Genomic DNA, 115,070 nt, shown 5'->3' on the forward strand with positions numbered 1-115,070 from the left:
TCCGCATCGTCGTCGACTTACCCGCACCGTTGGGGCCCAGAAAGCCCGTCACGATGCCCGGCTTGACCGTGAACGACAAATCGTCCACCGCTTTCGTCGGTCCGTAAACCTTGGTCAATCCCCTCAGTTCAATCATGCCGACCAGTCAACCACGAAAACCGAACTGTCGGAACTTTCGGTCACCAACAGAGAAAGGTGTTGCGGGCGTTCATTGTCGAGGCTATTATCGAATGTATGTTCGACACTACCGGGGGGTAAAAGTGACGACGCAAGTATCTGAACAGGCGATATCCAAACAGACGATATCCGAAGAGACAATCGGACAATTCCGAGCGTCACTCGTCAGCATGGATCGTTCCATCGACAACGCAGCACGCGTTGATCTTCTGCGCGCGTTGGAAGAGTTGAAGGCCAGTTGTGCTGGGGCCCAGGCATTACTGGCTGCCGATCTCGACGCGTTCACCCGCAAGGACCGCGGCGAACGGGGAGTTCCGCGCGCATACCAGGGCCGTGGAATCAACGCGCAGATTGCCCTCGCACGGCGAGAGTCGGCATGGTTCGGAACTCAACATCTGAGCTTGGCCCGCGCACTGAGCGACGAGATGCCGCACACACTTCGACTACTCGTCCGTGGCTCCATCAGTGAGCATCAAGCGACAATTCTCATGCGTGAAACTGCCTGTCTCACAGTCCAGGATCGCGCTACATTGGATCGCGAGTTCTGCTGCGACGCTGCAATCTTGGACGGATGGGGCAACCACCAACTGACAGAAAGAATCCGCGCACGCACTGCCGAAATTGACTCCGACAGTGTTGCCAGACGAGCACGCAAAGCTGTGGGAGACAGACGAGTAACGTCACGGCCTGCACCCGACACGATGTGCTGGCTCAATGTGCTGCTTCCCGCAGCCGAAGGTATCGCCGTGCACGCCACGCTCAGGCGCGACGCAGATTCCGTACTTGCCGGCGGGGACAAGCGCACACGAGCGCAAATCATGGCTGATCTCCTGGTCGAGCGGGTTACCGGAATCGGTCGCGCCACACCGACACCCGTCACCGTGAATCTGGTTGTCTCCGACCAGTCATTGTTGGGCGACAATTCCGACCCGGCGCACGTTCATGGGTACGGGCCTGTACCAGCCGATATTGCACGCGAATGGATCGCCAAGTGCAGCGAAGACTCCGAAACAATGGCAACGGTCCGAAAACTCTACGCACGCCCCGACACCGGCGCATTGACCGCAATGGAATCCACGGCGAGAACATTCCCGAAGGGGTTAGCACGACTGATCGAACTCCGGGATCGCAGCTGCCGTACTCCGTGGTGCGACGCGCCGGTTCGCCACGGTGACCACATTCGCGACCACTCGAGGGGTGGCCTCACCAGCGCAGCGAACGGTGCCGGGTTGTGCGCGGCATGCAATTACGCGAAACAGGGCTCGGACTGGTCTGCCGAACCTGTGCCGGGTAACCGGCACACCTTCACCACGACGACTCCTACCGGGCACCGATATTCGTCTGAGGCTCCGCCACTTCCGACACCCTGGACCGGCCCCGACGCGGCCTGAGTTCTTCGGTGGGGCTCATGATCCTCGGTGAGCCAGTGCGTTCACGAAGACTTCGGAAATCTCCGAGGGGTCGCGTGCGATATAGGTCGACCCGCCCGTCACGCGGGAGATATCGGCGAGCGCTGCAGCGTCGGCGTCGTCGGTGATGCCGATGGTGACGATGATGACCGGACGCGCCGGATCCTGCTCGCGTGCAAGAACATCGAGCAGCTGTTCACGGCTGATGCTGTCGGGATCTTCGTTTGCACCGTCGGTCAAGATGATGACGCTGTTGACCGCTCGCGGATCGTACGATTCCTGGACTTTCCGGAAGGCAGCCAGCGTCGTGTCGTACAAACCTGTGGCACCACGCTTGAGTTCGGTGAGCCGGTTCGCCTGATCAGCCATCAACTTTCGTTGAGTCACGCCGTCGACGATGGTGTCGTAGCGCCTGATCGGCACTAATTCCTGGAAGTCCTGGGTTCCGTTCATACCTTGGGAGAAGGCCCACAGACCGGCAGCGACGCTGTCCGGGAAGACTTGATTGCCGGCGAGAGCAGCAGCAGTGGTCAACTGCATGCGCGTCTTGCCACCTGCCGCCGGATAGTCCATCGATGCAGACACGTCGATCGCGACGAGTGTTCGGATCGGCTTGGCCATCAACGCCCAAGCACCCAGTGTCTGATCGGCCACCGACTGTTCGGAGACAGTCAATGCCGTGACGTCACCAACCCCACCTTCGACGGCTCCACCGCCGGAAGTACGGAAACCACTGCGTGCCAGCACTTCCTGGGCAGATTCACTGTGCAACAGCTCGGCGATGGCGTCACTCTTCTTGGCTGCGGCGTAGTGCCGATCCGGTGCCGACGCACTGACCACCAGTGGGTAGTCCATGATCATGGTTCCAGTCGCCGGCACTGTCGCGGAAATCTTCGACTCTGCCTTCGTGAACTCGACCACCTGCTGCTCGGTCGAAACACCAACCTTGCCTGAGCTGACCAATTCGGTGAGCATCTTCTGTCCTACCGGCTGATCTTCGGTACGAACACTTTCGGCTTGAGCATGGGGTACGAGTGCCGCTCGAACCGATTCGGAGGTGGCCCCGGTCTCCGCGAGAGCTCCGAGAATGGGCGCCGATGCAACCCCGGTGAACAATGGATTGCCCAGCGCGAGGTCAGGAACCTGTAGCGCTGTGAGCCAACTGGCAAACTGCTCGCCACCGCCGGAGGCGAGAACGACAGGTGAGGTCGCGATCGAACCGCCGGCCGCAGCGACCGGTCCCTTGGCCGTCAATGACGCTTTGCCGACCCACGCTGTCGAATCCGGAATCCACATGTCCGGCGCGTCCACACCCTTGCCCAAAGTTCCCGCGACGTCGCCGGGCAGCGCAGAGGTGACCGTGATCCGCGAACAACCCGTCTGCTCGGGCGACGCTTCTGCGAGGATCTCCGTGACTGCAGGCGCGATCGCAGGATCTGCTGCCAGCGAGTACTCGTCGACGCTCTCGCAGGAATCGGACTGTGTTGCCTTGAAGACCACCACCCCGGTGGCGACTACCGCGACGGCAACCAACCCACCCACTGCGTAGAACCCGATCGACCGCCCGCTGTCAGGACTCGAATGCCGTCCGCCCGCCATGAAATCTGCCCTTCCGAGGCCACTCGCACTCAGGCATACCGACGGCATGCGTGCGACTGGAGCTATCCCTACCGGGCGGTAGTGTAGCCAAGAACACAGAATTTCCAACTAGCGCTGAATCATCGGCGAACCGGCGGGCCCACATTCCGGGACAGGCGGGCCGAACTCACCAAGACTCGAGCGCCGGAGCGACTTTTCAGCAATCGGCTCCGCTCACCACAGGTCGCGCTTCTGGACCTTACCCATCGCGTTACGCGGCAGCGTCTCGGCAAAACGAACTTCGCGGGGACGCTTGTGCGCCGACAACTCTGCCCCGACCAACTCGACCAATTCGGCTTCGGTGACCTCGGGACTGCCTGGCTTGCGGACGACGACGGCGATGATCCGCTGCCCCAGATCGGCGTCGGGGACACCGATCACCGCAACTTCGGACACCGAGGGGTGCCCGAGGATGGCAGTCTCAATCTCGCCGGCGCCGACTCTGAATCCGCCGGTTTTGATCAAGTCGATGGATTCGCGGCCGACGATTCGGTGGAACCCACCCTCGTCGATGACGGCGACATCACCGGTCTTGAAGTAGCCGTCCTCCGTCCAGGACTCGGCGGTTGCGTCTGGACGGTTCAAGTAACCGTCGAAAAGCATCGGCCCACGTACCTGCAGGCCGCCGATGCTCTCGCCGTCGTGTGGAACATCGTTGCCTTTTTCGTCACGAAGACGAGTCTCGACACCGCGCAATGGCACTCCGACCCAACCCGGGCGTCGCTCGCCGTCGAATCGAGTACTCAGCGTCAGCATCGTCTCGCTCATGCCGTAACGCTCAATTGGGGTCAATCCTGTTCGCTCACGCAACTTTTCGAAGACTGGGACGGGAAGCGGCGCACTGCCGGAGACCAGCAGCCGAGCGCCGGACAACGCACGGGCCGCCTCTTCGTCTTCGGCGATACGCGACCAGACGGTGGGGACACCGAAGTAGAGGGAGCCTTTGGCTCGTGCGTAGTTTTCCGGCGTCGGCTTGACGGTATGGATCACCCGGCTGCCGATCCGGAGCGGACCGAGGATTCCGAGGATCAGCCCGTGCACGTGGAAGAGCGGAAGCCCGTGCACGAGAGTGTCTCGCCACGTCCAGTCCCAGGCCTCGGCGAGCGCGTCGATCCCGGCTGCGATGGCCGAGCGACTGAGCAGAACACCCTTCGGTGGGCCGGTGGTTCCCGAGGTGTACAGGACGAACGCTGTGGACTGAGGAGCCGGTTCGGGATAGCTGTGCCATGAGCGCGCATGCAACCGGACGGGGACTACCGGCAGAGTGTCGCAGTGCTCGTCCGTTTCACCGAGCCACGCCTGAGCTCCGGAGTCACGCAGAATGTGCTCCCGCTCAGCCCTGCCCGAGTCCGGCGGTACCGGCACAACGGTGACGCCGGCAATCAATGCACCGACGACGGCGAGGATCGTTTTTGCTGTGGGAGTTGCCAATACGGCAACCCGGTCGGCCTGCGCCACTCGTTCCGCGACCGAGGTCGCGGCACCGAGAATGGCACTCCGCGAGAGCACCGTGTCACCGATCGTCACGGCGTCGTCGAGGTCGTCACCGCGGGCAACAGCAAGGGGGTTCAGTGATCTCAGCAGCACCACGACAGCATCTCACAGCGCAGACGGTCGCAAACTTTCTCCTGCCCGACGCGCGTCCATCGAGTGAGGAGGGAACAGCGTCACCAGCGCCGCCCCCAGTAGAGCTCCGGAAAGAACTGCGAATCCGTGCGCGTCGTCGACCGTCACCAGAGTTGCACCGCCGACGACAATCACGGCAGTCAGAAAAATCTCGGGCATTCGCGGGCGCACCAGAACGCCGATCCCCGCCGCCGCCGCTGCCAGAGCCAGTGTCGCACCGGAGTTACCGGCGCCGGTCGACGGGAAGACTGCGGTGGTGAGCAAACCGAACAGCAATTGACCGAGCAGGAAGAGTGCCCAACCGCGTGCGGCGCCCCAGAGCCGAAAAGCAGGCGGCGCCACCACTGCCAACGTGAGAAGGTTGGCAACCGTCCCGGCAAGGCCGCCGTCCTGGACGAACACCGACGTCAGAATCCGCCACCACTGACCGTCGCGGATCAACGTGGGATCACGGCGAAACATGTCCAACAGTCCCGGCATCAGCGCCTGCAAAATTGACGGCACTGCCACCACGAGCCAAAGCACAACGGCCGAAAGAGGTAGGTCTCCGAATATTCGACGATCCTTCAGCCACGCGAGCATCAGCGCGATCGAGGCAACAACGACGGCGACAATCAGTACCGCGTCCAAGCCGCCGGTCCCTGAGGTGGTCACAGCGCGACCTTACATCGGACTGCTACCGACATCAGGGAACCTGACACCCGCGAAAACACACGGTTCAGGCGGAGAGGCGCTTTGCTGCCGCGGCGATTCGTTCGTCTGTTGCGGTGAGAGCGATCCGAACGTGCTTGCTCCCGCTCGGTCCGTAGAACTCACCGGGCGCAACGAGGATCCCGCGATCGGCGAACCAACTGACCGTCGCTCGGCATTCCTCGCCGCGGGTTGCCCAGAGGTACAGGCCGGCCTCGGAATTGTCGACGGTGAATCCGGCACCTCGGACAGCTTCGATCAACACGCTGCGACGCTCGCGGTACCGCTCGCGCTGGACGTTCTCGTGTTGGTCGTCGCCCAAGGCTGCGGTCATCGCGGCTTGGATCGGCAAAGGCAGGATCATGCCCGCGTGCTTGCGCACCTCGAGCAGTTCCGACACCAGAGCCGGATCACCGGTGACGAACCCGGCGCGATAGCTCGCGAGGTTCGACGTCTTCGAAAGTGAATGGACCGCAAGCAAACCGGTCAGATCGCCGTCGTTGACCCGAGGATCGAGAATGGAGAGTGCATCGGCTTCCCACGTCAACCCGAGGTAGCACTCGTCGGAGACGACGATGGCGCCGCGCTCGCGTGCCCAGGCCACGACCTTCTGCAAGTGCTCGAGCCCGAGCACCTTTCCGGTCGGGTTGGACGGCGAGTTCACGAAGATCATCGCCGCCGACTCGGGACCGAGCTTGTTCAAGCCGTCGGCGCGCAGAACGCGCGCGCCTGCGAGTTTCGCCGCGACCTCGTACGTCGGGTATGCCAACTCCGGAATGACCACCAGATCGTCGGCGCCGAGACCGAGCAATTTCGGCAGCCACGCGATCATTTCCTTGGTGCCGATGGCCGGCAGCACCGCTGCCGGATCGACGTCGGGAATGTTGTAGCGGCGATCCAGTGACTCCGCCACGGCCTCGCGCAGTGCGAGCGTGCCATGAGTAGTCGGATATCCCGGCACCTCGGCAACAGATGCCAAAGCCTCCTGGATTACCGGATCCACCGGATCAACCGGCGTACCCACGGACAGGTTCACGATGCCGTCGGGATGAGAGTGTGCCTTCGCCGTGACGTCGGCGAGCGAATCCCACGGAAAATCAGGAAGCCCAGCGGCCACCGGAGTACGAGACAAGATCTCTATTCCTCACCCATGGGAGGCAGCGCCTTGATGAACGGCGTGTCGTAGTCGACCTTGCCGAGCTTGGCTGCTCCACCCGGCGAACCGAGATCGTCGAAGAAATCGACGTTGGTGCTGATGTAAGCGTTCCACTGGTCCGGGACGTCGTCTTCGTAGAAGATGGCTTCGACGGGACAGACAGGCTCACACGCGCCGCAATCGACACACTCGTCGGGGTGGATGTAAAGCATGCGTCCACCCTCGTAGATGCAGTCGACAGGGCATTCTTCGATGCACGCCTTGTCCATCACATCTACACACGGTTCAGCAATCGTGTAGGTCACTGCCGATCTCCCTGCCTTCCTGTCGTGCATCGCCGCCGCAACACGCAGTTGCAAGGGGCCGAAAATCCGATACGACTCTCACGTACCGCGGGAACAGCCTATTATCCCCCTGCCGACCGACTCTGAGCAGGCGGGGGTAACACATTTCAGCCTACTGTGGTGATGTTCCTCGACCGAATCGCGATCCACTTCTCCCCCGCGGCCGCAGCGCGAACCAGTGCGCCGCGTTCACCGAGGTAATCCGCCACGACGCCGATCACCGGAATCTTGCCGAAAACCTCGTACGGCTTTGTCCGCGACGGACGCTTGTGCAGCTCGTCCGTGATGGCACGAAAAGTCTTGGACGTGCGCCACAACGTGCCGATGAGCGCGAACGGGCGCCAGGTCTCGTCGGCGCCGCCGGCTGATTTCTCGGCGAAGTCCTCTCCGGTGAGAAGCTCTCGGGACTTCGTCTCACGCCGGCACAACACCGACGCCAGGAGGTCCACCTGCTGATCCCGTTCCGTCACTCCGTGTTCACGGGCAACCGCAACGAGCACAACGGCCTGATTCGCGAATGCCAGCAGGTCCTGGATCGGGAGCCGATTGAGGAGGACGCCGAAGATGCCGGGGAACGCGACGGCAACGGTGTTGAGTGCGCCCAACCGGGTCGTCCACCACTTCGAACGCTGCTCGTCGGTCATCACCGACCACGCCGCCGTCCCGGGGAACTTGACGACATCGAGGACCCAAGCGGCTGCGTCCAACACCATCGCGGCAGCATTTCGCTCGGGATCGGTCGGCTCGAAGGTCCGACGCTTGATTCCGAGCGGATCGCTGTAGGCGAGGTCCAGAACGGGGTTGATGCCCCAGACCGCCCGATCGAGAACCTCGACGACCTTGCGGTCCCCCAGTACGTCAGCCATCAGGCGATCGCTCCTTCGCGTCGTGCGTGTGTGGTGGTTCGTTCGCGTGCCGGACGTCCGATTCCCTCGGCGATGGCGCGCAGCTCTGCGACGGTCTTCTCGGACCCGTGTTCGGAGCCGGCCATCCTCGAGATCGTCTCCTCCATCAGCGTTCCGCCGAGGTCGTTGGCTCCGCCGTTGAGCATCATCTGCGTTCCGGTGATACCGAGCTTGACCCAGCTGGTCTGGATGTTGGGGATACGACCGTGCAGCATGATGCGTGCCAGTGCGTGCGCGGCGCGGTTGTCCCGGTTGGTCGGCCCTGGCCGTGAAGCGCCCGCCAGGTACAGCGGCGCGCTCTGGTGAACGAACGGCAGCAGCACGAACTCCGTGAATCCGCCTGTGCGATCCTGGATTCCACGGAGGACGTTCAGGTGCCCGACCCAGTGATGCGGCTGATCGACGTGTCCGTACATCATCGTCGAACTCGACCGCAGTCCCACCTCGTGTGCCGTGGTGACCACTTCGATCCACTCCGCCGTGGGCAGTTTGCCCTTGGTGAGGATCCAGCGCACCTCGTCGTCGAGGATCTCCGCTGCCGTACCGGGAATGGTGTCGAGGCCCGCCTCACGCAGGGCGGTGAGCCAGTCCCTGATGCTTTCACCGCTGCGGGAAGCACCGTTGACGATCTCCATGGGCGAGAACGCATGGACGTGCATCGACGGCACGCGCTTCTTGACTGCGCGAACAAGGTCGGCGTAACCGGTGACGGGAAGTTCCGGATCGATACCGCCCTGCATGCAGACCTCGGTCGCGCCGGCGACGTGCGCTTCCCAAGCACGGTCGGCGACCTGGTCCGCCGACAGGGTGAAGGCGTCGGCGTCACCCTTGCGCTGCGCGAACGCACAGAACCGGCAGCCCGTGTAGCAGATGTTGGTGAAGTTGATGTTCCGGTTCACCACGTAGGTGACGTCCTCACCGACAGCATCCTTGCGTAGCGCATCAGCCAGCGCCACAACAGCTTCCAGGCCCGGGCCCTCCGCCGTGGCAAGGGCCAGGTATTCGTCGTCGGAACATCCGGCCGGGTCGCGTTCGGCACTGCGCAATGCAGCCAACAGATCGGTGTCGACGCGAATCGGAGCACTCAACTCGAGTACCTGTTCGCGCACGGTCTCCCAGTCGCCGAACGCACTGCCCAGGTCACTGCGGGTCTCGGTGTTGCGCCCGTCCGTGTCGATCTCGGTATTGAGATCGATGCGTCCGCTCGATTCCCACGACTCGTCCGGCTCCTGCCACGGTCGACCCACCGGCTTGGTGTCGGGCAAGGCGAGGCCGGTCTTGGGATCCGCCAGTGCCTGCACGTGACCCGCAATGCGCGGATCGATCCACGGAGCCCCGGCCAGGACATATGCCGGCTGAGCCGCAGTGCGTTCGGTCAGCGTGAAGCCGCCTTCGGCGCTGATCTCGGCCAAGGTCTCGAGATTCGGCCACGGGCGCTCCGGGTTGACGTGATCGGGGGTCAACGGCGATACCCCGCCCCAGTCGTCCACACCGGCGCCGAGCAGCGCGAGGCACTCGCTGTTCGAGACGAGATTCGGCGGACTCTGAATCCGCATCGTCGGCCCGAGCAACAGGCGTGCGACGGCGATGGCCGCGAGAAACTCGTCGAGTCCTGCATCAGGGGTGTTGCGCATCGCGGTATCAGGCTTGGCCAGGAAGTTCTGAATGATCACTTCCTGGATGTGGCCGAACGCCTTCTGCGACTTGCGTATCGCCATGATCGATTCGGCACGCTCGAGGAAGTTCTCCCCGATGCCCACAAGAATTCCCGTGGTGAACGGGATGTTCAGGCGGCCTGCGTCGGTCAGAGTGCGCAGCCGAACCGCCGGGTCCTTGTCCGGGCTGCCGTAGTGGCATTCGCCTTTGTCGGTGAACAGCCGAGTAGCGGTCGTCTCGAGCATCATGCCCATCGACGGCGCAACAGGCTTGAGTCGCGAGAGCTCTTGCCAGCTCATCACACCGGGATTCAAGTGCGGAAGAAGTCCGGTCTCCTCGAGCACCCGAATCGACATCGCCCGCACGTAGTCGAGGGTGGAGTCGTAGCCGCGTTCGTCCAGCCATTGCTTGGCTTCCGGCCAGCGAGCCTCGGGGCGATCCCCCAGCGTGAACAACGCTTCCTTGCAGCCCAATTCGGCACCTGCCCGGGCAATGTCCAAAACCTCGTCAGGCTCAAGGAACATGCCGTGCCCGGCGGCACGCAGCTTCCCAGGCACCGTGACGAAGGTGCAGTAGTGGCACTTGTCCTGGCACAGACGGGTCAGCGGAATGAACACTTTCCGCGAATACGTCACGGTGTTCGGCCGACCCGCTGCCAGCAGACCGGCATCGCGAACCTTGGCCGCCGAGGAACACAGATCGGTCAGATCGGTTCCCCGTGCCTGCAGCAGCGTTGCCGCCTCGTCGACGTTCAGGGTCGCTCCGTCGCGTGCACGACGGAGAACTCGCCGCATCGCCGACGCTGACGGGCCGGGCGACGGACTGGACGAGGCGGACGCGGAAATGCCTGGCATCGGAAGCATGGTGGGTTTGCCGGAGTCATCACCAGTTCGGTTCACCTAGCGATCATGCGCCATGTGAGACGACTAGTGCCACCCGGTGCCAGAAGTAGGAGGCCTCACGGGCTCGATACCGCCTCGATCATGAGGGCGGATAGTCGTCGTCGACCGCTACCTCGACTCGTTGATCCACCACGTCAGCCACTGGTGCGTCGAGTGGGATGTCGGTCAGATCGGGTTCTTCGGGGGCGTTCGGATCTACGGGTGTCGATTGTTCGAGCGCATCTGATTCCGGAGCCTCCGGGTCGAATGTCGCATCTTGTTCGGTCATCACGTACTCCCTTCGCGGTCGCCACACTCCACGATAGGGCCGATGTCGACAGATCGTCCCTCACTCGACCAAAGTAGTGCCCATGACTGCGCCGCAACCGCTGACCATGGCCGACCCACTATGGCGACCCAGCACCAAAGCCCCGAGGCTGTGGGCAATCACTGCCTCACTGTTCTGGGTACCCGTCATCATCGCCGAAATCGTCTGTGCCGTCTTGATACCCGGAATCCCGTCCTGGGTGGTCGGCACCGTATTCGCAGTCACCGTTCTCTTCGCTGCCACCTACATTCTGATGGTTCCGGCGTGGCGGTATCGCGTCCACCGATGGGAGATCAGTGACACCGCGGTGTACACACGCACCGGCTGGTTCACCCAGGAACGACGCATCGCACCGATCTCGCGCGTGCAGACAGTGGACACCGAGCGCGGACCGATCGACCGGATGTTGGGTCTGGCAACCGTGACGGTCACGACGGCGTCGTCGGCCGGGGCCGTGAAGATCTCCGCGCTCGACCAGGAAATCGCCGATCGCACGGTCGCTCAACTGACGGAGATCGCGGGCACCAACGTGGGAGACGCGACGTGAACGAGAAACCGTTGGGCGACCCGACCGCGATCGACATTCCCGCCGAGGCGGAAACGGCAGCTGCCGAGGCAGCCGAGGAGGAGCAGCCCTGGCTCCGCCTCGACCGACGCATGCTTCTGGTTCACCCCGTCAACGAAGTGGTCAAGCTGCTCCCGGTCCTGCTCGTCTCCGTTGTTCTCGGCAGCCAATCCGGGAATCACTGGTGGGGACTCGGCGTCGTCACTCTGCTCGTCGTCTTCGGTCTGTTGCGGTACTTCACCACCACGTACCGAATCGGGCCCGTTCACGTACAGCTGCGCACCGGGGTCTTCCAGAAGAAGCTGCTCTCCGTCCCGCGCAGCCGCATCCGATCCGTCGACGTCGAAGCCGGGGTCATGCACCGACTGCTCGGACTGTCGATCGTGCGCATCGGGACCGGCCAACGCGCTGGGAGCGGCCACGATTCGAACAAGTTCGAGCTCAACGCCCTGTCGACCGCCCTGGTTCCGGACCTGCGCGCCGCACTGTTGGCCGGCGCGCAACAGGCACGAGGGCTGCAAACCCCGGGCGCTCCGGCCTCGAACGTCACCGAACCGGTCGACACCGAGATCGGACACTGGGAGCCCAGTTGGGTTCGCTACGCACCCTTTTCGTTCACCGGGATCGCCATCATCGCAGCGATAATCGGCATCTCGTTTCAATACGGCATCGGCACTGCCGTCGCGAAATCGTCGGCGGTAAGCGACAGCTTCGACTCCCTCGAGAGCCTCGGCATCGCGCTGATGGTCGTCATCGCGCTCGTCGTGCTGCTCGTGCTGTCGAGTGCACTCGCCTGCGTCCAATACCTGATCGCGTTCGGCAACATGAAACTCACCGACAACGGACGCATCCTGCATGTCAGTCACGGCCTGTTGAAGACTCGGCAGACCACACTCGACCGCGCCCGCCTACGCGGCACGACGCTCAAGGAACCGCTCCTGCTGCGGCTGGCCCGCGGCGCGCGCCTCGACGCCATCATGACCGGGGTGAGCGCCGAGAAGAAGGAATCTTCACTGCTGCTGCCGCAGGGACCACGCCGGGAGGCCGAGCGAGTGATGGCCACCGTGATCGGTGATTCGCGCCAGGCTTCCACCCCGCTGATCCCGCACGGCCCGGCCGCGCGCCGTCGCCGCTACACCCGGGCACTGTTTCTCGCGACAGTGGCGTTCCTGGTCTGCGTGGTGTGCGCGGCATCCGGCGTGCACGTGCCGATCTACGCGTGGTTCGGGGTCGCTGTGCTCGCGATCGGCGGCGCTGCGCTCGCCTACGACCGATACAACGGCCTCGGCCACGCTGTTCTGCCGGGGTGGTTGATCACCCGAAGCGGCTCGCTCGACCGACAGCGTCACAGTCTCGAATCCGAAGGTGTCATCGGATGGACAGTGCGCGAGACGTTCTTCCAGCGGCGCGCAGGTGTGGCAACCGTGGTCGCTGCGACGCCGGCCGGCACAGGAAGCTACGAGGTGATCGATCTCCCCGCCGAGAACGCGTGGGCCTTGATCGAAGCCGTCACTCCGGGCGGTGGCGACGTCTGGGCAGGTCGTCGATGATGAGCCTCGCCAGCGAACCGAGACGCGATCGCTCCGGCTGGATAGTCGGAACACCGAGGAGTTCCAGCGGAGCGGCGGTCACCGGTCCGACGCAGTAGGTCGGTACCGGTCCGCGCATCGCTGCGACGAACCGCTCCAGCTCGCCCATTTCTTTTGCCGTGCTGAGCATCGAGGAGACCGCGGGGGCACTGGTGAAGGTCAGCGCGTCGATTGCACCGGAACGAACTGCAGCAACCAACGCGCGGACCGGCGACTGATCCGGCGGCCGGATCCAACGATAGACCGACACCGGAGTGACAACCGCGCCGATGTCGGCGAGGGAGGCGCTCAGGTCCGTCAGCGGCTCCCATTCGGTGATGGTGCCGTGCAACTGAACCGCGACGCGTAAACCGGCCACTCCCTCGCTTCCGAGGTGTGCCAGAACTTCCTCGGACGACTCGCCCGAAGGCGACCATTCCTCACGCAATCCGGCGCCCCGGATGGCGCCCGTCGCCTTCGGGCCGCGGGCAATGATGCGCGTGCGGGCGAGAGCTCCGAGGAACTCGTCGGTCAAACCCCACGACGCGACGGCATCGAGCCAACCCCGAAAGCCGATTCCGGTGCTGATCACGACCAATTCCGGTGGCTCGGCAATCAAAGCGGACGTCTGCGTTCGCAGGTCTCGATCGTCCACCAACGGCAGCACATGGATCACCGGTGTACGCACGATCTCCGCGCCTCGACGTTCGAGGAGCGTCGCAAATTCTTCGACACGCCGTTCGGCGGTCAAGGCGATAGTCGCGCCCGCCAAGTCATGTTCAGCCACAGGCTGAGTGTCCCTTATGGATGGGTCACTTTCCTACGCGCGCGCCGAGAACTATTGCGAACTGAGGGTGGCAAGCCTGTTGATCGCTACTTTGAAGAGGAAAACCGCGGCCGGAGCGATTGCGCCGACCAGCAGTAAGAACGTCAGAGGGGACGAGAGCACCAGCACGTCGCCGCCCGGACCGCCGACCATGCACACCAAGAACCCGACGATCCAACCGGCGAGCGGCAATGCGGCCATACCCGGCGTCGTAACCGTGCGGGCGGCGATCACCAATACGAGGTTCGCGGTCGCTGCCACGAGAATGCTGATCGGAAATGCGGTCGTACCGAGATGAGTCGGCAAGAACAGGACTGACAACACCGCGCACAAGAACCCGTCGAAAATCAGGACACCGAGGATGATGGGGTCGAGCCACGACAGCGACGTTTCTGTCGAAGCGTCTGTGTTGTTCTCGGCCGTGATCATGGTTTTGATAGTGGTCTATCGACGGCCAACGCGCGAGCGCGGGGTCCCTCCCGACAAGCACCCCGGCTCGCGCCCGAAAAGCACGAAGTCGATCAGGGAACCGGCGGGAACCCGAGCAGCGTCAGCAGATGACTTTGCTGATCTGCAAATGCGTAGAGCGATCCGTAATACATGTCGTGGTAGTAACCGGCCATCGGACGCAACGAATCGACGAAGGCGACGATCTGGTTCTGCAGGTCCCAGTTGTACATTTCTTCAGCCCCCAGGCTTTGCTGTTACCGAAAGGACCACCCATCCGGTGACACGCATCACACACCACTACGGCGTCGATCGCAATGCCTGTGAGCCCACGCCCAGGTCAGCTGTGCAGCCCGCCGAACAGATCGCGCTCGCGACCGTCCTCACCCACCGGACCGAGCGTGCCGGCGGCCAATACGAAATGCTCGACCGTCAGGATCGGTTGGACCACGTTGTTCGACAATGCGAACTCGGCTCCACTCGGGGCTACCGTCACCTGAGTGGCGTGGGCGCTCAATGCCCTCGCCTTCGCATCGATGACGCCTCGAACATCGATTGCCGTCGTCACGTCTGAGTCCTCGACGCTCGGCAATTCACCGGGCTCGGGCAGACGCCAGTTCTCCGGGAACTCGGAAATCGCAGCGATGCCGCGTTCGAGTCCGCTGCGCTCGGTCACGGTCCAGTAGAACTTCGGAGTCGACCACGGCTCGCCGACCTCGGGATATGCGGTCGTTGCTGCAGCTTCCACGGCCGCTGTCGTGATCGCGTGTGCCTGGATGTGATCCGGGTGCCCGTAGCCTCCGTTGGGGTCGTACGTGATCACGACGTGCGGCCGAATCTCACGAATGACGGCGACCACCGCGCCGACTGCCTCGTCGAGTCGAGCATTGACAAAAGCACGGGGATTGGCGGCCGAAGGTGTGCCGATCATTCCGGAATCGCGATAACGACCGGCACCGGCGAGGAAGCGAGGAGCGGCACTGCCCAAAGCCGACAAAGCAGCGCTCAATTCGGCGATCCGGTAGCCCCCGAGTTGATCGGCCTCGGCAGCCACGAGCCCCGCCCACGCGTCACCGATCACTTCGCCTTCCTCCCCCAACGTGCAGGTGAGGACCGTGACGTCGGCGCCTTCGGACGCGTAACGCGCGATGGTGCCACCGGTGGTGATCGTTTCGTCGTCCGGATGTGCGTGCACCAACAGAAGTCGCTTCGCCGACGCGGTCACTTTGCCACCCTCACCCAGTCCGTAGCGTTTCCGAATATCCCCACCTGCACCGGTCCGTCGAGGACCACGCCCTCGACTCCGGTCCCGACTGCAACCAGCGCTCGGCTCTGCACGATCGGCAAAACCGCCGCCAGATCCCACAGCTTGGGTTCCGCATCGGCGATCAACGACCCGAGATCCCCGATGCCACTGAGCGCTTCGTCGATCCGACCTTGCAACGCCGGATCACACAGCCCGGACAGGTTGCTCGGAGCCTCGACGCTTGTCGTTCGGACAGGCTCCGGAGACTGCGACGGCGTGGGTGTGGACACCGCCGAACCTGTCGCAGGAGCGGAAGGTGCTGTCGGGCAACTGAACCGGGAGGCCAGCGAAGTTGCGGTGTCAGCGCCTGCTCGGCTCCAACCGACGATCATGTCGACGCGTCCTGTGGTCAGATCCTCGCCGTAGAGCTCCTCCGGCGGCACCGATTCGACGGTCGCCAGGATCCCCACGTCACGCAATTCGTCGGCAGCGGTGTTTGCCACGGCGATCGCGATGTCGTCGTTTTCGGGAGCGCCGATCAGCAGGGTCAACTGAGCGCCGTCCCGGACGATCGATCCGACCGTTCCAGTGCCAGTGACGATTCCGGTGGGCGGCGCTGTCAAGTAGCCGGCTGCGGTCAGCTCACCCAGCGCCTGCTCTCTGGTCGGTTTCGGCGGCGCGGTTGGCGCATATCCCGGATCCGACGGAGCGAGGATCTGAGCTTTCACCGGGGCCGACGCCGATTCACTCCCGGCCGCCACTACGGCGAGCAGGTCCGGATCGAGCAGTCCCAGAACACCTTTACGCACCCGAACGTCCGCGAAGTTCTTACTGCGCCCATTGACGTTGATGTCGAGAGTGCGCGGAACGTAGGAGAATGCAGTACTGACACCCGGGATTGCAGAAAGCTGAATATCCGTGGCACTACCCGAATGAACCTGCGCCACTTGAGCATCGTCGGTACGCAGTGCATCCGCCAACTGCGAAGCCGTTCCTCCGCGTCGCAGAACTATCTGATCCGGATCTGAAGGCTTGCCCCAGAATCGGTCGTTGCGTTCCAGCACGATTTCGTCTCGACCACGGTCGACCGAGCGCACGTGAAAGTGGGCTCCAGACACCGGAATCCCCTCACTCAAACCGGTGCTGAAACCGCCGGGAGTGTCCTTGATCAGGTGGGATGGAAGAATATCGGTGAACAACTCTCGCCACGCCGGATACGGCGCACGCATCACGACGTTGACCGTCTTGCCACCGCCGGACGAGTTCACGTCGTCGATCATCTGATAGCCGGCGGGGTTGACCACACCGGGAACCGAGATCATCTGCTGCCAGAGATAGCGAAAGTCCTCTGCCGCAATGGGAGCGCCGTCCGACCATTGGGCTTCGTTGCGCAGTTGGTAGCGAATAGTGAACGGAGCCTCTGACGTCACTTCAGCCGAAACGAGAAAAGAATCGTCGATCGCCCACTCCGTCGCACCAGGCTGCGTCGGCGAATTGATCGGGCGAAACGCACTGGGCAACACGAGGTTGCCGACTGCGGAGTTGACCGGCGACTGATCCGCGAGCAGGTGCGGGTTGAATCCGCCTCCTACCTCGTCGATCGCCACAGTGACCTGCTTCATCGCCGGAACAACCGGAGTCGGTGTGGGCTTGACGGTTTCGGTGCTCTCGACCGGAGGCGGCGGATCGGCCGTACACGCAGTCAGCGACAACGCCGTCACTGCCACTGCCAACGCCAGGTAGCGACGTCCTGAGGCCACAGACAATTCCTTCCGTACGGGGCCGCGTCGCCCCTTCACACTCGATTTCCGGGCAGAACTTTCGCCCGGAAACCATGAAGGCGAATGTACCTTTCCGCCGAAAACTCGGCTGAAAGGCACATCCGCCTGTCAGGTGGTAACCGACGAAAGACTACAGAGCAGCCTTGTCGCGAGACTTGCTACGCGAACGCTCGCGAGCGCGCTCGGTTGCATTGAGATGCACCTTGCGGACGCGGACGTCCTCGGGGGTGACCTCGACGCACTCGTCGCCGGAGCAGAATTCCATGGCCGCTTCGAGCTCGAGCTTGATGGGCTTCGCGAGGGTCTCCATCACGTCTGCGGACGACTGACGCATGTTGGTCAGCTTCTTCTCGCGGGTGACGTTGATGTCGAGGTCTTCCTGACGGGGGTTGATACCGACGACGTGGCCCTCGTAGGTGTCTGCGCCGGGCTCGACGAAGAAGGTTCCGCGGTCAGCCAGCTGGATCATGGCGAACGGCGTCACTGTGCCGGAACGGTCCGACACGAGAGAACCGGTGTGGCGAGCACGAATCTCGCCGGCCCAGGGGCCGTACCCGTCGAAGACGGCGTTGGCGATGCCGGTTCCGCGGGTATCCGTGAGGAATTCCGTACGGAAGCCGATAAGACCACGCGAAGGAACGATGAACTCCATACGAACCCAGCCCTGACCGTGGTTCGACATCTGAACCATCTTGCCCTTGCGGTTGGCCAGAAGCTGAGTGATGGCACCGAGGTACTCCTCGGGGCTGTCGATGGTCAGCTCTTCGAAAGGCTCGTGGATCTTACCGTCGACAGTCTGAGTGACCACCTGCGGCTTTCCGACGGTCAGTTCGAAGCCTTCGCGACGCATCTGCTCGACGAGGATGGCGAGCGCGAGCTCTCCACGACCCTGGACCTCCCAGGCATCGGGACGTCCGATGTCGAGGACCTTGAGCGAGACGTTACCGACCAGCTCCTGGTCCAGGCGAGCCTTGACCATGCGCGAGGTGAGCTTGTGACCCTTGACGCGGCCGACCAGCGGTGAGGTGTTGGTACCGATCGTGACCGAGATAGCCGGCTGATCGACAGTGATGCGAGGCAGCGCAACCGGGTTGTCGAGGTCGGCGAGCGTGTCGCCGATCATGATGTCCGGGAAACCCGCAACAGCGCAGATATCGCCGGCAAGCGCAACCTCGGCGGGAACACGCTCGACACCGATGGTGGTGAGCAGTTCGGTGATCTTGGTCTTGGTGATGACGGGCTCGCCGTCGACCTCGCGGCACCAGGACACGGTCTGGCCCTTGCGCAGCTCGCCGTTGTGGATGCGAACCAGCGCGAGGCGACCGAGGAATGCCGACGCGTCGAGGTTGGTGACGTGAGCCTGAAGCGGCGCGTCAACCGTGCCCTTGGGGGCCGGGACGTACTCCATCAGAACCTGGAACAGAGCGGTGAGGTCCTCGGCGTCGGGAGCCTGACCGTTCTCGGGCTGCACCGTCGAAGCCTTGCCCTCGCGGCCGGAGGCGTAGAGAACCGGCAGCCCGAGCGCAAGCTCGGCAGCTTCGGCGGCCTCGTCGGAAAGATCGGACGCGAGGTCCAGGAGCAAGTCCTGAGCCTCGGAGACAACCTCTTCGATGCGAGCATCGGGACGATCGGTCTTGTTGACAACCAAGATGACGGGCAGTGAGGCAGCAAGTGCCTTACGCAGCACGAAACGCGTCTGCGGAAGCGGGCCCTCGGACGCATCGACGAGCAGGACGACGCCGTCGACCATGGACAGACCGCGCTCGACCTCGCCACCGAAATCGGCGTGGCCCGGGGTGTCGATGACGTTGATGACGGTGACCGAACCATCCTCGTTGCGCTTGTGCACCGAGGTGTTCTTCGCGAGGATCGTGATGCCCTTCTCGCGTTCGAGGTCGCCGGAGTCCATGACGCGATCGACCAGCTCGGCGCGCTCCTCGAACGCGCCGGACTGACGAAGCATGGCGTCGACGAGGGTGGTCTTGCCGTGGTCGACGTGTGCGACGATGGCAACGTTACGGAAGCTGGTGGTGGTCACGCGATGGCTCTCCTGGCTGAGTTGATTCGGCCACGCGAAAGTCAAGTCGCACGGCTCTTCTGGTGGCCGCTGCACGAGTGTGTGATCCGAATCAGGGCACGAATCGCCTGAATAGGCACCGCGGCCTAGTAAATACTACTCGCTCCGAGCGGATACTCCTGCATTGTGCGGCCTCTATCACCGCCCCCACCAGCCAATAGTGATCTGCACCACGCTGAAGCGAGTAGGATTACGACCTGGAGAAACAGGGTGTTTAAGGGTACGCTAACCTCGTTCCAAGAGCGGGCTCTCCGCCGTAGTGAAACAGGAAAGCCGCAGCGTCACATGGGAAAAATCAAGGCAAGCAAGGTCTCGAAGCTCAAGCCGAAAAAGAAGTGCTGCCGGAAGAAGACACGGTGCATCAAGTGCCCCGTCGTCATCATGCGGATGAAGAAGCTCGAGAACGAGGGCGCATCCAAGAAGGAACTGAAAGCCGGTCTCAAGAAGGCCCGCGCGGCGTAAGCGCCCTCAACTCCTCGAGCAGTTCGGGGATCCAGGCTCGATCGTTGTCGACCAGATCCATCGACAAGAGTTCTTCGGCATCGACCCATGCCAACTGGGCGTGGTCGAGCGCGACCGGCTCGCCGGACACCAACTCCGCCCGGTACGCCCGCAGGACCAACCCGGCCGACAGTTGCACATCGACGCCGATTCTTGTTCCGCATCGAACCTCTACCGCAAGCTCCTCGCGCAACTCGCGGGCCAACGCAGCCTGCGGCGTTTCGAACTCCTCGACCTTCCCGCCCGGCAGTTCCCAGCGACCGGCCAACGCCGGCGGACCCGTCCGCTGCGCGAGGAGCAGCCTTCCCCCACGGAAGATCGCACCGGCGACAACTTCGCGATCCCTTGCAGGCACATCACTCATCGCACCATGATGGAGTATGGCCACTTTGTTGTCCGACTCCGCGATCCAAAGCGCTCTCGACGAACTGCCGGCCTGGCAGCTGTCGCCAGGCTCGATCACTCGTACCGTCGATTCCGCGACTTTCCCGGATGCGATCGCGCTTCTTCAACGCATCGCGGCAGTCGCCGAGGCCGCAGATCATCATCCCGACATCGACGTTCGCTGGCGAAAGGTCACGTACACGCTTTCGACACACTCGGCGGGCGGTCTCACGGAACTGGACTTCGACCTTGCCCGTCGAATTGACGTACTCGTCGACGATTCGGTCCGTTTCGACTGATCTCCGAGTGAACAAACCTCGCAATCCGACGTAACAGTTGCATCAACTTTCACATAGATCACTTCAGTCACAGGTATGGTCGCCGTAAATCACGATCGAGGCCGGTCATGCCATAGACTCCCCCCGGTGCGTAGCTGCTCAGCAACTGAACAGCTGTACAACCCGGGGGCTCTGTACATAGAGTGACCCCTCGAGCCGTCAAACGCGGAGCTCGCCTAGGCGCCCGCGCGGTATGACTAAGGATGGGGAAACAGTGCTTCGAACCCGAGGTATGCGAAAGGCGTTCACCGCCGTCGCTATTGCCGCAGTAGCAGGACTGGCATTGCCGGCACAGGCAATGGCCGATCCGGCAGCACCGCCCGCACCCGAAAGTGTGCCGATCGAGTTCCTCGCATCGTTTGCGCCCGCCATCATCGGCGCTGCTGCCGGTCCGGCTGACGTCGCCGGCGGCCCGCAGCAAGCCTTGCTCGACCAGGCTCGCGCGATCCTGAACTCCCCCGGCATTCCGCCCGAGATCAAGGCCACCCTCGAGAAGGTCATCACCTTCCTCGACGGCAGTGGTGGCGGCGGACCGGAAATCCCGAACGAGAACGCTCCCGTCATCGCGCAGTTCCTGTACCCGACGCTCGGCAAGGGTTGCATCTCGGCCACCGCCGATTCGGTCGGAACCGCGCTTGCTGTTCCGGGCCCGGCTCACCTGCCTCCTCCCGGCCCCGCCGCCGGTCAGGCCGGCTTCGTCTTCACCGCTCTCGGAACTGCTCCCGCGGTCGACGACCAGCCGGTGCCGATGACCGTCACCTGGGTCAACATCGACAACCAGCGCAGCGCCACCCAGAACCTGACCAACGCCGCGCGCATCAACCCGGACGGCCCCGCCACTCTGTCGGCCATCGCCGACACCGGCCCCGGACGCGTCCTCTCGGTGATCAGCGGCTCGCTGACCACCCAGCCGGAAGGCGCAGATCGCATCACCTGCAGCTTCCTTCCGACCGTGGGCATGTTCGCGGTAGCTTGATCGAAGTCTCGTGACAGGGACCCGCCGAATTTCGGCGGGTCCCTTTTGCATCTCCGATCACCGTGATAGACCCGATAGATGGGACATCTACGAGTGGACATCACGCATGGCCGTCGAGAGCGGAAATCACGCCCAGACGACCAGTCGATACGGTCGCACAAGTCGACGCGATCGATACTGTCCATCCGATCCGAAGGGTCCATTCTCTCGATCGGATCGGCGTACTCGATTCTCTCGATCGGTAGCGTCGGCTCTTTTCTTTCCATCGGAAGCATCGGATCTACGGCATCGGTGCTGAGTTCGGGGTCTTTCGCCAGTCTCGGGTCGGCGCTGTCCGGTCTCTCACGCTGGTCGTTGCTGTCCTGGCGTGGAAATCATGCAGCCCCCGAAGAACATCCGAAACTTGTTGTCATTGCGCCGGAATCGGATTCGAGCGACCCGAACCCCTCACTGCGGTCGGTTTCGCACTCTCAGACCTGATCCGGCCGCGGCCAGTCGCGACCCTCCAAGTTCTCCACCGAGCGATTGAATTGTCGCAACAGATCACCGAGGGCCTGGCGCTGCTCCGGCCTCCACTCGCGCAGGACCTTCTCGACGCCTGCCGTCGAGTGTTCGCGATCGGCATGAAGTTTCGACAGCCCCTGTGCTGTCGGCCGAACCTTCCGCGCCAGCCCACCGTCCGGATCCTCCACTCGCTCCACCAGACCCTGACGCCTCAGCGCGCCGATCTGCCGGTTGATGGTCGAGATGTCGAGTGAGAAAGCGCAGGAGAGCTCTTTGAGGCTCATGGGATGTTGCAACTCCAGTCGACCGAGCAGTAGATAGGCAGACCGGTCCAGATGAAGTTCGGCCCGTTGAGCGAGCGCGTGATAGCGCGAGAGCAGGGTCAACTCGTACTCGATATCCACCAGTTCGGGTTCCCGATCCACACTCATATTGTGCAGAATACACACGATGTGTAGCGTGCACACTGGGGCGAACGCACCGAAGTAGAACCTCCATGGCGGGAGCCAAATGTCCGTTCACGCAGATTCGTCGAGCGTCGACGAGAAACCCCCGGTCACGAAGTACGCACCCTCGGGTCCCGTGCTTACCGTCCTCGGGCTGTGCGGCATCGTCGTCGCCTTGATGCAGACGCTGGTCGTCCCGATCATTCCGCAGTTGCCGCACCTCCTGAACTCCACTCCCGCCGACACCTCGTGGGCGGTCACCGCAACACTCCTCGCCGCCGCGGTGATCACACCTATCAGCGGACGCCTCGGTGACATGTTCGGCAAGAAACGAATGCTGCTCGTCAGTCTCGGGATGGTCGTCCTGGGCTCGGCGATCTGCGCGATCGCACCTTCTCTGATCGTGCTCGTCATCGGTCGCGCACTTCAAGGTGCATCTGTCGGGGCAATTCCGTTGGGAATCGCAATTATTCGCGACGTGCTTCCACCGAAGAAGGTGGCCGGCGCCATGGCCGTCATGAGTGCCACCCTCGGCGTCGGCGGCGCGATCGGACTGCCGATCGCCGCAGTGATCGCTCAGAATGCCAACTGGCACTTCCTGTTCGTCACTTCGGCGGCATTCGGCTTGATCTGCATCGCACTGGTTGCGTTCGTCATCCCCGAATCAACGGTACGACGTCCGGGCCGTTTCGACTTCGTCGGTGCGCTCGGTCTCACCGTCGGCCTGATCACCCTGCTGCTCCCCATCACCAAAGGTGGGACTTGGGGATGGGGCGACACGAAAACCCTGGGCCTCCTGGCAGTTTCCGCTCTCAGTTTCCTCGTCTGGGGATGGTGGGAACTTCGACGCAACGCACCACTGGTGGACCTCCGCGTATCGGCCCGGCCTCAGGTTCTCTTCACCAACTTCGCGTCCATCGCCGTCGGTTTTGCCATGTACGGCAATTCCTTGACACTCCCCCAACTTCTGATGGCACCGACGTCCACCGGCTACGGACTCGGATTGTCCATGGTTGCAGCGGGACTCGCATTGGCCCCCGGCGGACTCGTCATGATGGCGCTCTCGCCCGTCTCCGCCCGAATTTCGGCGTGGCGTGGCCCACGAATCACGTTGATGCTCGGCGCCCTCGTCATCGGATTGGGTTATGCCTTCGCATATTTCACGGTGTCGAGCGTCTGGCAGGTCGCCGTGGCCGGAATGTTCATCGGCGCGGGCGTCGGGCTCTCGTACTCGGCCATGCCCGCCCTGATCATGGGCGCGGTACCCATCACGGAATCTGCAGCCGCGAACGGCCTGAATTCACTGATGCGATCAATCGGCACGTCGACGTCTGCCGCGATCGTGAGCGTCGTTCTGGCCGGTATGACCATCACCGTCGGCACCGCAGTAATCCCCTCGTTCGAGGCGTTTCGTGCGACGTTCCTGATTTCCATCGCCGCCGCCGTTGTGACGATGGTGTTCGCCGGGTTGATTCCCAAACAGAAAGCCACGTAAGGGAACCAACCCGGCAGAGGACTCACTTCTCCGAAGAGCCTTCGATGCTGCCCGTCTGCAACTTCGACAGAAGTGTGTAGATGAAGTCGATGATGAATTCCACGTGTTGCCCTCTCACATAATGGGTCCCGACCCGTCAACGACGGTACCGCAGAACTCTTCTGCGTCGAATCGCAGACAATCAATTCTGCAACGTGTTCTAATCTGAGGCGACGACGCCTACCCGAGGAGCTTTCATGAGCTGGACACGCACCGAACTCGAAGACGCCTTCGCGGGATATCAGAACACCGTTGTCGAGTGCACACGCTCCGGCGACTGGAACGCCTTCGCGGACATGTTCACCGAGGACGTCGTCTACGTGGAACACGCTTTCGGCACCCTCAACGGCCGAGAGGCGGTACGCAAGTGGGTCACTCGCACGATGACGGAGTTCCCGGGACGCCGGATGACCGAGTTTCCGGCCAACTGGTTCGTCGTCGACGAGGAGCGCGGATGGATCGTGTGCGAGATCGACAACCCGATGGAGGATCCGGGTGACGGATCCAAGCACGGAGCCGCCAACATCACGATCCTGCACTACGCCGGCAACGGACTGTGGTCTCGCGAAGAAGACGCCTACAACCCGATGAACTTCCTGTCGATGGCAAAAGCATGGTGCCTCGCCGCCGAAGCGGCGGGCACCCTCCCCGATGACGCCAAGTCCTGGCTCGCCAAATTCGGCGCTATGGTGCGATAGAACCCATCGGCAACGAGGATCCGACGGGCTGGGCCGGACCGACCGATCCGGCCAACGACCACTGGCCGTAGTCGCGAGTGAGGATCGAATTCAGGTCGACGCCAACGCCGTCGACCTTGCGCTTGTCGATTTCGAACTGGTGCAGGTTTGCCCTCGGATGCACATACCCGGCGGGCGAACCCCAGTTGTGCTGCCAGAACCAGGTTCCGACGCCGGCACTGATCATCGCGTCGATCACGCGAGTATTTCCGTAGACACCGAGCGCTCCGTTGCCGACAACCGAGGCCCACCCCTCGAGGTACGGCGCGATCAGCGTCGTGATCTCGGTGCTGGTGGGGTTGTCGTCGATCGACGCATAGATCGGCCGACCAGAGGGCCCACCGGCAGCAGCGTGGAGTTCGAGGCCCCGGGAAGCGTGACGCTTGCCGGCCTCTCGAGCCCCGCGCCAGTCCGCCGTTCCGCCCTTGCCGAATTGATAGCAGGACACGACTTGGAGTCCGGCCGCCGTCAACGCGTCGGTTTCCCGCGCCAGTACGGGCTTGCCGACCATCCAATCGGCGCCCGGGCGCCTGTCCGAAACGTATCGAATGGCGCCCGCATATCCGGCGGCTTTGATCGCCTGAGCGGACGGCACACCGGCGGCGTAATCGAGCAGGGTCCCGAGTGAACCGGCATTGGCCACCGACGTCGTACCGCTCAACGCAGCGAGTCCGGCAGCGGCCGATCCAGCCGCTGCGTACTTGAAGAGGTTTCTTCGCGAGACGTGCACAAAGCTCCGATCATCGGCGTGTCCCGCTGGAAGTGGCGGGCAGGCAAGCTATCTTCTTTCGCTCGCATTCCACCACAGTCACATCAACCCCGCCATGCACTTGGCCAACAATGCTCACATTGTCACCAAATTGGACGCTAGACAGATAGTCAGACAGACAGCAGTGGCCCCCGAAGACATCGCCTTCGGGGGCCACTGAGTCGGCCTAGCGGCCGGAAGCTATCAGCTGAGCGAGGTGAAGAAGCTCAGAGCGCTGAAGAGATCAGACGCGTTGCTGAAGAAGTCGTTGAGGAAGGTGAAGGCATCCGAGAATTCTGCGCTGCTCATGCGATGTGCTCCTGTCGAAGATACGGTCCAGAGGATTGCCGCCACGTGAGTGGCTGCTGGCGATAAGAGTAGAGGTCTTCCGTTACTTCCGCGACACCAAATGTGTCCGGGACGTTACATTTCGACCCCTTCAGGACACGTACATACACACAGGTGACACCCACCAGCAGTGATCAAACTGTCACCTACGGACGATTTGTTGACGCATTCCGAACATCGTTCCCGATAGCAGCTACCCCACAGCATCAAACCTGTAGGCTGACCACAAGATTGGCAAGCCTTACTTAACAGGGTGGGTGTTGCTCCCGCTAGAGCGCGTACCAGCAGCTTGGCCAAATCCCTCCCGCCAATGTGGCCACGCGAGCTTAGTGCGGGCGCAAACATTCAGCCACAGTTCGAGTTAGCGAGATCTTTACGCCGAAAACGACCGCCCCGACGGCCCGCGGGACCGTACCTATCGGTCATCATAGTGATGCTATTCACACCGATTCGAGGAACTTCGGGCACCGATAACAACCCGATCTCGACACCGATCGGACGTTCGAGGGCAAGGTGGACACCATGAACCTCACAAAGAAGAAAACCTGGAGTGGGCTGTCACCCGCGCAGCGCCGCGTCGTCGCCCTGCTCGCCACGATTCAGTCCCTGCTGGCGATCGCCGCGTGGACAGACTTGGCGCGACGCCCTGCCGATACGGTCAACGGCAGCAAGAAAAAGTGGGCGGCGATCATCTTCGTCAACTTCTTCGGGCCGCTCGCGTACTTCCGCCGAGGCCGGATTCAGTCGAAATAGTCCCAGAACTGCAGCCACTTCACGGACGCGAAGAGCGTCAGAGTCACTGCGTACACCGCTACTACCGCCGCGACGCCGCGAAAATTGGTGCGGGGAACAGCACCGTCGACCGGGTCCAGCCAATGGCGGAACCACCGCGTGACCGTGGGCATCAGAAACCACGTCATGGCGCCGACGCTGATTATCTGGCTCAGCCACATCGACAGCCAGGGAGGTGCTCCGATTCCGTCGAGCAGCGGACCGAGAAATCGTGACAGGGTCATCACTGTCGGATAGAGAACGAGCAGGATGATCATCGCCGTCTTCCAATTCGGCGTCGCACGAGTCTGCCCGTTCTCCGTGCGCAGGATGGTGCCGAACGGTGTCGACCGCGTGGTCTCGGTGAAGTCCTCGGCCAACTCGGCCCGCAGTTTCGGTAGTGCTGCGGCCCTCTCGGGTGACGCCATCCAGACCGCCAACTGCTGTTCTGTCCGAAACCGAAGAACGGACTTCCACTGGGTGGAGTCGGTGACCGACCGCAACAACATCACCGATTCGTAGCCGGAAAATCGCGAACTGAGATCGATGAGGTGTCGTTGCGTTCGCAGAAACTCGTTCTCCTTGCCCACGACGACGGCATGGTCGTACACACCGATACCGGGCGGCGGCAGCACGCCGTCGACCAGGACGAGATCACTCGTCTGCGCCAGAATTCCCGTTGCAGCAGCGGATCTTTCGAGATCGCGGCGATCACTCGACTCGAGCCAACGGTGTAGATCGTCGGCACTTTCGAACGTGACGGACACGCCGTGCGACACCGGTTCCGGTTGATCACTTATGCCACAGCTCAGGTAGCCGTCGAATCGACCGGCGGTCTCGGCCGCGCGCTCGACCCACGCCCGGAATCCCGAACTCGTTCGGTGGTACCCGGTGATGGCAGTTGCGGACACGTCAGCCCGACACCCGGCGCCCTTGCACGTATACGTGCGCAATCGCGGGCTCACGCATCGCCATCAGGAGCCCGAAGAGCGTTTGGTCGCGGGCGAGAATCGGATCGTCCGAACGCGTTCCGTGGTTGACGAGCCCGGCGAGCGGCGGCCATCCGGCCGGATCGATCACCAGGAAGTCTGCTTCTTTGCCCTCGTCGAAGTTGCCGATCCGGTTCTCCATGTCCAGCGCGCGAGCACCGGCGAGTGTTCCGGTGAACAGCAGTTCGGCGGGGTGCATCGACACTCCGTCGTCGCCGGCTTCGGAGATGTGAACTTTGAACGCGTCGCCGAGGACTCGGGTGAGCAGGCACTCGTCGCCCCCGCCGAAATCCGATCCGATCGCGATGTTGACCCCTGACGCCACGGTGCGCTTCCAGGGCATGGTGCCTGAGCCGAGAAACTGCTGGGACGTCGGGCAATGTGCGATCGAGGTTCCGGTCTCGGCCATTCGTGCGAGTTCGGAGTCCTGGCAGTGCACCGAGTGAGCGAGTATCGCACGTGGACCCAGGAAGCTCTTTCCGCCGACCTGCGAGCCGGGGAGGAACTTGCCGTCGTACGTGTCGAGATAGGTCTCGACCTCGTACTCGGCGAGCGTGGTTGCCACCTCGCCCGTTCCGGGCCGATTGTTCTCGTTGAGATGGCTGTGAAAGTAGACGCCCCGGTCACGGACCGAGTCGTACAACTCCCCCAGATCCTTCAATGTCCGTGTTGTCACCGCGAGGGAGAAGCGGGGAACAACTGCAACGTGAATGAGTGCGGTGTTCACGTCGCCGGTGTCGGATGCGTGCCACTTGTCGATCTCCTCGCTGGTGAGTCTGATCGCGTCCTCTTCCGAGGTGATCAGCGCGGCAGCGGAGGCCGGTCCGGTGGTCTGAATCCCGCGGCCGCTGACCACTCGAAGGCCGCGTTTCAGAGTTTCCGAGAACAACGCGTCCTGCGCGTGCGGGAAGGCCGATCCGAACACCATCGCGGCCGTGGTTCCCGTGGCGATTCGGCGAGAACAGAAGGCCTCGGCAGCGTGCTGGGCGAACTCGGGATCGGCAAACCTCGATTCGGAGGGAAAGACACAGAGATCGAGCCACTCGAGGAGTTGACCGCCGCCGTACGCATCGCCGGCGTAAGTCTGCGGGAAATGAATGTGAGCGTCGACGAAGCCGGGCAACAGGAATCCCGGTCGGTGGTCGTGGGTTTCAGCACCTTCGAGATCGCTCGGGAGTGATTCGAATTCTCCGCAGTAGACGATCGTTCCGGCATCGTCGATCGCCAACACGCCGTCCGGGATCGAGACGAGCGACTGCGCCGCATCCTCAACCGTCGGACGACCGGAAATGTGGAAGACATGGCCTCGATGAAGGTGCGTCACCCACTGAGCAAAGCACAGAACTACCCGGCGCCGCGCGGCGAATGCTGTCCTTTTTGTCAGATATTGGGATCAAGCAAGAGTTGCGTGCCAAACAAGAGCCGCAGCCAATGCGCCTGCCCCGTTCAACGACCAATGCAGCGCAATCGGCGCAATGAGGCTGCCACTGCGATGACGAAGCCAGGTGAACACGAGGCCGGCTGCAGCGGTTGCGAGAACAGCTCCGAGGATTCCGGCAACCTGACCGACGACTCCGGTCCCCAGAAAGCCGGAAAGCCCTTCGTTACCACTGGTCAAACCCATCGACGACGCGATGTGCCACAGCCCGAACATCAGTGAACCGGCAGCGGCGACGCCCCGGAATCCGCTGACCCGGTTCAACGTGCCGTGCAGGACGCCGCGGAAGGCCAACTCTTCGGGAATGACGGTCTGCAGCGGGATCACGATCATCGACGCGATGATCGCGCCGGAAATAGTGGCGTAGCGATCCGCCATGAAGAAAGGACGTGTGAGGGGGAGCAACGCGCCAACGGCGACTACGGTCAGGACCAGGCCGACGGCGGCAAGAGCGTACTTCGAACCCCGCCGCAGATCACGAGGTGAGAGCCCTAATTCCGCCCACCCCATCCCCCGGCGCTTGGTGAGCGCCAACAGGACGAGAGCAGAAATGGGGACCGTGGCGATGCTTGCCCATGCGGTGGTGAAATGCGCGATCAGATTGGTTCCCACCAAGACCACGACGACGACAGCGATATCCACATATGCGTGCATACGTGGAAAACGAGGAGCGGTCGCTGCGATCTCCACTGGACCGATCTCCACTGGGCCGCCGCTCGTTAGCTGAAAGTTCACTTTTTCCAGTGTACCGACGCACGAGAACTGCCCGCCACTGTTTGCGAACACGCGCACAGTGACGGACAGATCCCGAAACAGCTCTGATCAGGCGCCGAGTGTGCTCGCAAACTTCGGAACGGCGTTGTCGATTGCGTAGGTCAACCCCGGTACCGAGCCACTCGAGAACGCGTTGACGAGCGCGGGATCGTCGAGGATCAACAAATGCCCCTGCTGAGCCGAAGGAATTGCGCGCAGTAGCGGATCGTTCGCAAACGCACTGCTGTCGAGGAAGATCGGGAACAGCACGGTCAGGTCGGCGTCGAACAGATTCAGGTTCTCGTTGGCGACCGGGATGTAGAAGTTGCCGGTGGCTTTTTCGGTGATCGCCGTCGGGATCGTGAAGCCGAGTCGGGTCATGAAGTCGGCGCGTGCGTCGCCGGGTACATATGCGCCGTAACCATCGGAACTGTAGGCGCCGACCGCCGCGGTCTTGCCCGCGAAGGCCGGATTGGCGGCAATCGCGGCGTCGAACTTGGCGTCGAGGCCGACCAGTAGCGCCTTTCCTTCTGCTTCCTTACCGAGAGCTTCCGCGACGAGTTCGGTCTGCTGCTCGACCGTCGTCCCGTACGCAGTGGTCAGACCCGGCGGCGGCCCGACCGTCGGCGCGATAGCGCTCAGCTTGTCGTAGGTGGCCTGCGTGTTGTCGCTTCGTGTCCACAAGATCAGGTCCGGCTCTAGAGCAATAACGTCCTCGACGCTCAGGTCCATCGTTCCGAGGATCTTCGGGTCTGTGGTGAACTCGTCCGCAATCCAGGGTCCGACGCCTTTGCCACCGAACGCCATCCAGTCCGCGACACCGACCGGCTGCGTTCCGAGGGCAAGTGCTGTTTCGGCGTCCGACCAACCGAGCGCCACGACGCGCTGCGGGTTGGCCGGAACTTCGACGTCGCCGAACATGGTCGAGACGGTTGCTCCCGCCTCCGCGGGTGCGTCAGCGCTGTCGCTGCTGCAGCCGGCAAGCCCGGCGACGGCGAGCGAGGCCGCCAAGGCCGTGACTGCAATCTTCATTCCAGAGACTTTGATTCGCATGGTTACCAGCACTCCTCCAACGCTCCAGCGAGAATTAGGGAAGGCTAGCATCAGCTAACGAAGACTGTCGCCCATCGGCCAGATCGTGTTCAGGATGCGTCCGCGGCCCGTTCGAGCTCTGCGATGTCGATCTTCTTCATCTTCATCATCGCGTCCGTGGCGCGTTGCGCCTTGGCCCGATCCGGATCCTTCATCAGTTCGAGAAGGCGATTCGGGACTACCTGCCAGGACAATCCGAACTTGTCCTTGGCCCATCCGCACGGGCCCTCTTCTCCGCCTTCGGTCAGCCTGGACCAGTAGTGATCGACCTCAGCCTGATCGACGCACGGAATCTCGAAAGACACTGCTTCCGAGAATGTGAACATCGGTCCGCCGTTCAATCCGGTGAATCGCTGACCGTCGAGCTCGAAGCTGACGGTCATCACCGATCCCGCCGGCATTCCAGAAGGCGATCCCTCGACGTACCTTTCGATTCCCAGGATCTGCCCGGAACCGAACACCGAGATGTAGAAGTTTGCTGCTTCTTCTGCTTGGTTGTCGAACCACAAACAGGGAGTGATGGAAGGCATGTTCTGTCCTTGTCGATGAGGTGACGAATCAGGTGTACTCGGTTATAGACCCGACCCGAAGCGGAAACTCATCGCAAGGAATTACTCAAGACGACAACGCAGAGTCGAGCATCGGCCAGGAGCGAACGAGTTCGTCGCGCCAGTACGGCCAACCGTGCGTCCCCACCGGTTGAGCGCTGCGGGTGACATCGACTCCGCGATCGCGCAACACCTGCGTGATCTGGTCGGTGCACAGGTTCGATCCCAGTTCCATGACCCCGCCGACGACCAGTACACGCCCCAGGGCAGGAGTATCGAGAGTTTCGTGCGGGCCTGGCAGTCCCGATCCCGAGGCGAGATACACCTTGGTGCCGCGTAGCTTGTCGGCATTGGCGAAGATGTCGTGCTCTTGCCAAGCCTCGCTGCCTGCCGGACCCCACATCTGCTCCGAACGGGCATTTCCGTTGACGACCACAAGATCGGTCAACGCCTTGCCGAATCCTCCGACGGTTGTGTAGCAGCCGCTGTAGCCCGCGACTGCGTCGTACAACCCGGCCGAGCGTTGGGCCAGGATCAGCGCGGCCTCTGCGCCCATCGAGATCCCACCGATTGCGTTGTGTCCGTTCGTTGCGAACCTCGTGTCGATCAGTGGGGGAAGCTCTTTCGTCAGGAACGTCTCCCATTTCAGACGACCGAATTTCGGATGGTCTTCCTGCCAATCGGTGTACATGGTGCCTGTTCCACCGATGGGGAGTACGACGTTCACGTTCTTGTCGGCAAAGAACGGGACGATATCGCCGTTAGCCGGGGCCAACCAGTTGTTCTCTTCGATCTGCCCGGAATTGCCGTCCAGGAGATACAGCGTCCCGCGCGGTTCCGAGCGGTCGGCAGGAAGCAGTACTTTCACCTGCATGGTGCGCCCCATAGCGGGACTCGCGACGTCGAGAAGAACCAAGCGCGAAGACAGTTCGGTGACGCCCGTTATCTTCGGGGTCTCGTCGGCGAGCGCGGTCGAGGGCAGCGCAAGTAGTGAAATCAAGGCGAGCGCGCCGACGAGACCTACGCTTCGAAGACTCGCTCGATGGGACCTCACACGCCGAGCGACGCGGCGATCATCGGCCACGAGTCGTGTAAGTCGTCTTCCCAGTATCCCCATGAATGCGTTCCTGCCGGCTTGAAGTTGTAGCGAATGTTGTTCATACCCAATGCGTTCGTCCTGTCCGCAAGCTGGGTGGTGCAGTAGTGCGTTGCCGCCTCGATTCCGCCACCGAGAACGAGCTGCAACGCCAAATCTGTGACGTCGTTGCCGATCCGTGGATCGGCAAGTGCGTCGTACGGACCCGGAATCCCGGTTGCAGTGGTGATGTACATCGGGATGCGAGGTAACTTGTCCGCGTTGACAACCGGATCGTGAGCCGGCCAGCCGGTACCATCGTACGGACCCCACATGTTCTCCGCGTCACCGCCACCCACTGCAACCACGAGTTTCACGAAGTCCTGACCGATGCCGGGACTCGTCATCGCACACCCACTGAAGGACCCGACACTGTTGTACAGCGAGGGCGCCGCCATAGCCAGATCCAGTACCGACGTGCCTGCCATCGACAAGCCTGCCAGAGCGTTCTCGCCGGTCGTCGCGAACATCGAATCGATCACCGGCGGTAGTTCTTCCGTCAAGAACGTGGTCCACATGTTGACCCCGTTGTTGTTGCCGGACTTCGCGAGGCCGGGGTCCGGCCGCTCCCAATCGGTGTAGTAGCTGAATGCTCCGCCCAGAGGGGTGACCACGTTGACGTGCTTGTCCGCGAAGAACTTCGGCGCATCGGTCCGCACCGACCACGTCGCATCGTCTTTGCCTCCGTCCACTCCGTTGAGTAGGTAGAGCGTCGGAGCGGGCCTCGAGGTATCAGCGGGTCGCAAGACCTGCAACGGAATGTCGCGCCCCATCGACGGTGAGTACACCGAGATGTCGACCAGCCTGCTGTCCACCGACTGAGCGTGACCCGGTGCCGTGAGGAGCTGGAGCCCACATACTGCCGTGGCCAACGCCACGAAGACGCGGAAAACCGTTCGCAAAGCACGAGTCTCGATCATCGGGGTCACTCTCTTCGGCAGCGGAACCTTTCGAACGGTACCGGCTGAAAGAGACAAACCCGACGTGATCGGAAAAACTCGATCCGGTCGACCTAGTTCCGATCGACGCGGAAAGGCTCACGCACCGAGTGCGTGAGCCTTTCTCGTCAGACGGCGCTTACTTGGGCGTAACCGTGCCGCCACTGAGCTCGGTCAGCGAATTGAAGAATGCGGTGCCGACGTTGTTGACAGCCGTGATGACGTTCCCCACGATTTCGAAGGATCCCATGAAAACTCCTACAGTTGTTTAGGTCTCGGTCACCCGAGCGGAAGTTGTGTGGTCGAACGATCCGATTCCAGCGAGCAGGATCAGAGGAGGGGCTTGAGGCTGCCCGTGTTCGTCTGAACCGAACCGATGAAGGTTTCGAACAACTGGTCGCCGGCACCGACCGAGCCGAGGCCCTTGAGTGCAAGTTCGACGATCGACATCAGTGAACCCATGTGAATCTCCTAGAGAAGTCAGAGGTCAGCTGCCCAAAGCACCCGACAGTGCTGTGACAGCTGCGTCACATCTGTAATGTATCCGTGACGTGGGTAACAGTAATCATACGAACGACCAGTTGGCAAAGGATTTCGACAATGGGGTCATTATTTCGACTAATAAGGCCTGCTACTGAAAAAATTCCGGCCAATCGGTCGAATCTGACCAATTCTGTCGCCACATTGATCAACCACCCCAAATCCTGCGGTTACCCACCAGTAAACTGAAATCATGTCTAGCGCAACCTCACTCACGCAGGTAGCTAATTTCCGGTGGCACCGCCATCAACTCGACAGGCCCCATTCCGGTGATGCCGATCACAACGACTGCGCAATACTCGACCTCGGGATTCAGAACACCGGACCGGACGGCGCCGCGTGGGCACTGCGGATCCGCGGCGTCCGCGGCGACGCCACTGACCTCGCTCTTGCCTGGACGTTGCGCGGCGCTCCCCACTACTACCGTCGTCGCGACCTGCCTGCTGTCGCCGTCGCCACGTCCCCGTTCAGCGAAGCTGATGCAGCCAAACGCATTTACGACGCGAACCGGCCACTGAAGGCCGCCGGCATTCCGACCCTGACCGCTCTGCAAACAGTTGCTACCGCGATGCGGGACATCGTCTCCAAACCAACCGTCAAGGGCGAGATGTCCGTGAAGTTGACCACCCGGGTCACCGAGCCGTATCTGAGATTCTGCCGCCCGTGCAACGCCACCCATCTGTACGAGATGCCGTTCCGGCTCGCGGCACTTCAGGCAGGCCTCGAGCTGCAGCCGGGCACATCTCCCCCAGTGCTCGAACGCATTCCGGGTTGGCGCCGACGCCCGTACACATCCTCAGGTTCGGACGCCGATCCTCGCTTCGACGTGATCCGCGGATATTTGCGCTTCTACGGCCCCGCCACTCCTGCTCTCGTTGCGTCGTTTCTCGATGCCCCGGTCAAGGACGTCAGGACCCACTGGCCCACCGATACCGAGGAGATCGAGGTGAACGGCGAGAAGCGGTGGATTCTCGAACAGGACCGCGAAGACTTGCTCGGCTCCCCCACCGATTCGAGCACTCGCCTACTCGGGCCTTTCGATCCGTATGTACAGCTCAAGGATCGGGACACCCTGGTTCCCGATCCGGACGCACAGAAGACGGTGTGGCCAACCCTCGGGCGACCGGGCACGGTGGTGGTCGGCGGCACGATCACCGGACTGTGGCGACCGCGGGCGTCCGGAAAGAAGCTGAAGGTCGCGGTCACCCCGTGGGGAACGTGGTCACGATCGGCCCGCGCAGCGGTGGCCGAGCAGGCCGAAATCCTTGCCGAATTTCGCGGCGTCGAGCTCTCCGAACTGGTCGAAGTATCTTGATCGAGCCAGTGGTATCCGGATAATTCCAGCTCACACCCGCCCCGATTCAGAGAAGGAAACCCCCAACGATAACCTGAATACGACCTTCGCACGCACCCTTGTTCAGGAGAGATGATGGCCGACTTCCTCTATGAGGACCTGTTGCCGATCGGTGATGACACCACCGAGTACCGATTGCTCACCACCGAAGGGGTGTCGACAGTCGAGGGACCGGACGGCCGCACCTTCCTGCAGGTCGAGCCCGAAGCAATGCGCTTGCTGACCGAAACGGCGCTGCACGACATCTCTCATTACCTGCGCACGGATCACCTGACGCAGCTCGCGAGCATCCTCGACGATCCCGAAGCCTCGAACAACGACAAGTTCGTAGCGCTCGATCTGCTCAAGAACGCCAATATCGCCGCTGCCGGCGTTCTGCCGATGTGCCAGGACACCGGAACCGCCATCGTCATGGGCAAGCGTGGACAGCACGTACTCACCCCCGGCGACGACGAGAAGTCCATCGCCCGCGGTGTCTACGACGCCTACACGCGTCTGAACCTGCGCTACTCGCAGAACGCCCCCATCACGATGTGGGACGAGAAGAACACTGGCAACAACTTGCCCGCACAGATCGAGCTGTATGCCGATACTGCTGCCGGACACGAGAACTCGTACAAGTTCCTCTTCATGGCCAAGGGCGGCGGCAGCGCCAACAAGTCCTACCTGTACCAGGAAACCAAAGCAATCCTGAACCCTGACTCGATGATGCAGTTCCTCGAGGCAAAGATCCGCTCGCTCGGTACTGCTGCCTGCCCGCCGTACCACCTTGCAATCGTCGTCGGCGGTACTTCGGCCGAGTTCGCGATGAAGACGGCGAAGTACGCGTCGGCACACTATCTCGACGAACTGCCTACCGAAGGCGCCATCACGGGTCGCGGCTTCCGAGATCACGAACTCGAGAAGAAGGTCTTCGAGCTCACGCAAAAGATCGGTATCGGCGCCCAGTTCGGCGGCAAGTACTTCTGCCACGACGTCCGCGTCGTCCGACTCCCCCGTCACGGTGCTTCCTTGCCCGTCGCCATTGCGGTGTCGTGCTCGGCCGATCGACAGGCGAAGGCCAAGATCACCCCGGAGGGCGTGTTCCTGGAACAGCTCGAATTCAACCCTGGCCGTTTCTTGCCCGAGGTCACGGACGCTCAGCTCGACGAAGAGACGGATGGCATTTCGGGTACCGGCAAGGGTGCTGCGGTCAAGATCGATCTGACCAAGCCGATGTCGGAGATCCTCGCCGAGCTTTCCAAGCACCCGGTGAAGACTCGTCTCTCCTTGACCGGTCCGCTCGTCGTGGCACGCGACATCGCGCACGCCAAGATCAAAGAGCGTCTCGACGCAGGTGAAGAGATGCCGCAGTACCTCAAGGATCACCCGGTGTACTACGCCGGTCCCGCCAAGACACCCGACGGTATGGCATCCGGTTCGTTCGGCCCGACCACGGCCGGCCGTATGGACTCGTACGTCGAGCAGTTCCAGGCCGCCGGTGGCTCGATGATCATGCTCGCCAAGGGAAACCGCTCCAAGCAGGTCACCGACGCCTGCAACACCCACGGCGGTTTCTACCTCGGATCCATCGGTGGACCGGCAGCTCGCCTGGCACTCGACTGCATCAAGAAGGTCGACATCCTCGAGTACGCCGAGCTGGGGATGGAAGCCGTCTGGAAGATCGACGTCGAGGACTTCCCCGCGTTCATCGTCGTCGACGACAAGGGCAACGACTTCTTCGCCCATACCGGTGAAGTGACCCTGACGATCGGTAAGCGTCCAGGCCTGTAGACACGTCAACAGCAAAGAGCCCCGGCGAGTTTCGATCGCCGGGGCTCTTTTGTGTCTTTGTCAGGTCCAGAGCGCGGCCACGAATACGGTCACGATCGACAAACCGCCGACGACGTGTACCAGATTCGGATTGGGCTGGCCCTTCTTCTGCTTCGCACGGGTGATCTCGGCAAGCGCCACGATGACCAGCGAAAGCACCAGCTTCACAGCGATCTTCGCGTGAATGTAGTTCTTGTCCAGGGCGCCTTCGCCCAACCCGACGATGATCAGGCCGGACACGAACTGCATCCTGGCACCCCACACCATGACCTCGGTGATCGAAGGAGCCTTGAGGACGGTGAAGTAGCTACCGACCAGGGCAGCCATACCGAGTAGGTGAATCACTACAAAGACGTTGTATAGAACAGACATACAAGCACTTTAACTTGTACCTTGTTCTGGCCGAACGGAACTGCGACTTCTCTCAGAGAATTCCGGCTTCGGATGCGGCGGAACGATATTTCGCTGCCAAGGTGTCCACCGTCTCGTGTGCGTTGAGGCCACTGGGATTGGGCACGATCCACAGTTTTGCCCCCTCGAAATCGCGGACTTGGCGCCCGGCCTTCGCCTTCTTGTCACCGAAAGCTGTTCGATAGGCGGTGATCCCGGCGAAGGCAACGACTACTGGTTTGGTTGCGCGCACGATCTTTCGGACCCGGACTCCGCCAGTTGCGAGCTCCTCCGACGACAATTCATCTGCGCGCGCAGTTGCCCGCACCGCCAAGTTGGTGATCCCCACTCCCCGATCGATCAGATGTTGTGTGTCAGCGTCCGACATACCCGCGGAGGGGTCGATCGCACGCTCGATGATGCCTGCCCGCAGCAGTGCCGGATAGAACCGATTACCCGGCCTCGCGAAATGCGCGCCCGTCGCGGCAGTCCACAGTCCCGGATTGATACCGACGAACAGCAGCCGACAATTCGGCCCGATCAGATCCTCGATCTCGGCGTCTCGGAAAGACTCCAGCTCGGCGCGCGTGAATCCCATGCTCCCAGTACATCAGGCCGTCACGACAGCGCCTCGCGCACCTCGTCGATCGCGTCGTGCATCATCTGCTCGTACACGTCGATGTCCGGAATCGAGGCCGGACTGCTGGTGATGCTGATCGTCACCGTGTCCCCGATACCGTGTACGCCGTGGGTCAACGACATGACCGGTGACAAACTCGGGAAGCCGGCGGTGAACCGAACGACGCCGCCTCCGAGCATCAGATCCGCCTCACCGCGCGCGACACTCGACACCACGGTGTTGCCGGTGACCTCGTCGGGCACCGCCGTGAAATCGTATTGCTGCACGCCCCAACGGACCAGCGGGCCGGGAACCGCGTTCAGCGCGAGATCCGACGCTGCACTGGACGGATGGGACGCTCGTGCGCGACGCTCGTCCATCGACTCCTTGATCCGTTGGGCTCGCTCACGAAGATCTTCGACGTCCGGGAACAGTCCGACACCTGCATTGCGGAAGTGGTTGCGCGCCGTGGGTGTACCCGCCTTGGCGATGGTCACCTCAGCTCCCAGTTCCGGCGGTACCGAGCCGTCTCGCTCGGTGAGGTAGTTCGCCATCGCCAGCGAGATGGCTGTCATCGCTCCGACCGTGACGGATACGCCGTCGCCACGGAAATCTGCGCTGTCCCGCACGACCATGCGCACCAATCGGTGAGGTCCGGGAGGGATGTTGGAGCGCACCTTGGGACGGCTCGCCGCCTGCGGCGCAACAACTCCCGATTCGGTGTCGGCCTGCAGTTGCAACTGCGCTCGGTGCCCAGCCCGGCCGTCGCGGAACAGTGAAACGAGTTGACCCGGCAGGCGCAAGGCGGCGCGGCCCAGAATCTCGGCTGATCCGCTACGCCGCACGTCCGTCTTCGGCTGCGCGGGCGATTGCGGCGAGAACAGCTGGCGAGCAATCGCCGACGCCCGTTTGCCGTCTGCCAGAGAATGCGCGACCTGCAGAACTGCGATCAGCGCCGGGCCACTGCAGCGCGGCACGCCGGTGACGCCGTAAAACAGGTGCAGCGCCCACGGCGACTCGCGCGGATCGACGTGGTTCTCGAGGAGTTTCTCGATTCCCTGAATGCACGAGATCCACGAGTCATCGGTCAGCTCATGCACTCTCACCAACGAGGCATCGACCGGCATGGGTTCCCAGACCGGATAGTCGAGGTGCCACGGTGATTCACGAATCCGAACATTGAGATCCGGAATGAGCGACGCTCGTTCCACCGCTGAGCGGCGTAGCTCGTCGATCGACTGGCTCTGACCGTCGAAACAGTAGAGCAATAGCTGATCGTTCGGGATCTTCTCCGAAATCCAGAAAGTTTGGGCGTCGGTGGGCGTCATCCGTAACACCGGGAGACGGTACCACCGGCTTGTCAGCTCTTTTCTGCAGCAGCTTTCAGCCGAGACAGGCCCTTCTCGAAATCCTTACCGACGAGCTTGTCCATGCTGAAGATGAAACCGAAGATCTTGAAGAACAGATTCTTCTTCCCGGTCATCTTCCACGTCACCTGAACATCACCGGCATTCGGCGAGATGAGAAAGGTGGTGACGTTCTGCGCCTTGAACGGCTTGAGGAAGGCCAGGTCCAGAACTACGCGTTCATTCGGGACGGATTCGGTGATCACCATCGAGCCGGAGCCCGCCTTCTTGTTTCCCGCCCAGGCGTACGAAGCCCCGACGCCCGCGTCCGGACCCGCGTACGTACGCTGCATTGCCGGGTCGAGACCTTCCCAGGGCGACCACTGCGTCCACTGGTGGAAATCGTTGATCAGCGCGAAGACGTCCGATGCTTCTGCCTTGACGATCGTCCTACGTTCTACCAGGAATTCGTCGGAATTCTGCGAAGCCATCGTCGATCTCCAATTCCGCGGCGTGACAAGTGTTCGGAATTATCCACGGTCGACGAGATCGGGGCGAGTCGGCACTCAGCCCCGCAGGCACAGGCAGAAGTGGTGACCGACCGGGTCGCGGTAGACGCGGAAAGTCTGATGCTCCGGGATGCCGGTCACCCGCTGCGCACCCAGGCTGATCACCCAAGCTTCCGCGGGGTCGAGAGAATCGACGAGCAGATCCAGATGGATCCCGACGCCGGAGGTCGGCCAGTCCACCGGAACGAAATCCGGAGCGAGCTGAAACGCGAGCCGCTCCCCGCCGGGTCCTTCGATCACGTGCCAATCGTCCTCGTCGCGAACACTTTTCCAGTCGAGGACCTGGACGTAGAAGCTGGCCAATGCGGCCGGATCCGGACAGTCCAGGACTGTGTAGTCCATACCGATGTTCGCGCGCGTCACTGTGCCTTCTTCTCCTGAACTTTCTTACGCACGAACAACAACGGAAGAACCAGCGTCGCAACTGCGGTCACCAGCCACACGACGACGGTTCCCAGAATCCACGTCGAGACACCGGAGATCGACAGATTGGAGAAGAGCGACGCCACCAACAGAGCGACAAACGTCGATACCAATCCGATTCCGCCGAGAAATGCCGGTGCGTGTCGCTTCGCCACTGTGGCGATGAACGGCGCCAGGACCGACTGCGCAATCGCAAAGATCACGACCGCAACGATGAATCCGGATGTGGGCGCCGAGAAACCCGAAAGAATCAACGACGCAACAAGAAGCCCGACAGCGGCAGAACCCAGGAAGATCGCGGCGCGAATCAGGAAGCTGATCATTTGTTGATCCTATATGTCGGATATCGAGGAGAACAGATATTCACAATCCCAGAGATTCCTGCACCTCTCGCAATGTACGGGCAGAAGATCGGAGGCCCGAAGCCTCTTTTTCAGATAGCGGTATTTCGAGGACTCGACCGGCACCCGCACGACCAACCATCGTGGGAAGGGACAGACAAACGCGCTCGAGTCCGTGGACGCCGGTCTGCAAAGTCGATACCGGCAGAACCCGTTGTTCGTCCCGCAGCACGACTTCCGCGATGAATGCGCTCGACAATCCGATGGCGAGGTTGGTCGCACCCTTTCCTTCGATGATCTCGTAAGCACTGCGGACCACAGACTTCGCGACGTTCGCGCGTAGGTCGGGGCCGAGGACGCCGCCCGACGGTCCCACGAACGAGGTTGCCGGCACTCCGCCGATGGTTGCGCTCGACCAGAGCGGAATCTCGGAGTCCCCGTGCTCGCCGACGATGAAGGCATGGACGTTCTCGACTGCGACTCCGAGTTCGGTGGCCAGCAGGAATCGCAATCGGGCCGTGTCGAGCACCGTCCCCGATCCGAAAATTCGGCCGCTGTACGGCGGTCCAGCGGCCTGGATCGCGGCGTAGGTCGCCACGTCGACCGGGTTGGTGACGAAGAGAAGAACCGCGTCCGGCGACACCGACAACAGTTGTTCGGTCAAAGTCTGTGCGATCTTGACGTTCACCGCGGCAAGTTCGAGTCGCGACTGGCCGGGATGCTGCTTGGCGCCCGCGGTGACAATGACCAAGTCCGATCCCGCGGTGACCGAGATGTCATCGCCTCCCTCGACGGTGCACGGCGGTGTGAACTGGGTTCCGTGGTTGAGATCGAAAACTTCGGCGCGGACCTTTGCCCTGTTGGTGTCGTAGAGGGCGAGGGCGTCGGCTGATCCGCGTATCAAGCATGCGTATGCAATCGCGGTGCCGACGCTTCCCGCCCCGACCACGGACACTTTGCGCCTGGATGAACGATTCGGCGTCGTCATGGGTAAATGGTGCTCGTTCCATAACGATTTCGCAGCACAACGGATTGCCAGCCTCTTCTCAGGGTTTGGATGCCGACCTCTCAGAATCGACGTGGATCATCGCTGGCATGGCTGAGGTAACCGTTCTTGCAGTTGGCGGCACCGGCGAATCCCACGTCGGCGACGACGGCGCCCGTGTGCGCGGACTCCTCAGTGCCGTCACCGACGAACTCGACAGTCGATTCGATTCTCGCTGGGTCGCCTATCCCGCGTCGTACGGCCCGGTCGCCGACGGCGGCCTGAGCTTTCGGCACAGCACCGCGATGGGTGTGAAGGCCCTCACTGCCGAAATCGCACAGACAGACGGCCCAGTCATGCTGATCGGATACTCCCAGGGATGCAGTGTGATCCGCGCAGCACTTCCGACATTGACTTCTCCGACGCTGAACGGCGCCAACATCATCGGAGTCGGATTGATCTCGGATCCTCAACAACCGGCCGGTGTCATCGAAGGTTGTGAGGGACACGGCGTTGCCGGCGACGGACCCGAAGTCCACCCGTGGATTCCGGTCAAGTGGATCGGGCACCCACAGGACATGATCTGTAATGCCAGCGACGACAGCTACATTCGCGACATCGCCGACTTGACGCGCTGGATGTCCTTCTCCCAGGCACGCGTGTGGTCACGTAAGGTGTGGGAACTACTTCGCAGCAATGCTTTCCAGAACGCGCAGAAGACTCGGTTCAGCCCCAAGCAGTGGCGTACCGATCTACGACGCATTCGCACCGCGTTCCTCGAAGTACTCGGCTATCTGCCGACGCGGTTGAACCTGAGCCGCTTTCAGCTGGAGAACCCTCGCGGCGGTAGACACATCAGCTACGCGATCGAACCTCTCGACGAGAGCGGACTGACCGGGTGCGAGCTTCTGGCGTCGTGGATGAAGGTCCAAGCGAACGGCATCGAGCAGCGCATTCACGCGGCCTGACCTTTACCGTTAGTTTACCTAACGAACCCCAGTGGGCCATTCGGCGCCTCTACGTTTCCTTTCATGCAACTGAGCAGAATATTGTCGTGTGCCGCCGTGACCGTCGCACTCCCCCTCACCGCCCTGGCGGCCCCGGCCGCCGCATCGCCCACCGGAAGTCTCGACTGGTCCGGTTCGTTCGGTAGTTCAGCGCCCCAGCCGGTTTCGACGTTCGACGTCCAAGCCCACCGCGGCGGGCTCGGCCTGTACACGGAGAGTAGCCTGGCCGCATTCTCCAACGCTCTCGAAATGGGCGTCAGCACATTGGAACTCGATACCCAGATCACCGAAGACGGGATCGCTGTCGTCACGCACGATCGTAAGATCTCGAACAAGAAATGCCTCGACACCGAGCCGGCAACTGCGGGTGACCCGGAGTTCCCGTACGTCGGAAAATTCGTCAGCACACTGAGCCTGCAACAGATCAAAACCATGGACTGTGGCACGCTCCCCCTTGCCGGATACCCTGAGCAGCAGAGTGTTCCGGGAGCGAAAATGCAGACGCTCGAAGACGTCCTCGCTCTTGTGAAGTCGTACAACGCACCCGGAATCAAGCTCAACATCGAGACCAAGGTGGAAGCGGGAGCGCCCCACGAGACCGCGCCGCGTGAGCAGTTCGTCTCCGTAGTTCTCGACACGATCCGGGCAGCCGGATTGTTGGACAGCGTCACCATTCAGAGCTTCGACTGGGGCTCACTCATGCTCACCCGTCAACTCGCGCCGAGTGTGCCGGTCGTCGCGCTCACCAACGGCGACTTTCTCCAGGTAGGCAAGGACGGAGCGTCACCGTGGCTCGGTGGTCTGGACATCGATGATTTCGGTGGCGACGGCATCGCGGCGGTGGCAACCTTCGGCGCCTCCGCCTACTCCCCTGTCCAAGGAACTCCCCAGGGTGGAAAGGTCGGCGACCCCGGCTTCGCCTTGTACCCGACAGCCGACATGATCGCGAGCGCACATGCGCGTGGCATGAAGGTCATCCCGTGGACCGTCGATGATCCCGCCACCATGCACGCCCTCATAGACCTGGGTGTCGACGGAATCATCACCGATTACCCTGACCGTCTCCGCGCCGTCCTGTCCGAGCGCGGTATGCCGCTACCAGCGCCTGCGCTCAAGAAGTAACCTCCACCGCGCACCGAAGCAGGTACCTGAACAGGTACTTCGGCCGATGTCCGCGGGGTGTCGCCGGACGCATCCTGGACAGGTACTTGCTCGGGTGATCGGAGGTGAATTCTGATGATGTCTTTGAAGGATCAGTTGGACAACTGCGAATACCTACTTGCCGACGCGGAAATGGCGGGTGACTGGAATGCTGTTCGGCGATTCAGGGAATACCGACTGAGGCTCGTTCGGCAACTGTGCAGGCAAAGGGCTGCCGGTCTCTGCGCCTAGAGGCCTCACGTCAGCCGTATCTGAACTGAGTCCCTCTGGGCGGTTACGATCCGCCGTCGCCCGAGTCACAGTCGGGTGCTCTCACCAATTGAGCTACAGAAGGTATGGACCGCAGTGCTTTTCGACTGCGACCTTTCTCTGCCGAACCATACGGGCCCGCATCTCGCCTGCGCTACTGATTTTCCGACTCGACGATCTCTGGTGATCACCGGTCCGAGTTGGTCCCCACGTCCCCGCGGGGACGTCTCCGGCAAGGCCGCACCGAATCACCGCTGACCAGCAGTCGATGGGATGATTACCTGTGTGTCCATGTCCCCACCGCTGCCCGTCAAGAACGGGGTTGGCCCGACGCGCCTACGCATCCCGCTCTCTGGGCCGTGGACGACGATCGCCGAGTACGTCGTAGCCAAGTTCGACCATCTGGACGCCGAAAACCTGTATCGGCGGTTCGACGACGGCGAGTTCGTGGGTATCGACGGCCACCCGATCTGCCGGAGCACCGAGCTCAGCGCGCACCGGTTCGTCTGGTACTACCGCGAGTTACCGGCGGAGGACCCGGTGCCGTTCCGCGAGGAGATCCTGCACCTCGACGACGATCTCGTCGTCATCGACAAGCCCCATTTTCTCCCGACCACCCCCAGCGGGCGCTACCTCCGCGAGTCGGCGCTCGTCCGACTGCGGGTCCGTCTCGACAACCCAGATCTGACCCCGATCCATAGACTCGACCGCGGCACCGCAGGGGTGGTGATGTTCTCGGCCCGCCCCGCGACGCGCGGCGCGTACCAGTCACTGTTCGAGAAGCGGCAGGTCACGAAGGTCTACGAGGCGGTGTCGGCGCGACCGTCCCGGTGGGACCAGGATGCGCCAGCGCTCGACGTCCCTCTCGTTTACCGCAACCACATCGAAGCTCGACGCGGCGAGTTGCGGGTCGTCGTCGACGACAGCCGTGAACCCAACTCCGAGACCATGATCGAGGCGCGAGGGATGGGCGTGAGCGCCTCCGGACGTGCTGTGCTGCACACGGTTCTACGTCCGCAGTCCGGACGGATGCACCAGTTACGGGTGCATCTGGCAGCTCTCGGCACCGGGATCCTGGGCGACCGGCGATACCCCGACCTGCTTCCCGACGCCCCGGACGATCATTCCCTCCCACTCCAATTGCTCGCGAGGGAACTCGAATTCACCGATCCGCTGTCGGGGAGACCACGGCGGTTTGTCACACGTCGGGCGCTCAGCGAGATGCCCGTGCGGTGAGGACCCGAAGCCAGATCTAGACGTTGAAGCGGAACTCCACCACATCGCCGTCGGCCATGACGTATTCCTTGCCCTCCATACGGACCTTGCCGGCAGCCTTGGCCGCGGCCATGGAACCTGCCTCGACGAGGTCGTCGAAGGACACGATTTCAGCCTTGATGAAGCCGCGCTCGAAGTCGGTGTGAATGACGCCGGCAGCCTGGGGCGCGGTGTCCCCCTTGTGGATGGTCCAGGCGCGAGCTTCCTTCGGACCAGCCGTCAGGTAGGTCTGCAGGCCGAGAGTGTGGAAGCCGGTGCGCGCGAGAGCGTGCAGGCCCGGCTCGGTCTGACCGATCGAGTCGAGCATTTCCTGGCGGTCTTCCTCGTCCAGCTCGAGGAGTTCCTGCTCGACCTTCGCGTCGAGGAACACGGCGTCGGCCGGCGCGACGGAAGCGCGCAGTTCCGCGATCTTCGCCTCGTCGGTGAGCACCGACTCGTCAGCGTTGAAGACGTACAGGAAGGGCTTGGTGGTGAGCAGGCTCAGTTCGCGCAGCAGCGAGAAGTCGAGCTTGTCCTTGACGCTGAAGAGCGTCGTGCCCTCGTTGAGGAAGGCCTGGGCCTTGAGTGCCTCGTCGTGCGCCGGCTTGAGCTCCTTGTTCTTGCGAGCTTCCTTGTCCAGACGCGGGAGAGCCTTTTCGAGGGTCTGCATGTCGGCGATCACGAGCTCGGTCTCGATGACTTCGATATCGGAGGCCGGGTCGACCTTGCCGTCGACGTGGATGACGTCGTCGTCGGCGAAGACGCGAACTACCTGGCAGATGGCGTCCGCTTCACGGATGTTGGCCAGGAACTTGTTGCCAAGGCCTGCGCCCTCGGACGCGCCCTTCACGATTCCCGCGATGTCGACGAACGACACGGTCGCGGGGAGGATGCGCTCGGAGCCGAAGATCTCGGCGAGCTTCTGCAGCCGCGGATCGGGCAGCTCGACCAGGCCGACGTTGGGTTCGATGGTCGCGAACGGGTAGTTCGCTGCCAACACGTCGTTGTTGGTCAGTGCATTGAAAAGGGTGGACTTGCCGACGTTGGGCAGTCCGACGATTCCGAGGGTAAGGCTCACGGTCTGTGGATTCTACGGCCTCGCGGCGACGTGACGGGTACTCGCCCCACCGTCACGTCGCGGCAGGTGATCAGTTGTAGGTATACGAATCGACGGACGACACGATCGCAACCAGGAAGATGACGTAGAACGCGATGAACAGCACCCAGCAGATGACGGCTATGAGGAGCGAGATCTGCCCGAGCTTCTTCACTCGCTCGGACGCATACTGCGCGCCCTGGTGATCGCCCATCGCCCACTTCGGGTAGATGTCGTGGAGATGGTTGAACGCCGCGAACGCGATAGGCCAGAAGAACAGGATCGACGCGACGGCCCATCCCGCGTTGGCCTTCGGCGGACCGTACTGGGGCGCCGCGTACGTGGGAGCGGCGCTGTACTGCTGGGGCGCGCTGTACTGCTGACCGGTCGGATACTGCTGCCCGGCTGAATACTGCGGGTCGGTCGGATACTGCTGGCCCGTCGGATACTCCTGGCCTGCTGAATATTGCTGACCGGCTGAATACTGCTGGCCCGTCGGATACTGCTGCTCCTTCGGATCCTGCGGGTCGGTCGGATATTGCGGTTCGGTCATCATTCCCCCAAAGAGTCGGATTCGGTTCTCTATCGCAGAACCTAGTGGAGACTTACCGCTGCCGTGTCGCAGTGAGCGCCTACGCTCTCGAGGTGACTCGGATGCTGATCGTGCTCTTGATATGAATAGTGGGTCTCGGCACCGCCGCGCTCGCGATTGTGGTCTCTCCCGGATGGTGGGTGATCGCGGTCGTCACTCTCGCGCTGGCGGCGATGGGCACCTACGACCTCACTCAGAGGTCCCACAGCATCCTCCGTAACTATCCGGTCCTGGGGCACGCCCGATTCCTCCTCGAGAAGATTCGACCGGAGATCCAGCAGTACTTCGTCGAATCATCCACCGATGGAATGCCATTCGATCGCGAAACGCGAGATCTGGTCTACGAGCGCGCCAAGGGAACGCTGGCTGAGGAGCCGTTCGGGACCGAGCGCGACGTCAATGCGATCGGCTACGAGTTCATGACGCATTCGATTCGCGCACGCACAGCCCCCGACACCGTTCCGCGAGTTCGCCTCGGCGGACGCGATTGCACGAAACCGTACGACATCGCTCTCCTGAACGTCTCCGCGATGAGCTTCGGGTCGTTGTCCGCCAACGCAATCGAGGCCCTCAACGCCGGCGCAGCCAAAGGCGGCTTCGCCCACGACACCGGCGAAGGTGCGATCAGTCCGTATCACCGCAAACACGGTGGCGATCTGATCTGGGAAATCGCTTCGGGGTACTTCGGGTGCCGAACCGAGGACGGCCGATTCGATCCTGACCGTTTTGCCGAGCGCGCCGGCCTCGATCAGGTGAAGGCCATTTCGATCAAGCTCTCGCAAGGTGCGAAACCCGGGTTGGGTGGCGTGCTTCCCGGAGTCAAGGTCTCCCCCGAAATCGCTGAAACCCGCGGGGTACCCGTCGGCCAGACCGTGATTTCGCCACCCGCGCACACCGCGTTCAGCACCCCGGTCGAACTGGTCGATTTCATCGCGACCCTGCGAAAACTGTCGGGCGGCAAGCCGGTCGGGATGAAACTGTGTGTCGGCTCGCGTCGTGAATTCCTCGGAATCTGCAAGGCGATGATCGAACGCGGCATCACGCCCGACTTCGTCATCGTCGACGGTTCCGAAGGCGGCACCGGCGCTGGTCCGGTGGAATTCGAGGACCACATGGGCATGCCGTTGACCGAAGGCCTGATGCTGGTGCACAACGCCTTGGTGGGAACTGGTCTGCGCCCTCTCGTGAAAATCGGCGCTTCCGGAAAGGTGGCGAGCGGTTCCGACATCGTCAAACGCATCATCCAGGGCGCAGACTTCACGATGGCGGCCCGCGCAATGATGTTCGCAGTGGGCTGCATTCAGGCCCAGATGTGCCACACCAACCGCTGCCCGGTCGGCGTTGCCACTCAGGATCCGGCACGTACCCGCGCGCTCGACATCCCCGACAAGAGCGAGCGCGTCTACCGATTCCAGAAGGCAACCGTCGCCAGCGCGCAACAGATGATCGCGTCGATGGGCATCGATTCGTTCGACCAATTACAACCGGGAATGCTCAACCGCCGCGTCGACGGTCTCACCACTCGCACCTATGCCGATCTGTTCGACTGGCTGATGCCGGGTGAACTGCTCGACTCCCCGCCGCAGAGCTGGCTCACCGATTGGATCGACGCCGACGCTCACCGATTCTGACGTCGGTCGACTCCCGCGTTTCAGATCGCGCGGATTCACCCTTCTGGTCCTACAGTGACAGATGGCCCGCTGTGACGGCGGCCACACTGCACTAGTGGACGGAGTTCGACGATGAGCTTGACGACTGCGCCGGAACCAAATGTCGAGTACCTGAAAACCGATCCTGACCTGCCACCTGTCGGCGTCATCGACAAGACGCCCATTTCCACGACTGCGCGCGTTGTCTTCCTTGTTCTCGGACTGGTCGGCGCGGGCGCCTGGTACATGATTGCGATCGTCCGCGGTGAACACATCAGCGCCGTGTGGTTCGTGTTGGCCGCAATCTGTACCTACCTGATCGCCTACCGCTTCTATGCGCGGTTGATCGAACGCAAGATCGTCAAGCCCCGCGACGACGTCGCAACTCCCGCCGAGATCATGGAAAACGGCGCCGACTACATGCCGACCGACCGTCGGGTGCTGTTCGGTCACCACTTTGCGGCAATCGCCGGTGCCGGTCCCCTTGTCGGACCCGTCCTGGCCGCTCAGATGGGATATCTTCCGGGAACGATCTGGATCATCGTCGGCGTGGTGTTCGCCGGGGCGGTGCAGGACTTCATGGTCCTGTGGATCTCGTCGAAGCGCCGCGGGCGCAGCCTCGGACAGATGGCCCGCGAAGAACTCGGCCTCGTCGGCGGCGTCGCCGCATTGATCGGCGTGTTCGTCATCATGATCATCCTCATCGCGGTGCTCGGACTTGTTGTCGTCAACGCCCTCGCCGAGTCCCCGTGGGGAGTGTTCTCGATCGCGATGACCATCCCCATCGCACTGTTCATGGGCGTGTACCTGCGGTATCTGCGGCCGGGCAAGGTCTCCGAGGTCTCCCTGATCGGCGTCGTCCTGCTTCTCCTTGCCATCGTCTCCGGCGGCTGGGTTGCCGATACCGGTTGGGGCGCAGACTGGTTCACCCTCTCGAAGGTCACCATCGCGTGGCTGATGATCGCGTACGGATTCGCCGCATCGGTGCTGCCGGTCTGGCTGCTCCTGGCGCCGCGTGACTACCTGTCGACGTTCATGAAGGTCGGCACGATCGCACTGCTGGCCATCGGAATTCTGGTTGCACGGCCCGCCCTGAACATGCCGGCAGTGACGCCGTTCGCCTCCAACGGCGAAGGCCCGGCCTTTGCCGGTTCACTGTTCCCGTTCCTGTTCATCACCATTGCCTGTGGCGCACTCTCGGGATTCCACGCGCTGATCGCGTCCGGTACGACGCCGAAACTGCTCGAGAAGGAAAGCCAGACCAAGATGATCGGGTACGGCGGCATGCTGACCGAATCGTTTGTCGCGATCATGGCTCTGGTCACCGCCTGCATCCTCGATCAGCACCTGTACTTCGCACTCAACGCTCCCGCGGCGCTCACCGGTGGAACACCGGAAACCGCAGCCGAATACGTCAACAATCTGCCCCTCGGCACTGCCCCCATCACACCGGACGTGCTGACTCAGGCAGCCGAGGCCGTCGGCGAAGAATCGATCATCTCGAGAACCGGCGGCGCCCCGACTCTCGCGTTCGGCATGTCCGAAGTGCTCAGCGACGTCTTCGGCGGTGACTCGCTGAAGTCGTTCTGGTACCACTTCGCGATCATGTTCGAGGCTCTGTTCATCCTCACCACGATCGACGCCGGCACTCGCGTCGCTCGATTCATGCTCTCGGACTCGCTCGGCAACTTCGGCGGTCCGGCAAAGAAGTTCAAGGACCCGTCGTGGCGCATCGGTGCGTGGCTGTGCTCGCTGATCGTGGTCGCTGCGTGGGGCGCGATCCTGCTCATGGGTGTCACCGATCCCCTCGGCGGAATCAACACACTCTTCCCGCTCTTCGGCATCGCCAACCAGCTACTGGCCGCGATCGCCCTGACGGTGGTCATGACGATCGTCATGAAGAAGGGCTTGTTCAAATGGGCCTGGATCCCCGGCGTGCCGTTGGTGTGGGACCTGGTCGTGACCATGACCGCGTCGTACCAGAAGATCTTCTCCGACAACCCCGCGATCGGTTACTGGGCTCAGCACAACGTGTTCAAGGATGCGAAGGCTGCAGGCGAGACGGCGCACGGTTCTGCGAAGACTCCGGAGGCCATCGATGCCGTCATTCGCAACACCTTCATCCAGGGCACGCTGTCGATCATCTTCGCGTCACTGGTGATCGTCGTGGTCATCGCCGGGATCATCGTATGTGCCAAGGCAATCCGAGCCGGCGGGCTGCCGACCACCGAGTCTCCGGAAGAACCGTCGAAGATCTTCGGACCCGCCAGCTTCATTCCGACGCCTGCGGAGAAGGAAATCCAGAAGGAATGGGACGAGCTCATCAAAGCCGGGAAGGTCCGTGCGCCCGGCGCCGCGCACGGAGGTGGGCACTGACCATGACCATGACGGCAAAACTCACCACAGCGTTCCGCGGAACGCTGTGGTGGGTTCGCTCGGTGATGGGTGATCTCGACTATCAGCGTTACGTCGAGCACACCCGACGCCACCACGCCGACTCACCGGTGATCAGCGAACGAGAGTTCTGGCGCCGCCGGCACGCAGCAGCCGACGCCAACCCAGGCGCCCGCTGCTGCTGAATCCCGCGCTTGGTGAATCTCCGTCAGGGGCAGGTGGCCTTCGCGAGTTCGTAAATGTGGCCGGCCTGCTCGTCGGTAGGCTTGTTGCCGTTGTTCTCGGCCAGGTCGGTGATCTTGGTCTTGACCTCCGCCTCGTCCGTGCCGTTGGCGACCTCGGTACACGTGGTCGTCAAGATCTCCTCGATGTCTGCGTCGTCGCGATTCTCCGCCAACGGCGCGTAAGCCCCACGGAACGTGGCGACGAACAGCGCCGTCTTGCCCTGATCGATGGCGTTGCCCGCGGACTGTTTGGCTGTCTCGAGCGCCTGTTGCCCGCTCGTGACTGCTTCGCTGATCTTGTTCTGCGCGTTGTCCTGATCCTCGGTGCTACACGCGGTGAGCCCGAGAACGACGATTGCTGCTGCCCCGACTGCTGCTGCGATTCTCATGACGGAAATGTTAGTCCGATCGGCATGCTTCAAAACACAGTATTGCAGCGCAACACACGAGTTATCGCACGCAGTCGTTACGATCAGCTCAGCTAGATCACCGGATTCGCACATCGGCGAGGAGATCCCTGCGCCGACGGAAAGGACGATCAGTGAGCGAGCAAGACAAGGGGACGTCCGCAGGGGTGCGCAAGCGCGACCGCGGCGAGATCATCGGGCAAGGAGGTATGTGGCTCGCAAAGTGGTCGTTGGTGTTGGCGTCGATTTCGCTGGGCGCCTGGATTTTCGGCTGGCTGATCGAAAAGCTCTGGGTCATCATCCTGCCGGTGGCTCTGGCTATCGTTGTCGCGACAGTCATGTGGCCGCCGACCCGCGGAATGATCAAGCGCGGTATGCCACCCGCCGCGGCAGCCGGCATCACCTTGGTGCTCTCGATCGGAATCTTGGCCGGCGTGATCGCAGGCATCGTTCCGTCAGTGGTCAGCCAGGCCCCCGAGCTCGCGAACAAGACCACCGAGGGCATCAACCAGGTTCAGGACTGGCTCCAGGGTCCGCCCCTGAACCTGAAGGACGACCAGATCGACAACGCCGTCCACGCCGTCATCACCAAGGTGCAGGAAAGTGGAACCGCCATCGCTTCAGGCGTTTTCAGCGGCGTGAGTACCGCGAGCTCCTTGTTGGTCACGCTCGGTTTGGTTCTGATTCTCGCCTTCTTCTTCATCAAGGACGGACCGCGGTTCATCCCCTGGCTGCACGCTGTCGGCGGCGGTCGCGCCGGTCGGCATCTCGAAGAGGTCCTCACCCGCATGTGGGACACGCTCGGTGGATTCATCAGGACACAAGCGCTGGTGAGCCTCATCGACGCGGTCTTCATCGGCGCCGGATTGCTGATCCTCGGCGTCCCACTGGCACCGGTGCTGGCAATTCTGACGTTCATCGGTGGCTTCATCCCGATCGTCGGCGCGTTTGTCGCCGGCGCCCTGGCCGTGTTGGTTGCGCTGGTGGCCAACGGTCTCACCACCGCCATCATCGTGCTGATCATCATCCTGGCGGTACAGCAGATCGAAGGAAACGTCCTTCAGCCAGTGCTGCAGAGCAAGTCGATGAAACTCCACGCCGTCATCGTGCTGCTTGCCGTGGCCGCCGGTAGCTCGCTGTACGGCATCGTCGGCGCCTTCCTCGCAGTGCCCGTCGCCGCGGTGGCAGCAGTTGTCATCCGGTACATCGGAGAGCAGATCGACGAGCGCGCAAGCGACAACGAGCCGATGCCCGCCGGCGACGCGTCGGACATCCTCGAAGATCAAGACGACGACGCCGACGCCGAATCAGAGGTAGAGAACAAAAAGGCCTGATCAGCCTGCAATCACGTTCACCGAGGAGCCTGCACGTCCGCGAATGACGTGCAGGCGACTCGGGATTCGCTGCCTCATCTCGTCCACGTGACTGACGATGCCCACCACTCGTCCTCCGTCGCGAAGCTCGTCCAACACAGCCATCACCGAGTCGAGGGTGTCGGCGTCGAGAGTGCCGAATCCTTCGTCGATGAACATCGTGTCGAGAACGATTCCGCCGGACTCCGCCGCAACCACATCGGCGAGTCCGAGCGCCAAAGACAATGACGCCAAGAACGATTCACCACCGGAGAGCGTCTTCGCCGAGCGAACGACTCCCGTGAAGTCGTCGCGGATGTCGAGTCCCAGACCGCCGCGGCGACCCCGAGAACCTGCCTCGTCACTGTGCACGAACTCGTACCGACCCCCGGACATCCGCTGCAGCCGAACCGACGCCGATACGGCGATCTCTTCCAACCGCGAAGCGAGCACATACGCTCGCAGCGACATCTTGCGACTGTTCTGACCTTTGCCTGCGATCACGTCGGCGAGGGCCGCGAGTTCGTCGTGCAGTTCCCGCTCGGGCGCAACCGCCTCGTATGCCTTCTCGAGTTGTCCGCTGAACCGTTCGAGATCCGACACACGGTTCTCGGCCAGGGATGCGGCTGCAACAGCCGAGTTCACCACCTCGGCGCACTGAACGGCGAGGCTGCGAGGACCCTCGACGTCGACTGTCTCGATTTCGCCCACCGCAACGACCTCGGGGTCGTCGAGGATGGTGCGAGCGGCCACCTCGAGGTCACGCGCTTTGGCGAGTTCGGTTTCGATCGCCGCGATTCGGGCAGGCGATCTCACCCCTTCGATCGCAGCCTCGACCGAATCGAATCCGGCAGCGGCCGCCGCAGCGGCCAGTTTGGTCGACAGTTCCGCCGATCGCGCCTGCGCACGAACGGCCTCGTCACGCATCTCAGATGCCGCCGTGGCCGCGGAGGCAAGCCTGTCGAACCGCGAGCGCCGAGCAGCGATGGTCGAATCTTCTCCCACCGCAGCGACGATCGCCGCTCGAATCTGCTCGACCGTGGCCGACAGTGTCGTCATTCGCTCGGTCAGTGCTGCCAATTCGGCAGTCAGAGAAGCCGATTCCTGTTGCAGCTCGCCGTCACGCTCGTTGAGTTGCGCGAGCTTGTCGGCCAACACTCCAACCTGACCGGCAGAGTGTGTCGCCTCGTCGACAGCGCTCTGAGCCTCGGCGCGGAGCCTGTCGAGTTCTTCGACGTCTCCATCCCCGCCGCGGGCGATCACGCGGTCGATGTCACGGTCGACGGCTACCTGGCGGTCGACTACCTTGCCCAGGGCTTTCTCCGCAGCACGCTCGGCCGCGGACGCGGCTTCCAGATCGGGCTCGGTGACCGTGACGACGTCCGACTGCGCCAGGGCAGGGTGTTCACGCGAACCACACACCTGGCAAGGGTCACCGGGCGCGAGTGAACTCGCCAACTCCGCCGCCATGCCTTCGATACGCTTCTGCACGAGATCGAGCCAGCGCCCGCGAGCACTCTGATGGACGTCGCGCGCATCCAACACCTGCACACGAATCTTCTCGGCTTGCGCACGCAGAGAGACGATTTCATGGGCCGCCGTCGCAGCATCCGACGCTCTGACGAGTGCCGCCTCGAGGCCGGGCAGAGTGGCATGCGCGCGTTGCGCGTCGTCCAATCTTCGGCCGGCCGCGCGTACCAGTTCTGGCAGTTCGGTGCGTTCAACCGCGATGGCATCAATGCGCTCGGACAGGGCGTCTCGCCGAACTCCGAGTTTTTCGACCTCGGCTTCCGCCGCATCGGCTCGGCGAGCGTCCTCCGCCATCGCGTCGAGACGAACGATCTCGTCACGCCAGGTCCGGATCCGAGTTACGACGCGTTGACGCTCATCGTCGGTGGGTGGCCACACTCCCGGCTCGAAAATCTCCGGCCCGCCCGTTGCCGAGTAGGTCGACATCGCGGTGTTCATCGATTCGAGCGATGCGACAAGACCCACGCGGGCAGTCTCTACATCGTCGGCGACAGCAGCTACCGGCACAGCCCGCCTGGCGGTCTCGAGTTCGGCGCCGATCGCAAATCGGTGCGCGGTGCCCGTGTTGAATGCTGCGAGTTCAGCAGTCGCACGATTACGGCGAACGAGCAGCTCTGCGGTTCGCTGCGCCGTTGCGAGCACCCGATTAGCCTCGGCTGCTGCATCTTTGGCGGTCACCATCTCGGCGAGACTTGCATCGCGGGTGTCCTGAGCCTCGGCGAGGAGTTTGCGCGACCATTCCAGTGGGTGCGCCTCGGCGCCCACCTCGAGCCCAGCGGCAGTCTCGACCTTCGCGAGCAGCAGACGCACGGATTGCTCCCTGGAGGCGAGCGCGGTAGCACTTGCCTTTCGTTTGGCGTCGAACCATGCCTCGACGGAGACAAAACGCTTGGTGTCGAACAGACGCTCGAGCAGTTTGCCTCGCTCATCGCTTTCGGCGCGCAGAAATTTGGCGAATTCACCCTGCGGCAAGAGCACCACCTGGAAGAACTGATCAGCGCTCATGCCCATGAGACGGTTGATCTCGTCACCGATGTCAGGGATGCGCGAAAGGTTCTCGCCGCGGCCGTCCAACCACGTCAGCGTGGCCTTGGCATTCTCGGTAATCGAACCGGTCCCGCGCTTCTTCGGGCGCGAATACTCCGGACTGCGAACGAGTTTGATTCGGCGACCACTGATGGTCGCCTCCAGTTCCACGCGCGGCACCGAACCGGCCGGCGCGTGATCCGACAGCAATCGCTTGCCCTCGTTGCGCGCGCCCGGCACCCGCCCGTACAGGGCGAACGCAACCGCGTCGAGAATCGTGGTCTTTCCTGCCCCGGTGTCGCCGTGAAGAAGGAACAACCCGTCTGCACCCAAACGGTCGAAGTCGACTTCGACCGTGTCGGCAAAGGGCCCGAAACAGCTGACTTCGAGTTTGTGCAGTCTCACGCGGTTTCACCCAGTTCTACCGTGGACTCCTCGGCGCGCGCGGCAGCGCTGAGCGCTTCGGTCATCAACGAGACCTCACGCTCGGACGGGTCACTACGCACTGCCGAGACAAAGCCGCGGGCGATCTCCATGTCGGTTCGACCACGAACCGCGTCGCGGTACTTGAGATCCGATTGTCCTTCCGGCCTTTGCCATTCGAGATGAACGGCAAACGGGAAACGGGCTTGAAGTTGCCTCATGGCATCGACCGGACGGACCGGGTCGGTGAGCAATGCGGAGACATAGCACTGCTCGGAATCGGCATATTTCGACTCGGTGAGTAGTTCGTCGAGTGTCCCCACTACCTGGCTCAGCCCCCGAATGACCGGGAGATCCAGGCGCTGCACCGACGACAGGCCGGCTGCGTCGAGTTCGATCAGCAGCGCCGCCTTACGGTGGCTGCGCTCACCGAACGAATACGGCAACGGTGAGCCTGAGTATCGAACACTCTCCGAGAGCATCTGCGGAGAATGCAGGTGTCCGAGGGCGACATAATCGACGCCGTCGAACTCGCCCACCGCGACGGTCTCCACTCCGCCGACCGAGATGGAGCGTTCCGATTCAGAGGCCTCACCGCCCACCACGAAGGCATGGGCGAGCAATACCGATCGAGTCGACGGGTCGGCAGCCGTTCGCTCGGCGAGATCTCGCCGAACACGCGACATGGCCGCTCCGAGGATGTCGGAATGAGTACGAGCCCGGGGCACGTCCAACTCGACGCGCGTGATCTCCGGCTCGAGATACGGAATCCCGTAAAACGCGACCGGCCCGAACTGATCGCTCAGCATCACCGGAGTACCGATCTGGCCGACGCGGGTGATCAGGTGCAATCCGCCGGCAGCGGCGAAGGATGCCCCGGCCCCGAGCCGCACCGCTGAATCGTGGTTGCCCGACGTGGCGACGATGACCGCTCCGGCAGCCCGGATCGCCTCGAAGCCTCGATTACACACCGTGACCGCGTCGGAACTGGGAATGGAGCGGTCGTAGATGTCGCCGGGCACGACCACGACGTCGACACCGTGTTCGCGGACGGAATCCGCGATGGACCCGAGCACACTCGCCTGATCGGCCAACAGATCGACGCCGTGAAAGGTGCGACCTATGTGCCAATCGGAGGTGTGCAGAATCTTCATGAATCCGACGGTAGAGCAGCCCACCGACACCACCGATCTCCCACGCTGACGGCTTCGGCGGTGTGCCCCAACCCACGAGCGTCCGGTGACCCTGCACACAATCCGTCCGGTTCGTTTGGCGAAGAACCCGAAACCATCGCGCCATCGCGTCGATAAATGCGCCAGCCACGACCCGCACAAACACGGCCGACAACGCAAGAACCGCTAATGTCGTTATGTGTCTGCAACCCAACGTGCTCGCTCCGGGGTACCGCTGGACAAGCGATCGCTCATCGTGACCGTCCCCGGCCTGCCCTGGTGGGGAGTGATCCTGCTTGCTGCCGGTGTCACCGCCGTCGGCGTACTGATCGATGCCACCGGAGGCGGCGGAGAGCTCACCGCGGTGTTCTCGACGTTCTACTTCCTGGGCTGTCTCTTCGCTGTGGTTGCCGCTTCGAACAAGGCTCTCTTCACCGCGATGGCCCAACCGCCGTTGCTGCTCTTCGCTGCGGTGCCGATCGGGCACACGCTCATCGGCAAGGACAACAGCACCGCACTGCGCGACATCGCGATCAACATCGCGTACCCGTTGGTCAACCGCTTTCCGATCATGCTGGCAGCAACCGTCGTCGTGCTGATCATCGGCGGTTTCCGGTACTTCCTGCTCAATCAGCGTCCCACCGGGCCTGCGCGCTCGACCCGCTCCCGCCGCTCGGCGGCCGCCACTCGTGACTCCTCTGCGGCTGCAACGCGAGAACAGTCCGCACCCGAGACCGGACGTCGCCGCAGAGTCTCGGACGCACCCGTCCCCGGGCCCCCGCGCCGCCGCGCCCCCGAGGTGGACGAACAGCCTGCCTACCGAAGCGCTCCCCGGCGCGAACCGATCGAAGACGAGCGCCCGCTGCCGCCCCGGAGAAGCCCAGTGCCACCCAGGGTCGATCGCACACACCAACCGCCTACGCGTCGCCCTCAGCCGGACAGTCGGCCGGTGGCAGACGACGACTACCCGTCGTACGGTCGCCGCCGGGCGCCCGAGCCCACTCCGTCGCCCAGGCGTGAGGAGCGGATGGAGCCATTCTTCGCTTCGGGTGACGACGTATCGCCGCCGCTGCCCCCGCGCCGCCGCCCACCCGGAGTCGATCTTCCGGCGTATCCGCCGCCGCGAGTTCGGTATCGCGATCGCGAAGAGCCCTGACAGACGAGCGCGGTACCAAAAAATGCGGGGCACCTNNAGGTGCCCCGCATTTTTTGTGCTGTTCTTAGGACGTGCGTGCTGCCCGCAATTCGCGGGGAAGAGCGAACACCAGAGTCTCGTTGGCTGTGGTGACGGGCTGAACGTCGTTGTATCCGTGCTCGGCCAGAAGCTCGATCACGCCGCGCACGAGCACCTCGGGTACTGATGCACCTGACGTGATGCCCACTGTCTGGACGCCCTCGAGCCACGCGAGGTCGACCTCACGGGCGTAGTCGACCAGGTACGACGCGGCAGCGCCCGCGCCGAGTGCGACCTCGACCAGGCGAACCGAGTTGGACGAGTTCCGTGAACCCACCACGATCACGAGATCGCACTCGGGAGCCATCGCCTTGACCGCGACCTGACGGTTCTGCGTGGCGTAGCAAATGTCGTCGGACGGCGGGTCCTGAAGATTGGGGAAGCGCTCGCGCAGGCGTGCGACGGTCTGCATCGTCTCGTCGACGCTCAGTGTGGTCTGGGAAAGCCAGATGACCTTCGACTCGTCGCGCACCGTGACCGCGTCGACCGAATCCGGGCCGTCGACGATGGTGACGTGATCGGGAGCCTCACCTGCGGTGCCCTCGACCTCCTCGTGGCCTTCGTGGCCGATGAGCAGAATGTCGTAATCGTCGCGAGCGAATCGCTTTGCTTCCTGGTGCACCTTCGTGACCAGGGGGCACGTCGCGTCGATCGTGCGCAGGTTCCGCTCGGCAGCCGAATCGTGGACGGCCGGAGACACACCGTGCGCCGAGAACACGAGGAGTGATCCTTCGGGAACCTCGTCGGTTTCGTCGACGAAGATCACGCCTTGATCTTCGAGCGTCTCGACGACGTGGCGATTGTGGACGATCTCCTTACGCACGTAGATGGGTGCGCCGTGCTTCTCGAGCGCCTTCTCGACGGTCTCGACCGCACGGTCGACGCCGGCGCAGTAGCCGCGAGGCTCGGCGAGGAGCACACGCTTGGCGCTGCCCTTGCGGGTGGACGGCGAATCAGCCGAGTGCGCGATACCGAGATTGAGAGGAACAGCCGAAGACATGTGACCAGCCTACTGGCACGTCGAACGTGAGACACTCCGGCAAACGTGAACACCTCGGTTCAGTGCCTTGATCGACGTTTCTCAGCACCCCGATCGACGGGTGCGAAGTGAACGAGTCCGGCCGTCACAGGCAAGTCGGCTACCGATTGTCGGTGCTTTGCGGCAAGCTGTGGGAATGATCCGACCACCGTTCGTGGCGCGCGTTGCCGCGGGACTCGCCGTCACCGCGATGGAAGAGGCAAGGAAGTTGCCCACCACCGCTGTCGCCCTGCCGATGACCGCCGTGAGCCAGATGCTGCAGACAAGCATGCGCGTGCAGCAGTCGATCACCTCGCTGGCGATCAAGGGCGATCAGGCATTTGCACTGATCAACTGGTCTTCCGAGGACGAACAGCCCGAGTGGGCGGTATTCGACGACGACGTCGACGCTCCCGCGGACTCGGCACCTTCCACCGGATCGACCACCGCTGACACCCCGACCAACGCCGGACGCTTCGCGCTCTACTCGCTCGAGCCGACTGCCCCCATCGAGGAGCCCGCACCCGTCGCCGAGTCCGAATCCGCGGCAGCTACGACGGACAAGCCTGCCGAAGAGCCCGAGATCGTCACAGAACTCGACTACCCCAACCTCACACTCGCACAGCTCCGTGCGCGCATCCGGACGCTCAGCATCGACGAGCTGACCGCCGTCCTGGACTACGAGAATGCGACGCTCGCCCGCGCACCGTTCCAGACCATGCTCACCAACCGCATCACCACAGCCAAGGCAAAGTGACTTCCGCAACGCCCCCCGCTTCATCGCAGCGATCATCCGGCGCCAGCAGCGCTGAACAGCCGTGGCCGGTCCGCACGGTTTCCGCCAAGGTCGCCGGCTGGATAGATCGACTCGGCAGCATCTGGGTCGAAGGTCAGATCACCCAGATCAATGCACGCCCCGGTACCCGAACGGCCTTTCTCGTTCTGCGCGATCCGTCGGCAGACATGTCGCTGTCGATCACATGCTCACCGCAGTTGTTGCACAACTCTCCGGTGCCGTTGACCGAGGGCTCGCGTGTCGTGATGTTCGGCAAGCTCTCGTTCTACACCGGACGCGGAACGGTGTCGTTGCGTGTCACCGAGATTCGCGCCGTGGGTATCGGTGAACTCCTGGCCCGCATCGAGAGACTGCGCGCCTTGCTCGCCGCCGAGGGCTTGTTCGATCCGAGACTCAAACGGCCGCTTCCGTTTCTGCCCGGCACGATCGGCCTGATCACGGGCCGAGCCAGCGCGGCCGAGAAGGATGTCGTCTCGGTCGCCCATCGTCGTTGGCCTGCGGTGGCGATCGCGGTGCGTAACACCGCGGTTCAGGGCCCGACTGCTGTTCCCCAGATCATCGAAGCGCTGAAGGAACTCGACGCCAACCCGGTAGTCGACGTCATCATCCTCGCTCGCGGCGGCGGTAGCGTCGAGGATCTTCTGCCGTTCTCCGACGAAGCGCTGTGCCGCGCCATCGTGGCCTGCACGACGCCGATCGTCAGTGCCATCGGCCACGAGCCGGACAGCCCGCTCAGTGACCACGTCGCCGACCTGCGCGCAGCCACACCCACCGACGCGGCCAAGCGCGTCGTACCCGACGCGGTTGCGGAAGCTGCTCTGGTTGCGGATCTTCGTGACCGCAGCGCTGCGGCACTGCGCAGCTGGGTCAAGCGTGAGTCTCATCTGATCGAACAGTTGCGCACTCGACCGGTCATGGCATCACCGCTGCTCGCGGTGGATCGCCGCGCCGAAGAGGTCGAACGGCTCCAAGCCGCCGGACGACGCGATGTGACTCGGTTGATCGACTCCGAGTCCCGAACGATCGAGCATCTGCGCGCCCGGCTCACCACGCTGGGCCCCGCCGCGACGCTGGCCCGCGGATACGCAGTCGTGCAACGTGTTGTCGCCGACGGCGATCCGGAGGTTCTGCGCTCGGTCGAGGACGCGCCACCCGGTACCCAGATTCGAGTTCGACTTGCAGACGGCGCCGTTCGCGCCGCAGTGATGGGAAGAGAAAAATGAGCAACGCCACCGACACCGACATCAACGAGCTCGGCTACGAAGCCGCCCGCGACGAACTGGTGAGCGTCGTGAAGATTCTCGAACAGGGCGGTCTGGACCTCGACGCGTCACTCTCATTGTGGGAGCGAGGCGAAGCGTTGGCCAAGCGTTGTGAAGAGCATTTGGCCGGCGCCAGGGCTCGCGTCGAAAAGGCTCTGGCCGAAGCGGACGAATAACGTCCGCTCCGACCGCAGAACCTATGGCGTGATCGGCTGCGCTGCGCCGACCTTCTCGGCAAGAATCCGGAACTCTTCCGGCGTCGCCGCGCCCGTGAGCAACAGGCGAACGTCCCCGACGTCGGTGACCCAGATCGACTCGACGCCTTCGCCGCCGAAGACGTTCCACGTATCGGCACCGACGGTCTCGACTCCGGTCGCGAATCGCTGTCCACCGGCAACGTGTGACACCAACGGGAATTCCTCGGCGTTGCTCTGTGTCAGCTGGATGTAGCGACCACTGGTCGTGATGAATCCCACAGTGCTCGAATCTCCGCCGCCGTCGCCGGAGATGATTTTGCGACTGCCGGAGTTCGGCGTCCACCCGTCCGGAACACCGGGATTACGGATGGGAAATCCGAGTTCCTTCGCGTCGTAGTTCAGAGCTGCGTCCACGTCGACGCTCGGGATAGGCCCCTGCGTCGGGCCGCCAGGACTGAACGTGCACTGGCTGGCGATGCCCGCAATGATGATGCAGAACAGCACCAACGGTACGAGAGACCAGACCATGTCTTTGTTGTCTTCGAGAATGCGGGGTTTCTTCGATGCCACACCCCCAGTATCCAGGTACTCCGCAGTAGATACGATTCCCGGTCCCCCTCGAGCGAGACAAAACGTCTCTGCAGCGACCCGACAGCGCACGTAGCCGCTCCCATCTGGGACAATGACGCCTGAAGAAACCACTGCGTCGACACACCCCGTCGACCGCGACCGCGCCAGGAGGCACCGCACATGACGGCCAGCAGCACTCATCGTGAGACCCCGGACCGTAACCTCGCACTCGAATTGGTCCGAGTCACCGAAGCCGGTGCTATGGCTGCCGGCCGCTGGGTAGGCCGCGGCGACAAGGAAGGCGGCGACGGAGCAGCCGTCGACGCAATGCGTCAGCTCGTCTCCTCTGTCTCGATGCGCGGCATCGTCGTCATCGGTGAAGGCGAGAAGGACGAAGCGCCGATGCTGTTCAACGGCGAAGAGGTCGGAAACGGCGACGGCCCCGACTGTGACTTCGCCGTCGACCCGGTCGACGGCACCACCTTGATGTCCAAGGGCATGCCCAACGCCATCTCTGTTCTGGCTGTTGCCGAGCGCGGCGCGATGTTCGATCCGTCGGCCGTGTTCTACATGGAGAAGATCGCCGTCGGGCCGGATGCCGCGGACGTCATCGACATCAGCGCGCCGATCGCCGAGAACATCAAGCGCGTGGCCAAGGTCAAGAAGGCGTCGGTTTCCGACATCACGATCTGCATCCTGGATCGCCCGCGTCACAACCAGCTGATCCAGGACGTACGCGACACCGGCGCTCGTATCCGTCTGATCTCCGACGGTGACGTTGCCGGCGCGATCGCCGCAGCGCGTCCGGAGTCCGGCACCGACATGCTCGTGGGCATCGGCGGAACGCCCGAGGGCATCATCGCCGCAGCGGCCATGCGCTGCATGGGTGGATCGCTGCAGGGCAAGCTCGCTCCCACCGACGACGAAGAGCGTCAGAAGGCCATCGACGCCGGTCACGATCTCGATCGGATCCTGACCACCGAAGATCTCGTCTCGGGCGAGAACGTCTTCTTCTGCGCCACCGGCGTCACCGACGGTGACCTCCTGCGCGGCGTCCGCTACTACGGCGGCGGCGCCAGCACGCAGTCCATCGTGATGCGTAGCAAGTCCGGCACCGTTCGCATGATCGACGCGTACCACCGTCTCGAGAAGCTGCGCGAGTACAGCTCCGTCGACTTCGACGGCGAAGAGGGCGCGGTTCCCCCGACGTTCTGATGGGCTCCGCCCCGTGAGCGGTTAGGGAGTCCCTGCACTCCTTAACCGCTCACGGGGGACGTAGTCCCCTACCCGCCCTCCAAAAGTGGCAATGTGGAGCCATGACGGAGAGCAACGATCAAGAGTTCCGAATCGAACACGACACCATGGGCGAAGTTCGGGTGCCCATCGACGCACTGTGGCGAGCACAGACCCAGCGTGCAGTCGAGAACTTCCCGATCAGCGGGCGCCCGCTCGAGCGCACCCAGATCCGCGCAATGGGCTTGCTGAAAGCAGCGTGCGCGCAGGTCAACAAGGACCTCGGACTGCTCGACGCGGACAAGGCCGACGCAATCATCGCCGCCGCGAACGAGATCGCCGAAGGCAAGCACGACGATCAGTTCCCGATCGACGTCTTCCAGACCGGCTCGGGAACCAGCTCGAACATGAACGCCAACGAGGTCATCGCGTCCATCGCGAAGGCCGCCGGCGTGGACGTACATCCCAATGACCACGTCAACATGTCGCAGTCCTCCAACGACACCTTCCCCACCGCCACGCACGTCGCAGCTACCGAGGCAGCAGTCACCGATCTTGTTCCGGCACTGGAACATCTGCATGCGGCACTCGCCACGAAGGCGTCCGAGTGGAAGACCGTCGTCAAATCCGGACGCACGCACCTGATGGACGCTGTGCCGGTCACGCTCGGTCAGGAGTTCGGCGGTTACGCACGTCAGATCGAGGCCGGCATCGAGCGCGTCAACGCAACACTCCCCCGCCTGGGCGAGCTTCCTATCGGCGGAACCGCAGTCGGCACCGGCCTCAATGCTCCGGATGGATTCGGCCCCAAAGTTGTTGCCGAGCTGGTCAAGTCGACAGGCGTCGACGCTCTGACTCCAGCGAAGAACAGCTTCGAAGCGCAGGCCGCGCGTGACGGACTGGTCGAGGCATCGGGCGCGCTGCGCACCATCGCCGTCTCACTGACGAAGATTGCCAACGACATTCGGTGGATGGGATCGGGTCCGCTGACCGGGCTCGGCGAGATCGCACTCCCCGATCTGCAGCCGGGTAGCTCGATCATGCCGGGCAAGGTCAACCCCGTCCTGCCGGAGGCAACCACTCAGGTTGCGGCGCAGGTGATCGGTAACGACGCCGCGATCGCGTGGGGCGGCGCTGCCGGAGCATTCGAACTCAACGTCTACATCCCGGTCATGGCCCGCAACCTGCTGGAGTCGTTCACCTTGCTGGCCAACGTCTCTCGACTGTTCGCGGACAAGTGCGTCAGCGGGCTGGTCGCTCACGAGGAGCACCTCAAGACGCTCGCCGAATCGTCGCCGTCGATCGTGACGCCCCTCAACTCGGCGATCGGTTACGAGGAAGCCGCAGCTGTGGCGAAGCAGGCACTGAAGGAGAAGAAGACGATCCGCCAGGTCGTCATCGAGCGCGGACTCGTGCCCGACAAGCTGAGCGAGGAAGAACTCGACAAGCGTCTCGACGTTCTGGCAATGGCGAAGGTCAAGGACTGAACAAACAAAAGGGGTGGCGGTTTCCACGTCGGAAACCGCCACCCTTTTCGCTAGGCCGTGGTGGTTGCCCGCCACTCGTCGGTGCGGTCGGGGCTCGCCTCGGCCAATGCCTTCAGTGTCGCTTCGCGATCGAAGTCCTTGCCGTACACGGGAGTTCCAGGCTGCTGACGCCAGGAGTCGTCGATCGTTCCCGCATCGACGGGATCGAAGCCCAACTGGTTGATCAGATCGAAGACGACCTGCTTGTTCGCGTCGTCGTCGCCGGCGATGGGTAGCGCAATGCGCCCCTCTGCACCTTCGGGAAGCCCCTTCTCGAGGAGATGCTTCCACCAGATTCCGTTGAACGCCTTGAATACCGGCACACCCAGGTGCTCCTGCACCCATCCGCTTTCGGTCTGTCCGTCCTCGATGGCGGAGATCAGACCGTCACGCTGTTGCGGGTAGTAATTGTTGGTCTCGATGACCGGGGCACCGGCGACCGCACCGCTGAGGATCCCCGCCGGCAGATCAACCACGTTCTTCTGCGGAATGCTCACGATGACCAACTCGGCACCCTCGGCGGCCTCGGTGCTGCGGACTGCCTTCGCGCCCGTCTCCGCTTCCAGTTCTGCAAGCGTGTCCGGTGTCCGCGAGTTCGAGACGCGCACGTCGTGACCGAGCGCAGCGAGCCTACGTGTGAGCGTGCCACCGATCTGACCGGCTCCGATGATTCCGATGCGCATGACCCTGCTCCTTCGTCGTGTGCAGTGGCGATCGCGCCACCGCTGCATTCGTCAACGACGAGGACGCACCGGGTCATTCCGTACCGACCATTTCAACTCCCGTTGATTCAATCGGTTGACGTATCGAGTGCGAGTCTGATGCGAACGCTGACCGGATCGGTCTGCAATCCGCGAAAGGCAGAGGCCGTCAGTGCCGATCTGATCTTCCCCGACGCAAATGTCTTCACCCTCGCCGGGACGTCGTCGTCAGGCATGATCTCGGCCTGCCCGTCGATCCACTCGCCGCGGCGACGGATCCGAACCTTCGGCGTCGCAGAGATATTGGCGCCCCAACCTGTGTCGATGCCATGCTGCGCAATGACCCACGCCTCGTCGCCGTCGTAGGTGATCGCGACGGGCACTCGGCGGGTCAGACCGGTTCTGCGTCCGACCGTCTCGATCTCGGTCATCAACTACGGCATCATACCGATCCGATTCAATCCGGTGACCAGTGGATTGGCGAAATACCTCCCGACTGCAACTTCGATTCTTCTTTTTCGTGCAACTGACGTCGTTACCGGCATGCCGTTTCCTCTCCTCCGGAACTGGTGCTCTCAGCAACAGTGCTCTCAGCAACAGCTCTATACCGCACGATATAACCACTGATCGCGGAGTTCTGCCACCAAGAATCTCCATCCATACCCACCACCTGCATACAACACTTGACTGTGTCTGTCGGTTACATCTAGTCTCAGATTCGTTCCTATACCGATCGACATACTGGGAGGCAGAGATGAACGCACCTCGAGACGCCTCGTCGCCATGACCGGCCCGCAGACGCGTTGTCCGATCGCCGCAGCGCGCCGCAAGTGGGGAGCACCAAAAGAATCAGCAGCACCAGATGAATCGAACCGCACCGTGATTGCATACGATGACGGGATGGCCGACTCCGATTCCCGCACTCTGATGCTGGTCGGCGCCATCAACGCCTTCCGCGAACACGGGATCGCCACGACCTCGCTCACAGAGATCGTCGAACGGTCCGGGGCGCCCCGCGGGTCGGTCTACCACTACTTCCCCGAAGGCAAAGGACAGTTGGCCGGTGAGGCCGTCGCGTACTTCGGCCGGGGCATCAGCGCAGCCATCAGTTCGATGATCGCTCAGTCTTCCCCACCGGAGATCATCGACGCAGTTGTCACGATTTTCCGAAACAGCTTGGTGGAGAGCAATTTCACGTCCTCCTGTCCGGTCGCGGCCGCGGCCGTCGAGGGCTCGTCGACACCGGCCGCGCTAATTGCAGCCGGCGAATCCTTCACTTCGTGGGAATCGCTTCTCACATCGTTCTTCTGGCAGCAGGGACAGCCGTCCGAGACTGCAGCACAGTGGGCAACCGTCGTGATCGCGTCGATCGAAGGCGCAACCCTGATGGCAAAAGCCCAGCACACCACAGCGCCTCTCGATCGCATCGGCGCTCACCTCAAGGCACTGGTCTCAGCCCCGAGCTGACTGACCACCTACTTCCAACCGCTGCTGCCGTTCGCGCAGGAGCAGAGATGGCGTACAAACATGTCTCACACACTTGCACCGGCGCCCTCGGCGCCCATGATGACCAAGTCCCGTCGATTCGCTGCGCTGATCTTCATCTGCCTCGCCGAACTCCTTGTCGTGCTGGACAACACAGTGGTCAACGTCGCGCTGCCGACGATGAGCGTCGACCTGTTCGCCAGCGTCAGCGACCTGCAATGGATCGTCGACGCGTACACGTTGACCTTCGCCGGGTTCCTACTCACTTTCGGCCACTTGGGTGACCGCTTCGGACGCCGCCGAGTGATGATCATCGGTCTGATCGGCGTCGGCGCGATGTCGCTCGTCGGCGCTTTGGCTTCCAACCTCGAACAGGTGATCATGGCGCGCGCTGCCATGGGTGTCTTTGCCGCGGCAGTCTTTCCGGCAACTCTGGCCATGATCACCAACATCTTCACCGACGCCAGAGAACGGGCCATCGCCATCGCGGCCTGGACCGCAATGGCCGGCTTCGCGATTGCCATCGGCCCGACGGCGGGCGGCTGGCTTCTCGAGCACTTCTCCTGGCACTCGGTGTTCTGGATGAACGTTCCGGCAGCGTTGTTGGTCATCGTCGGTGTGCTGCTGGTTGTTCCGGAATCGAAGGCGCTCCACGTCGGCCGATTCGATTTCGTCGGAACAATCTTGTCGCTCCTCGGCATCGTCATTCTGGTGTGGACCATCATCGACGCACCACATCGTGGATGGGTGTCGACGTTCAGCATCACGGGATACCTCTCCGCGACAGTGCTGTTGGGCGCATTCGTCTTCTGGGAACTGCGCACCGATGCACCGATCCTGAACATGAACCTCTTTCGGATCCGACGTTTTTCGTTCCCCGCCTTGGCGATTGCGGTGAGTTACTTCAGCATGTTCGGATTCTTGTTCCTGATCACGCAGTACTTCCAGGGAGTCCGGGAGTACTCGCCGCTCGAATTCGGCATCCACTCTTTGCCTTTCGCTGCAGCTGTTGCCGTGGGCGCCCCAGTCGCCACCTTGGCGGCACAGAAACTCGGCACGACCGCAGTGATGGTGTTCGGCCTCCTCGTCCTCAGCGGCGGGATGTTCCTGGCGGGTCGGACGACCGTCGAGACGCCCTACCTCGGACCCGTCGTGATCTCGATGGTGCTCATGGGTCTTGGCCTCGCAATTGTCCAGGGACCGGCAACCGACTCCATCATGTCCTCGGTGCCCCTCGACGAAGCCGGCGCAGGTTCGGCAGTCAACGACACGACGCGTGAGCTGGGCGGGACCCTGGGCGTCGCCGTCATCGGCTCGATCGTCGCCTCGTACTACACGTCCAAGGTGGCTCCGATCGTCGACGCTATTCCCGACGCCGTGATGTCGGCACAGGAGAAGGGCTTCGCTCGTGAGTCGGTGCTCAGCGTCATCGAGATCCGCTCCCGCGACATCAGTCCGCTCTTCGAGCAGCAGAAAGACAGTCTGATCTACACGATGAAGACCGCATGCCTGGAAGGCTTCGCCATCGCGTCGTACTTCACGGTCGGCGCGGCACTGATCACCGCTCTGCTGGTCGCGTTGTTGCTCCCCTGGAAGCCGGTCACGGAAGGCTCCATTCTCGGCAGTCTGACAACCAAGACCCCGAAGTAGTTACAAGGTTTCCCGATTTGTCCCACTATCAGCCCACGATTCCCGATACTGGATTGACCGAGTGGTACCGACGACAGCCCTGCTAGGGAGAATCTCGTGTCCATCACCAGTAGAAACAGCTCGCTTCTGGCGGCAGCGGCGGTTCCGGTAGTACTGACGGTCGCCCTGCTCGCCGGATGCTCGTCCGATTCAGACACCACCTCAGCGCCCAGGCCGGTCGTCAGCGACGCCAGCCCGGGTCTCGACGCCGGGGTGCCGATCCCGGACGGGCAAATCGACGACGCGGTCGGGAAGCTCGACGGCCTCGCGAACGATCTCATGGCACGTTCCGGTGTTCCCGGCATGGCTGTGGCCGTGGTGCACGGAGGTAAGACTGTGTATGCAAAGGGATTCGGGGTTCGCGAGTTGGGTAAGAGCGCCACCGTCGATGCCGACACCGTGTTCCAACTGGCGTCGGTGTCGAAATCGGTAGGGGCCACGGTGGTCGCCCACGAAGTCGGAATCGGGACCGTCGACTGGGACACTCCCGTGATCTCGAAACTACCGGGGTTTGCGCTTGCCGATCCGTGGGTGACCGACCACCTCACGATCTCCGATCTCTACACGCATCGGTCGGGATTACCGGACCACGCCGGCGACGGACTGGAGGACCTGGGCTACAACCGGGCCCAGGTGCTCGAGAAACTTCGCCAGCTTCCGCTCAATCCGTTCCGAATCACATACGAGTACACGAACTTCGGCGTCACGGCCGGCGCGGAGGCCGTTGCCGCTGCGGCGGGCACCGATTGGGAAACGCTGTCGCAGAACACGATCTACGGTCCGCTCGGTATGACGTCGACGTCTTCGCGGTTCGCCGATTACCAAGCCCGAGAAAATCGAACAGTGGGCCACATTCTCGAAGACGGAAAGTACGAGGTAGGGCCGGTTCGGGACGCCGACGCCCAATCCCCCGCCGGTGGAGTCAGCTCCTCGGCGAACGACATGGCCAAGTGGTTGGACATGGTGCTGTCGGGTGGTCAGTATCAGGGGCAGCAGATCGTTCGGACAGATGCGCTCGTGCCCGCGGTCAACCCGGAGATCGTCTCGCGCCACGCGCAGGAAATCGGGGAACGCTCCGGCTTCTACGGCTACGGGTTCAACGTTTCCGACAGCGCCGCGGGCCGTGTCACCGCCAGCCATTCCGGCGCCTTCCTGGTCGGAGCCGGGACGAATTTCGTGACGATTCCCTCCGCTGACGTCGGCATCGTCGTTCTGACCAACGGCACGCCCACCGGCGTCGCGGAGACCTTGACCGCCGAGTTCGCCGACCTGGTGCAGTTCGGAAAGATCACCCGCGAGTGGCGCCCGCTCTACGAAGCGTCGTTTGCCTCACAAGCCGATCCCGAGGGCGAACTTGCCGGGAAGACACCGCCGGCCTCCCCCGCTCCTGCACCACCGACAAACCAATTGACCGGCGACTACGGCAACCCGTACTGGGGTCCCGCACTCGTGACGCAGCAGAACGGTGCGCTGACCTTGACCATGGGTCCCGCGGCCGTGACGTACCCGCTGACCCACTGGGAGGGAAACACCTTCACGTTCCCGCTCAGCGGCGAGAACGCACCGGCCGGGACGGTCTCGAAGGCCACCTTCGACGGAAACTCGCTAACCTTGGAGTACTTCGATCACGATCATCTCGGTACCTTCATCCGGGCAACACCGGCCGAATAATCAGCCAAGGACACCCCATGAGTAGTTCGACAGCCACGGTGAACGCAATGTTCGCGGCCCTCACCGATTTCGACGTGGACGCCGCAGCCGAATTGATGACAGACGACATCGTCTGGCAGAACGTCTCGCTCCCAACGCTGCGAGGCAAGAAGACCGTCGTGCGAGCGCTACGGCTGGTCACCAAGCCTTCACTGAAATTCGAGGCGGAGATGCACCACATCGTCGGCGACGAGACCACGGTGCTCACCGAACGCACCGACATCCTCACCGTCGGACCGCTGCGCATCGAATTCTGGGTGTGCGGAACCTTCGAACTGCGTGACGGCAAGGTCTCCGTCTGGCGGGACTACTTCAGTCTGAGAGACGTCGCGTGGGGCGTGGTGACCGCGGTCGGCCGTGCAGTCGTCGGGAACGGGACACGAAGTAGGCTTGCTCCGGCCTGAAAACACCTGCCGAAAGCGAGCGAACCTCCCATGTCCGAGAACACCACGCCTGACTCCTTCGACGCCGGCTTGGCTGTGCGAACCGAAGTCATGGGCGCCGATTTCGTCGACGCAGCTTTCGAGCGCACCCGCGGCACCGACAGCGAAGAACTGCAGAACTTCGTGACGGCCAACGTCTGGGGATCGGTGTGGACGCGCCCGGGACTCGATCGGCGCAGTCGCAGTCTGATCAATCTGGGGATGCTGATCGCGCTGCGCGCCGAGAACGAACTGAAGGGCCACGTACGCGGGGCACTGCGAAACGGCTTGACGCGCACCGAGATCGTCGAAACCGTGATCCATGCGAGCGCGTACTGCGGCGCGCCGGCGGGGCTGGCGGCGATGCGTGTGGTGCAGGAAGTTCTCGACATCGAACTGGGACCGCTGCAAAACTGAAACAACTTCGAACCCATACATCTCCCCGTGCAGACCGAAGTCCGCACGGGGAGATCGCTTCTCAGGAAGTGGGGCCGAACTCCTCGAGCATGTCGGTCACCAACTCGGCGATCGGTGAACGCTCACTGCGCGTAAGCGTGATGTGCGCGAAAAGCGGGTGCCCCTTCAGCTTTTCGATAACGGCCGCAACTCCGTCGTGCCTGCCCACTCGCAGGTTGTCACGCTGCGCGACGTCGTGAGTGAGCACCACCCGCGAGCCGGTTCCCAGACGAGAAAGCACTGTCAGCAGAACATTTCGCTCGAGTGACTGCGCTTCGTCGACGATCACGAACGAATCGTGCAGCGACCGACCGCGAATATGCGTCAGCGGCAACACTTCCAGCATTCCGCGGGCGAGAACCTCTTCCAGAACCTCGGGTGAGGCCAACCCGTCCAGAGTGTCGAAGACGGCCTGAGCCCACGGGCCCATCTTCTCGCTCTCACTACCGGGAAGGTAGCCGAGTTCTTGTCCGCCAACGGCATACAGCGGACGGAAGACGACAACCTTGCGCTGAGTACGGCGCTCGAGAACGGCTTCCAAGCCTGCCGTCAGAGCCAAGGCCGATTTACCGGTGCCTGCCTTACCTCCGAGCGAGATGATGCCGATACTCTCGTCCATCAGGAGATCGAGCGCAATGCGCTGCTCGGCGGAGCGCCCGTGCAGCCCGAACGCCTCGCGCTCGCCGCGCACCAACTGGATGCGCTTGTCGGGAGTCACCCGACCGAGAGCGCTCGACGAACCACCCAACAGGCGAAGACCCGTGTGACACGGCAGATCTCGCGCTTCGTCGAGGTCCAGGAATCCCTCGTTGAACAGCTCGTCGATGTCCGTCGACGCGACGTCCAGTTCGGTCATGCCCGTCCATCCGGAGGGCACGACGTCGTGAGCGTGGTACTCGTCGGCAGGCAGTCCCACCGCGCCTGCCTTCACGCGAAGCGGAATGTCCTTACTGACGAGGACTACGTCCTTGCCCTCCGCCGCAAGATTCAACGCGCACGCCAGAATCCTCGAATCGTTACTGTCCGTGCGGAATCCGACGGGCAGGACTGCAGGGTCGGTGTGATTGAGTTCGACCTGCAGTGTCCCGTTCTCGGTGCCGATCGGCACCGGACGGTCGAGTCGGCTGTATTCGATCCGGAGATCGTCGAGCATGCGGAGCGATTCTCGGGCGAACCATCCCAGTTCGTGGTGGTGTCGCTTGCCTTCGAGTTCGCTGATCACGACCAGTGGGAGAACCACGTGGTGTTCGGCGAATCGTGTGACAGCCCATGGATCGGACAGTAGTACCGAGGTATCCAAGACGTACGTGCGAAGTGCATCTCCCGAATGATTCCCGGCTGATAGATCAGCCCGGGCCGAGTGGGCAGAGACGGAGCGTGATGCAGTCACGTTGGGCTCCTAGGTCTGCGCGGCACCCGCGCAAACTCAGCTCGCTGGGCCGGACGGCTCTGGTGTCAGGTGACGCTGTGTCAGCTGATACAAGGGCCGGGCGCCGGCCCTCTCGTACTGAGTGTTTCAGTCACGATCAGAACCTCCCGCACAAGTAACTTCTGGTTACTCGTTACTGCCGACGGTACTGCGGATCGGACACTCGCGCCACGGAACGAGCCGCACATCTGGTGAACGCCAGGTAACAAAATGCCACTCGTGTGATTCAGCGTCACTCAGGACTCGATCAGACCCCACTTGGCAGCGCGCACCGCTGCCTGAACCCGCGAATTGGTTCCGGTCTTGACGAAGATGTTCTCGAGGTGGGTGGCGACGGTGCGACGGCTGACGAACAACTTCTCGGCGATCTCGACATTGCCCGCGCCCCTGGCCACCAATTGCAGTACTTGGATCTCCCGCGGGCTGAGATGGACGCGATCGAGCGCCACCTGGTCCCCCACGACGCTCGAGCAGGCCGCGCTGGACGCCGCCACCACCTCGCGCACGCGATCGACGACGCCGGAATCCGCGAAGCTCATGTGCAGCAATCCGGTCACCTCACGGCCGGAGAACCCCAAAGCGACCGAAGCCCCCTCGGCGTACCCGGACGGCCGGAGAACATCGGTGACCATCTCGACCTGCTCGAAGCGTGGCACGTCCTGCCAGAACACGGGCACGCCCGAAGCCTCGCGAATGATGCCGAAGAGATTGCGATCGGCCACGAAGTCGTCGAGCAGGAACTCGAGCACCCTGGCGTCGTATCCGGAACTCGCCAGAGCACGATGCCGTCCGCTCGACGGGTCCCGGTACGTGACCGCCGCAGCCGAGTACGCCAGTCCCCGTGCGCGGAGTTCTTCGGCACACAGGCCGAGAATGCCGTAGGCCCCGGCCGCCGGCGATCGCGGCGCGAACATGTCAGGTCCGGCGCCGCGATCAGGCAATACAGACGTCATCACACCAATCTAGCCAATCGTGTGAGCTAGACCACCACCAGTGAATCGGCCGGCTTCTTGTCCGCCCACGGACGCACCGCTTCGAAGTTCGCGGCAGTCCGTAGAACCAGTGCGTCCTGGCGGTGACGTGCGGCGATCTGCAGCCCCACCGGTCGACCGTCGGCGGTAAATCCGGCGGGCACGGTGATCGCCGGATTGTTGAGCATGTTGTACGGGTAGGTGAAGAGCCAATCGAGCAACTGCTCACGCAGCGACGCGCCTTCGAGCCACGACGGCGCGAACTGACTGAGCGGGAACGTGGCCGAAGCCAAGGTCGGCGAGACCAACACGTCGTAGTCGTTCATGAAGGTGGTCCACGTGTCCCACATGACGCCGCGGAATGCGTCGGCCCGCCCGACGTCGACACCGGTGAGCCGCTCGGCCTCGTGCATGATCTCGATCAGGTTGTCGTCGACCTCGCCGCGCTGGTCCTCCCAGTCGAGCAAGTCGTATTCCGAAGCGAAACCGGGAACCCAGATGCCGTTCCACATCGACTCCGACGGATTTCCCCACTGCGGGGTCGCCTCGGTGATCTGGGCACCCAATTCCTCGAATGCCGACAACGCGTCGAGGCACACTGCCAGTACCTCCGGATCCACGTGGCCGAGACCGAGATTCGTCGACCACGCGACGCGAAGCCCCTTCACGTCGCCCTTCGATGCTTCGACATACGAGGTCTCGGCACGCTCGATCGAGAGCGGATCCGCATTGTCCGGCCCGGCCATGATGTCGAGCATGAGCGCGTTGTCAGCGACAGTCCTGGTGATCGGACCGTGGTACGCCCAGTTGTAGAAGCGCCCGGCCAGAATGGTCTGCGGGATGACGCCAGTGGTCGGCTTCAACCCGACGACCCCGCAGAGCGCCGACGGGATACGCACCGATCCGGCGCCGTCACTGCCCTCGGCAAGTGGCCCGAGGCCTGCAGCCACAGCAGCCGACGCACCGCCACTGGACCCACCCGCGCTGTTGCCGAGCTTCCACGGGTTGTGCGTCGGCCCGTACAGGTGGTTGTCGGTGCCACCGTAGTAACCGCTTTCGGGAGTGTTCGTCTTTCCCAGGAACAGTCCGCCGGCGCCCCGCAGCCTGTCCACGACGACGGCATTTCCCGTGGCGATGTTGTCGGCCATCGGCTTCATCCCGAACGTGGTCGGCAACCCGTTCACTGCCGTCAGATCTTTGATCGTGAACGGAATGCCGTGCAGCGGGCCGAGTTTCTCGCCCGATTCCTGCTGTCGTGAGAGTTCGGCCGCGTCGCGGGTGACCTGCTCACGATCGAACTGCACTATCGCGTTGATCGACGGATTGACGGCGTCGACGCGATGGATCATCGCTTCGGCAATCTCGTTGGGCGAGAGACTGTTCGACGCAACCGACGCCGCCATCTCGGTAGCGGAGAGCCAATGCAGATTCTGTTCGGTCATGGGGTTTCCTTCGCCGGAGGGGTGATGCTCTCAGGCTAGGAAGCGCCGAACTCGGCCACCATCGGTCATGTGACCGATGACACAACTCCGTGAACCGCCCATCCATGAACACCGACGGCCCGGCCCCTCGAAAGGGACCGGGCCGTCGGTGAAGAAATTCCTAGACGTTCTTGCTGAGCAGGCCCCAGTTCTCGAGACCGTCGTAGAGCGGAAGGTCGAGAGCGAGCTTGGCCACACGCGCACGCAGCGCCGGCAGATCCGCGTTGCCGGCCAGAGCGGTACCGATGATGTCGGCGACCTCGGTGAACTCGGCATCGCCGAATCCGCGAGTGGCCAACGCAGCGGTACCGATGCGCAGACCGGAGGTGGTCATCGGCGGGCGGGGATCGAACGGAACAGCGTTGCGGTTGACCGTGATGCCGATTTCGTGCAGAAGGTCCTCACCCTGCTGGCCGTCGAGCTGCGAGTTACGCAGGTCCACGAGAACGAGGTGAACGTCGGTGCCGCCGGTCAGAACGCTGATGCCCTGATCTGCGACGTCCTTGTTGCCCAGACGCTCGGCCAGGATGCGCGCACCGGAAAGGGTGCGTGCCTGACGATCCTTGAACTCTTCACCGGCAGCGATCTTGAAGGTGACTGCCTTGGCCGCGATGGCATGCATGAGCGGACCGCCCTGCTGACCGGGGAAGACAGCGGAGTTGAGCTTCTTGGCCCACTCCTTCTTCGCCAGGATCAGACCGGAACGCGGTCCACCGAGGGTCTTGTGGACGGTCGAGGAGACGACGTCCGCGTACGGGACGGGCGACGGGTGCAGGCCGGCTGCCACCAGTCCGGCGAAGTGAGCCATGTCGACCCACAGGTACGCCCCGACCTCGTCGGCGATCGCACGGAACGCCGCGAAGTCCTGCTGACGCGGGTACGCGGACCAGCCGGCGACGATGACCTTCGGCTTCTCGGCGAGGGCGATCGAGCGCACCTCGTCCATGTCGATGCGGTGATCTTCCTTGCTGACGCCGTAGGACGCGACGTCGTACAACTTGCCGGAGAAGTTGAGCTTCATGCCGTGCGTGAGGTGACCGCCGTGTGCGAGGTCGAGGCCGAGCAGCTTCTCACCCGGGTTCATCAGAGCCATCAGGACAGCAGCATTGGCCTGTGCGCCCGAGTGCGGCTGAACGTTGGCGAACTCCGCACCGAAGAGTTCCTTCGCACGGTTGCGCGCAAGATCCTCGATGACGTCGACGTGCTCGCAACCGCCGTAGTAACGACGTCCCGGGTAGCCCTCGGCGTACTTGTTGGTCAGGACACTGCCCTGAGCCTGCAGAACCGAGCGGGGAACGAAGTTTTCCGACGCGATCATCTCGAGCGTGTCGCGCTGACGAGCCAATTCACCAGCCATCGCCTCGGCGACTTCGGGATCGAGTTCGGCGAGTGATGCAGAGTTGACGTCGGAGCCGGGCACAGCGGTCATCGAGGAATCTCCAAGCTGGATGCGGAAACGAATGCGTCCAGTCTACGAAGTTCGCTCCCGCCGTCTCCACCCGGCACTAGGCAGCACGCAGAGAGCTGGGGACCAGCGGCTCGTCGAGCAGCCTGCGGAACCGTTCGGTGCGCTCTGCGCCCACCGGCACCTCGTCCAGCCAGCCCCCGAGCAGCCGGTATCCCTCGACATATGTGCTGGTGTAAGCGCGCCACAGCGGTGACGAGAGGAACTTGAGCGATTGGCGAGCGCGTTCCGGCGTCGACAGCGACCATCGTTCCAGGAAGAGGGCAACGTCGTCGAGACTGCGCCCCTCGTCGTGCAACATCAGAGCGGCGTCCTGACGAACGCTCAGCAGCTGCCCCGACGCGGTGGAGAGCCGTTGCGCCTTTTCCCCGTCGAAAGACAATCCGAGGTCGGCGTAGATTTCCTGCGCCCACAAACCCCAGTCCGGGCCGACTATCGCTTCGAGCGCCAGATCGGCGAGGCCTTCGGCCATGATGCACTGCGGCGTGTTGACCAGAAACAGCGTCTGCTCGAGTTGGCCGGTTCCGACGAGGCCGGCTTCCTTGCGGCAATGCTCGGTGTGATGGCCGGGGTAGGACTCGTGCGCGATCAGCCGCGGCAGGTTGGCCATGAACTGCGGCAGATCCGAATTGATCGCAACCTTGGAGCGGTAGTCACCGAGGTAGTAGTTGAAGCCGGACCACGGCTTGTCCCCCACCACTTCGTATTCGACGGTTTCCGACGCGGGGAGCCCGAAGGTGCCGCGAACCAGATCACGCAGCGCGCTCGACATCGCCTCGACGCACTCGTTCAGTCTCGCCGCGGGGATCTCGTCGGCCTTGCGATGCGCCTGCACCCGCTCGGCCAACGGTCCCGGACCGGGCAGAACTTCACCCATCAACCGGTGTGCGTCGCTGTAGGCATCCTCGCTTCCCTTGTCGATTCGTACGTCGAAATACGCCTCCACCTCGTCCACGAAGCCGATGTCCTCACCCGCGAACTTGCGCCCGGAGCATTCCAGGGCACGCAGGTGAACGTCGATGAAATGGGCGCGTTCGGCATTCAGACCACTTCCGGCCAGTTCGCCGCGCAATTCACGTGCCGTGCGGGCAAGTTCACGCGGATCGGGCTTCGGGGCACTCTCGACCTGCTTACGCAGCGCCGGGTCACCGGTGAACGCGTCGACGAACCCGTCTTCGAGACGGTCGAAACCCAGTCCGAGCAGCAGGTATTGGCGAACAAGTGTGTCTGGATCCATAACTACCGAGCCTAGTCGCTCGCTCCGGAATGCCACCCGGCGAAAGTCCCGGACGTGGCACCGAGCACAATCCGACTATGCACTCGGATCGTGCGCACACGCGCCTGGCTTGCTCGCATAGCTGTTTCGTCCGCCGGGCCCCGGGTTCACTACGCGCCGGTGAGCTGGGCTGATGGCGCGCACCAACGAATCGAGTCCCTACGTCGAGTTCGACCGCAAGCAGTGGCGGACACTGCGCAAGTCGACGCCATTGGTGTTGACCGAGGACGAGTTGTACGGCCTGCGTGGTCTCGGCGAGCAGATCGATCTCGAAGAAGTTGCCGAGGTGTATCTCCCCCTCGCGCGTCTGATCCACCTGCAGGTGGCGGCACGCCAACGACTGTTCGCGGCCACCGCGACGTTCCTCGGCGAGAAGCATCCGGATCGTCAGGTGCCCTTCGTCATCGGTGTGGCCGGTTCGGTTGCCGTCGGTAAATCCACGACTGCTCGTGTGCTGCAAGCCCTCCTGGCTCGCTGGGATCACCATCCGCGCGTCGATCTCGTCACCACGGACGGATTCCTCTATCCGACCAAGGAACTCCAGCGGCGAGGCATCATGCACCGCAAGGGTTTTCCCGAGAGCTACGATCGCCGCAAGTTGTTGCGCTTCGTCACCGAGGTGAAGTCCGGCGCCGAAGAAGTAGCAGCGCCGGTGTATTCGCACACCTCGTACGACATCATCCCGGGCCAGTACCACCTCATCCGCCAGCCGGACATCCTCATCATCGAAGGCCTCAACGTCCTGCAGACGGGTCCGCGTCTGATGGTCTCCGACCTCTTCGACTTCTCGATCTACGTCGACGCCCGGATCGAGGACATCGAAGCCTGGTACATCCAGCGATTCCTCGCGCTCCGCAATACGTCGTTCGCCGATCCCAGCGCTCACTTCCACCACTACTCGGGGCTCTCCGACCGTGACGCGACCATCGCGGCGAAGGAGATCTGGAACTCGATCAACCACCCGAACCTGGTGGAGAACATTCTTCCTACCCGCCCTCGCGCCACCCTGGTGCTGCGCAAGGACGCCGATCACACGATCAACCGGCTCCGACTGCGCAAGCTCTGAGCCCGCTCAGGCGCCGAACCGTCGGTGGCGCGCCGCGTAATCACGCAAGGCCCGAAGGAAATCGACTCGACGGAACTCGGGCCAGTACGCCTCGGTGAACCAGATTTCCGAATAAGCGCTCTGCCACAACAGGAATCCGGAGAGCCGCTGCTCGCCGGACGTGCGAATCACGAGGTCCGGATCGGGCTGGCCCGACGTGTAGAGGTGACCGTCGATGCCGTCGACCGTGACCGCCTGGATCAGTTCGTCTCCACCCAGCCCCTCACCGATCTTGTCGCGCAGGAGCGATTGGACGGCGTCGGCGATCTCCTGTCGTCCGCCGTATCCGATCGCGACGTTGACATGTGTCCCGGTTCGGCCGCTGGTTCCGGCGGCAGCTTCGCGCAACCGCCTGGACTGCTCGGGTGGCAGAAGATCGAGGGCGCCGACGATCTGCACACTCCAGTTCTTGCCGGGCCCGGAGATCTCTTCGACGACGTCGGTGATGATTTCGAGGAGGGTGTCGAGCTCTTCCGGCTCGCGGCGCAGGTTCTCGGTCGAGAGCAGGTAGATGGTTGCCATCTCGATCCCGGCGGCATCACACCACTCGAGCAATTCGGCGATCTTGAGTGCGCCCATGCGGTGCCCGTGACTGACATCGGTGAAGCCGTTCTCGCGAGCCCATCGCCGATTTCCGTCACACATCACGGCGACGTGCCGTGGGTGCGCGAGACCGTCGAGATGACTGAGGAGCCGTCGCTCGTAGATGCTGTACAGCAGTCCGCGCAGATTCACCGTGACATCACCATGGTGTCAAAGAGTACGCCCGCCGGTCACCGCCACATGCGAGCGCCGTCACGCTTTTTGTGCGCGTCGAAAACCCGCAGGTAGGTTATGCTACTGGTGCGTAACCTACGGTACCGTAGGTTACTCGCTTCGCAACAACACGGAACGAGAGGGGTTGCACATGACGGCATTCGGGCTCGACGAGCTTCCGGTCAAACCACGCATGCGCGGTTGGATCCACCTGTGGGCGCTCGGTGTCTCCGTCGTCGCGGGCATCGTTCTCGTCTCCGTAGCCGGCGCTCAGGTAGGCGCCAAGGCGGCGTGGGCAACCGCGATCTACAGCATCACGATCTGCGGCCTCTTCGGCATCAGCGCGACCTATCACCGTATCCAGTGGCAGACCGTCAAGGGCCGTACGTGGATGAAGCGTGCGGACCATTCGATGATCTTTCTCTTCATCGCCGGCAGCTACACACCGTTCGCCATGCTCGGTCTCCCTACCCACACCGGCAAGATCATTCTTGCGATCGTGTGGGCAGGCGCGCTGGCCGGCGTTGCCCTCAAGATGCTCTGGCCCACCGCGCCGAAATGGGTGGGGGTACCGCTCTATCTTCTCCTCGGCTGGGCGATCGTTCCGGTGGTCGGTGAACTGACACACCAGGTCGGTGTGGCGCCGATGGTGCTGCTGCTCGTCGGCGGGATCTTCTACAGCGTCGGCGCAATTCTGTACGCGACGAAATGGCCCAACCCGTGGCCCACGACGTTCGGGCATCACGAGTTCTTCCACGCCGCGACGGTCGTCGCAGCGATCTGCCACTACATCGCGGTATGGCTCGTCGTGTTCAACTGACTCGCCAGTTCCACCACCGTCGTCACCGGCCGATCACACACGAATCCCCGACAGATGTACGCGGCTTCACCTCCGTCGACGAGGGGTCGATCTGCAAGCAGCGGTGAAGAATCCGGGGCACCCCCGACAACCACTGCACCACCCGGCGCAAGCCGGCGGGCATCGGCCAACAGCGAACCTTCCCCGACGACGGCCACCTGTATCGGACCGCGCAACGACGCTTCCGCCACCGCGAGCCAGTGCCCCGCCGACCGAGGCGCACGCTCGAGCGGCAGCGTGGCCCTCGCCAGCGCGTCCGCCGCGGCCTGGGCGTAACGAGAAGAGCGCTCGGCATCGGTCAACGCCGCTGCGGTCAACAGAGCCTCCGCGACGCTCGACGCACCGGACGGCGTCGCGCCGTCCAACGGGTCTCGGGGCAAAGTCACGAGCGACTCCGCGAAATCGGCCGTGTCGAACCAGCTTCCCGGCTCGGCCGGATCAGCGAAGTGGTCGACAGTGACGTCGAGCAACTGCTGCGCCGCATCGAGCCACCGCGCCAATCCCGTTGCCTGGTAGAGAGCCAGGAGGCCGGTGGCCAACATTGCGTAATCCTCGAGCACGCCCGTCGGGGCACCGACAGCCCCACCGAGGGATGCGCGACGCAAGTGACCGTCCACCAGGTGGAGGTCGAGGAGAGTTCCTGCACACTCGGCTGCCGCAGCGATCCAGTCGGGTCGATCCAGGGCCAACCCCGCTTCCGTCAACGCCGTGACGGTCAGCCCGTTCCAGGCCGTCACCACTTTGTCGTCGCGACCAGGCTGCAGACGCCCGGCCCGGACAGCGCGTAGGGCGTCGGAGACCCGCTGCCAGCGTGACCAGTCGTCGGGGTCTCGGAGCAACTGCAATACCGAAGCACCCTCTTCGAACGTGCCGGTATCGGTGACCCGGAACAAGTCCGCCGCCCACTGTCCGTCCTCCGCACCGAGTACCTCGACCAACTGCGCCGGCGTCCATACGTACGTGAGGCCTTCGACGCCGTCGGTGTCGGCATCGAGAGCCGAAGCGAAGCAACCGTTCTCGGTCAGCAGATCTGAAAGCAGGAACCTTGCGGTCTCCTCGGTGACGCGAGTGGCGAGGTCCGATCCGGTCCGCCGCGCCCAGTGCGCGTAGAACCGCAGGAGCAGCGCATTGTCGTAGAGCATCTTCTCGAAGTGCGGAACCACCCACTCGGCATCGACCGAGTACCGCGAGAAACCGCCACCCAACTGGTCGTAGATCCCGCCACGAGCCATTGCTTCGGCGGTGCGCTCGATGCCGCCGAGAATCTCGCCCGAACCCGTTCGCTCGTACTGTCGGAGCAACCCCTCCAGTAGTGCCGACGGCGGAAACTTCGGTGCCCCACCGAATCCCCCGCGCGGGATGTCTTCGTCACCGAGGATCGATCGACCCGCCGCATCGAGCAACTCGGCGTCGACAGGCGCTCCGCCGTACGGAATTCCGCCCGACGCGCGCTGAAGTTCCGTCACGATCGACTGCGCCGCGTTGTCGACCTCGTCGCGCCGATTGGTGAAGGTGTCCGCGATCGCTTCGAGAAGCTGTGTGAACGAGGGCATTCCGCCGCGAGGCGCCGGCGGGTAGTACGTACCGCAGTAGAAGGGGGAACCGTCGGGAGTCAGGAAACACGTCATCGGCCAGCCGCCCTGGCCGGTCATCGCGACCGTCGCGTTCATGTAGACGGCGTCGATGTCGGGACGCTCTTCGCGGTCCACCTTCACACAGACGAAGTTCTCGTTCATGATGGCCGCGATCTCGTCGTTCTCGAACGACTCGTGCGCCATGACGTGGCACCAGTGGCACGCCGAGTACCCGATCGAGAGAAGGATCGGCACGTCGCGCTCGCGCGCCCACTCCATCGCTTCTTCACCCCACTGTTGCCAGTGGACCGGATTGTCGGCGTGCTGACGCAGGTAGGGGCTCGAGGACCCACCCAGGTTGTTCCGCATCCGTGGGTCCATCATCCCTACCTCGTTCGTCTCAGGATTCTTGCTTCGGCTTCTTCTCGGTAGAGACGTTCGGTTCCGCCGGGCTCGGAGCTGTGATGGCTCCCCGGTCGGTGCCTTCGTCTGCCTGCTGATCGAGTTCGGGATGATCCGGTTCGAAGGTTTCCGGCAGCTTCTTGAGCTGACGATTCATCGACCGGACCAGAAGAATCACACCGATGAGTAGCGCAAGAATGACCACCAGGCCGACCGGAGACGACTTTCCGAACTCCGGACCGGATGGATTACTCGGGGTCTGAGCAAGAAATTGTGTGGTGCCGAGGATTACCTCGACGGACAGAGCATTCACTTCTGAGCGTCCTCTTCGAGACCTGCGAACAGGTCGGTTTCCGGAATGGACGTGGTGACCCGCGTCTTGGCGAGCTCGAATTCCTCGGTGGGCCAGATCTTCTGCTGAATGTCGAGCGGCACAGCGAAGAACGAACCGTTGGGATCGATCTGCGTCGCGTGCGCACGCAGGGCGTCGTCTCGCTGGGGAAAGTAATCGCCGCACGTGACCTGAGTGGTCACCCGGACCATCATGTCGCCACGCTCGGTCTTCCACTTCTTGAGCCAGTCCGCCATCGGGAACGGCTCACCGCGACGCTCGTACTCCTCCTGGAAGAGTTCGAGGCGCTTACGGATGAACCCGTGCGAGTAGTAGACCTTCTTGATCTCCCACGGCTCCCCGTCCTCGGGGAAGTACTCGGGATCGGCGGCGGCTTCGTACGCAGCCATCGTCACCTCGTGGCACCGGATGTGATCCGGGTGCGGGTATCCACCGTTCTCGTCGTACGTCGTGACGACGTGGGGACGGAACTCGCGAATCACCTTGACCAGCGCGCGCGTCGACTCTTCGAGCGGAACGAGGGCGAAGCACCCTTCGGGCAGCGGCGGAAGCGGGTCGCCCTCGGGAAGCCCGGAATCGACGAAACCGAGCCAGCGCTGCTTCACGCCCAGAATGCGAGCGGCCTCGGCCATCTCCTCCTGGCGGACTTCGCTGATTCGATCGCGGACGCCGGGAACGTCCATGGCCGGGTTGAGAATGTCGCCACGCTCGCCCCCGGTGAGCGTCAGGACCATCACTTCGTGGCCTTCGGCTGCATAACGGGCGGTGGTGGCCGCACCCTTGCTCGACTCGTCGTCGGGATGGGCATGGACGGCCATGAGCCGGAATCCGCTCACGTGTTCGTTCACCTCAACTTCACCTCTAGCCGTTACCGGCAGTCTTCGATTCACACGCTGTGCAGTGCTCGGATTACTCCGGGCCTTCGCCGTCAAACGTACCGACTGCCGACAAACCTACCGACGGCGCGACGGGACACGTCCTCTATAGTTCCACCCGAGAGTTCCTGGCGCAGCCGTGACCCCTTCGGTAGTTCGGTGGGGCGCAGTCAGTTGCTGCACGACACGTGAACTCGAGTCTTCGAGAGCAGAGTGATGAGCAAACCGCTTCCCCAAGATCGGTACCCGAGCACTACTCGCACGGGCAGTCCCCGCAAGTGGATGGTGTGGGCTCTGACCGCTCTCGTCATCGTCGTAGGCGGCGGAATCGCGTACTACGCATACGGAAAATTTGCGGTCAAGGAAATCGAGACCGAGACCATCTCGTTCGACATCGCCAACGACTCCACGGTGAAGATCCGTTTCACTGTCACGCGCGACGACTCGTCACGTGACGCGATGTGCATCGTGCGCGCTCGCTCGAAGGACGGTTCCGAAACCGGACGACGTGAGGTCTACGTCCCGTCGTCTGAGCATCAAACCCTCGAGTTCAACACCGAGGTCAAGACGTCCCAGCCGCCAGGCATGGCCGACGTCTACGGCTGCAGCTTCGACGTTCCGGAGTACCTGACAAAGAGCTGACCTCGGAACGCACCCACCCTGCCGGACGTTTGGCGACGGACAGGGCGGGTAGTCATGCGTGATAGAATTGCCCGATACACGGTTCCGGGTGGAACCGTGTATTGCTGCATTGACGGCAAGGTTGCATCTTCGGTGATGCGTCCGAGTCGTTGTTCGCTGCTGTTGCAGTGATCGTCGAGGGAGCCCCCGGCTCCGACTACTAGGGAGTGATCGAGATGACCGAGACCCAGGTGACCTGGCTTACCCAGGAATCACATGACAGGCTCAAGAACGAACTCGACCAGCTCATCGCCAATCGCCCGGTCATCGCCGCCGAGATCAACGAGCGTCGCGAAGAGGGTGACCTGAAAGAGAACGGTGGCTACCACGCTGCCCGCGAAGAGCAGGGTCAGCAGGAAGCCCGCATTCGCCAGCTCCAGGAGCTGCTGAACAGCGCAAAGGTCGGCGAGGCCCCCACTCAGTCCGGTGTTGCACTGCCCGGATCCGTAGTCAAGGTCTACTACGACGGCGACGAGAGTGACACCGAGACGTTCCTGATCGCTACCCGCGAAGAAGGCGCACGTGACGCCAAGCTCGAGGTCTACTCCCCGAACTCACCGCTGGGCGGCGCGCTGCTCGAAGCCAAGGTCGGCGACACTCGTGAGTACAACCTGCCCAACGGCAGCACCATGAAGGTCACGCTGCTGAGCGCGGAGCCTTACCACAGCTGATCGGCCGTACGAACGCCGAAGAAGCACCAGCTCTGAAAAGAAGCGCCACCCGACTTGGCCGGGTGGCGCTTCTTGCTCTGTCGGCGCTTGCTGTTCCGGCTCACTCACACCACGCGGCGAGCCTTCATGCCGGCGAAGATCGGGCCGACCTTCACCACGTCACCGAATGTGGGTGCGTGAAGCATCTGACCGTTGCCGACGTAGATCGCCACGTGGCCGGGGCCGCCTGCCTGCCAGTTGCCGAACAACAGGTCACCGGGCTGCGCCTGATCCAGCGGGATCTCGACGCCGACGCCCCACTGTGTCTCGGAGGTCCGCGGCAGGGTCACGCCGGTGGCCGCGTGGATCGCGTACGACGTCAGACCCGAGCAGTCGAACCCGCCCATCGACGGCCCGTTGATGTTTCCGCCGCCCCAGACGTAGGGCAATCCGAGAAACTTCAGACCGGCCTCGACGACACCGCCGACCGCGGCGGCGAGGTTGTTGTAGTCGAAGGGTGCAAGCATCAGGGCGAAAGAGTCCTGCAGAGATTTGATCTGAGCGACGAACGGAGCGGCGACCGCCTGTTCGGCGGGGGCGCCATCCGACTCGTCTGCCGGTACGCCGCCCGCTTCACGTACGGCGTCGGGTCCGACGTCGTAGGCAGCGAGCGCGAGGTCGACGGTATCGCCCTCGACCTCACCGGACTTCTGCCAGGACTGCGCTTGCTTGACGAGATCGCACAAACGGTAGCCGGTTGTCATCACCGGGTCGGCGACACCCAGGATGTCCATCTTCCCGTCGCCGTCGCCGTCCTTGCCGTAAGCGGTCCACGCCGCAGTGGTGAAACGGCCAGGCCCGCGCCCACCTTCCGGTGAGATGTCGGTATCGGGTCCGTACTTGAATCCGTTCTCGACCGAGTACAACGAGGCGATCACCGCAGGGGTGATCTCGGAGCACAGTGCGCCGGCCTTCTTGATCCACGGCGCGAACACCGCCACCGCTCCCACGGGCGCCAACGTCGCTCCCGGAAAGTTGGAGGGTACGGACGGCACGATTCCCTCAGGCGTGTCCTGAGTTCGTGCCGGTCCGTTCCAGGCTGCGAGTGTGACTGCAGCATTCGAAGACTCGTTCTTCTCGACTTGTGCGGGCGCTCCGAGAGTTCCACTCATCACGCCCAGTGCGGTGCCGATCGACACAGCGATCGCCAGGACACCGACTGCCATCCGAACCTCCGATAAACCTCTGAAAATCTACGTACGTGGTCGTACCCGAAACTTGTCGGTGCGAACATCTACTCTTTCGAACATGCATTCGACACCGCTCAGTCTCGCGACTCCTGTAACCAATGTCTCATTTATCTCGGTGGGCGTTACGCAAATGACTACAGACGCCAAGGCTTTTCTCAGGTTCGGCGTGCAAGCTGAGTGCATGAGCGACGATCGGCCACGACCCGCCCGGGGACGCACTACGGTGTATCGACCCGTTCGCCTCGCCCTCGCAGCCACGGCTGTGGCGGGAGCACTCGCAAGCGGCGGACTTTCGCTCGTTTCTTCTCCCACTGCCACGGCTCTCGCGCCGGACACCTCGGCTTCTCACACCAAGAATCCCGCTGTGAAGCGGCCCGTCGTGGTCGCCGGATTCGGAACCCCGGACGCCGTTTCCAACGGTTCGTGAGCACGCCGCGCTCGGCCTCCGAGTGGCTCACCTGGGGCGTGCAGGCTCGGGTTGTCGTCACCGACCCTGAAGTCCTGCCCTCCGCGGCCAGCCTGGTTCGCGGTTACCTCACCGCTGCCGACGCCGCCACCAATCGAGATCGTGCCGACTCCGAGATTCGAACCTACGTCAGCGCCGCAAGCAACGTCGACGGCGTCGTCGTGACGCCCATGTTCGCGCACTTCCTCGAAGACGCGTTGGCTGTCGCACGGCTGACCGACGGCAAACTCACACCAACGGCCGGCTCGGCAGACCCGCACTCCTGGTGGAAGATTCGCGTCGAGCACAACCGCGTGTACAGCCCGGACGACGTAGTCCTCGACCTCTCCGCGACCGCTCGTGCCAGTTCGGCGGATCACTGCGCGGCATCGACTGCCACGCTTCTCGGGTGCGGAGTGCTGGTCGGCCTCGGCGGCGACATCGCGGTTGCCGGTCCGGCGCCGGAAGACGGCTGGCAGATTCAGGTTCAAGACCTACCCGGCGATCCGACGTGCCAAGTAGCTCTCCCGTCCGACTGTGGGATCGCCACGGCCAGCACCGTCAAACCACTGCACCGCGAATCGACGGCGACGCCGATGTGGCGCACGGTGTCGGTGATTGCGTCCTCCTGCGCCCAGGCCGCCGCATTCAGTCGGGTTGCGGTCGGCATGAGCGGTTCGGCCATCGACTGGCTACATCAACTCGACGTACCCGCCAGGCTGGTCGACCAGGAGTACCGCGTAACGGTTCTGGGCGGCTGGCCTGACGAGTAAGTCGCGTCAGTTCTGCAAGCGCGTCAGTTCTGCAAGCGCGTCAGTTCTGCAAGCGCACTGCGTAGCCGGCGCGGTCGAAGGCGGTGAGAAGTTCTGCCTTGTTGTCCGGACCACGCGTCTCGACGGTGAGAAAGACTTCCACTTCGTCGAGCGCGAGTTCGCCACCGGTACGGGAGTGGATGACGTCTACCACGCTGGCGCCGTTCGCCCGAACCACTTCGAGCAGCGACACCAGTGCGCCCGGCCGATCGTCGATGGTGATGTGAACGCCGAGGAACCGTCCGGCTGCCCGCAGTCCGTGGGAGATGACGTGTGTGAGCAGCAGCGGATCGATATTGCCGCCGGAAAGAACGGCGCACACCGGCCCGGTCAGTCCCAGCTCTTCCGGAGAGCACGTCATCAAGGCCGCAACGGCCGCGACGCCTGCCGGTTCGACGATCAGCTTGGCGCGTTCGAGGCACAACAGGAGCGCTTTGGACAACGCTTCCTCGCTGACCGTCACCACCGCGTCGACATGCGCGGCGACCTCGGCGAAGGGAACCTCGCCAGGGCAGCCCACGGCGATACCGTCTGCCATCGTGGACATCGACGCCAATGCGGTCGGCTTCCCGGCGGCCAACGACGCCGGCCAGGCCGCCGCGGTCTCGGCCTGCACTCCGACGATGCGCACCTGTGGGCGTACAGCTTTGACTGCGGCAGCCACGCCGGCGATCAACCCGCCGCCGCCGGTGGGGACGAGGATCGTGCCCACCTCGGGGAGCTGCTCGAGGATTTCGAGCCCCACCGTCCCCTGCCCCGCCACGACGTCCTCGTGGTCGAACGGGTGAACCAGGACAGCTCCGGTCCGGTCTGCGAATTCGCGAGCGGCGACGAGTGCTTCGTCGACAGTCGAACCGTGCAGGTGGACCTGAGCCCCATATGCCTTGGTGGCCACCAACTTCGGCAGCGGCGCCCCGGTCGGCATGAAGACCGTCGACTTGATTCCCAATTCTGTTGCAGACCAGGCAACTCCCTGCGCATGGTTGCCGGCGCTGGCCGCCACCACGCCCGCCGCCCGTTCCTCCGCAGACAGGTTGGCGATGCGATTGTAGGCGCCGCGAGGTTTGAAAGAGCCGGTGCGCTGCAGGTTTTCACATTTCAAGCTCACGGCGAAGCCGGTGGTTTCAGACAACACTCGCGAGGCGACCACCGGGGTACGGCGCATGACCGGGGCGAGAAGTTGCTGTGCAGCTTTGATCTGTTCGAGATTCACGCATGCCTCCAGAAAGTGCGCCTCCACACCCTCGTGAGGTGTGAAGGCGCACTGCAGGTTCGAAGTCGAATTACCGTAGAGAGCGAAGATCAGGACAGTGCTTGCTCGATGTCGCCGACCAGATCGGAGGCGTCTTCGATGCCGACCGACAGGCGAACCAGATCGTCGGGAACCTCGAGCGCGGAACCGGCCGTCGAGGCGTGTGTCATCGCGCCGGGGAACTCGATGAGGGATTCGACGCCGCCGAGAGATTCTGCCAGCGTGAAGATCTCGGTGCGCGAGCACAGGTCGAGAGCTGCCGCCTTGCCACCCTTGAGACGCACGGAGATCATGCCGCCGAAGCGTCGCATCTGCTTGGCCGCGACCTTGTGCGACGGATGCGAAGCCAGTCCGGGGTAGATGACGCTGGCAACAGCGGGATGACCGTCGAGCAATTCGACGACCTTCTCCGCGTTGTCACTGTGACGCTCCATGCGCAGTGCCAGTGTCTTGATTCCGCGCAACGTCAGGAACGCGTCGAACGGGCCGGGAACGCCGCCGGATCCGTTCTGCAGGAAGGCAAACGCGGTGTCCAGTTCTTCGTCGTTGCAGACGAGAGCGCCACCGACCACGTCGGAGTGTCCGCCGATGTACTTGGTGGTGGAATGCAGCGCGATGTCGGCGCCGAGCTGCAGCGGCTGCTGCAGGTACGGCGACGCAAAGGTGTTGTCCACCACGATCTTTGCGTTACCCTCGTGGGCGATCTCGGCGAGGAGCTCGATGTCACCGATGTTGAGCAGCGGGTTCGTGGGGGTCTCGACCCAGACCAGCTTGGTGTTGGACTTCATTGCCGCGCGCACCGCATCGACGTCGGACACCGGAGCCGGGGTGTACTCGATCCCCCACTGCGTGAAGACCTTGTCGATGAGGCGGAAGGTTCCGCCGTACGCGTCGTCGGGGATGACCAGGTGATCGCCCGGTCGAAGTACCGATCGGAGCAGGCAGTCGGTGGCCGCCATTCCCGAACTGAACGCTCGACCGTAGGTTCCGGATTCGAGCGCGGCGAGGTTCGCCTCGAGCGGGCGACGGGTCGGGTTGCCCGTCCGCGCGTACTCGAAGCCACTACGCATTCCACCGACGCCGTCTTGGGCGAAGGTGGAACTTGCGTAGATCGGCACGTTGACAGCACCGGTCAGCGGATCGGGTTCGTAACCCGCATGCACTGCCTTCGTGGAGAAACCCTGCCAGCTGATGTTGTCGGCCTTGCTGCGTTGCTCACTCATGATCCCCAGCCTAACGGCGCCGGCCCCGGCGCAGGAATCTGTACTCAGGAATCCGAACTCAGGAAACCCAGGAGATCGTGGCGCGTGATCACGCCGACCGGCTTGCCGTCGTCGACGACCATGAGTGCGTCGGTGTCACCGAGCGCCTTCGTGGCAGCCGAGACCGGCTCGCCGGAACCGATGAGCGGGAACGGCTTGCTCATGTGCTTCTCGACGGAATCCGCCAGGTGCGCACGGCCTTCGAAGACCGCGCTCAGCAGATCCCGCTCGGACACACTTCCGGCGACCTCGCCTGCCATGACCGGCGGTTCAGCACCGACGACAGGCATCTGGGACACGCCGTACTCGCGCAGGATCTCGATCGCGTCGCGCAGAGTCTCCGACGGGTGGGTGTGAACGAGGTCCGGCAACTCGCCCGACTTGCCGCGCAGAACGTCGCCGACGGTGGGGACGTTCGCCTTGCCGTCGAGCGGGGTGCGGAGGAATCCGTACGACGCCATCCACTGATCGTTGAAGATCTTGGACAGGTAGCCGCGGCCACCGTCCGGGAGGAGGACGACGATCAGAGCGTCGGGGCCCTCGCGCTTTGCCACTTCGAGGGCAGCGACGACGGCCATGCCGCAGGAACCGCCGACCAGTAGCCCCTCTTCGCGGGCGAGGCGACGCGTCATCTCGAAGGAATCGGCATCAGAGACGGCGATGATCTCGTCGGGGATGGACGGGTCGTATGCCGACGGCCAGAAGTCTTCGCCGACGCCCTCGACCAGGTACGGACGACCGGTGCCACCGGAGTAGACGGAGCCTTCGGGGTCTGCGCCGATGACCTTGACCTTGCCGCCCGAAACTTCCTTGAGGTAGCGGCCGGTGCCGGTGATGGTGCCGCCGGTGCCGACGCCCGCGACGAAGTGCGTGATCTTGCCGTCGGTGTCGGCCCAGATCTCGGGACCGGTGGTCTCGTAGTGGCTCTCCGGTCCGCCCGGGTTGGAGTACTGGTTGGGCTTCCATGCGCCGGGGATCTCACGGGTGAGGCGGTCGGAGACGCTGTAGTAGCTGTTCGGGTTGTCCGGAGCGACGGCCGTGGGGCACACGACCACCTCGGCGCCGTAGGCACGCAGGACGTTGCGCTTGTCTTCGCTGACCTTGTCGGGGCAGACGAAAACGCACTTGTATCCACGCTTCTGCGCCACGAGCGCCAAGCCGATTCCGGTGTTGCCCGACGTCGGTTCGACGATGGTGCCGCCCGGCTTCAGTTCACCCGAAGCCTCGGCTGCGTCGATCATCTTGACGGCGATGCGGTCCTTGGAGCTACCGCCAGGGTTGAGGTATTCGACCTTGGCTGCCACCGTGCCGAAGTTTTCGCCGGTGACGGAGGTGAGCTTGACGAGTGGGGTGTTGCCGATGAGGTCGACGACGTGTTCCGCGATGCGCATTCGTCCATGTTCCCAGATGAAAGAAAACGGTGCGCGCGGACGTCGGGCGAAGGCGGTGCAATCCGGCTAGATTGGCAAGTGTGAGTCGAACCGGACTGAAAGCGTCGGTGGCCACGGTGGTGGCCGGATCGAGTGCAGGCACGCTCTCCTGGTTGGGCTACAACTATCTGATGTCGCAGGCGGGTGCGGCCCGCGGGGTGATCGGTCGCAATATCGCCAAGCCACCCGAGGCGGACGGGGTGTACGCACCCGGCGCCGACAACCCGGAACTCTGGTGGCGGGCCGTGCCCTTCGATCTCCACCTGATGATCTTCGGCGATTCGTCTGCGGCCGGCGTCGGGGCGCTGACGGCGTCGGAAGTTCCGGGTGTGCAGGTCGCGAAACTGCTTGCGAGTGAGACCGGAAAGCGAATCCGCTTGAGCACCAAGGCCATCGGCGGCGCTACCTCACGTGGATTGAGCGGGCAGGTCGACGCCATGTTCGTCGCCGGCCCTCCCCCGGACGCTGCCGTGATCCTGATCGGCGCCAACGACGTCACCGCGAAGAACGCTATTCATGCTTCGGCAAAACGCCTCGGCGACGCCGTGCGACGCCTACGCGAGAGCGGCGCCGTCGTTGTTGTCGGAACCTGCCCGGATCTGGGAGTGGTGACGGCGATCCCGCAACCGCTGCGCTCCGTGGTGCGTGAATGGGGACATCGTCTCGCACTCGCCCAGGCGTCCGCGACCAGAAACGCCGGGGGTCATCCCGTTCCGCTAGCCGACCTGCTGGCCAAGGAATTCCTGGCCTCGCCCGACACGATGTTCTCGGCCGACCGTTTCCACCCGTCCGCGGCCGGCTACGAACTCGCGGCGAAGCAGATCGTCCCGGTTCTCGCGTCGGCCCTGGGTGAGTGGCAGGGTGGCCCGCTCCCCGAACTCCCCCACGTCTCGGAGGCGGCGCAAGCTCGCACCGTCGCGGCCCGACTGACGGCAGCGGCAACCCAGTGGAAAGCCTTCGCGAGACGCACCAAACCCGCAGTTCAGCGCCCCGACGTCAACTGAGTGAGACTGCGTGACCACCATCTGGGAGCGGCAACGTAAATTGTAAGTCGAAGCTGCATTCAACTTGCCCTGCTCGACGGCGTTTCACGCCGCCCACGAGCAGTACACAAAAGGAGTTTTCATGCCCGAGGCAGTAATCGTCTCAGCAGTACGGTCGCCCATCGGCCGCGCAATGAAGGGTTCGCTCAAGGACATCCGCCCGGATGACCTCGCAACTCAGATGGTTGCCGCCGCGTTGGCAAAGATCCCCGAGCTCGACCCCACCGAGATCGACGACCTCATGCTCGGTTGCGGCCAGCCTGCCGGCCAGTCGGGCTTCAACATCGCCCGCGTCGTCGCCGTCCAGCTCGGCTACGACTTCCTCCCCGGTGTGACGGTCAACCGTTACTGTTCCTCCTCGCTGCAGACCACCCGCATGGCACTGCACGCCATTCGCGCAGGCGAGGGCGACGTCTTCATCTCCGCCGGCGTCGAGTCCGTCTCCAGCTTCATCACCGGCAACGCCGACGGCCTGCCGGGCACCAAGAACCCGCTCTTCGACGCAGCGCAGGCCCGTAGCGCCAAGCTCGCCGAGGGTGGAGTCGCTTGGACCGATCCTCGCGAAGAGGGCCTGATCCCCGACGTCTACCTGGGCATGGGCCAGACCGCCGAGAACGTCGCTTCGGCCACCGGCATCACCCGCGAAGACCAGGACCGCTGGGCAGTGCGCAGCCAGAACCGCGCCGAGGAAGCCATCGCTCGCGGCTTCTTCGAGCGTGAGATCACGCCCGTCACGCTCGCCGACGGCACCGTCGTCTCCAAGGACGACGGTCCCCGCGCCGGCACTACCTACGAGGGCATCAGCGGCCTCAAGCCCGTCTTCCGCCCCGACGGCACCGTCACCGCCGGCAATGCCTGCCCGCTCAACGACGGCGCAGCCGCATTGGTGATCATGTCCGACACCAAGGCGAAGGCACTCGGCCTGACCCCGCTCGCTCGCATCGTCTCCACCGGCGTCTCGGGCCTGTCTCCCGAGATCATGGGCCTCGGCCCGATCCAGGCCGTCAAGAACGCCCTGAAGATCGCCGGCAAGTCGATCTCCGACATCGACCTGTTCGAGATCAACGAGGCATTCGCAGTGCAGGTCCTCGGATCCGCTCGCGAACTGGGCATCGAAGAGGACAAGCTCAACATCTCCGGTGGCGCGATCGCACTGGGTCACCCCTTCGGTATGACCGGTGCCCGCATCACCAACACCCTGATCAACAACCTGCAGGAGCAGGACAAGACCTTCGGCGTCGAGACCATGTGTGTCGGCGGCGGACAGGGCATGGCAATGGTGATCGAGCGCCTCAGCTGATCCCCTGAGCACGTCGAAAGCGGCCGCCCGGCTTCTGCCGGGCGGCCGCTTTCGTGTAGTCGCGTTTCAGGTAGTCGTGAATTTCCGAGCAAAACTCCCCAACTCGCGAATCAACTCTCGCGCAGCGTCGTCCTCACGCTGCACGGCAGCGCGAGCTTCGTCTGCCCAACCGTGACGGAGCAGTCGTTTGGCGGCAAGCACTGCCGGTCCGATGTTGGCGGCAATCTGCTCGGCACTCGCGCGGGTGCGTGCCTGGACCTGCTCGGCCGGCACTGCGGCTGTCGCCAGTCCGTAGGCGGCTGCTTCGACGCCGCTGAGCCACCGCGCCGACAGGATCAACTCGGCGGCGCGCTGCGTTCCGATCACCTTGGGCAGCAACCAACTACTGGCAGCTTCGGGAGCGGTACCCAGCGAGGTGAACGGTGCCCGCAGACGTGCGTCCTCGGCAACGTAGACGACGTCGCAGTAAAGCAGCATGGTCAGGCCGATGCCGACGGCAGCGCCGTGCACCGCGGCAATCAAAGGCTTCGGGAACTCCACCAGCGCGACGATCAGCGGCGCGAATGCGTCGCCGAAGTCGGCGTTGTCGGCGCCTGGTTCGGCGAGTGCGCGTAGGTCGACGCCGCTGGAAAATGCCTTGCCTGAGCCCTCGACGATCACCACGGCCACGGCCTCGTTCGACGCCGCGTCGTCGAGCGCCTCGGTGAACGCTCGAAAACCGGCCGCATCGAAGGCGTTCAGGCGGCTCGGATTGTTGAAGGTCAGCGTTCGCACCGCTCCGGCGTCCGCCACCAGCACGGGTTCGGTGGTGTTTGTCGACATTCGCGCCCCTTCGTTCCAAACCAAGCAGTTGCTAGGTATCCAAGCACCGTAACCGCCCACAGACGACAAAAGAAGGGCCCCTCTTGGGGCCCTTCTTTTGTATTACGGAACGACTCGAGAACTAGTCGTTGTTGAAGTAGCTCAGCAGACGCAGGATCTCGACGTACAGCCAGACCAGGGTGACGGTGAGACCGAATGCGACGCCCCAGGCTGCCTTCTCGGGCGCCTGTGCGCGGATCAGCTGATCAGCGGCGTCGAAGTCGAGCAGGAAGCTGAAGGCTGCGATACCGATGCAGACGAGACTGAAGATGATGGCGAGAGTTCCACCGTCACGCAGTCCCAGTCCACCGTCGACGAAGAAGCTGGCGACGAGGTTACCGAGGGCCAGAACGACAACGCCGATCAACGCGCCGATGATCATTCGTGTCAGACGCGGTGTCACCCGAATCGCGCCGGTCTTGTAGACCACGAGCATGCCGAAGAACACACCGAACGTTCCGAGGACCGCCTGAGCGATCAGTGCCGATCCGCCGACGCCACCGAATTGAATATCGGTGAACATGAACGACAGCGCACCGAGGAACAGACCCTCGGCGACGGCATACGCCAACACGATTGCCGGGTTGTCCATCTTGCGACCGAACGTAGCGACCAGAACCAGAACGAGGCCGACGAGTCCGCCGCCGATGACCAGCGGGGCCGCGAGGTCGGCGTTGTTGTTGACCAGGAAGTACGACACCAGTGCCGAGATCGTCAGCACGCCGAGCGTGATGCCCGTCTTGGTGACCACGTCGTCGATCGTCATGGCCCGCGAGGTGGGACCGGTCTGGTACGGCTCGGCCGGAGCGTACTGCGGCTGACCGAACTGCTGGGTTGCCTGCGAGGCGCCCGCCGTCGCAGATCCGAACGAGGCGTATCCGTTGCCCTCTTGCTTGGGCAGATTGCGGAACACCGGGTTGCTGGTGGTGCGCACCGTGATCATCCCTTCATCGTGGTGGCCAGCGACGGGTACGTCGCGGGTTCGCCGTACGGATCCGAGTTTCCGACACGGTCCGTGTACCTAACTAAAAGTAAAGCACTCGTAATTTACAACGTCGAAGCGTCGGTTGTAGTTCCCGGCGCATTTCCGGAAGATCAACACTCTTCGATACTAGGACGGTTTGACCGACTTCATCACGATGAACTTCGCGTTCTTCGCCATCGCCTCGCTCGGACCCACCGCGGCTTTCAGCGGTTCGCGATACCCCAGATGCGCGTTGTGAACAGTCCACAACTCGCCACCGGGACGCAGAACATGGCCGGCAGCTTCGAACATCTTGAGCGCTCCACCGGTATGCACCGCCGCTCCGACGTGGAACGGCGGGTTCAACAGAACCAGATCCGCGCTCGCACTGGGCAACGAACTCACGGCGTCGTCGCGCAGGCCGCTCACTCGATCGCCGACGCCGTTTGCCGACGCGGTCGCCAGAGCCGAAGCGACGGCTGCCGAGGACTGATCCGTTGCGATCACGTGCACGTCCGGGAACTTCCGCGCGATCGCTGCCGCGAGAATGCCGCTGCCACAACCCAGATCGATCACGTCACTCAGCGGATCGACCGCAATCTTTCCGAGGTTCTCCAGGAGCAACCGGGTGCCGATGTCCAGGCTCGCACCGGCAAACACGGCGCCGTGAGCAACGACGTCGAGGTCGAACTCGTCCAGGCGCTCGGCCATCGGGAACGTGACGACGACCTCGGCCTTCGGTTCCGACGCTTTGAGTACGCGGGACTTCTGACGCCCGCGCGAGGCGCTGACGTCGGAAAATGATTCGCCGAGAACCTTGTTCATCGCCGGGGTGATGTGCTTGTCACGCCCACCGGCGAAGACACGAACCGCCGGGTCGGCGTGGAGCGCGATCAGCTGAGCGATCTCGGCAAGTTCGGCGAGACTACGAGGCAATTGCATGAGCACGACGCGGGCACCGCTGAGCAACTCCTCGTCCAACCCGTGCGAGGTGAAGGCGTCACTGAATCCGAGTTCGCGCGCATTGTTCGCGAGGGCCAACTCTCCGGTGAGCGGATCCTGGTGAACCCGCACGCCGGCGATTCCGTGAACGAGCGCAACACCGGCGGTCAGCGCACCGTAGTGATCGCCGATCACGACGACGGTGCCCGCCGGCGCTGCAGCCAGAGCGTCGGCGGCCTCGTCGAGGATCAGCCGATCAGCCGCGTCGACGGCAAAGAGATTGGGTGCCTCGACATCGGGAAATCGGCGCAGACGATCGAACAGTTCGGGTGTGTCGGACATGCCACCAGTCTTTCAGGTGGAACTGCGCAACACTCAATCCCCCGACCAGCAGGTGATCAGTTCGACAACCCCGTCAGTTCGTCATCCACTGCACGACGTTGCCGACGGTTTCGCGTTCGGTGCGGAATCCGTTCACCGGATGGTCGGTGTCGGGGTATCCGAACGAGATCGCGCACACGACCTTGCGAGTGTCGTCGATGCCGAAGTGCTCGTGAATGAACTTGGAGCTGCCCGCGAGCGCCGCTTGCGGAATGGTCGCCACCCCCAGACTCTGGGCCGCGAGCAGGAAGCTGTTCACGTACAACCCACAGTCGACAGCGCCGTAGGTGCCCAAATCCTCGTCGGTGGTGATGATCGCGACGTGAGGAGCGCCGAAGAGCTCGAAGTTCTTCATCGTCTGTGCCGCGGAGCCGGCGCGGTCACCGTGCTCGATTCCGACGCTCGAATACAGCGCCATGGCACAGTCGAACCGACGTGACTTGTAGATGCCCTGGTACTCGCGGGGGAACTCGAAGTCCGACTCCTGGGCGTTGGCCATCACGTATTCACCGAGTCCGGCACGGAAACGCTCGGTGCCCTCCCCTTCGGTGATCGCTACCTGCCACGGTTGTGTGTTGCACCACGACGGCGTCTTCTGCGCCAACCGAAGGATCTCCTCGATCACCTCGCGTGGCACCTGACGGTCCTCGTAGGCGCGGCAGCTGATCCGGGCATCGAGCAACGCTTCCAGGCTCGTGTCCACGACGATGCTCTCGGTCATATGTTCTCTCCTCGATCAGGCTGCACTACAACACTTCGCACGATAGAACTATCGCCTCGGCGCGATGATCAGCGGGTCACCGTTGCGAAGGCCGACACCAGCTCACCGAACTCCTCCATCGCTGCATCGGGGTCGGGATCGACCGCTGCCAACGCGACCAGAACATCGGTGGCACCGGATTCGAGCAGCTGTTCGGCACCGAGCATCGTCGCCGGGAGGTCGATCGAACCGTCAGTCCCGCGAACGACAGTCAGTCGCCCACGAACCTGCAATTCCGCCGGATCGCGTCCGAGTTCCGCCATGGCCTTCCCGATGACGTCGATCCCTTCACGTAGGTCGTCGTCCGCGGCACCCATGATCGGAATCCAGCCGTCCCCCCAGGTTGCGACGCGTCGTACGACGGCCTTGGACAGAGAACCCGACACCCAGATCGGAATACCCGCGGACGGCCGGGGCGCGCAGTACACGTCGTCGAATTTCAGGCGAGGAGTGTCGATGCTCGCCGGCGCCGAACTCCACAGCGCCCGGCACACTGCGAGAGCGTCGTCGAGCAGTGGTCCCCTTTTGCCGAAGTCCATACCGACCGCGGCGTATTCGCGTTCCTGCCAACCGGTTCCGACGCCCAGGTCGAGTCGGCCACCGGACAACAGATCGAGTGTCGCGGCCGTCTTGGCCAGTACCGCTCCCCCGCGCAGCGCCGCGATGACGATTCCGGTCCCCAGACGAATTGTCTTCGTCTGTCCGGCAACAAAAGCCAGGACGGTCAGCGGTTCGAGCCAGTTGGCGTCGGGCTCGGTGGGGAACGCCGACCACGTGTATGCCGAGTTGTCCGAGCCCATCACCACGTGATCGGTGACGAGGACCCGGTCGAAACCGGCAGCTTCCGCACTTTGACAGACCTGCACCAGTTTCCCGTAGGAGTTCTCCGCGAGGGTCGTACCGAAATTGGGAACGTTCAGACTGAAAGTTGTCATGTGTCAAGCCTTTCGGGGCCGGTTGGTCCAGCCGCCTTCTTCGGTGGGGAACCAGCCTCCGGCAGCGTGCGAGCCGCCGTCGACGTGGATCACGGTTCCGGTGATGTATCTCGCCAGGTCGGACGCCAGGAACAGCGCGGGGCCGGCAATGTCGACGGGTTGGCCCGGTCCACCCAGCGGTGCCCACCCCGGCCACTTGTCCCAGTCGTCGGCAGAAACGATCGTGCGGTACGGCACCTGGACCGACTCGATCAGATCCGGAGCAATGGCGTTGACGCGCACTCCGGTTCGACCGATCTCCACACCAAGGCTTCTGGTGAACTGCGTCAGCGCGGCCTTGTATGCCGAGTACATGGTGTGGCCCGGGATCGCTCGATGCGCCTCCACCGTGGTCAGGTTCACGATCGATCCACCGGTTCCGCGATCGATCATGCCGGGAAGCAGGGCATGCGTCAGACGCACCACGTGATCGAAATTGATGTTGCCTGCCTCGGACCAGAAACCTGGATCCGTACCGGTGAACGATGTCGGCGGGTTCAGGAAATGACCCACATTGTTCACCAGGACATCTGGTGCGAATTCGGTCAACGCGACGGGGACTTCCTGCGCCCGCACATCGTAGTCGAGATGGTTGATCGAACCACCTGCAGCGGAATCGAATTCGACGTCGCTCAGCGGAGCCACGTCGACGACCAGAACCGCGGCGCCGTGTGATGCGAATGCTCGAACTATCGCTGCCCCGATTCCCTGGGAGCCGCCGGTAACCACTGCCTTCTTACCTACCAACATCGGCCCTGGGGAGTACGCCGATCCGACCACCACGAAGTCACCCTTCTGCAGTTCGATGTGAATCACTTCGGCGTACCGTCACACATCTACTCGCAGAACGGGCACAACGTTCTCACTCAGTGGTAGCCGCTACACTTCGCCTGCCCGGGCCCCAGGATGCCGATGCAAGTAGGCCGGAATCTCGGCTGCCCGTATCGGCACTCCCTCCAGATACCCTTGGATCACGTCACATCCACACTCGGTCACCATCGCCCGCTGCCTCTCGGTCTCCACACCCTCGGCGACGGTGTCCAACCCCAGAGACTTGGCGATCGCGATAACGGCCCGCAGAACAGCAAATCTCGAACTCGCGGGATCCGCGTCCAGCGGAGCGACGAAGGCGCGGTCGATCTTCAACCGATCGAGCGGCAGCCGCGACAAGCTGGCAACCGAGGAGAATCCGGTCCCGAAGTCATCCATCGCAATGGCGATTCCGAGCGCGGAGAGTTGCACCAGCACATCTCTGTCGGCGTCGTCGATGACGAGTGATTCGGTCACCTCGATCTCGAGCCGTTCGGGGGCGAGGTTCACTTCCTCGAGGGTCTGGCGCACCGATTCGACGTATCGACTCGAACGCAGTTGCACCTGAGAAACATTGACGGCGACCCGTATGTCCTCCGGCCACGATGTCGCCGCCGTGCATGCGGCCCGCAAAACGCCCGCACCGATCGGAACGATCAAGCCGGTTTCCTCCGCGACCGAGATGAAGTCTCCCGGCGAGACGAGACCTGAGGTCGGATGGTTCCACCGCAACAGAGCCTCGAATCCGACCACAACTCCCGCCCCGGCCGACACCTGCGGTTGAAAGACCAACTCGAACTCCTCGTCGATCAGCGCACGACGAAGATCCAACAGGGCTCGCGCCCTACCGGTTGCCCGATCCCGCAAAGCCACGTCGAAGGCTCGGATCTGGTGCCGGCCGCTCTCCTTTGCGTGGTACAGCGCAAGATCGGCAACGATCATCAGTTCTTCGAGGTTCTCGGCATCGTCGGGCAGAGAGCCGTACCCCAAACTGGCGCGAATGCGTATCTGGTTGCCGACCAGCGCGAATGGTCGTTCGAACGCGTCGAGGATCGTCTGGAATCGATCTTTCACCTCATCTGTGTCCTCGATGTCATCGAAGGCGATGGCAAATTCGTCGCCGCCCAACCGGCCACAGATCTCGTTGGATCGCAGAACCCCGTGAATTCGGCTGGCAACATCTCGCAACACGTCGTCTCCGACGTGATGTCCCAACCGGTCGTTGATCGACTTGAAGTTGTCCAGATCCAGAATCGCCAACCACACTCGGCGCCCGTCCCGAAGCAGCGAAGAAACCTGGGCGTTGAAGCTGTACCGATTGCTGAGCCCGGTCAGCGAATCGACTTCCGCCAACCGCAGTATGTTCTGACGCTGGTGATAGGAGTGCGTGATGTCGGATCCCACACCGCGCCAGCCGTAGTCCGAACTCTCTCCGCTGCCGGGGTGACCCGACATCGACCACCATCGAGTATCGCCCCGCACGACAACCTGCATGGTGAGGTCCCGAAACGCCGTCCCGGCTTGAAAATTCGCAGCGAGGAGATCGAGGGACTTCCTGCCCTCGACTGTTCGGGATGCGCCGATTCCGATCAGGATCTCGTGCATGGTGCGGCCCCGGATCTGCGCTGCCGGCAAACCGACTTGTTCGGCGAATCGATACGACACGGTGCGGGCGACACCACGCGAGTCGGTCTCCCAGAGCCAATCCTGCGCACCGTCTTCGAGATCGTTCAGCAGCAACTCCACGAGGTCTCGTTCGTCCTCGGCTATGAGCTCGGCGCGGAGTCGTCTCTCGAAAAGGTTGGCCAACAGCAATGTTCCGCTGTGGAGCGAAACGAGAAAAATCACCAGCACCCCGATCAGCACGTAACGCGACGTACCCGGTTCGGTCCAAAACGCTCCGGCCAACCCGAGGCCGACCAGGCCGATCCAGACGACAGTGATTCCGCGAAACATCATGGTGGGAAACACACCGACTGCGATCCCACCGATCAACGTCGAGGTAAGTACCAATTCGTCACCAGGGCCGAGCATCGGAAAGAGAACAAGTGCCAAGCACGCCAGGAGCGCTCCCCAGACGACGATCTCGACTGTCAGCACCACCAGTTCCGTGGTCTGTGACTCGGAGACTCCCAGGCGCGCGCGCCGCAGCCAGTACACACTGAATCCAGCGCTCGACAGCAGCATGACACTCGACCAAGTGATGCCGAACCATCCGGCATCCGTCGGCAAGAGCACCACGATCGTCGACAGCCCGAGGGCAGCAATCAGGAACGCCCACGGCAGTACTCGCGCCGTGAACTCCAGGCGTCGGTTGAGAAGTCGGTGACGATCGTAATCCGACAGGTGGTCGTCAGAACCTCGTCGACCGAGCCTGCGCACGGCGGCTACGACACGACGTCTTCGTACCACCGCCGGGTCATCCACGTCGGCCTGCTGTCGCCAGCGCCACTGCCTGAACAGACATGACTGCGCCGGCAGCACGCCCCTGCACAGTCCGCACCCCCGCAGCCGCAACGGCCTTCAGTTGCTCCTCGCTGTCCACCCCCGAGACAACGACCTCCATTCCCAGTGCGTCGACCAGATCCACGAGCGCTTCGAGGATCGGCCGCCCGCCGGGCGCCGCACCGGAGATGGAGCGTTCGATGCGCACTCGCGTGAACGGAAGGCCGGACAGTGATGCAAGGGAGGAGAATCCGGCTCCGAACTCGTCGACCGTCAGCGATACTCCCATCTCCGCGATGGCATGCAACGCGGCTCTGGACTGGTCGGTAATGGCAGAGGACTCGTCGAGTTGGAGCTCGAACTGCCCAGCCCTGGCATCTGATCGACTAAGCGAGTCGCCGATCGCCTCGATGAACGCCTCCGATTCGAGCTGACGCGTCGACACCGCGACGGCTACCCGTACGTGATCAGGAAGTTGCGCCGCCGCCGCACAGGCCAGCTTGAACACCGTCGTCCCGAGCGAGTACGCCAAACCGGTGTCGTCTGCGACGCTCATGAATTCGGCGGACGTGACGGCGCCGAGCCGGACGTTGTGCCAGACCACGTGAACCTCCACCGCCACTATCTCGCGGGAGACCACGTCGATCCTGGGTAGCAACTCGAGTTCGAGGTCCTTCTCCGCGACGGTGTTTCCCAGATCTTCGAGCAGACGGGCCCGCCGATCCGCCACGGACTTCATCGAGTCTCGATACTCACGTACGGCCCCGCGCCCGGATTCCTTTGCCGCAAACAAGGCGAGATCCGCAGCGCCCATCATCTCGTCGGCGGACGACGGCAGCTCGTCAGGGAGGTAGTACCCGATGCTGCATCCGATCTCCAACCGCGTACCGGCCACTGTGATCGGCTCATGAAGGGTTTCGATGTAGCGTGCCAACAGTGCGCGCACGCGTGAGCTGTCGCCTACATCGGTGAAGAGAATCGCGAACTCGTCTCCGCCCAAGCGCGCGAACAGCTGTGACATTCCGCCGGCTTCGGACAGACGATCTGCGACCTCTCGCAGAACCGCGTCGCCGACCGTGTGCCCGAGTGTGTCGTTGACCGACTTGAAGTTGTCGAGGTCGAGCATCGCCAGCCCAAGACGGCTGTCATGGGTGTGCGGATCACGTAACAGCCTCTCGAGCTCGGTCCAGAAGCTGTGCCGGTTCGGCATTCCCGTGAGTGCGTCCACCCGGCCCATCCGCACGATTTCGTCGCTTTGCCGTTTGACTTCGGTGACGTCGGAACCCACCCCTCGCCAGACGAACTCATCGGGTGCGCGACCAGGACGCGGCCGTCCGGATATCTGCCACCACCGGATTTCGCCGTGAACGCGGACCGGTACGAGCACATCGACGAAAGCGGTCTTCGTATGGCGGGCTTGCTGCAGCTCCATGAGCGCATCGATTCCGCCGGGGATCCGTAGAGTGCCCAGCTCCATGAACAGGTCTTGCCACGCCGTTCCTTGCAACTCGGTGGAGTCCAACCCCGCTTCGACTGCGAGCCGCGTCGGGATTCGGTTGAACTTGCCTTTCTGGTCCGTCTCCCACACGAAGTCCCCGGCATTGCCTTCGAAGTCTTCGAGAAGCATCTGCACCACAGAGCGCTCCGACGCTGCGCTCAGTTCAGCGCGATAGCGCGATTCCAGGTTTCCCGACACCACGATCGTCCCGCCGATCAGAGCCGCGCCGTAGGCGATCATTCCAATGAGAATTCGTTCGAACTCGGGTCCTGGCTGGAGCCAGAACGCCACGCCCAGGATCACGAGATTCGACAGCACCCAGGTGAGTCCGACGATCCGCAACATCGCGGTAGCCACGGCGCCGGCGCCGGTGATGGATGTGGTCACCGCTATCAGGATCAGATCGCCGGAATCGTCCAGGATCGGATACAGGACCAGGGCGAGCGAGGAATACAGGATCCCGACGACTGCGAATTCGACGGTGAGAAACGCGTACGACATCCGGTATGTCGGCGCGATCAGATCGAAGCGAATGGCGAGTCCGACACCCATGCCCACCAACCCGATCACCCCGGCGAGGATCGGCCACAGGCGTGGCAAGAGTCCGCTGTCCGGCGGGATGACATACAGCGTCAACCCGAGCGTGACCACGAGGTGGACAGCTGCGGCCCACGGCAGAACACCGAAGGTGACGGCTATCTGTTCACGCGTCACGTCATCGCGTTGCGTGGGTGTCAGTCTTTCTCTTGGGCTTTCTCTGGGGCGGGATGGGAGACGAGACAGGATCGACATGACCACCTCCTGCTCCCGCGCCGTAATACGAATTGGACGTATGGCTGAGCAATTGTCCCGTAACTGGTCCCTGCTGCGTCAAGCAGTACGTCCGACCTTGTTCGGGGGCAGATCTGCCCACAGACACATAATCAGCAAACTGCTGGTCCGCCCCGATCTTGCTGCAGCGAGTTCGATGTCCGCGGGTTGAAATCAGACATGAGGGACAATGGCCGAAGATCGCCGATCACGTCGGTGGAGATTCCTCGACGGGTAACACGATCGGACTCATTCGAGTTCAGACAAGGACTATCACGATGGCAATCGACTACACCCGACGTTCCGGCGAGTCCACACCGTCGCAGGCACCGGTCAGCCTGAGCAAGATCACGCTCACCAAATCCGCGCCGACGGTCAACCTCGCGAAGGCTGGTGAACGACAAGGCAATATGCGCGTGAACCTCAACTGGTCGCAGGGAGCACCACCGAAGAAGACCGGATTCCTCGCCAAGCTCGCCGGCGCAGGCTCCGGAGCGGTCGACCTGGACCTCGGCTGCCTCTACGAACTTGCCGACGGGTCCAAGGGCGTGGTCCAGGCCTTGGGCAACAGTTTCGGTTCGCTGACTTCCCCGCCCTACATCTCCCTCGACGGCGACGACCGCAGTGGCGCGAATACCGGCGGCGAGAACATGCACGTCAATCTCGGTGACCCCAGCGCTTTCCGCCGAATCCTCATCTTCGCGATGATTTACGACGGTGCCCCCAACTGGGCGGCCGTTGACGGCGTCGTCACCCTGTACCCCACCAACGGACCCGAGGTGGAAGTACGACTCGATTCGGCCAGCAACCAGGAACGGCTGTGCGCAATCGCTCTCATCCAGAGTTCAGGTCAGGGCGTGACGGTGACCCGTGAAGTGCAGTACATCAACGGCAGTCAGTCCGATCTCGACCGTGCGTACAACTGGGGTATGAAATGGGCTGCCGGACGAAAGTAGGTGTCGCGGGCGGGGTGTCCCCCATCCGAATGACAATGTCCGAATCGTCCACAATGTCGCAAGTTACTGGATAGTGTCGAGAAGTGGGGTCGGACATGAGGGGTCACGCTCGACACCGATAGTGGGTCGGTGACGCTATGTGCTTGGCGACGCCGACGTTCGACAGGAAAGGCCCTCGATTTCCCCCGAGATCGAGGGTCTTTTCGTATCTTGCATCACTGTTCGTGCCATCTTATTAGTTGATCGTTAAACTAAGCGTTCGTCCAACATGCACCGATGGAGAACGTGAATGTCCACGAATTCAGATCGACGCCCACGCCTGCCCGTGAGAATCGCCTACCTCGCCGCAGGAGTTCTCTTTGTCGCCGCCATGCTCCTGCTGGCAAGCGTCGTGAACCCAGATCGGGACCGCGATTTCTCGATGAACCACGTCCCCGCGGGGACGTCGACGACCGCCGTCGTCGCCACGTTCGACCTCGGCTAACGAAGGTACCGGTACGTAAGTGGCGCGCGTCACGAACTGTGGGTAGTTTCAACGCCGATGGTTCGCCGTAGGTCGGTATTGAGAGGGACGGCAAGCCACTGCCCTGCCTGGTTGCCCCACCCAAACAGGCAGGGCACCCCTTCAACTCCACCGACTTTTCTGCGGATCCACGCCGACACACTCTGGCGTCCGGACGGTTTCACCGCAGCGCCTGCAGTAATGGGTCCGATGCCCGCCATTCTCGGTCGAGGCACACCCGCACACCTCCCAGCCGACAAGGCAGGTGTTCGCCGTGAGTCGGTGTCCGTTCGGGCAGCGGTCCGGGGATCGCTCAGTCAACCGCATCTTCACATTTTCGCACACATGTTCGACGCCTTGGTACTGCAAACGGAAAATTCGATTGCACCGCCCGCTTCCGGTCGGCCCGAGCGCAACTATCCCTTCCGTCACTTCGGTCTGCTTTAATACGAAGGCTTTGTCGGGGGTTTACCAATGTCCGAAGTTGTCGAGTTTCTGCGAGCACACGCAGGCGAACACGGGGTTGAACTATGGGTTTCTTCAAGAAGGCGGCTGTGACTGCTCTAGCGGTCGCTGCAGTCGGAGCATCAACAGGGATCGCATCAGCTGATCCGTCGACCGACGTGAACTACGAAGCGAAGATCGTCGACAAGTCGATCGTCACCACTATCGACGCCGGGCTGTTCAAGGTATCCGGCGACGGCAAGTCTGTCGTCTTGCAGGACAGCAAGGGAGCCGACCTTGTTTCGTTGCCTCTCGCATACAACCTCGGGGATCTGCAGTTTCCCTTCGATCGCACGATCAGTGAAGACGGTAAGACCCTCACGCTGACCCCGATCACCGATTCGGCTAAGGCCACTCCTCGGCCCGAGAGTGCGCCTGCTGCAAAGGATTGGACGCCCGTCGCCTCACCCGAGGAGAATGATCGGGCGATTGCGCACTTCCAGAGCCAGCTCGGTCTCGGCACTCAGGTCGGCAGCCTGCTCGGCACCATCGTCGGCGCCGGAATCGGTTGCGCTGTCGGTGCTCCGCTGGGCTTGACCATCGTCGGCCTCCCCGTCGCTGCAGCACTGTGCCTGGGTGGTCTCGCAACGGGAGCCGGAATCGGCGGTGTCGCCGGAACGATCCTCGGCGGCGGCGGCGCGGCTGTCGTAGCCGGCATCGACCTCGTCAACACACTGAACGCCCCTGCCGGAACGACGGTCTGGGCTCAGTAGCGACTGGAAGGTCAGTCGCTACGCGGTGCCCCCAGTCGGACTCGAACCGACACTTGACGGATTTTAAGTCCGTTGCCTCTGCCAATTGGGCTATGGGGGCCGTGCCGCACCCGACTGGTCGGGTGCGGCAGGGATCAGACTATCGGGTGGGTCTGAGCTATCGACATCGCGATGCCGTCGAGGATGTCGTGTTCGCTGACAACCAGTTCGGTGATCCCGGCTTTGGCTTCGAACGTCTGAGCCAGCACCGTGGTGATGATCGCTCCGCCACCGATGACGTCCACCCGCCCCGGATGCATCGGGCCGAAGGCGGCACGATCAACCCGAGGCATGGCGGTAAGACGCTCGCACACCTCGAAGAGTTGCTTGAACGGAATCCTCGACAGGTGCACCTTCTCGGCGTCGTACTCCGGAAGATCCTGCGCGATCGCGGCCAGCGTCGTCATGGTTCCAGCGACACCCACCCACGTGTGCGCCTTCTCGACGGGGACGGCCTCGAACGCCTCGGCAAGTTTTGCAGTCGCAAAAGTCGTCGCCTCGGAAACCTGCTCTGCCGTAGGCGGATCCGACGGTAGGCACCGCTCAGTGACGCGCACACAGCCGATGTCGGTGGAGTACGCAGCCTGGACGCCCGACGCGTCGCCGAGGACAACTTCGGTGGATCCGCCGCCGAGATCGACCACCACGAAGGGGCCCTCGGACGGATCAAGTTCTCCCACAGCACCGCTGAACGAGAGTCGCGCCTCTTCGTCGCCGGTGATCACCTCGGCTCCGGATCCGGGAATGACCGCACCGAGCACGTCTCGCGTCATCGTGAAGAAGTCTTCGCGATTCGCAGCGTCGCGAGTAGCCGAGGTCGCGACCATCCGAACGGCGGTTGCTCCGGCATCGGCGATCATCGACGCGTACTCGACCAGCGCGACCCGGGTGCGTTCGATGGCCTCGGGCGCGAATGTCCCTGTCGCATCAACGCCTTGACCCAGTCGCACGACGCGCATCTCGCGCCGGACATCCACCAGACGGCCGTCGGCGCCGACGTCGGCGATCAGCAGTCGAATGGAGTTGGTACCGCAATCGACTGCGGCAACACGGCGAGTCACCGGTCGGCGGTGTCGGCATCGTCGATGCCAGGCCAGTCCGCGGGAATTGCAGTACCGCGGAGCTTCCCGTGGCCTGCCAAGGCAACGGACTCGTCACCGAGCGGATTCACGCCGGGACCCTTGGCAAGCGAATGCGCCATGAGCACGTGCAGGCACTTGACCCGATCCGGCATCCCACCACCGGCAAAGTCGGTTCCGAGAGATTCGATCGCGTCCCGCTCGGCGAGGTACGACTCGTACGCCCGGCGGTAGGCCGCGGCAAGCTCGGGATCCTGGGTCAGACGTTCGGTCATCTCACGCATGACGCCGGCGGATTCCTGACGGCTCGCTTCGGCAGTCAGTCGCGGGTCGGTGAGGTAGTACAGCGTCGGGAACGGTGTTCCGTCCGGAAGTTTGGGGGCGGTCTTGACCACGCCGGGCTGACCGTCCGGGCTGCGGTACGCGATCTCGATCACTCCGCGTGGCTCACGGCCCAATTGAGCGGCAACGGCGTCGAGGTCCGCTTGTGAAACCTGTGGGGAATTTTCGGACGTGTTGCTCACCCGGTGGGTACTCCTTGTTCTTCTGGCTCGATCGGCGCCAACGGCATCGGAGCCGGTGTCGTCGTCTCGGGAACCACTGGCGGTTCCGAAATCGTCTGCCACAGATCGCGATACCACGGACCTGTCAGCGGTGTTTCCTTTTCCTGCTTCTTCTCGGGTTCCTTGTAGTCGCCGGGAAGCTGAACCTGAAACGGGGTCTCGCCCGGTTTGACGTACCGAAGGCGTTCTCGTGCAAGAGCTTCGATGTACGCAGGGTCGTCGAAGCGAGCGTTCTGGCCTTGCAGCTTTCGCAGTTCTTCCTCGAGCACTTGGCGTTCGGCGGCCACCTGCGCGGCATCGGAACGCTGGCTGATGTAGGTGCGCAGCGGTACTGCCAGTGTCAGCGCCAGCATGAGGACAACCATCGCGAGCACAACGGCCCGACTGGTGGACAAGCCGAAAATGGTGTTGTCCGACTTCGGAAGCCGAGACCAGAACTTGTTGGTTCCGCTCTTCCCCCGAGCCGACTTGGACCCGCGCACCGACGACTTCTCGGCGGAAACCCCCGGTTGGGCGGGGTCTGACACGGAGGAATCGACTGCTGCCGGATCTACCGAAGGTTCCGACACGCGTGGGCGTCGGGCGCTGTCCCGACGCGCACGCGACGGTGTGTCCCCACGACGGGAACCACGACCCCCCGGACTTCCGCCGGGGGATCGTGGTTTACCTCGCTGTGCAGACACTACTGAATCTTAGATTTCCGTCAGGCCTCGAAAGCGAAGCGCGGGAACGCAACCTCGCCGGCGTAACGTGCTGCGTCGCCGAGGTTCTCCTCGATACGCAGCAGTTGGTTGTACTTGGCAACGCGCTCGCTGCGCGCCGGAGCACCGGTCTTGATCTGGCCGCTGCCGACGGCAACTGCGAGGTCGGCGATGGTGGTGTCCTCGGTCTCGCCGGAACGGTGGCTCATCATCGTCTTGTAGCCGTTGCGGTGAGCGAGATCGACGGCGTCGAGGGTCTCGGTCAGGGTGCCGATCTGGTTGACCTTCACCAGGAGTGCGTTGGCCGCACCCTTGACGATGCCTTCTTCGAGGCGCTCGGGGTTGGTGACGAAGAGGTCGTCGCCGACGAGCTGGATCTTGTTGCCGATCTGATCGGTGAGTGCGACCCAGCCGTCCCAGTCGTCTTCGTCGAGCGGATCCTCGATGGAGACGAGCGGGTAGGCGTCGATGAGCTCGGCGTAGAACGCTGCCATCTCGGCCGCAGTGCGGTTCTTGCCTTCGAACTTGTAGCCGGTGCCGTCGGTGTAGAACTCGGTGGCGGCCACGTCGAGAGCGAGCGCGACGTCGGTACCCAGCTTGAGGCCGGTCTTGTTCACGGCGATCGTGATGAGGTCGAGCGCTTCTTTGGTGCCTGCCACGTCGGGCGCGAATCCGCCTTCGTCACCGAGACCGGTGGAGAGGCCCTTCTCCTTGAGAACCGACTTCAGGGAGTGGTAGACCTCGGCACCCCAGCGCAGCGATTCCTTGAAGCTCGGTGCACCGATGGGAGCAACCATGAACTCCTGGACGTCGACACCGGTGTCGGCGTGCGCGCCACCGTTGAGGATGTTCATCATCGGGACGGGGAGAACGTGAGCGTTGGGGCCACCGACGTAGCGGAACAGCTCGAGGCCCGAGGACTCGGCAGCGGCGCGAGCCACGGCAAGCGAGGCACCGAGCAGAGCGTTTGCGCCGAGACGCGACTTGTCCGGGGTGCCGTCTGCATCGAGCAGCGCCTGGTCGACCGTGCGCTGCTCGGTTGCGTCGATACCGATGATGGCCGGAGCGATCTCGCCGAGCACAGCCTCCACGGCCTTCTCGACGCCCTTTCCGCCGTAGCGTGCGCCACCGTCGCGCAGTTCGACGGCTTCGTGCTCACCGGTCGAAGCGCCGGACGGCACCGCGGCCCTGGCGAAACTTCCGTCTTCGAGCAGAACCTCGACCTCAACCGTGGGGTTGCCACGGGAATCAAGGATCTCGCGAGCTCCGACCTGCTCAATACTGGCCACTGTGTGGTTCTCCTTCGAATGGGCTTCGCATTGGGGCACGCTCTGCGTGCTTGACACTTGGGCTCCGACCCCTCCGGTCGAAAGAGGACCACGATCGCGGCTGGGCCTCTGCAGTGCCAGCACCTCTGTAGTGCCAGCACACAGCCTAACCGCACGGGCCGAAGGCTTCTTTATCGACGCGCGGTCACGGGCCCGACCTGCGGATCGATCACCGTCAGTCCGGCCGTACCCCGACTGAATACGCCGACGCACGATCACGAACGAGGGCGAGATAGTCGCCCGAGAGGTTGTACGCCATGAGCGCCTGCTGCCACCCGGCAGCAGTCGTGAGATCTCCCCCGCGTGCACACAGGTAGCGGGCGGCGGTGAGGGCAGCGTCGTCGATGTTGTCGGGGTCCACCCGGCCGTCACCGTTGGCGTCGACTCCCCATTTGAGCCATGTCTCGGGGATGAACTGCATAGGCCCCATCGCGCGGTCGTGCACTGGATCGCCGTCCATCGTCCCGCCGTCGGTGTCGGGGATCTCGGCAACTCCCGGGCCACCGTCCAGAGGGATTCCCCGGATGATCGGGGCGACCTGGCCCGAAGCGTCGACCGACGAACCGTCGTAGGTCCCGTGGCGGCTCTCGACGCTGCCGATACCGGCCAGCGTTGTCCACCCGATTCCGCAGCTGGGAAGCGTCTCGGCCATGACCGCAGCGGCGTACCCGTAGGCCTCGAGTGCCGTCGTCCCGATCCCGATGTCGTCCGACAATCCCGCTGCCCAGTCGGCGAGTTGATCAGCACTGCGGCCGGGAGCATTGATATCGATCGGCGGCGTCGGAGAGCCGGTACCTGGGGGTATGCCTTCCGGAATGGCTACTTTCGGTTCGTTCGATCCACAAGCCACGACGCCTGCGCCCAGTAAAGCTGTTCCAGCAGCTACTGCTGCTACGGCTCGAGAGAGACGCCGGGGACTTCTGCGGGCAGCGGGAGTTCGGTACACCCTTCCATCATCCACATGCGAGCGAACTACTCCCGAATCCGTTGGTAAAGAACAGCAAAAGTACAGGTCAGGGCATGGTTCACCACCGAATGTGGAGTATCTTCTTCTGAGTTAAGGCTGGCCTAGCCTCAGTCGTTCGTCAGAAGCTGTTGCACTCACTCAGTCAGGAGTCGCCCGTGCCCGTGTCGGTACTCGCTGCCGCGAGCACACCGTCAGTTGCCACCCAGTTATTCGGCAGTGGCCTGATCGGTCTGCGCGAAGGCCTCGAAGCGGGCATCGTGGTGATGATTCTCGCCGCCTACCTCGTGAAGGCGCAGCGCAAGGACGCACTCAAATGGGTGTGGCTCGGCGTCGCGATCGCCGTCGCGATGGTGGCGATCATCTTCTTCGCGATCCACTACGGAACCTCGACGGTCGACGGCTTGACCGCCGAGATCATCGCAGGTGTTGCCTCCCTGATCGCCGTCGTCATCGTCACGATCATGGTCCTGTGGATGCGCACGGCTGCGAAGAACATTTCCGGAGACCTCAAGGCCGGGATGGAAAAGGCTCTCGTTGCAGGCCCGGTCGCCATCTTGTCGCTGGCGTTCTTCGCGGTCGGTCGTGAAGGCGTCGAGACAGCGTTGCTCATGGTCGGTTACGCCGAGAACACCGCAGGCAGCTCCTGGCCGCTGGTCGGGTTGCTCCTCGGAATTCTCTTGGCCGCCGTCTTGACCGTCGCCATGTACTTCGGCGCCCTCCGTCTCAACCTGACGACGTTCTTCCGGTACACGGCGATCTTCCTCATCGTCGTAGCCGCCGGAATCCTCTCATACGGTGTTCGCGCTCTACAGACCGGAAATGTGCTTCCGGGCGGTTCGAATCTCGCGTTCAACCTGACGCCCGGCTACGACCCGTCGACCTGGTACGGCACCGTCCTCGCCGGAATCTTCAACTTCCGCCCGGATCCGACGGTCCTGCAGGCCGTCGCGTGGCTCGTCTATCTCGTAGTCGTCCTCGCGCTCTTCCTGCGTCCCCTTCCGCCCAGCCCTTCGGAGCCGGCAACCCCGCCTGCGCACGACACACACGTTCCCGAGAAATCCTGAGAGGCATTACCGACATGCGTAAATCCACCCTCGTACTGGCCACGGCTGCGGTACTACCCTTCTCTCTCGCGGCGTGCACCGAGAAGACGACGGCGAGCGACGGCGACATCGTCGTCACGGCCACCGACGATTCGTGTGACATCAGTGCCACCACCGGAACCACTGGCAGTTCGACGTTCCAGGTGACGAACAACGGCTCGAAGGTCACCGAGTTCTACGTCTTCGCCGAGGGTGACCGAGCGATGGGCGAAGTCGAGAACATCGGCCCCGGCCTTACCCGGCAGCTGATCGTCTCTCTTCCCGAGGCTGCGACCTATCAACTCGCGTGCAAGCCGGGCATGGTCGGAACCGGCATCCGTCAGGACTTCGTCGTCACGGGCGATTCGCAGGCGGCCACCGACGAGAGCGGCCAACTCACCGAAGCTGCCGACGGCTACCGGCGGTACATCCGCAGCCAGATCGTCGCACTGCAGGACACCGCAGCTCAGTTCGTCGCCGCCGTTCAGTCCGGCAACGTCGACCAGGCGAAGGCACTGTTCCCGATCGCACGTACCTACTACGAGCGCATCGAGCCCGAAGCCGAGAGCTTCGGCGAACTCGATCCCAAGCTGGACCTGCGTGAAGCGGACCTGGAGCCCGGTCAGGTCTGGACAGGATTCCACCGCCTCGAGAAGGACTTGTGGGTGACCGGCTTTCAGCCGGATACCAACGCGGTCGCCGACCAGCTGCTCGAAGACATTCAGTATCTTGCCGATCAGGTGAACGCCGAGGGCTACACGATCGATCCCACCAAGATCGCCGGCGACGCTCAAGGGCTGCTCGACGAGATCTCGACCTCCAAGATCACGGGCGAGGAAGACATCTTCTCGCACACCGACCTCTGGGATTTCCAAGCCAATGTCGACGGCTCGCAAGCCGCCATCGCAGCACTGAACCCGATTCTGCAGGAACGCAATCCCGAGCTCGCCCAGCGCATCGCGGACCGATTCGCCGACCTCGACGCCGCTCTGGCACAGTTCCGCGTCGGCGACGGATTCGTGTACTACGACACCGTCACCGAGGCACAGCGTCAGGAACTTTCGCGTAAAATCGATGCCCTGTCCGCCGAGGTCAGCCAGGTCCAGGAAGTAGTTGCGGGACAGTAGATGACAGATTCACCAGAAGGCACACCCGCTGCGGAAAACCCAGCGCCGCATGCAGTCTCACGGCGCCGACTGTTCGGCGCCGTGGGAGCCGGGGCGGTCCTGGCCGGTGCCGGCGCCGTCATCGGTCGGGTGACCGCCGACCAGAATTCCGGCACCGATCACGCAGACGTGGTGGCCTTTCGCGGCGAACATCAGGCAGGCATCACGACGCCTGCCCAGGATCGCATGCACTTCGTCGCTTTCGACGTGACGACGAAGTCGCGCGACGAACTGATCACGCTGCTGCAGACGTGGACGGCGATGGCCGAACGGATGACAGCGGGTCAAGAAGCAACCGAGGACGGAGCGACCGGCGACGGACCGTACGCGCCACCGAGCGATACCGGCGAGGCGCTCGATCTCGCACCGTCGCAACTCACCCTGACCATCGGATTCGGACCGTCACTTTTCGACGACCGTTTCGGGCTCGCAGACAAGAAACCTGCTGCCTTGCTCGATCTCCCCCACTTCCGCGCGGACAACCTCGATCCGAATCGCAGCGGGGGCGACATCGCCATCCAAGCGTGCGCCAACGATCCCCAGGTTGCCGTCCACGCGATCCGCAACCTCGCGCGAGTCGCGTTCGGGACCGCGTCGGTCAAATGGTCACAACTCGGATTCGGACGAACGTCCTCGACCTC

Annotated in this window: 112 protein-coding genes and 2 tRNA genes (1 of these 114 running past the window's edge); 44 read left to right on the forward strand and 70 right to left on the reverse strand. The window is 63.1% G+C overall.

Annotated features, from left to right (window positions below):
* Positions 1–136: ATP-binding cassette domain-containing protein (locus DBV08_RS07685; RefSeq protein WP_124567042.1), on the reverse strand; the 136-nt coding region annotated here is incomplete at its 3' end.
* Positions 137–347: 211 nt separating this feature from the next.
* Between DBV08_RS07685 and DBV08_RS07690 the strand changes: the two genes are divergently transcribed.
* On the forward strand, positions 348–1,568 hold the full coding sequence (locus DBV08_RS07690; RefSeq protein WP_260395356.1) for an HNH endonuclease signature motif containing protein: 1,221 nt from the start codon (positions 348–350) through the stop codon (positions 1,566–1,568).
* A 15-nt stretch (positions 1,569–1,583) separates the two neighbouring features.
* Here the strand turns inward: DBV08_RS07690 and DBV08_RS07695 are convergent, their stop codons facing one another.
* From DBV08_RS07695 to DBV08_RS07730, 8 genes are all read right to left on the reverse strand, one after another.
* Positions 1,584–3,185, reverse strand: a complete 1,602-nt coding sequence (locus DBV08_RS07695) for a substrate-binding and VWA domain-containing protein (RefSeq protein ID WP_095972239.1) — start codon at positions 3,183–3,185, stop codon at positions 1,584–1,586.
* 213 nt (positions 3,186–3,398) lie between these two features.
* The gene (locus DBV08_RS07700; protein WP_095972254.1) at positions 3,399–4,811 is read right to left on the reverse strand and encodes an acyl-CoA synthetase; all 1,413 of its coding nucleotides are present in this window, start codon (positions 4,809–4,811) and stop codon (positions 3,399–3,401) included.
* A 12-nt stretch (positions 4,812–4,823) separates the two neighbouring features.
* Positions 4,824–5,504 (reverse strand): rhomboid family intramembrane serine protease, encoded by a 681-nt coding sequence (locus tag DBV08_RS07705; RefSeq protein WP_095972238.1) that lies wholly within the window; start codon positions 5,502–5,504, stop codon positions 4,824–4,826.
* A gap of 64 nt (positions 5,505–5,568) precedes the next feature.
* Positions 5,569–6,672 (reverse strand): succinyldiaminopimelate transaminase, encoded by a 1,104-nt coding sequence (dapC, locus tag DBV08_RS07710; RefSeq protein ID WP_095972237.1) that lies wholly within the window; start codon positions 6,670–6,672, stop codon positions 5,569–5,571.
* A gap of 5 nt (positions 6,673–6,677) precedes the next feature.
* The gene (fdxA, locus tag DBV08_RS07715) at positions 6,678–7,001 is read right to left on the reverse strand and encodes a ferredoxin (protein ID WP_003945248.1); all 324 of its coding nucleotides are present in this window, start codon (positions 6,999–7,001) and stop codon (positions 6,678–6,680) included.
* 146 nt (positions 7,002–7,147) lie between these two features.
* On the reverse strand, positions 7,148–7,906 hold the full coding sequence (locus DBV08_RS07720) for a hypothetical protein (RefSeq protein ID WP_124567044.1): 759 nt from the start codon (positions 7,904–7,906) through the stop codon (positions 7,148–7,150).
* Positions 7,906–10,464: a bifunctional FO biosynthesis protein CofGH gene (locus DBV08_RS07725; protein ID WP_124567140.1), complete on the reverse strand. Its 2,559-nt coding sequence runs from the start codon at positions 10,462–10,464 to the stop codon at positions 7,906–7,908. The genes DBV08_RS07720 and DBV08_RS07725 overlap by 1 nt, the downstream gene beginning before the upstream one ends.
* A gap of 118 nt (positions 10,465–10,582) precedes the next feature.
* A complete protein-coding gene (locus DBV08_RS07730; RefSeq protein WP_124567045.1) occupies positions 10,583–10,771 on the reverse strand; it encodes a hypothetical protein in 189 nt (62 codons plus the stop codon).
* An 82-nt stretch (positions 10,772–10,853) separates the two neighbouring features.
* On the opposite strand from DBV08_RS07730, the gene DBV08_RS07735 reads away from it, so the two are divergent.
* Together DBV08_RS07735 and DBV08_RS07740 are read left to right on the forward strand one after the other, a co-directional pair.
* Positions 10,854–11,357, forward strand: a complete 504-nt coding sequence (locus tag DBV08_RS07735; RefSeq protein ID WP_095972233.1) for a PH domain-containing protein — start codon at positions 10,854–10,856, stop codon at positions 11,355–11,357.
* Positions 11,354–12,925, forward strand: a complete 1,572-nt coding sequence (locus tag DBV08_RS07740; RefSeq protein WP_124567046.1) for a PH domain-containing protein — start codon at positions 11,354–11,356, stop codon at positions 12,923–12,925. The genes DBV08_RS07735 and DBV08_RS07740 overlap by 4 nt, the downstream gene beginning before the upstream one ends.
* Here DBV08_RS07740 and DBV08_RS07745 read toward each other — a convergent pair.
* From DBV08_RS07745 to typA, 6 genes are all read right to left on the reverse strand, one after another.
* Positions 12,885–13,730 carry a uroporphyrinogen-III synthase gene (locus DBV08_RS07745; protein WP_124567047.1) on the reverse strand — a complete coding sequence of 282 codons (846 nt, stop codon included), beginning with the start codon at positions 13,728–13,730 and terminating at the stop codon, positions 12,885–12,887. The two genes, DBV08_RS07740 and DBV08_RS07745, sit on opposite strands and share 41 nt — an antisense overlap.
* Before the next feature lie 51 nt (positions 13,731–13,781).
* The gene (locus tag DBV08_RS07750; RefSeq protein WP_019744521.1) at positions 13,782–14,198 is read right to left on the reverse strand and encodes a hypothetical protein; all 417 of its coding nucleotides are present in this window, start codon (positions 14,196–14,198) and stop codon (positions 13,782–13,784) included.
* Between the two features lie 92 nt (positions 14,199–14,290).
* Complete coding sequence (locus DBV08_RS32250) at positions 14,291–14,449, reverse strand: hypothetical protein (RefSeq protein ID WP_019744522.1); 159 nt, start codon at positions 14,447–14,449, stop codon at positions 14,291–14,293.
* 107 nt (positions 14,450–14,556) lie between these two features.
* Complete coding sequence (gene mshB / locus DBV08_RS07755) at positions 14,557–15,441, reverse strand: N-acetyl-1-D-myo-inositol-2-amino-2-deoxy-alpha-D-glucopyranoside deacetylase (protein ID WP_124567048.1); 885 nt, start codon at positions 15,439–15,441, stop codon at positions 14,557–14,559.
* Positions 15,438–17,222 carry an ABC transporter family substrate-binding protein gene (locus tag DBV08_RS07760; protein ID WP_124567049.1) on the reverse strand — a complete coding sequence of 595 codons (1,785 nt, stop codon included), beginning with the start codon at positions 17,220–17,222 and terminating at the stop codon, positions 15,438–15,440. Before DBV08_RS07760 ends, mshB begins: the two co-directional genes overlap by 4 nt.
* Positions 17,223–17,373: 151 nt before the next feature.
* Complete coding sequence (typA, locus tag DBV08_RS07765) at positions 17,374–19,281, reverse strand: translational GTPase TypA (RefSeq protein WP_019744525.1); 1,908 nt, start codon at positions 19,279–19,281, stop codon at positions 17,374–17,376.
* 324 nt (positions 19,282–19,605) lie between these two features.
* Between typA and DBV08_RS32255 the strand changes: the two genes are divergently transcribed.
* The gene (locus tag DBV08_RS32255) at positions 19,606–19,782 is read left to right on the forward strand and encodes a hypothetical protein (RefSeq protein ID WP_019744526.1); all 177 of its coding nucleotides are present in this window, start codon (positions 19,606–19,608) and stop codon (positions 19,780–19,782) included.
* Here the strand turns inward: DBV08_RS32255 and DBV08_RS07770 are convergent.
* Entirely contained in the window at positions 19,760–20,185 is a 426-nt protein-coding gene (locus DBV08_RS07770) for a (deoxy)nucleoside triphosphate pyrophosphohydrolase (protein WP_124567050.1), read from the reverse strand. The genes DBV08_RS32255 and DBV08_RS07770 overlap by 23 nt on opposite strands.
* Positions 20,186–20,201: 16 nt before the next feature.
* Between DBV08_RS07770 and DBV08_RS07775 the strand changes: the two genes are divergently transcribed.
* From DBV08_RS07775 to DBV08_RS32790, 3 genes are all read left to right on the forward strand, one after another.
* Complete coding sequence (locus tag DBV08_RS07775; protein ID WP_029255826.1) at positions 20,202–20,504, forward strand: 4a-hydroxytetrahydrobiopterin dehydratase; 303 nt, start codon at positions 20,202–20,204, stop codon at positions 20,502–20,504.
* A 271-nt stretch (positions 20,505–20,775) separates the two neighbouring features.
* Entirely contained in the window at positions 20,776–21,519 is a 744-nt protein-coding gene (locus tag DBV08_RS07780) for a hypothetical protein (RefSeq protein ID WP_095972224.1), read from the forward strand.
* A gap of 78 nt (positions 21,520–21,597) precedes the next feature.
* Positions 21,598–21,999, forward strand: a complete 402-nt coding sequence (locus DBV08_RS32790) for a hypothetical protein (RefSeq protein ID WP_234036817.1) — start codon at positions 21,598–21,600, stop codon at positions 21,997–21,999.
* Here DBV08_RS32790 and DBV08_RS07790 read toward each other — a convergent pair.
* The gene (locus DBV08_RS07790; protein WP_185564514.1) at positions 21,990–22,454 is read right to left on the reverse strand and encodes a MarR family winged helix-turn-helix transcriptional regulator; all 465 of its coding nucleotides are present in this window, start codon (positions 22,452–22,454) and stop codon (positions 21,990–21,992) included. The genes DBV08_RS32790 and DBV08_RS07790 overlap by 10 nt on opposite strands.
* Before the next feature lie 79 nt (positions 22,455–22,533).
* On the opposite strand from DBV08_RS07790, the gene DBV08_RS07795 reads away from it, so the two are divergent.
* Together DBV08_RS07795 and DBV08_RS07800 are read left to right on the forward strand one after the other, a co-directional pair.
* On the forward strand, positions 22,534–23,964 hold the full coding sequence (locus tag DBV08_RS07795; RefSeq protein WP_095972223.1) for an MFS transporter: 1,431 nt from the start codon (positions 22,534–22,536) through the stop codon (positions 23,962–23,964).
* 236 nt (positions 23,965–24,200) lie between these two features.
* The gene (locus DBV08_RS07800) at positions 24,201–24,701 is read left to right on the forward strand and encodes a nuclear transport factor 2 family protein (protein WP_124567051.1); all 501 of its coding nucleotides are present in this window, start codon (positions 24,201–24,203) and stop codon (positions 24,699–24,701) included.
* Here DBV08_RS07800 and DBV08_RS07805 read toward each other — a convergent pair.
* On the reverse strand, positions 24,688–25,470 hold the full coding sequence (locus DBV08_RS07805; protein WP_124567052.1) for a DUF1906 domain-containing protein: 783 nt from the start codon (positions 25,468–25,470) through the stop codon (positions 24,688–24,690). The two genes, DBV08_RS07800 and DBV08_RS07805, sit on opposite strands and share 14 nt — an antisense overlap.
* A gap of 888 nt (positions 25,471–26,358) precedes the next feature.
* Between DBV08_RS07805 and DBV08_RS07810 the strand changes: the two genes are divergently transcribed.
* Positions 26,359–26,589, forward strand: a complete 231-nt coding sequence (locus DBV08_RS07810; protein ID WP_185564515.1) for a PLD nuclease N-terminal domain-containing protein — start codon at positions 26,359–26,361, stop codon at positions 26,587–26,589.
* On the opposite strand, the gene DBV08_RS07815 is transcribed toward DBV08_RS07810, so the two are convergent.
* From DBV08_RS07815 to DBV08_RS32795, 8 genes are all read right to left on the reverse strand, one after another.
* The gene (locus tag DBV08_RS07815) at positions 26,577–27,518 is read right to left on the reverse strand and encodes an antibiotic biosynthesis monooxygenase (RefSeq protein ID WP_124567054.1); all 942 of its coding nucleotides are present in this window, start codon (positions 27,516–27,518) and stop codon (positions 26,577–26,579) included. The two genes, DBV08_RS07810 and DBV08_RS07815, sit on opposite strands and share 13 nt — an antisense overlap.
* Position 27,519: 1 nt before the next feature.
* Complete coding sequence (locus tag DBV08_RS07820; protein WP_124567055.1) at positions 27,520–28,920, reverse strand: amidohydrolase family protein; 1,401 nt, start codon at positions 28,918–28,920, stop codon at positions 27,520–27,522.
* A gap of 69 nt (positions 28,921–28,989) precedes the next feature.
* Positions 28,990–29,688, reverse strand: coding sequence for a CPBP family intramembrane glutamic endopeptidase (locus tag DBV08_RS07825; protein ID WP_124567143.1), 699 nt, complete (start codon positions 29,686–29,688; stop codon positions 28,990–28,992).
* 168 nt (positions 29,689–29,856) lie between these two features.
* A complete protein-coding gene (locus tag DBV08_RS07830) occupies positions 29,857–30,819 on the reverse strand; it encodes an iron-siderophore ABC transporter substrate-binding protein (RefSeq protein WP_260395366.1) in 963 nt (320 codons plus the stop codon).
* Positions 30,820–30,929: 110 nt separating this feature from the next.
* On the reverse strand, positions 30,930–31,409 hold the full coding sequence (locus tag DBV08_RS07835; protein ID WP_003945229.1) for a VOC family protein: 480 nt from the start codon (positions 31,407–31,409) through the stop codon (positions 30,930–30,932).
* A gap of 85 nt (positions 31,410–31,494) precedes the next feature.
* Complete coding sequence (locus tag DBV08_RS07840) at positions 31,495–32,427, reverse strand: alpha/beta hydrolase family protein (protein ID WP_260395367.1); 933 nt, start codon at positions 32,425–32,427, stop codon at positions 31,495–31,497.
* 50 nt (positions 32,428–32,477) lie between these two features.
* Positions 32,478–33,482: an alpha/beta hydrolase family protein gene (locus DBV08_RS07845; protein ID WP_124567057.1), complete on the reverse strand. Its 1,005-nt coding sequence runs from the start codon at positions 33,480–33,482 to the stop codon at positions 32,478–32,480.
* A gap of 348 nt (positions 33,483–33,830) precedes the next feature.
* A complete protein-coding gene (locus DBV08_RS32795) occupies positions 33,831–33,962 on the reverse strand; it encodes a hypothetical protein (protein WP_255246888.1) in 132 nt (43 codons plus the stop codon).
* A 271-nt stretch (positions 33,963–34,233) separates the two neighbouring features.
* Here DBV08_RS32795 and DBV08_RS07850 point away from each other — a divergent pair, with 271 nt between their 5' ends.
* Both DBV08_RS07850 and DBV08_RS07855 read left to right on the forward strand, forming a co-directional pair.
* Positions 34,234–35,355 (forward strand): winged helix DNA-binding domain-containing protein, encoded by a 1,122-nt coding sequence (locus DBV08_RS07850; RefSeq protein WP_124567058.1) that lies wholly within the window; start codon positions 34,234–34,236, stop codon positions 35,353–35,355.
* Positions 35,356–35,469: 114 nt separating this feature from the next.
* Complete coding sequence (locus DBV08_RS07855; protein WP_029536802.1) at positions 35,470–37,167, forward strand: fumarate hydratase; 1,698 nt, start codon at positions 35,470–35,472, stop codon at positions 37,165–37,167.
* Between the two features lie 60 nt (positions 37,168–37,227).
* On the opposite strand, the gene DBV08_RS07860 is transcribed toward DBV08_RS07855, so the two are convergent.
* The 7 genes from DBV08_RS07860 to DBV08_RS07890 form a co-directional block, all read right to left on the reverse strand.
* On the reverse strand, positions 37,228–37,578 hold the full coding sequence (locus tag DBV08_RS07860) for a hypothetical protein (RefSeq protein ID WP_003945214.1): 351 nt from the start codon (positions 37,576–37,578) through the stop codon (positions 37,228–37,230).
* 52 nt (positions 37,579–37,630) lie between these two features.
* A complete protein-coding gene (locus tag DBV08_RS07865) occupies positions 37,631–38,194 on the reverse strand; it encodes a mismatch-specific DNA-glycosylase (RefSeq protein ID WP_124567059.1) in 564 nt (187 codons plus the stop codon).
* A 20-nt stretch (positions 38,195–38,214) separates the two neighbouring features.
* On the reverse strand, positions 38,215–39,543 hold the full coding sequence (locus DBV08_RS07870; RefSeq protein ID WP_124567060.1) for a WS/DGAT domain-containing protein: 1,329 nt from the start codon (positions 39,541–39,543) through the stop codon (positions 38,215–38,217).
* 32 nt (positions 39,544–39,575) lie between these two features.
* Positions 39,576–40,052, reverse strand: a complete 477-nt coding sequence (locus tag DBV08_RS07875) for an SRPBCC family protein (protein ID WP_124567061.1) — start codon at positions 40,050–40,052, stop codon at positions 39,576–39,578.
* 75 nt (positions 40,053–40,127) lie between these two features.
* Entirely contained in the window at positions 40,128–40,493 is a 366-nt protein-coding gene (locus tag DBV08_RS07880) for a VOC family protein (protein ID WP_124567062.1), read from the reverse strand.
* Positions 40,490–40,876 carry a phage holin family protein gene (locus DBV08_RS07885; RefSeq protein WP_003945275.1) on the reverse strand — a complete coding sequence of 129 codons (387 nt, stop codon included), beginning with the start codon at positions 40,874–40,876 and terminating at the stop codon, positions 40,490–40,492. Before DBV08_RS07885 ends, DBV08_RS07880 begins: the two co-directional genes overlap by 4 nt.
* A gap of 40 nt (positions 40,877–40,916) precedes the next feature.
* Positions 40,917–41,882, reverse strand: coding sequence for an L-lactate dehydrogenase (locus tag DBV08_RS07890; protein WP_124567063.1), 966 nt, complete (start codon positions 41,880–41,882; stop codon positions 40,917–40,919).
* A gap of 107 nt (positions 41,883–41,989) precedes the next feature.
* Here DBV08_RS07890 and DBV08_RS07895 point away from each other — a divergent pair, with 107 nt between their 5' ends.
* Together DBV08_RS07895 and DBV08_RS07900 are read left to right on the forward strand one after the other, a co-directional pair.
* Positions 41,990–42,847: a PE-PPE domain-containing protein gene (locus DBV08_RS07895; RefSeq protein WP_124567064.1), complete on the forward strand. Its 858-nt coding sequence runs from the start codon at positions 41,990–41,992 to the stop codon at positions 42,845–42,847.
* A gap of 63 nt (positions 42,848–42,910) precedes the next feature.
* Complete coding sequence (locus DBV08_RS07900; RefSeq protein ID WP_185564517.1) at positions 42,911–44,008, forward strand: glycerophosphodiester phosphodiesterase family protein; 1,098 nt, start codon at positions 42,911–42,913, stop codon at positions 44,006–44,008.
* Positions 44,009–44,308: 300 nt separating this feature from the next.
* Here DBV08_RS07900 and DBV08_RS07905 read toward each other — a convergent pair.
* Positions 44,309–44,381: transfer RNA gene (locus tag DBV08_RS07905), tRNA-His, on the reverse strand.
* A gap of 188 nt (positions 44,382–44,569) precedes the next feature.
* Here DBV08_RS07905 and DBV08_RS07910 point away from each other — a divergent pair.
* The gene (locus DBV08_RS07910) at positions 44,570–45,532 is read left to right on the forward strand and encodes a pseudouridine synthase (RefSeq protein WP_124567066.1); all 963 of its coding nucleotides are present in this window, start codon (positions 44,570–44,572) and stop codon (positions 45,530–45,532) included.
* A 16-nt stretch (positions 45,533–45,548) separates the two neighbouring features.
* Here DBV08_RS07910 and ychF read toward each other — a convergent pair whose 3' ends face one another.
* Positions 45,549–46,628, reverse strand: a complete 1,080-nt coding sequence (gene ychF / locus DBV08_RS07915; RefSeq protein ID WP_054188760.1) for a redox-regulated ATPase YchF — start codon at positions 46,626–46,628, stop codon at positions 45,549–45,551.
* Positions 46,629–46,698: 70 nt separating this feature from the next.
* Positions 46,699–47,202 (reverse strand): CD225/dispanin family protein, encoded by a 504-nt coding sequence (locus DBV08_RS07920; protein ID WP_124567067.1) that lies wholly within the window; start codon positions 47,200–47,202, stop codon positions 46,699–46,701.
* Between the two features lie 122 nt (positions 47,203–47,324).
* Here DBV08_RS07920 and DBV08_RS07925 point away from each other — a divergent pair, with 122 nt between their 5' ends.
* The 3 genes from DBV08_RS07925 (at position 47,325) to DBV08_RS07935 (ending at position 51,466) form a co-directional block, all read left to right on the forward strand.
* Positions 47,325–48,869 carry an FMN-binding glutamate synthase family protein gene (locus DBV08_RS07925; RefSeq protein ID WP_124567068.1) on the forward strand — a complete coding sequence of 515 codons (1,545 nt, stop codon included), beginning with the start codon at positions 47,325–47,327 and terminating at the stop codon, positions 48,867–48,869.
* A 111-nt stretch (positions 48,870–48,980) separates the two neighbouring features.
* On the forward strand, positions 48,981–51,263 hold the full coding sequence (locus tag DBV08_RS07930; protein ID WP_007726338.1) for a carbon starvation CstA family protein: 2,283 nt from the start codon (positions 48,981–48,983) through the stop codon (positions 51,261–51,263).
* A 2-nt stretch (positions 51,264–51,265) separates the two neighbouring features.
* Entirely contained in the window at positions 51,266–51,466 is a 201-nt protein-coding gene (locus DBV08_RS07935) for a YbdD/YjiX family protein (protein WP_019744572.1), read from the forward strand.
* 23 nt (positions 51,467–51,489) lie between these two features.
* On the opposite strand, the gene DBV08_RS07940 is transcribed toward DBV08_RS07935, so the two are convergent.
* Positions 51,490–51,894 carry a hypothetical protein gene (locus tag DBV08_RS07940; RefSeq protein ID WP_003945253.1) on the reverse strand — a complete coding sequence of 135 codons (405 nt, stop codon included), beginning with the start codon at positions 51,892–51,894 and terminating at the stop codon, positions 51,490–51,492.
* Between the two features lie 152 nt (positions 51,895–52,046).
* Here DBV08_RS07940 and DBV08_RS07945 point away from each other — a divergent pair, with 152 nt between their 5' ends.
* Positions 52,047–53,246, forward strand: coding sequence for an AI-2E family transporter (locus tag DBV08_RS07945; protein ID WP_124567069.1), 1,200 nt, complete (start codon positions 52,047–52,049; stop codon positions 53,244–53,246).
* On the opposite strand, the gene DBV08_RS07950 is transcribed toward DBV08_RS07945, so the two are convergent.
* Positions 53,247–56,225, reverse strand: a complete 2,979-nt coding sequence (locus tag DBV08_RS07950; protein WP_124567070.1) for an AAA family ATPase — start codon at positions 56,223–56,225, stop codon at positions 53,247–53,249.
* Positions 56,222–57,397 carry an exonuclease SbcCD subunit D gene (locus DBV08_RS07955; RefSeq protein WP_095972199.1) on the reverse strand — a complete coding sequence of 392 codons (1,176 nt, stop codon included), beginning with the start codon at positions 57,395–57,397 and terminating at the stop codon, positions 56,222–56,224. The genes DBV08_RS07950 and DBV08_RS07955 overlap by 4 nt, the downstream gene beginning before the upstream one ends.
* Before the next feature lie 217 nt (positions 57,398–57,614).
* Between DBV08_RS07955 and DBV08_RS07960 the strand changes: the two genes are divergently transcribed.
* Positions 57,615–58,571, forward strand: a complete 957-nt coding sequence (locus tag DBV08_RS07960; RefSeq protein WP_124567071.1) for a DUF6542 domain-containing protein — start codon at positions 57,615–57,617, stop codon at positions 58,569–58,571.
* Positions 58,572–58,635: 64 nt separating this feature from the next.
* On the opposite strand, the gene DBV08_RS07965 is transcribed toward DBV08_RS07960, so the two are convergent.
* On the reverse strand, positions 58,636–59,649 hold the full coding sequence (locus DBV08_RS07965) for a 4-hydroxy-3-methylbut-2-enyl diphosphate reductase (RefSeq protein ID WP_003945273.1): 1,014 nt from the start codon (positions 59,647–59,649) through the stop codon (positions 58,636–58,638).
* 175 nt (positions 59,650–59,824) lie between these two features.
* On the opposite strand from DBV08_RS07965, the gene DBV08_RS07970 reads away from it, so the two are divergent.
* Genes DBV08_RS07970 through DBV08_RS07980 form a run of 3 tightly spaced genes read left to right on the forward strand, consistent with a single transcriptional unit; the run spans position 59,825 to position 61,901 of the window.
* Positions 59,825–60,424 carry a lipid droplet-associated protein gene (locus tag DBV08_RS07970; RefSeq protein WP_124567072.1) on the forward strand — a complete coding sequence of 200 codons (600 nt, stop codon included), beginning with the start codon at positions 59,825–59,827 and terminating at the stop codon, positions 60,422–60,424.
* Positions 60,421–61,686: an exodeoxyribonuclease VII large subunit gene (gene xseA, locus DBV08_RS07975; RefSeq protein WP_003945258.1), complete on the forward strand. Its 1,266-nt coding sequence runs from the start codon at positions 60,421–60,423 to the stop codon at positions 61,684–61,686. The genes DBV08_RS07970 and xseA overlap by 4 nt, the downstream gene beginning before the upstream one ends.
* Complete coding sequence (locus tag DBV08_RS07980; RefSeq protein WP_003945276.1) at positions 61,683–61,901, forward strand: exodeoxyribonuclease VII small subunit; 219 nt, start codon at positions 61,683–61,685, stop codon at positions 61,899–61,901. Before xseA ends, DBV08_RS07980 begins: the two co-directional genes overlap by 4 nt.
* A 21-nt stretch (positions 61,902–61,922) precedes the next feature.
* Here the strand turns inward: DBV08_RS07980 and DBV08_RS07985 are convergent, their stop codons facing one another.
* Positions 61,923–62,492, reverse strand: a complete 570-nt coding sequence (locus DBV08_RS07985) for a DUF4245 domain-containing protein (RefSeq protein ID WP_003945206.1) — start codon at positions 62,490–62,492, stop codon at positions 61,923–61,925.
* 180 nt (positions 62,493–62,672) lie between these two features.
* Between DBV08_RS07985 and glpX the strand changes: the two genes are divergently transcribed.
* Positions 62,673–63,707, forward strand: a complete 1,035-nt coding sequence (glpX, locus tag DBV08_RS07990) for a class II fructose-bisphosphatase (RefSeq protein WP_019744581.1) — start codon at positions 62,673–62,675, stop codon at positions 63,705–63,707.
* A 101-nt stretch (positions 63,708–63,808) separates the two neighbouring features.
* Complete coding sequence (locus DBV08_RS07995; RefSeq protein ID WP_124567073.1) at positions 63,809–65,212, forward strand: class II fumarate hydratase; 1,404 nt, start codon at positions 63,809–63,811, stop codon at positions 65,210–65,212.
* A 50-nt stretch (positions 65,213–65,262) separates the two neighbouring features.
* On the opposite strand, the gene DBV08_RS08000 is transcribed toward DBV08_RS07995, so the two are convergent.
* Together DBV08_RS08000 and DBV08_RS08005 are read right to left on the reverse strand one after the other, a co-directional pair.
* Positions 65,263–65,982 carry an NADPH-dependent F420 reductase gene (locus tag DBV08_RS08000; protein WP_095972194.1) on the reverse strand — a complete coding sequence of 240 codons (720 nt, stop codon included), beginning with the start codon at positions 65,980–65,982 and terminating at the stop codon, positions 65,263–65,265.
* A 59-nt stretch (positions 65,983–66,041) separates the two neighbouring features.
* Positions 66,042–66,383 carry a nitroreductase family deazaflavin-dependent oxidoreductase gene (locus DBV08_RS08005; protein ID WP_260395371.1) on the reverse strand — a complete coding sequence of 114 codons (342 nt, stop codon included), beginning with the start codon at positions 66,381–66,383 and terminating at the stop codon, positions 66,042–66,044.
* Between the two features lie 469 nt (positions 66,384–66,852).
* Between DBV08_RS08005 and DBV08_RS08010 the strand changes: the two genes are divergently transcribed.
* From DBV08_RS08010 to DBV08_RS08030, 5 genes are all read left to right on the forward strand, one after another.
* Positions 66,853–67,419: a TetR/AcrR family transcriptional regulator gene (locus tag DBV08_RS08010; protein WP_124567074.1), complete on the forward strand. Its 567-nt coding sequence runs from the start codon at positions 66,853–66,855 to the stop codon at positions 67,417–67,419.
* Between the two features lie 96 nt (positions 67,420–67,515).
* A complete protein-coding gene (locus DBV08_RS08015) occupies positions 67,516–69,087 on the forward strand; it encodes an MFS transporter (protein WP_095972192.1) in 1,572 nt (523 codons plus the stop codon).
* A gap of 96 nt (positions 69,088–69,183) precedes the next feature.
* Entirely contained in the window at positions 69,184–70,797 is a 1,614-nt protein-coding gene (locus DBV08_RS08020) for a serine hydrolase (RefSeq protein WP_124567075.1), read from the forward strand.
* A gap of 17 nt (positions 70,798–70,814) precedes the next feature.
* A complete protein-coding gene (locus DBV08_RS08025; protein WP_124567076.1) occupies positions 70,815–71,240 on the forward strand; it encodes a limonene-1,2-epoxide hydrolase family protein in 426 nt (141 codons plus the stop codon).
* A gap of 30 nt (positions 71,241–71,270) precedes the next feature.
* Positions 71,271–71,675, forward strand: coding sequence for a carboxymuconolactone decarboxylase family protein (locus DBV08_RS08030; protein WP_124567077.1), 405 nt, complete (start codon positions 71,271–71,273; stop codon positions 71,673–71,675).
* 61 nt (positions 71,676–71,736) lie between these two features.
* On the opposite strand, the gene DBV08_RS08035 is transcribed toward DBV08_RS08030, so the two are convergent.
* From DBV08_RS08035 to DBV08_RS08055, 5 genes are all read right to left on the reverse strand, one after another.
* Entirely contained in the window at positions 71,737–73,104 is a 1,368-nt protein-coding gene (locus DBV08_RS08035) for a PhoH family protein (RefSeq protein WP_003945274.1), read from the reverse strand.
* Between the two features lie 275 nt (positions 73,105–73,379).
* Positions 73,380–74,096, reverse strand: coding sequence for a LuxR family transcriptional regulator (locus tag DBV08_RS08040; RefSeq protein WP_124567078.1), 717 nt, complete (start codon positions 74,094–74,096; stop codon positions 73,380–73,382).
* 26 nt (positions 74,097–74,122) lie between these two features.
* Positions 74,123–75,556, reverse strand: a complete 1,434-nt coding sequence (locus DBV08_RS08045; protein WP_124567079.1) for an amidase — start codon at positions 75,554–75,556, stop codon at positions 74,123–74,125.
* 160 nt (positions 75,557–75,716) lie between these two features.
* Positions 75,717–77,024 (reverse strand): serine hydroxymethyltransferase, encoded by a 1,308-nt coding sequence (glyA, locus tag DBV08_RS08050; RefSeq protein WP_003945195.1) that lies wholly within the window; start codon positions 77,022–77,024, stop codon positions 75,717–75,719.
* Between the two features lie 76 nt (positions 77,025–77,100).
* Positions 77,101–78,297 carry a DUF885 domain-containing protein gene (locus tag DBV08_RS08055; protein WP_124567080.1) on the reverse strand — a complete coding sequence of 399 codons (1,197 nt, stop codon included), beginning with the start codon at positions 78,295–78,297 and terminating at the stop codon, positions 77,101–77,103.
* Between the two features lie 172 nt (positions 78,298–78,469).
* Here DBV08_RS08055 and coaA point away from each other — a divergent pair, with 172 nt between their 5' ends.
* On the forward strand, positions 78,470–79,402 hold the full coding sequence (gene coaA / locus DBV08_RS08060) for a type I pantothenate kinase (protein ID WP_095972184.1): 933 nt from the start codon (positions 78,470–78,472) through the stop codon (positions 79,400–79,402).
* 6 nt (positions 79,403–79,408) lie between these two features.
* Here the strand turns inward: coaA and DBV08_RS08065 are convergent, their stop codons facing one another.
* Positions 79,409–80,176, reverse strand: a complete 768-nt coding sequence (locus tag DBV08_RS08065; protein ID WP_095972183.1) for an isoprenyl transferase — start codon at positions 80,174–80,176, stop codon at positions 79,409–79,411.
* Between the two features lie 172 nt (positions 80,177–80,348).
* Here DBV08_RS08065 and DBV08_RS08070 point away from each other — a divergent pair, with 172 nt between their 5' ends.
* Entirely contained in the window at positions 80,349–81,017 is a 669-nt protein-coding gene (locus tag DBV08_RS08070; protein ID WP_095972181.1) for a hemolysin III family protein, read from the forward strand.
* On the opposite strand, the gene DBV08_RS08075 is transcribed toward DBV08_RS08070, so the two are convergent.
* From DBV08_RS08075 to mca, 3 genes are read right to left on the reverse strand one after another with little or no spacing between them, the layout of a single operon-like run.
* Complete coding sequence (locus tag DBV08_RS08075) at positions 80,984–83,011, reverse strand: thioredoxin domain-containing protein (protein WP_124567081.1); 2,028 nt, start codon at positions 83,009–83,011, stop codon at positions 80,984–80,986. The two genes, DBV08_RS08070 and DBV08_RS08075, sit on opposite strands and share 34 nt — an antisense overlap.
* 19 nt (positions 83,012–83,030) lie before the next feature.
* Positions 83,031–83,345 carry a hypothetical protein gene (locus tag DBV08_RS08080; protein WP_124567082.1) on the reverse strand — a complete coding sequence of 105 codons (315 nt, stop codon included), beginning with the start codon at positions 83,343–83,345 and terminating at the stop codon, positions 83,031–83,033.
* On the reverse strand, positions 83,342–84,220 hold the full coding sequence (gene mca / locus DBV08_RS08085; RefSeq protein WP_095972245.1) for a mycothiol conjugate amidase Mca: 879 nt from the start codon (positions 84,218–84,220) through the stop codon (positions 83,342–83,344). Before mca ends, DBV08_RS08080 begins: the two co-directional genes overlap by 4 nt.
* 255 nt (positions 84,221–84,475) lie before the next feature.
* Between mca and DBV08_RS08090 the strand changes: the two genes are divergently transcribed.
* Together DBV08_RS08090 and greA are read left to right on the forward strand one after the other, a co-directional pair.
* On the forward strand, positions 84,476–84,901 hold the full coding sequence (locus tag DBV08_RS08090) for a DUF4307 domain-containing protein (RefSeq protein WP_020970262.1): 426 nt from the start codon (positions 84,476–84,478) through the stop codon (positions 84,899–84,901).
* A gap of 215 nt (positions 84,902–85,116) precedes the next feature.
* On the forward strand, positions 85,117–85,611 hold the full coding sequence (gene greA, locus DBV08_RS08095) for a transcription elongation factor GreA (protein ID WP_007726385.1): 495 nt from the start codon (positions 85,117–85,119) through the stop codon (positions 85,609–85,611).
* A 104-nt stretch (positions 85,612–85,715) separates the two neighbouring features.
* Here greA and DBV08_RS08100 read toward each other — a convergent pair whose 3' ends face one another.
* Positions 85,716–86,816, reverse strand: coding sequence for a bifunctional lysozyme/C40 family peptidase (locus tag DBV08_RS08100; protein ID WP_124567083.1), 1,101 nt, complete (start codon positions 86,814–86,816; stop codon positions 85,716–85,718).
* A 205-nt stretch (positions 86,817–87,021) separates the two neighbouring features.
* Here DBV08_RS08100 and DBV08_RS08105 point away from each other — a divergent pair, with 205 nt between their 5' ends.
* A complete protein-coding gene (locus tag DBV08_RS08105) occupies positions 87,022–87,267 on the forward strand; it encodes a hypothetical protein (protein ID WP_206029765.1) in 246 nt (81 codons plus the stop codon).
* On the forward strand, positions 87,264–88,058 hold the full coding sequence (locus DBV08_RS08110) for an FAD:protein FMN transferase (protein ID WP_124567084.1): 795 nt from the start codon (positions 87,264–87,266) through the stop codon (positions 88,056–88,058). Before DBV08_RS08105 ends, DBV08_RS08110 begins: the two co-directional genes overlap by 4 nt.
* A 40-nt stretch (positions 88,059–88,098) precedes the next feature.
* On the opposite strand, the gene ilvA is transcribed toward DBV08_RS08110, so the two are convergent.
* The 3 genes from ilvA to DBV08_RS08125 all read right to left on the reverse strand — a co-directional run bounded on the left by ilvA (position 88,099) and on the right by DBV08_RS08125 (position 92,002).
* The gene (ilvA, locus tag DBV08_RS08115; RefSeq protein ID WP_223257899.1) at positions 88,099–89,262 is read right to left on the reverse strand and encodes a threonine ammonia-lyase; all 1,164 of its coding nucleotides are present in this window, start codon (positions 89,260–89,262) and stop codon (positions 88,099–88,101) included.
* A 137-nt stretch (positions 89,263–89,399) separates the two neighbouring features.
* Positions 89,400–90,572 (reverse strand): cystathionine gamma-synthase, encoded by a 1,173-nt coding sequence (locus DBV08_RS08120; RefSeq protein WP_124567085.1) that lies wholly within the window; start codon positions 90,570–90,572, stop codon positions 89,400–89,402.
* Between the two features lie 44 nt (positions 90,573–90,616).
* On the reverse strand, positions 90,617–92,002 hold the full coding sequence (locus DBV08_RS08125; RefSeq protein ID WP_095972176.1) for a cystathionine beta-synthase: 1,386 nt from the start codon (positions 92,000–92,002) through the stop codon (positions 90,617–90,619).
* Between the two features lie 71 nt (positions 92,003–92,073).
* Here DBV08_RS08125 and DBV08_RS08130 point away from each other — a divergent pair, with 71 nt between their 5' ends.
* Complete coding sequence (locus tag DBV08_RS08130; RefSeq protein WP_046378939.1) at positions 92,074–93,045, forward strand: SGNH/GDSL hydrolase family protein; 972 nt, start codon at positions 92,074–92,076, stop codon at positions 93,043–93,045.
* A gap of 121 nt (positions 93,046–93,166) precedes the next feature.
* Entirely contained in the window at positions 93,167–94,384 is a 1,218-nt protein-coding gene (locus DBV08_RS08135; protein ID WP_047888881.1) for an acetyl-CoA C-acetyltransferase, read from the forward strand.
* A 66-nt stretch (positions 94,385–94,450) separates the two neighbouring features.
* On the opposite strand, the gene DBV08_RS08140 is transcribed toward DBV08_RS08135, so the two are convergent.
* The 8 genes from DBV08_RS08140 to DBV08_RS08175 form a co-directional block, all read right to left on the reverse strand.
* Positions 94,451–95,206, reverse strand: coding sequence for an enoyl-CoA hydratase/isomerase family protein (locus DBV08_RS08140; RefSeq protein ID WP_124567086.1), 756 nt, complete (start codon positions 95,204–95,206; stop codon positions 94,451–94,453).
* 121 nt (positions 95,207–95,327) lie between these two features.
* Positions 95,328–96,179, reverse strand: coding sequence for a Bax inhibitor-1/YccA family protein (locus tag DBV08_RS08145; RefSeq protein ID WP_007728810.1), 852 nt, complete (start codon positions 96,177–96,179; stop codon positions 95,328–95,330).
* A 177-nt stretch (positions 96,180–96,356) separates the two neighbouring features.
* Positions 96,357–97,493, reverse strand: a complete 1,137-nt coding sequence (locus DBV08_RS08150) for a methyltransferase (protein ID WP_124567087.1) — start codon at positions 97,491–97,493, stop codon at positions 96,357–96,359.
* A gap of 73 nt (positions 97,494–97,566) precedes the next feature.
* Positions 97,567–98,253, reverse strand: coding sequence for a nitroreductase (locus DBV08_RS08155; RefSeq protein ID WP_124567088.1), 687 nt, complete (start codon positions 98,251–98,253; stop codon positions 97,567–97,569).
* A 68-nt stretch (positions 98,254–98,321) separates the two neighbouring features.
* Positions 98,322–99,227 carry a TIGR03619 family F420-dependent LLM class oxidoreductase gene (locus DBV08_RS08160; protein ID WP_124567089.1) on the reverse strand — a complete coding sequence of 302 codons (906 nt, stop codon included), beginning with the start codon at positions 99,225–99,227 and terminating at the stop codon, positions 98,322–98,324.
* Between the two features lie 3 nt (positions 99,228–99,230).
* Positions 99,231–100,082 (reverse strand): SDR family NAD(P)-dependent oxidoreductase, encoded by an 852-nt coding sequence (locus tag DBV08_RS08165; RefSeq protein ID WP_124567090.1) that lies wholly within the window; start codon positions 100,080–100,082, stop codon positions 99,231–99,233.
* A gap of 63 nt (positions 100,083–100,145) precedes the next feature.
* A complete protein-coding gene (locus tag DBV08_RS08170; protein ID WP_124567091.1) occupies positions 100,146–102,503 on the reverse strand; it encodes an EAL domain-containing protein in 2,358 nt (785 codons plus the stop codon).
* Positions 102,496–104,733, reverse strand: coding sequence for a bifunctional diguanylate cyclase/phosphodiesterase (locus DBV08_RS08175; protein ID WP_260395384.1), 2,238 nt, complete (start codon positions 104,731–104,733; stop codon positions 102,496–102,498). The genes DBV08_RS08170 and DBV08_RS08175 overlap by 8 nt, the downstream gene beginning before the upstream one ends.
* Before the next feature lie 374 nt (positions 104,734–105,107).
* Between DBV08_RS08175 and DBV08_RS08180 the strand changes: the two genes are divergently transcribed.
* The 3 genes from DBV08_RS08180 to DBV08_RS08190 all read left to right on the forward strand — a co-directional run bounded on the left by DBV08_RS08180 (position 105,108) and on the right by DBV08_RS08190 (position 107,504).
* On the forward strand, positions 105,108–105,785 hold the full coding sequence (locus DBV08_RS08180; protein WP_007728823.1) for a tellurium resistance protein TerA: 678 nt from the start codon (positions 105,108–105,110) through the stop codon (positions 105,783–105,785).
* 289 nt (positions 105,786–106,074) lie between these two features.
* Positions 106,075–106,269 (forward strand): hypothetical protein, encoded by a 195-nt coding sequence (locus DBV08_RS08185; RefSeq protein ID WP_095972168.1) that lies wholly within the window; start codon positions 106,075–106,077, stop codon positions 106,267–106,269.
* A gap of 548 nt (positions 106,270–106,817) precedes the next feature.
* Positions 106,818–107,504: a hypothetical protein gene (locus DBV08_RS08190; protein ID WP_095972166.1), complete on the forward strand. Its 687-nt coding sequence runs from the start codon at positions 106,818–106,820 to the stop codon at positions 107,502–107,504.
* Positions 107,505–107,530: 26 nt separating this feature from the next.
* On the opposite strand, the gene DBV08_RS08195 is transcribed toward DBV08_RS08190, so the two are convergent.
* The 6 genes from DBV08_RS08195 to DBV08_RS08220 all read right to left on the reverse strand — a co-directional run bounded on the left by DBV08_RS08195 (position 107,531) and on the right by DBV08_RS08220 (position 112,064).
* Positions 107,531–107,604, reverse strand: a tRNA-Leu gene (locus DBV08_RS08195).
* Between the two features lie 34 nt (positions 107,605–107,638).
* Positions 107,639–108,604, reverse strand: a complete 966-nt coding sequence (locus DBV08_RS08200; protein WP_095972165.1) for a Ppx/GppA phosphatase family protein — start codon at positions 108,602–108,604, stop codon at positions 107,639–107,641.
* Positions 108,601–109,146, reverse strand: coding sequence for a DUF501 domain-containing protein (locus DBV08_RS08205; protein WP_020908542.1), 546 nt, complete (start codon positions 109,144–109,146; stop codon positions 108,601–108,603). Before DBV08_RS08205 ends, DBV08_RS08200 begins: the two co-directional genes overlap by 4 nt.
* On the reverse strand, positions 109,143–109,754 hold the full coding sequence (locus tag DBV08_RS08210; RefSeq protein WP_124567092.1) for a septum formation initiator family protein: 612 nt from the start codon (positions 109,752–109,754) through the stop codon (positions 109,143–109,145). The genes DBV08_RS08205 and DBV08_RS08210 overlap by 4 nt, the downstream gene beginning before the upstream one ends.
* Positions 109,755–109,888: 134 nt before the next feature.
* Positions 109,889–111,175: a phosphopyruvate hydratase gene (eno, locus tag DBV08_RS08215; RefSeq protein WP_003946309.1), complete on the reverse strand. Its 1,287-nt coding sequence runs from the start codon at positions 111,173–111,175 to the stop codon at positions 109,889–109,891.
* A gap of 214 nt (positions 111,176–111,389) precedes the next feature.
* Positions 111,390–112,064 (reverse strand): lytic transglycosylase domain-containing protein, encoded by a 675-nt coding sequence (locus DBV08_RS08220; RefSeq protein ID WP_378375484.1) that lies wholly within the window; start codon positions 112,062–112,064, stop codon positions 111,390–111,392.
* A 278-nt stretch (positions 112,065–112,342) separates the two neighbouring features.
* On the opposite strand from DBV08_RS08220, the gene efeU reads away from it, so the two are divergent.
* The 3 genes in view from efeU to efeB are tightly spaced (at most 14 nt apart) and all read left to right on the forward strand, a layout consistent with a single transcriptional unit that may run on beyond the window.
* Positions 112,343–113,245 carry an iron uptake transporter permease EfeU gene (gene efeU / locus DBV08_RS08225; RefSeq protein ID WP_124567146.1) on the forward strand — a complete coding sequence of 301 codons (903 nt, stop codon included), beginning with the start codon at positions 112,343–112,345 and terminating at the stop codon, positions 113,243–113,245.
* 14 nt (positions 113,246–113,259) lie between these two features.
* Complete coding sequence (gene efeO / locus DBV08_RS08230) at positions 113,260–114,390, forward strand: iron uptake system protein EfeO (RefSeq protein ID WP_124567093.1); 1,131 nt, start codon at positions 113,260–113,262, stop codon at positions 114,388–114,390.
* Positions 114,391–115,070 carry the 5' portion of an iron uptake transporter deferrochelatase/peroxidase subunit gene (gene efeB / locus DBV08_RS08235; protein WP_095972161.1) on the forward strand. It continues 601 nt past the right edge of the window, so only the first 680 of its 1,281 coding nucleotides appear in the window; the start codon lies at positions 114,391–114,393; its stop codon lies off the right edge, out of view. It abuts the gene before it with no gap.

The organism is Rhodococcus sp. KBW08, assembly GCF_003852455.1.
Classification (GTDB): domain Bacteria; phylum Actinomycetota; class Actinomycetes; order Mycobacteriales; family Mycobacteriaceae; genus Rhodococcus_F; species Rhodococcus_F baikonurensis.

Excerpts from the sequence above, each read along its gene's own strand:
- DBV08_RS08040 (WP_124567078.1), bottom strand. The coding sequence starts at position 74,096 with ATGACGTCTGTATTGCCTGATCGCGGCGCCGGACCTGACATGTTCGCG.
- DBV08_RS07780 (WP_095972224.1), top strand. The coding sequence starts at position 20,776 with ATGCGAAAGGCGTTCACCGCCGTCGCTATTGCCGCAGTAGCAGGACTG.
- coaA (WP_095972184.1), top strand. The coding sequence starts at position 78,470 with ATGGCGCGCACCAACGAATCGAGTCCCTACGTCGAGTTCGACCGCAAG.
- DBV08_RS32255 (WP_019744526.1), top strand. The coding sequence starts at position 19,606 with ATGGGAAAAATCAAGGCAAGCAAGGTCTCGAAGCTCAAGCCGAAAAAG.
- DBV08_RS07795 (WP_095972223.1), top strand. The coding sequence starts at position 22,534 with ATGTCCGTTCACGCAGATTCGTCGAGCGTCGACGAGAAACCCCCGGTC.
- DBV08_RS07865 (WP_124567059.1), bottom strand. The coding sequence starts at position 38,194 with ATGGGATTCACGCGCGCCGAGCTGGAGTCTTTCCGAGACGCCGAGATC.
- DBV08_RS07930 (WP_007726338.1), top strand. The coding sequence starts at position 48,981 with ATGAGCTTGACGACTGCGCCGGAACCAAATGTCGAGTACCTGAAAACC.
- DBV08_RS07750 (WP_019744521.1), bottom strand. The coding sequence starts at position 14,198 with ATGATCACGGCCGAGAACAACACAGACGCTTCGACAGAAACGTCGCTG.
- DBV08_RS08160 (WP_124567089.1), bottom strand. The coding sequence starts at position 99,227 with ATGACAACTTTCAGTCTGAACGTTCCCAATTTCGGTACGACCCTCGCG.
- DBV08_RS07835 (WP_003945229.1), bottom strand. The coding sequence starts at position 31,409 with ATGCCTTCCATCACTCCCTGTTTGTGGTTCGACAACCAAGCAGAAGAA.
- DBV08_RS07870 (WP_124567060.1), bottom strand. The coding sequence starts at position 39,543 with ATGACGCCCACCGACGCCCAAACTTTCTGGATTTCGGAGAAGATCCCG.
- DBV08_RS07910 (WP_124567066.1), top strand. The coding sequence starts at position 44,570 with ATGATTACCTGTGTGTCCATGTCCCCACCGCTGCCCGTCAAGAACGGG.
- DBV08_RS32795 (WP_255246888.1), bottom strand. The coding sequence starts at position 33,962 with ATGGGTTCACTGATGTCGATCGTCGAACTTGCACTCAAGGGCCTCGGC.
- DBV08_RS08075 (WP_124567081.1), bottom strand. The coding sequence starts at position 83,011 with ATGGACCCACGGATGCGGAACAACCTGGGTGGGTCCTCGAGCCCCTAC.
- DBV08_RS07730 (WP_124567045.1), bottom strand. The coding sequence starts at position 10,771 with ATGACCGAACAAGATGCGACATTCGACCCGGAGGCTCCGGAATCAGAT.
- DBV08_RS07920 (WP_124567067.1), bottom strand. The coding sequence starts at position 47,202 with ATGATGACCGAACCGCAATATCCGACCGACCCGCAGGATCCGAAGGAG.
- DBV08_RS07995 (WP_124567073.1), top strand. The coding sequence starts at position 63,809 with ATGACGGAGAGCAACGATCAAGAGTTCCGAATCGAACACGACACCATG.
- DBV08_RS08045 (WP_124567079.1), bottom strand. The coding sequence starts at position 75,556 with ATGACCGAACAGAATCTGCATTGGCTCTCCGCTACCGAGATGGCGGCG.
- DBV08_RS08055 (WP_124567080.1), bottom strand. The coding sequence starts at position 78,297 with ATGGATCCAGACACACTTGTTCGCCAATACCTGCTGCTCGGACTGGGT.
- DBV08_RS08025 (WP_124567076.1), top strand. The coding sequence starts at position 70,815 with ATGAGTAGTTCGACAGCCACGGTGAACGCAATGTTCGCGGCCCTCACC.
- DBV08_RS08135 (WP_047888881.1), top strand. The coding sequence starts at position 93,167 with ATGCCCGAGGCAGTAATCGTCTCAGCAGTACGGTCGCCCATCGGCCGC.
- DBV08_RS07695 (WP_095972239.1), bottom strand. The coding sequence starts at position 3,185 with ATGGCGGGCGGACGGCATTCGAGTCCTGACAGCGGGCGGTCGATCGGG.
- DBV08_RS07860 (WP_003945214.1), bottom strand. The coding sequence starts at position 37,578 with ATGTCTGTTCTATACAACGTCTTTGTAGTGATTCACCTACTCGGTATG.
- DBV08_RS07735 (WP_095972233.1), top strand. The coding sequence starts at position 10,854 with ATGACTGCGCCGCAACCGCTGACCATGGCCGACCCACTATGGCGACCC.
- DBV08_RS08000 (WP_095972194.1), bottom strand. The coding sequence starts at position 65,982 with ATGCAGCGGTGGCGCGATCGCCACTGCACACGACGAAGGAGCAGGGTC.
- ilvA (WP_223257899.1), bottom strand. The coding sequence starts at position 89,262 with ATGCGCCGTACCCCGGTGGTCGCCTCGCGAGTGTTGTCTGAAACCACC.
- DBV08_RS07970 (WP_124567072.1), top strand. The coding sequence starts at position 59,825 with ATGATCCGACCACCGTTCGTGGCGCGCGTTGCCGCGGGACTCGCCGTC.
- DBV08_RS08015 (WP_095972192.1), top strand. The coding sequence starts at position 67,516 with ATGATGACCAAGTCCCGTCGATTCGCTGCGCTGATCTTCATCTGCCTC.
- DBV08_RS07875 (WP_124567061.1), bottom strand. The coding sequence starts at position 40,052 with ATGGCTTCGCAGAATTCCGACGAATTCCTGGTAGAACGTAGGACGATC.
- DBV08_RS08190 (WP_095972166.1), top strand. The coding sequence starts at position 106,818 with ATGGGTTTCTTCAAGAAGGCGGCTGTGACTGCTCTAGCGGTCGCTGCA.
- DBV08_RS07830 (WP_260395366.1), bottom strand. The coding sequence starts at position 30,819 with ATGAAGATTGCAGTCACGGCCTTGGCGGCCTCGCTCGCCGTCGCCGGG.
- DBV08_RS08105 (WP_206029765.1), top strand. The coding sequence starts at position 87,022 with ATGAGCGACGATCGGCCACGACCCGCCCGGGGACGCACTACGGTGTAT.
- DBV08_RS08125 (WP_095972176.1), bottom strand. The coding sequence starts at position 92,002 with ATGCGCATCGCGGAACACGTCGTCGACCTCATCGGCAACACCCCACTC.
- DBV08_RS08090 (WP_020970262.1), top strand. The coding sequence starts at position 84,476 with ATGAGCAAACCGCTTCCCCAAGATCGGTACCCGAGCACTACTCGCACG.
- greA (WP_007726385.1), top strand. The coding sequence starts at position 85,117 with ATGACCGAGACCCAGGTGACCTGGCTTACCCAGGAATCACATGACAGG.
- DBV08_RS08180 (WP_007728823.1), top strand. The coding sequence starts at position 105,108 with ATGGCAATCGACTACACCCGACGTTCCGGCGAGTCCACACCGTCGCAG.
- glyA (WP_003945195.1), bottom strand. The coding sequence starts at position 77,024 with ATGACCGCTGTGCCCGGCTCCGACGTCAACTCTGCATCACTCGCCGAA.
- DBV08_RS07775 (WP_029255826.1), top strand. The coding sequence starts at position 20,202 with ATGGCCACTTTGTTGTCCGACTCCGCGATCCAAAGCGCTCTCGACGAA.
- DBV08_RS32790 (WP_234036817.1), top strand. The coding sequence starts at position 21,598 with ATGGGACATCTACGAGTGGACATCACGCATGGCCGTCGAGAGCGGAAA.
- DBV08_RS07825 (WP_124567143.1), bottom strand. The coding sequence starts at position 29,688 with ATGCACGCATATGTGGATATCGCTGTCGTCGTCGTGGTCTTGGTGGGA.
- DBV08_RS08100 (WP_124567083.1), bottom strand. The coding sequence starts at position 86,816 with ATGGCAGTCGGTGTCCTGGCGATCGCTGTGTCGATCGGCACCGCACTG.
- DBV08_RS07770 (WP_124567050.1), bottom strand. The coding sequence starts at position 20,185 with ATGAGTGATGTGCCTGCAAGGGATCGCGAAGTTGTCGCCGGTGCGATC.
- DBV08_RS07885 (WP_003945275.1), bottom strand. The coding sequence starts at position 40,876 with ATGATCAGCTTCCTGATTCGCGCCGCGATCTTCCTGGGTTCTGCCGCT.
- DBV08_RS08155 (WP_124567088.1), bottom strand. The coding sequence starts at position 98,253 with ATGACCGAGAGCATCGTCGTGGACACGAGCCTGGAAGCGTTGCTCGAT.
- DBV08_RS32250 (WP_019744522.1), bottom strand. The coding sequence starts at position 14,449 with ATGTACAACTGGGACCTGCAGAACCAGATCGTCGCCTTCGTCGATTCG.
- DBV08_RS08010 (WP_124567074.1), top strand. The coding sequence starts at position 66,853 with ATGGCCGACTCCGATTCCCGCACTCTGATGCTGGTCGGCGCCATCAAC.
- DBV08_RS07850 (WP_124567058.1), top strand. The coding sequence starts at position 34,234 with ATGTCTAGCGCAACCTCACTCACGCAGGTAGCTAATTTCCGGTGGCAC.
- DBV08_RS07855 (WP_029536802.1), top strand. The coding sequence starts at position 35,470 with ATGGCCGACTTCCTCTATGAGGACCTGTTGCCGATCGGTGATGACACC.
- DBV08_RS07810 (WP_185564515.1), top strand. The coding sequence starts at position 26,359 with ATGAACCTCACAAAGAAGAAAACCTGGAGTGGGCTGTCACCCGCGCAG.
- DBV08_RS08185 (WP_095972168.1), top strand. The coding sequence starts at position 106,075 with ATGTCCACGAATTCAGATCGACGCCCACGCCTGCCCGTGAGAATCGCC.
- DBV08_RS08140 (WP_124567086.1), bottom strand. The coding sequence starts at position 95,206 with ATGTCGACAAACACCACCGAACCCGTGCTGGTGGCGGACGCCGGAGCG.
- DBV08_RS07890 (WP_124567063.1), bottom strand. The coding sequence starts at position 41,882 with ATGACGACGCCGAATCGTTCATCCAGGCGCAAAGTGTCCGTGGTCGGG.
- DBV08_RS07720 (WP_124567044.1), bottom strand. The coding sequence starts at position 7,906 with ATGGCTGACGTACTGGGGGACCGCAAGGTCGTCGAGGTTCTCGATCGG.
- DBV08_RS07965 (WP_003945273.1), bottom strand. The coding sequence starts at position 59,649 with ATGTCTTCGGCTGTTCCTCTCAATCTCGGTATCGCGCACTCGGCTGAT.
- DBV08_RS07790 (WP_185564514.1), bottom strand. The coding sequence starts at position 22,454 with ATGAGTGTGGATCGGGAACCCGAACTGGTGGATATCGAGTACGAGTTG.
- DBV08_RS08005 (WP_260395371.1), bottom strand. The coding sequence starts at position 66,383 with ATGACCGAGATCGAGACGGTCGGACGCAGAACCGGTCTGACCCGCCGA.
- DBV08_RS07955 (WP_095972199.1), bottom strand. The coding sequence starts at position 57,397 with ATGAAGATTCTGCACACCTCCGATTGGCACATAGGTCGCACCTTTCAC.
- DBV08_RS07980 (WP_003945276.1), top strand. The coding sequence starts at position 61,683 with ATGAGCAACGCCACCGACACCGACATCAACGAGCTCGGCTACGAAGCC.
- DBV08_RS08150 (WP_124567087.1), bottom strand. The coding sequence starts at position 97,493 with ATGTCCGACACACCCGAACTGTTCGATCGTCTGCGCCGATTTCCCGAT.
- DBV08_RS07900 (WP_185564517.1), top strand. The coding sequence starts at position 42,911 with ATGCAACTGAGCAGAATATTGTCGTGTGCCGCCGTGACCGTCGCACTC.
- DBV08_RS08120 (WP_124567085.1), bottom strand. The coding sequence starts at position 90,572 with ATGAGTGAGCAACGCAGCAAGGCCGACAACATCAGCTGGCAGGGTTTC.
- DBV08_RS08030 (WP_124567077.1), top strand. The coding sequence starts at position 71,271 with ATGTCCGAGAACACCACGCCTGACTCCTTCGACGCCGGCTTGGCTGTG.
- DBV08_RS08070 (WP_095972181.1), top strand. The coding sequence starts at position 80,349 with ATGACGGCATTCGGGCTCGACGAGCTTCCGGTCAAACCACGCATGCGC.
- glpX (WP_019744581.1), top strand. The coding sequence starts at position 62,673 with ATGACGGCCAGCAGCACTCATCGTGAGACCCCGGACCGTAACCTCGCA.
- DBV08_RS07725 (WP_124567140.1), bottom strand. The coding sequence starts at position 10,464 with ATGCTTCCGATGCCAGGCATTTCCGCGTCCGCCTCGTCCAGTCCGTCG.
- DBV08_RS07800 (WP_124567051.1), top strand. The coding sequence starts at position 24,201 with ATGAGCTGGACACGCACCGAACTCGAAGACGCCTTCGCGGGATATCAG.
- DBV08_RS07940 (WP_003945253.1), bottom strand. The coding sequence starts at position 51,894 with ATGAGAATCGCAGCAGCAGTCGGGGCAGCAGCAATCGTCGTTCTCGGG.
- DBV08_RS07935 (WP_019744572.1), top strand. The coding sequence starts at position 51,266 with ATGACCATGACGGCAAAACTCACCACAGCGTTCCGCGGAACGCTGTGG.
- efeO (WP_124567093.1), top strand. The coding sequence starts at position 113,260 with ATGCGTAAATCCACCCTCGTACTGGCCACGGCTGCGGTACTACCCTTC.
- DBV08_RS07690 (WP_260395356.1), top strand. The coding sequence starts at position 348 with ATGGATCGTTCCATCGACAACGCAGCACGCGTTGATCTTCTGCGCGCG.
- DBV08_RS07845 (WP_124567057.1), bottom strand. The coding sequence starts at position 33,482 with ATGATCGAGACTCGTGCTTTGCGAACGGTTTTCCGCGTCTTCGTGGCG.
- DBV08_RS07895 (WP_124567064.1), top strand. The coding sequence starts at position 41,990 with ATGGCTGAGGTAACCGTTCTTGCAGTTGGCGGCACCGGCGAATCCCAC.